Below are 113,039 nucleotides of genomic sequence, written 5' to 3'. Positions count from 1 at the left end.
GGACGCGCACACCGTCGCGTTCGGCATCACCGTGCCCGCGCCGCTCGGCGACGAGCTGATCCTGTCCGCGCTGCGGGGCAGCGCCGGCACCGCGATCGCGGTGGACGACGCGGAGATCCTCACCGACCTGCGTGACTTCGCCGCCCGGGAAGGGCTGCTGCTCTGCCCGGAGGGCGCGGCCTGCCTGACCGCCGCCCGGCACCTGCGCGCGGGCGGGTGGATCCGGCCCGGGGAGCGCGTGGTGGTGCTCAACACCGGCGCGGGCCTGAAATACCCCGGCCTGGTGCAAGGAGGGGCCCCTTCTTAACGTCTCCGGTAGAGCAGGGGCCCCCGCTTAACACGTGCGCACCGGGCGTCAGGACGTCGGCGGCTCGTCCTCGCCCGCCTCCTCGGCGGCGTCCGCCTCCTCCTTCGTCTTGTGCACCGCGCCGTCGGCGTGCTCCGGCGGACCGTAGACGGTGTAGAGGACCAGCGGGTTCGGCCCGGTGTTGACGAAGTTGTGCTTCGTGCCGGCCGGCACGACCACCAGGTCGCCGGAGACGACCTCCTTCTTCTCCCCGGCCACCCGCGCCTCGCCGGTGCCGCTGACGAACGTGAGGATCTGGTCGATGCCCTCGTGGACCTCCTCGCCGATCTCGCCGCCCGGCGGAATGGTCATGATGACCAGCTGGGTGTGCTCCCCGGTCCAGAGCACGCGGCGGAAGTCGGGACTCTTCTCGGCGACTGTCGCGATCGTGAAATGCTCCATGGTCCGCTCATACCCCGATCCCGCGCCCGCCACGCCGGGAGTCGCAGATGGTGGAATTCCCCACGCCGATCCGGTTTGGATCCCCTGAGAGGGGGCATGTGCTGCCCATAAGACCGGTGCGGGCTGGGCCGGTCGAGCCAGGTCCCCGCCGGCGTACCGCCGTACGGCTGCGGTGGTGGGAGACGGCCGGAGCGCGGCGACGTTACGACCGGAGGTCGTGCGGCGCCGTGCGCTCGTCTGCGCGTCCGGTCAGGCCAGCACGGCCAGGTGGAACGGGCGGTCCGCGTGCCCGCTCGTGCCGTGCGTCTCGACGAACACCGCGTTGGCGATGCCCGAGCGCGGCGCCACGGTGATGACACCCTGCGGGACCAGCCCGTTGGCGGTCGCGGGGCCGACCGTCCCGACGTACGCCGCTCCGGCCACGTCCTGGTCGAACGAGACCTGGTACATCCCGGCGGCGAGCCGGGTGGCCGAGGTGGCGCCGAGGCCGCGGACGAGCCTTCCGTTGGCGTCGACCACGGCGAACAGCATGCGTGCGGTGGCCGGCAACCCGACCGGCGAGCACGAGTTGATCTCGGTGTCGGCGCGCGCGGCCTCCCGCATGCTCGGGATCGGCTGGCCGGTGGTTTCCCTCCTAGCTCTACGGCTGGGCATGGTGATCCTCTCTCCCGCCGGTACGCCGGCAGGAGGCGTTCGTACGCGTCCGGGCGATCGTCGGCGGTCCCCCTCGGTGATTCCGACGCTATGTCGGCGAGCCGCCCGGCAACCAGCCGGAGGACTGTCCGATCACTGACAGTGGACAGCTCTGAGCTGCGGAAACGTCGGTCCTACGGTCGATTCGCGACCGGCTCCGCCGACCCCTGCGACGCCCGCTCCGGCACCGGAGCCGACCGGAAGCCATGACGCAGCGCAATCGTCTGGCTACATTGAAGTATGGTGCCGCCGCTCCGAGGTCGATCTCCGGTCTACCGCCCGGTGCTGGCCGCACGGCGCGGGGAACTGGAGGCGCTGGCCCGGCTCGACGACGCCTCCGCCGCGCTGCTCGCACCGATCCTCGACGTCCCGGCGGACGCGACGTCCATCGTGGACTCCCTGATCCGGCTGCCCGCCGGGCTGCTGCCCGCCGTCGACGTGTCGGCGCTGCCGGATGCCACGGAACACGACCCGGTCCGCTGGGGCGTACCGCTGGTGCCGGTCATCGGTCTCGCGGACAGTGACCGGCGGCTGGCCGCGCACGGCGCGGCGGCCCGGGCCTGGGCACACCACGCGGTCGTCCGGTTGCGCGTCGGTCCGGACCGGGCCGGGCCGGACGCCGCAACCGCGGCCGCGGAACGGGTGTGGCGGGTGACCGGCCTGCTGCCCGAGCAGTGCGACCTGCTGCTCGACGCCGGGGACGTGTGCTGCCAGGCCGACGTCCGGCTGGCCGAGCCGAGGGTCCGGCGGGCGGCGCAGTGGGCCCGGCGGCACGCCTGGCGCTCGGTGACGGCGGCGGCCGGCGGGATGCCGCCGGCCCTGTCCCGGCTGCCGGTGGACGAACCGGTCCGCCTGGAACGGTACGACTGGTCGCTCTGGCGGCGTCTGGCCGATCTGCGCCTCGGGTACGGCGACTACGGCGTCGGCTGCGCGGTACGCGACGCGGACGAGCCGGGCGACCGGACACCGACGCTGCGCTGGGCAGCCGACGACGCGTGGTGGGTCTACCGCTGGTCGCGGCGGGGTGGGCGGGGCGACGAGCGCTTCGCCGACCTGTGCCGCACACTCACTGCCGCGCCGCACTGGTCTTCGGCCGGGGCCGGCTTCTCGTGGGGCGACCACGAGATCGTCCGGCGGGCCCGGCGGGGCGCCGGCGCGGGCTCACCCGCCAACTGGATCGCGTGGAGCACCTCGCACCACCTGGCGCACGTGCTGGCCGCGCTGGTCCGGCCGGAACCGGACCAGCGCGCCGGCTGAGTTCACTCCTTCTCGGTGAACCCGAACTGGACCACGCCCTCCTCGTCGACCATCGCGTCCACCGACGTGTCGTTGAGCAGCTCGGCCGCGTCCGAGTCGAGGAAGATGCGCGCACCCTCGGTGTCCACCACCTGGTCGCCCTGCACCGGCTGCGGCACCAGCTCGATCGAGAGCGAACCGGCGTCGGTGTCGGCGGCGATGCGCAGCCCGCCGGCGTCGGCGACGTCCTGCTGGGCGGCGAGGTCACGGATCACCAGGACGGCGTTGTCGGTCATGGTCAGCATGGCTGAACTCCTCATGGCTGGATGTCGGGTTTCGCGGGCGACACGGCCCACGCGGTCGGCTCGCGACCCGGAAGCGGGCGAGACACGATCTCGCCGCGCTGGAAGCAGGGCGGTTCCACCGCCCTCACCCCCACCGTGCCCGCTGCCAGGTCATCCGTCAAACGGAACCCGGCGATCGGCCGCTCCCCGGTGAACAGGTGTTTTCCCCGAGCCGTACCGGGAACACCGGGGGTTTGCGGTGACCGCATCGGCGGCCGCAAATAACCTTTCGCGCCGGAGCCTTTCCCGCAGGAAATCTCCGTGGCAGCATCTTCCCATGCATCGTCGCCTATTCCCCCGGGCGCTCGCGGTGCTGGCGCTGGTCGCCACCGCGGCTGCCGCCGGCACCACCACCGCCACCGCCGAAGCGCCCACCCCCGCGCAGACCCGGCTGAACGCCACCATCGACGCCGTCCTCGCCGACAGCCGGCTCAACGGGGCGCAGGCGGGCGTGGTCGTCGTCGACACCACCACCGGTCGTACGCTCTACGACCGCAACGGCACCCGGCGGCTCATCCCCGCCTCCAACACGAAGCTGCTCACCTCGGCGGCGGCGATGGAACTCCTCGGTCCGGGCCACCGCTTCACCACCGAGGTGAGCGTCGACGGGCCGCGGCGCGCCGGGATGCTCTCCGGCGACCTCTACCTGCGTGGCGGCGGCGACCCCACCATCCTCGCCGCCGACTACGACCGGCTCGCCGAGCAGGTCGCCGCGGCCGGCGTACGCGTGGTCGCGGGCGATCTGATCGCCGACGACACCCGGTACGACAAGGGCCGCCTCGGTCCGGACTGGACCTGGGACGACGAGCCCTACTACTACGCCGCCCAGGTGTCGGCGCTGACAGTGGCCCCGGACACCGACTACGACGCCGGCACCGTGATCGTCCACGCCGCGCCGGGCACCCGGGCCGGCGCCCGGCCGAAGATCACCATGACGCCTGACAACGGCTGGCTGCGGATCGACAACCGGGCCGAGACGGTCGCCGACGGCGAGACCACCATCTCCTTCGAGCGCGAGCACGGCGGCAACACGGTGGTGGTGACCGGCCAGATCGCCGTCGGCCAGGCCGCCGAGAGCGACTGGGTCACCGTGTGGGAACCGACCGGGTACGCCGCCGACGTGTTCCGCTCCGCGCTGCGGCGGCACGGCGTACGGGTGCTCGGCCGGACCGTGCTCGGCACCGCCACCCCCGACACCGCCAAGCCGCTCGCCCGGCACGACTCGATGCCGCTGGCCGACCTGATGGTGCCGTTCCTCAAGCTCTCCAACAACGGTCACGCCGAGGTGCTGACCAAGGAACTGGGCCGGCAGCTCTCCGGATCCGGCACCTGGGCCGCCGGGCTGTCAGCGATCAGCGGGTACGTGGGCGACGCCGGAGTGGACACCGGCACACTGCGCCAACGCGACGGTTCCGGGCTGTCCCGGCGCAACCTCGTCCCGCCGGCCCAGTTCGTCACGCTGCTCTCGGCGGTCCGCGCCGAACCGTGGTTCGACACCTGGTACGCCGCGCTGCCGGTGGCCGGCAACCCGGACCGGTTCGTGGGCGGAACGCTGCGCAGCCGGATGGGCGGCACGGCAGCAGCGAACAACGTGCACGCCAAGACCGGCAGCCTGACCGGCGCGTCAGCGCTCTCCGGCTACGTCACCGACGCCGACGGGCGGCTGCTCGCCTTCTCGATCGTGCTGAACAACTACCTCACCTCGTCGGTGAAGGGGCTGGAGGACCAGATCGCCATCGCGCTGGCCTCGTACACCGAGAAGGAGACGGCGACCGCCCGGCGGACGGTGCCGGCCGCACCCGAGTCGCCGCGCGTGCCGGAGGGCCGGGAGTGCTCCTGGGTGAAGCCCGCGCTCTGCTGACCGGCCCGTACCGCCCCGGTGCTCAGGCGCCGGGGCGGTACGGACGCGGGTCGGCCGCGGGATCGCCGCGCTCGACCAGCGCGTCGATCTCGGCCGACGGCAGCCCGCGCAGCGTGAGCACCCGGCGGCCCCACACGTGCAGGCGGCACGGATGCGGGCTGGCGTCGTTGCGGCAGATGGTCCCGCCCGACCAGGCCCGCGGCGCGTGCACCACCACCGCCCGCACCGCGAACTGGACGTCCTCGACCGTCACGTACGGCGGCATCGGGATCTCGCGCAGCACGTCACAGTCGGTGCGCGGGCGGGCGGGGGCGACGGGGGCAGGGCCGGTCATCGGTCGGGCCTCCACAGAGGATGGTCGGACGGGACAACCGAAACGTACGACGCCCGGCCGGGTACGCGACGGACAAACTGTCCCCGCTCAGCGCAGCGCCACCGCCTGGAGACTGACGTTGCCGCAGTCGCCGAGCGACTCCTCCACCGTCCAGTTCATCAGCAGCTTCGCGCCGCGCGGGGCGCGGAACTTGATCGTGAACTCGGCGGTGAGCGCGGTGTGCGGATCCTCCATCCGCAGCGTGGTCACCGGGCCGCCGCTGGAGACGCGCACGTCGAGGCGGCCGCGGGCCATCCAGAGCCCGGCGTACAGACGCACCGTGCGCTGCTGCCCGTCGGCCGCAACCGCGAGGTTGAACCCACTGCCCCGGTTGCAGGTGTAGACGCCGGACATGGTGCCGCTCGCCGACGCGACCGGGTTGCCGTCCCGCCAGGCGTACGCCTCGGGGTTGTTGCTGAAGCTCTCCCGCCGCCCCCGGCCGCCCTCGTCGCGGATCTCGCCGGAGCCGCCCCGCTTGCGGACCGTCCGGTCGGCACCGGTGAGCCCCCAGTGGACCCAGTCGGTGGGGCCGGCGGCGGTGAGGTCGACAGTGGCGGGCACCTCGGCGCGGGTGACGGTGACGGTCGGCGGCAGCGCGGGCGTCGGTGACGGCGACGGCGTGGACGGCGACGGGCTCGGCGACGGCGGCCGCTGCCGGGGACGCAGCCCCGGGTTGACCACCGAGTCGCCGGCCTCGTTCGGCAGCCCGACCCGGCCGGGCGGCGCCACCGGCACCCCGGCGTGCTCCTCGCGTGGCGTGTCGTGCCGTTCGACGCCGAGGTAGACGGCCAGCGCCGCCAGGCAGAGGACCGCGGCCAGCCCTTCCAGCATCAGCCGCCTCCGGCGGCGCAGCCGGCGCAGCGCGGACCGGGTACGCGGAAGGCCGTGCCGGTGCGAGCCGGGGCCGGTACGCGGACGGTCCTCCTGGCCCACCACACCCTCCACTTCGGTCACGACACCGCCGGAAACGACAGGTGCGCGACGGGCTTCACGGTGTCACCGCACGGCTCTTTGCGCCATATGTCGAGTGACGGGCGTTTCCAGTTCGTTACCTGACGACCGCTCGCCGGACCGGCCGCTCAGCTTACCGTGATCGCCTGCAACGCCACCCCGTCGTTCTGCCCCCCGGTCACGGTCAGGGCGTGCCACCTGATCAGCAGCCGCTCCCCGGGGGCCGCCCGGAAGCGGATGACGTACTGGTAGAAGCGGTCGCCCGCGGCGAGGGCGACCTCGCGGACGGCGGGATCGCCACCGCTGGACAGCGACAGGTCGAGCCGCGCACCGGCCGAGAACGTGCCGACGAACAGCCGGACCGTACGCACATCCCCGCTCCCGGCCACGCCGAGCGTGAAGCTCTTCCCGGCGCCGCGCTGGAAGACACCCGCCCGGGTGCCCTCCTGACGCGCCGTCGGCGTGCCGTCGGTCCACTGGAGATCACACGCGCCCGCGTTGTGCTCCAGCCGCTCGCCACCCGGATCCTGGATCTCGCCCGTACCGCCCGCCTTGCGATGGAAGCTGTCCGCGCCGGTCCCGCCCCAGTGCCGCCAGTCCCGCGTACCGAGGTCGGTGAGCGACAACGACCCCGGCAGCGGCGCCAGGTCCACGTCGAGCAGCGGCCCGCCGGGGGCGACCGGTTCGCCGGTGGCCGGTGCCTGGTCGCCCGGAGCTTGACCGCTGGGCGCTTGGCCGCTCGGCGCCTGGTCGCTGGGTGGCTGGTCGCCGGGTGGCTGGTTGCCGGGTGCCTGGTTGCCGGGTGCCGCCACGGGCGCGGTCTCCCGGGCCAGCGGGGGTGGCGTGGACGACCGGGCCGCGTACGCCAGCGCCGCCACCAGGCCGGTCACGGCCACGGCCGCCAGTACGGCGCGCCGGCGTCGACGCCGCGCCCGGGCCGCGGCGACGCGGGTGGCCGGGGCGTCGGGCGGGGGGCGCATCGGACCGGCGATCGGGGCTAGGGTCCGGCTCAGCCGGGCCTTGGCCGCTCGGGCGGCGGCGCGCAGCCGGGCACCGATCCCGCCGGTCACGTCGGACAGGCCGCCGGTCAGGCCGGCGAGGCGCGCCGGGATGCTCTCCCGGGCGGAGTGCCGGCCGGGTCTCGCCTCCGCCTCCTGAGGCAGACCGGAGCCGGCCGGCTCGTCGGCTGCACCCGGCCGGACCGGTGACGGGCCGGACAGGTGCAACCCGATCGGGGCCGGCCCGACCAGCGGAACCCGGCCGCCGGGCGGACTCGGACGCGGCTCGGGCACCGACGCCGACGTCCCGGAGGCGAGCGGGCCTGGCCCGAGCGTCCGGGAGGCTGGCGGGTCGGGGCTGGGCGTCCGGGAGGCTGGCGGGTCAGGGCTGGGCGGAGTCGACGTAGGAGGGCCGGGCGCGGGAGGGCCTGCGGGGAGCGTGCCGGACACGGGCATGTTGGCTGGAAGCGGGCCTGTGGCGGGGAGGTCGGGAGTCGGCGGGCCACCGGTACGCGGAGGCGGCCAGACAGCGGTACCCGGCGGTTCCAGGTCCCCCACGGAAACCCGATCGTCCGGGTCGGCCGGTGGACGGTCCCCGTCCGGCGGGGTCACCGTCCGGGGCGTGGCGGGATCCGTGTCCCCAGGGAGGCGGCGTGGACCGGCGGGGCGCTCCGGCGCGTCGACCCCGTCGTCCGGTGTGGGCAGCCAGCCCCCGACCCGGATCCCGGTACGCGCGATGTCGTCCTCAGCCACCGACCCTCCCTCGGCCACCGGCGGCGAGCGGCCCGGCCCCGTGGCTCGCCGTAGGGAGGATGACACAGAACGCGATCTTGCAGAAGGCATCAGCCCTCGCAATTCCCACGCCTGCCCGGCGCCGGCCATCCCAGCAGGACAGATCTTGGAGGATTTCCGCCCCCACAGGGGCCATTCCGTACCAAGATCTCCGTACCCAGCCACGGCGGACCGCGCCCACCCGAGACCGTCGGGTCGATCATGAAGTTGGCGGCGGCAAAACGGGCATCCAAGGCCGCTAACTTCATGATCGACGCGTGTCAGCGGGGCGGCGGGGCGGTGGGGGCGGCGGGTCAGTGGCGGGTGCGGCGTTCGAGGCCTCGGGTGGGGTGCCAGCTCTCGATCACGAGGTGGTCTGGTGGGTCGCCCACCCGGGTGAGCACCACCTCGGTCAGCTCGATCCGGAAACTGTGCGAGCCGTCCTCGGCGGGCGGCTCCTCGTGCGCCGGCCGGCGATCTTCGCGTCTCCGTCCCAGGTGGACGGGTCGTCCGGCGGGGCGTCCTCGGTCGGGCTGTGCAGCGCCACCCGGGGATCGCGGCGCAGGTCGAGCGCCTTGACCGCGCCGGCCATGCTGCCCAGCCGCAACTGCCCGTCGTCACCGAAGTCGAACTCGGTGCCGCTGATCCGCGGCGAGCCGTCCCGCCGCAGTGTCGCCATCGTGCCGTGCTTGCGGACCGCGAATCGGGCGCGTACCCGCGCCGCGAACTCGGGTTCGGCCGCCACCAGGTCGGACCACCATGTCATGCGCCCGAGTGTGTCCGGAAAACCTGACAACCCGCGGCACATTTCCCAGCGGACTCAGCCCACCTGGAAACCGAGCGCCTGGGCCAGCATCACCGCCTGCTCGGCGTCGATCCGCGCGCCGGAACGCTGCACCGCCGTCGGGTCGAGCGCGGACAGGTCGCTGCCGCGCAGGTCGGCCCGGATCAGCTTGGCGGCGTGCAACTGGGCGCCGGAGAGGTCCACGCCGGTCAGCGTCGCGCCGGTCAGGTCGGCGCCGGTCAGGTCGACCTCCCGCATCCGTACGTCGGTGATCCGCGCCCCGCGCAGGTCGGCGCCGGCGAGCGTGACGAAGGACCAGTCGCCCCGGTCGACCCGCAGCGGGCGCAGGTCGCAGCGGTCGAACGTGCTGCCGACCAGCTTGCAGCCGGTGAACTCGGCCTCGAAGAGGTTGCACTTGCTGAACGAGCACCTGGTGAACGCCGAGTCGGTGTGCCGGGAGGCGTTGAACGCCACGTTGCCGAACACGCAGTCGGTGAAGACAGCGCCCCGGCTGACCGCCTCGGTCAGGTCGACGTGGAAGAACTCGCATCGCACGAAGTGCCGGTCGGCCAGCTCCTCGGCGTACCAGTCCTGCTGGCGGTAGGTGACGTCCTCGACCGGCTCGGGCATGCCACCGACCCTAATGACACTTCCGGGGCCGAGGTACCTGCGGGTAGGTTCGCGTCGTGAGTGTCACGGTGAGCACCGATCCCGGCCACGTCGGCTTCGCTTCCGCCCGGCTGGCGCGGATCGACGAGCACTTCGCCCGGTACGTCGACGACGGCCGGCTCGCCGGCTGGCAGATCGTCGTCAGCCGCCGGGGCGAGGTCGCCCACTCCTCGACGTACGGGCTGCGGGACCGGGAGGCCGGTACGCCGGTCGAGGCGGACACGCTGTGGCGCATCTACTCGATGACCAAGCCGATCACCTCGGTCGCGGCGATGATGCTCTGGGAGGAGGGCCGGTTCGAGCTGAACGACCCGGTCAGCCGCTGGCTGCCGGAGTTCGCCGACGTACGCGTCTACGACCGGGGTTCGGTGCTCAAGCCGTACACCGTGCCGGCGGTCGAGCCGATCCGGATCTGGCACCTGCTCACCCACACGGCCGGCCTGACGTACGGCTTCGCCCAGGTCTCGGTGGTCGACGGCCTGTACCGGGCGGCCGGCTTCGACCTGGGCGTGCCGGCGGGCGCGGACCTGGCGGCGGCCTCGGCCGGGCTGGCCCGGCTGCCGCTGCTGTTCCAGCCGGGCACGAGCTGGAACTACGGCGTCTCCACCGACGTGCTGGGCCGCCTGGTCGAGGTGATCTCCGGGCAGTCGCTGGACGCGTTCTTCGCCGAGCGGATTTTGGGCCCGCTGGGCATGACGGACACCCGCTGGTGGGTGGACGCGGCGGACTCCAAGCGCCTGGCCGCCCTCTACGCCCCGCACCCGGCCACCGGCCAGGCCGTACGCGCCGACGGGGTGGGCCGGGCCGCGCTGGCGGAGCCGACCTGGCACTCCGGCGGCGGCGGGCTGGTCTCCACGGCGGCCGACTACCACCGGTTCACCCAGTTCCTGCTGCGCGGCGGCGAGCTGGACGGGGTCCGCCTGCTCGGCCCGCGCACGGTGCGCTTCATGACCCGCAACCATCTGCCGGGCAACCGGGACCTGGCCTCGTTCTCGCCGGAGGGCTTCGCCGAGACGATCCTCGACGGGATCGGCTTCGGGCTGGGCTTCGCGGTGGTGCTGGACCCGGTGCCGTCGCGGGTGCCGAGCAGCGTCGGCGAGTTCTACTGGGGCGGCCTGGCCAGCACCGCGTTCTGGGTGGACCCGGTGGAGGAGGTCACCGCGCTGCTGTTCACCCAGCTGATGCCGTCGAGCACGTACCCGCTGCGCAGCCAGTTGCGCCAGCTCGTCTACTCGGCGATCGTCGACTGAGCCGGTTCGGCGGAACTCCCGCCGCCCGCCTGTGGGCTGCCTAGCCTGTGAGGCATGAGCGACATCGTCGTGTTCGGCGCCGGCGGGACGGCGGGTTCGCGGATCGCGGCCGAGGCGGTCGAGCGGGGGCATCGGGTGACAGCGGCGGTGCGGCGTCCGGAGGCGGTCGGCTACCTACCCCCCGGCGTACGCACGGTGACCGGCGACGCCACCTCGGCGCGGAGCGTACGCGAATTGGCCGAGGATGCGGACGTGCTGGTGGTGGCCATCGGCGGCGGCGAGCGCGAGTTGTGGCGCGACGCCGCGCGGACGCTGGTCGACACGCTGCGTGAGTTGCCCGACCCACCTCGGGTGATCCACGTCGGCGGCGGCTCGACGCTGCTCACGCCGAAGGGCACCCGTTACCTGGACGAGCCGGACTTCCCGGAGGAGTACCGGGACTCGGCGCACGGCCAGGCCGACGCGCTGGAGTTCTACCGCACCAGCGCGGACGGGGTGACCTGGACGTACGTCTCCCCGCCGCCGCTGGAGTTCCACCCGGGTGAGCGGACCGGGCACTACCGCACCGGCACCGACCAGCCGGTGACCGACGCGCAGGGCCGGTCGGTGCTCACCTACGAGGACCTGGCGGTGGCGATCGTCGACGAGATCGAGAATCCCCGGTTCGGCAACGCCCGCTTCACCGTCGCGTACTGATCCGGCGCGTACTGATCCGGCGCGTACTGATCCGGCGCGTACTGATCCGGCGCGTACTGCTTCAGTCGGCCAGCCGGGCGGGGAAGCCGCCGGTGGCGATTGGACCCCAGGACTCGATCGTGACGCGGATCAGCGACTTGCCCTGGGCGACCATCGCCGACCGGTACTCGTCCCAGTCCGGGTGCTCGCCGGAGATGCTGCGGAAGTAGTCGACGAGCGGCTCCAGCGCCTCGGGCAGGTCGAGCACCTCGGCCACGCCGTCGACCTGCACCCACGGGCCGTTCCAGTCGTCCGAGAGCACGCACGCGGAGACGCGCGGGTCGCGGCGGATGTTGGCGACCTTGGCGCGTTCGGGATAGGTGGAGATGACCAGGCGGCCCTCGGCGTCCACGCCGCACGCCACCGGGGAGGACTGCGGGCGCCCGTCGGAGCGGGTGGTCATGAGCACGACGTGGTGGCGGGGGCGGAGGAACTCGATCAGGGCGTCCCGGTCGACCCGGGTGTTCTTCGCGATGCTGCGTGCCATGCCCTCGGTTCTACCAGGCCGGCCGGTCGATCTCAGCGCGGACGCCCGGCGGCCCGCTGCGCCGGGACCTGCTCCGGCACGCGCGGGCGGGCCGAGGGCCGCCAGGCACGGCCGTTGGCGTAGATCACCCGGAAACCGAGGTACGCGGCGAGCGGCGCCCAGTGTGCCGAGCGCATCCGGACCTCGGCGGCGTTGTGGCGCTGACCGTTGGCGAGCACGTCGAGCAGCACCGTCTCGAAGGCGGCCGACTCGACCCAGTCGACCTCGCGGGTGAAGCCGCAGATCAGCGCCGCGCCGGTGACGTCGAGGAACCCGCGCAGCGTGGCGTCGGAGGCGCGCAGCACCGAGCAGCTGCCGAAGTAGAGGCGGCGGCCCTCGCAGCGGCCGGCCATCCGCTCGGCGACGTCCGACAGCTCGACCGAGTCCCAGTCGGTGAGGCAGAGCCGGCTCGGCTCGCCGTGCATGGCGAAGAAGCCCACCCGGTGATCCGCGTACTGCTTGAGCAGCCACCTGTCGACGAAGTAGAACAGCTCGTCGCGGGTGGCCGCGTCCTTGTGGATGTAGCGGATGCGGCCGAGCCGTTCGAGCAGGTCGAGCGTGGGCAGGACGGATCCTCGTTCGTTGAGGTCGCGGTGCCACTGCCCCTCGACGCAGAACACGCCGCCACGCGCCAACGCCCACCTCCCCACCCGTCGAGGTCGCCGCCCGGGTCCGGGAGCAGACGTTACCGCCCACCTCCGACGGGCGACACCCGGCAGCGCGTTCGCAAACAGGCACTATTCACAGCCGATATCCAGCAACCGCCCGATGTGAGAACAATTTCGGCTAATCACCACGAAGAATCCTCTCACCTGTCACGGTGAGAGAGACGGGACGTACCGGTCGATGTGCCCGTCCAACCCCAGTTCCGCTCTGACATCGGGAGGACTCTGTGCGCGTCAACACCCTGAAGCGGGCGGCGGTCGCGTTCGCGCTGGCCCTGCCCGGGGCCGCCGTGGCGACCGTCGTGGCCGCGCCACCGGCCCACGCCGACGGCTGCTACACCTGGAACCGCATGCTGTCCCAGGGACAGTCCGGCTCCGACGTACGGCAGCTCCAGATCCGGGTGGCCGGCTGGGCCGCGTACGGCGGCATCGTCCGGGTCGACGGCGTGTACGGCCCGGAGACGGCCGCCGCTGTCAAGCGCTTCCAGGCCGCGTACGGGCTGCGGGCCGACGGCGTGGCCGGACCGAAGACGTTCGCCAAGATCTACGACCTGCAGAAGGACAGCGACTGCACGCCGAAGCACTTCAGCTACGCCGAGCTGGACAACGGCTGCGGCAAGGGCGGGTGGGCCGGTGGCCCGCTCTCGTCGTCGGCCACCCGGGAGAACGCGCTGCGCACCATGTGGAAGCTGGAGGCGCTGCGGCGCAGCCTCGGCGACAAGCCGCTCTACGTGACCAGCGGGTTCCGCAGCATCGCCTGCAACCGGCAGGTCGGCGGCGCCGCGGACAGCCAGCACCTCTACGGCAACGCGGCCGACCTGATCGCCAAGCACCGCAGCCTCTGCGACATCGCCCGTTCCGCCCGCGACCAGGGCTTCAGCGGCATCTACGGCCCCGGCTACCCGGACCACGACGACCACACGCACGTGGACTCGCGGCGGGAGAACAACCGGGACAAGGTGCCCAACACCAGGGACTGGTCCGCCCCGGACTGCGGGGTCGAGTAACGCGGTGACGGCGGCCCGGCACGGGGGTGGGGGCTCCCCGGCCGGGCCGCCGTCGGCATGCTCCGGCACGACCGACGCCGCTCCGCGACGGGGCGTGGACGCGACCGGAACCGGGCGCCGGGCGTCGGCTCACCCCGGGCCGGAGGGGCCGGGTGAGCGGGCCCGGGGATCGGGCGAGGCGTGGCGTCACCTCACCCGGACCGGGCGACGGGTCGGATCGCCCGGGGCCTGGCGACGGAGTCAGCTCGCCCGGGGCCAGCGGGGCCGGGCGGTGGGAGCCGACCGGGCGGCGACGGGCCGCAGACCGGGCCGGACCGGCGGAGCGGCGACCCGCGGGACCGGACCGCGCGCCGCCTGAGCCGCGGCGGCCGGGCGGACGGCCTGACCCGGCACCGCCCGCGCCGGCTGTCCCGGCACCGGACGTCCGGCCTGCCCGGCGGCCGGACGGGCGCCGGACGGGCCGGTCAGCACGAACGGGAAGGGCACGTGCACGAACGGGTTGCCGTGCCGGATCAGCGCGTCGATCTGGCGGTCGTTGAGACCGTGTGTCTCCAACACGCGCCGGCCCCAGCGATGCAACCGGCAAGGGAACGACGAGCCGTCGTTGCGGCACTTCGGCCCCGCGGGCCACTCCTCGGCGGCGTGCACCACCACCGCCCGGACCGCGAGGCGGACGTCCTCGGGGGTCAACGGTGCCGGTACCGGCACCTCGCCCAGGATCTGGTCGATGGGATCCGTCGACTGCTCACCAACTCGCACGGCAGGCCTCCCGCAGCTCGGCAGCGGTGCGGCGGAACGGCCGCACCACATCCTCGCCCACTGGTACGGCCGGGAAACGGCAGCAGTTCAATCCCGCCACGCGGCGAGCAGTTCGGCCGGCCCGATCGCCGTGACACCGTCAACCGCACGGCCACTGCGCACCACCGCGACGACCGGCGTCTGGTCGTCGGCGCCCGGTAGCTGGGCGCGGTGGTGAAGCAGCCGGGCCAGGTCGTGACCGTCGAACGCGCCGTTCTCCAGCCACTTGACCGAGCCCACGAACGTGATCCGCTTGGCCACCGGGCTACGGTCACCGCCGACCAGGTCGATCTCGGGATCGTTGATACGCGTCCAGTACCCGCCCACCACCGCCGTCTCGAACGGCAGGTGCCCCGGCGGCAGCCGGCGCAGCGACTCCCGGATCACCGGCTCGACCGCACGTCCCCGCCATGAGGTCCAGGACGAGTGGATGCGGGCGAGGGTCAGATCCCCTCTGCCGCGCTCGATCTCGGCGAGGTAGTGATCGAGGAAGGCGAGCCAGAAGCGGAGATACGGATCGGCGACCACGTACCGGGTCTCGCGCGAAGGACGGGTGGACAGCGGGAGGGTGGCCTCCACGATCCGTTTGTCAGCCAGCAGTCGGAGCGCGCGGTGCAGCGAAGCCTGCGGGATTCCGCCGGCGGCCCGCGCGATGGAGGAGGCGGTGCGCTCCCCGGAGCCGATGGCGCGCAGCACCACGCCCGGCTGGGACTGCGGCGGAAACTCGGCAGCGAGGGCCCGTTCCCCGCTGACGATCAGTGCGGACGTGGGATCCGGGACAGCCTTGGCGAGGTAGTCGCGCACGGTCTCGCCGGGGGCCCAGTCGTCGAGGACGAGCGGCAGGCCGCCGGTGACGAGATACGCATCGATGGCATCCACCGACGGCAGCTGGAGCATCTCGCCCACGTCGCCGGGGCTCAGCGGCGGCACGACCATTTCGGTCGCGCGTTGGTGGAACGGCCGACCGTAGTCGTTGAGCGCCTCCATCATCGCCAGGTCCGAGCCGACGCAGATCAGCAGGACCGGCCTACGGGACAACTCCCGGTCGAAGACCTTCTGGAGGGTGCCCTCGAAACCTGGATCGGTGGCGATGAGGTAGGGCATCTCGTCGAGCACGACGACGCTGGTCTGGTCCGCGGGCAGCGCGGCGGCGAGGAGGGTGAGTGCCGCGTCCCAGGTGGCCGGTGCCTGCCCGGCGAACAGACCCGCTCCGGGAAGTGTCGAGCCGGCCGCCGCCGCAACGAAGAGCCGCAGGTCGGCGGCGGGTGTGGGTTGCGCCGAGGCGGTGAAGAAGAGGTGGGGTACGCCCGTACGCTCGACGAACTCCTCCACGAGGCGGGACTTGCCCACCCGGCGACGTCCTCGCATGAGCACTGCTCGTCCGGGCCGTCCTGCGCGTCAGACCAGGCCGGCGTCCTGGACCAGGAGGGCCACCTGCACGCGGTTGTTCAGGTCGAGCTTCGTCAGCAGGCGCGACACGTACGCCTTCACCGTCGCCACGCTCATGAACAACTCGGCGGAGATCTCCGCGTTGGTCCGGCCCCGGCCGAGCAGCACCGCGACCTCCCGCTCCCGCTCGGAGAGGCCGTCGAGCAGCCGCACCGCCCGCTCCCGCTTCGGGTCCGGGCTCGCCCCCGGCGCGGTGCCGGTGACGTGCGCGATGAGCTTGCGGGTCACCGCCGGGGACAGCGTCGCCTCCCCCGCCGCGACCCGGCGTACCGCCGCCACGATCTCGGCCGGCGGGGTGTCCTTGAGCAGGAAGCCGCTCGCCCCGGCGCGCAGCGCCCGCAGCACCTGCTCGTCGGCGTCGAACGTGGTGAGCACCAGCACCTCGGGCGGTTCCGGGGTGGCCCGCAGCGCCTCGGTGGCGGCCAGCCCGTCGACCCGGGGCATGCGGATGTCCATCAACACCACGTCCGGGGCGTACGCGGCGACCGCCGCCGGCACCTCGGCGCCGTCGGTGGCCTCGCCGACCACCGCCAGGTCGGGTACGCCGCCGAGGATCATCGACAGCGCGCCGCGGACCAGCGGATCGTCGTCGACGATCAGCACACGCACCGGCGCGCTCACCGGGCCGCCCAGGGCAGCCAGGCGGTCAGCCGGAAACCGCCGTCGGCGTCCCGCCCGTGTTCGAGGCGGCCACCGGCGAGCGTGACCCGTTCCGCGATCCCGACCAGCCCGGTGCCGGCGCCGGGAATGGCGGTGGGCGACGCGCCGACCGGCCACGGGTTGTGGATCTCCACCGCCAGCCCGTCCCCCGGGCCGCCCGCCAGCCGGACCGTGACCACCGCGCCGGGCGCGTGCTTGCGGGCGTTGGTCAGCCCTTCCTGCACGATCCGGTACGCGCTGCGCCCGATCGCCGCGGGCACCGCCTCCGGCTCGATCACCTCGTCGACCACGGTGACCCGTACCCCGGCGTCGCGGCTCTCGGCGACCAGCGCGGGCACGTCGGCCAGCGTGGGCTGCGGCCGTTCCGGCGTGGCCTCGGAGCCGACCTCGGCCCGCAGCACGCCGATCACCTCGCGCAGGTCCTGGAGCGCGGCGTGCGCGCTGGCCCGGATCACCCCGGCCGCCCGCGCCACCTCCTCCGGCGGCGCGTCCGGCCGGAACTCCAGCGCGCCCGCGTGCAGGCTGAGCAGGGAGATCCGGTGGGCGAGCACGTCGTGCATCTCCCGGGCGATCCGGCCGCGTTCGAGCTGCCGGGCCTGGTCGAGCCGGAGCTGCTGCTCGGCCTCGGCCCGCTCGGCCCGGTCCCGCAGGGACAGCACGAGCTGGCGGCGGGCGCGGACGAACAACGCCCACGCCACCACCACGCAGATGAACAGCCCGGTCCACACGGCGGAGGCCCAGACCGGCAGCGTCGGGTCGGGCCGGACCGCGAGGTAGACCGGCAGGCTCAACAGTTGCCAGGCCACCAGCGCCAGGCCCACCGGCAGCGGCCGGTGGACCAGCACGGTGAACACGATGACCAGCAGCGCGACACCGCCGGTGACCGAGAAGAGCGCCAGCGGCGCGGTCGCCACCGCGAGCCCGACCGGCCAGCGCCGGCGCAGCCAGAGCGCGCCGCTGACGAGCAGGCCGACGAGCAGGTCGACCTCCTCCAGCCAGGCCGGACCGGCGTTGAGGCCGAACTCCGGTGTGGCGCTGGTCACGTCGCCGTGCGCGATCAGCACCCAGAGCAGCGAGGCCACGAACAGCACGCCGTCCACGAACCAGTCCCGCGGCGTCCGCCGGGCGGCTCGGGCGGGCACCAGGGAGCCCGGCAGGAGCCAGGGATGATCGGGTACGGCGGCACTGGTCACCCGTCCATGCTAGGAAGCCCTCCGGACCGGCTACCAGCTACCAAAGTCGACGCCTGCGGTGAACCGAGGTCGACGGCGGCGCAGACCGCCGGCCGCAGCGCGTGACCGGGTGGCCCCGGCAGGCTCGACGGCATGATCGAAGTCGACCAGCTCACCAAGCGGTACGGTCCGCACACCGCCGTCGAGGACGTCACGTTCCGGTGCGAACCGGGTTCCGTGACCGGTTTCCTCGGGCCGAACGGCGCCGGGAAGTCCACCACGATGCGGATGATCTGCGGGATGACGCCGCCCACCTCGGGCGGCGCCACAGTCGGCGGACGCCCGTACCGGCACCTGCCCAATCCGGGACGGGAGATCGGCGTGCTGCTCGACGCCTCGGCGCAGCACGCCGGGCGCACCGGGCGGGAGACGCTCACGCTCGCCGCCCGGACCATGGGCGTGGACCGGGGGCGGGTGGCGGCGGTACTCGACCAGGTCGGGCTGAACGACACCGCGGCCCGGCGCCGCGTCGGCGCGTACTCCCTGGGCATGCGGCAGCGGCTCGGCCTGGCTCTGGCGCTGCTGGGCGACCCCCGGGTCCTGATCCTGGACGAGCCGGCCAACGGCCTCGACCCGGAGGGGATCTTCTGGATGCGCGGCCTGCTGCGCGACTTCGCCGACCGGGGCGGCACGGTGCTGCTCTCCTCGCACCTGCTGCGCGAGGTGGAGGCGGTGGCCGACCGGCTGGTGGTGATCGGCGGCGGCCGGGTGGTCGCCCAGGGCGGCAAGGACGAGCTGCTCGCCGGTGCCGGCACGCTCGTGCGCGCCCGCGACCCGCACGCCCTGCGCCTGACGCTGGACCGGGCCGCGCTGCCCGCCACCGCCGGCACCGACGGCGGCTTCGTGGTCCGGGCCGAGCCGGGCCGGGTCGGTCAGGCCGCGGCGGACGCCGGACTGGTCCTCACCGAACTGCGCCCGGCCGGCAGCGGCGGCCTGGAGCAGCTCTTCCTCACCCTCACCGCCGGCGCGTCGACCAAGGAGGCCGTCCGATGACCACCACTGCCGTTCCGACCGCCCGGCCGCGGCACGAGCCGGCCGTCGCCGGTCCCTCGCTGGCCCGGCTGACCGCCGTGGAGCTGCGCAAGCTCGCCGACACCCGGGCCGGACGCTGGCTGCTGATCACGATCGGGCTGATCGCCGCCGCGATCGTGGTGGTGCAACTGTTCGTCGTCGACGCGCCGGACCAGACGTTCACCGCCTTCTTCACGCCGTCGCTGCTGCCGGTCGGGCTGCTGCTGCCGGTGCTCGGCATCCTCTCCATCACCGGCGAGTGGTCGCAGCGCAGCGCGCTCACCACGTTCGCGCTGGTGCCCCGCCGCGAGCGGGTGATCGTCGCCAAACTCGCAGCGGTGGTGCTCGCCGCGCTCGCCTCGGTGCTCGTCAGCCTGGCCGTCGCCGCCGCCGGCACGCTCGCCGCCCGCGTCACCGGCGGGGCGGGCGCCTGGACGTTCGACTGGCAACTGCTGCCGCACGCGGCGGTGTTCCAGGTGGCGAGCGTGCTGATGGGCGCCGCCTTCGGCCTGCTGCTGCTGAACACGCCGCTGGCGATCGTCACCTACCTGCTGCTGCCCACGGTGTGGAGCCTGCTCGCCGCGATGATCTCCGCGCTGCGTGAGCCGGCCCGCTGGCTGGACACGTCGTACACGATGGAGCCGCTGCTCGGCGCCGAGATGAACGGCGGGCAGTGGGGCCGGCTCGGCGTCTCGCTCGCCGTCTGGGTGCTCCTGCCGCTGGTCGCCGGTCTGGTGCGCACCATGCGCCGGGAGGTGTCCTGACAGTGACCGCCTGGCAACCCGGCGAGGACGTCGTGGTCGACGGCGGACGCGGCGAGCTGGTGCTGATGTGGGCGGGGTTCCCGCTGCTCGGGGCGGGGCTGGGCGCCGGGCTGACCGCGGTGTCCGGCTGGATCGCCGGGCTGGCCTGGTTCCCGTTCCAGGGCCTGTTCGAGTTGCTCGACCGGTGGCCGGACGATCGGGCGTACCCGATCGGGGCCGGGGTGGGCCTGCTCGGCGGCCTGTTCCTGGCGGTGGTGGCGGTCCGCGAGCGGCTGACCGTCACGGTCGGGCACCGGACGGTGCGGCTGCACCGCGACGGGCACGGCCGGGACCTGGCGCGCGCCGACGTTGCGGGGGTGTTCGTCGACGGCAAGGCGCTGGTGCTGCTGGACACCGCCGGTGGCGAGCTGGTCCGGGAGAAGTCCGACCTGGACGCCGAGCGGCTGCGGGAGGCGTTCACCCGGCAGGGCTGGCCGTGGACCGGGCAGGACCCGCACCGGGACGCGTACCGGCGGTGGGTGGAAGGGCTGCCCGGCCTGCCGTCCGGCGCGGACGCCCTGCTGCGCGCCCGGCAGCGGGCGCTCGACGGCGGCCACGACGCCGAGACCCGGGAGTTGCACGGGGAGCTGGCCCGGCTCGGCGTCGTGGTCCGCGACGAGGGCAAGCGGCAGTACTGGCGGCTGGTCGCCGGCCCGCCGCAGGGGTGACCGCCGCCGCCGGGCTGCGATCTTCGCGCCGAGGATTCACGTTCGTCCATACGGGTGCGGCTCGCCGGACGGCGGCGGCCCGGCCGGAGTACGTCGGTGCGACGGGAGGGACCGGCATGGCGGTTCGGCGCCTGGTTCCTGCTCGGCGCGCTCGTCTACGCGCTGTACGGCTACCGCCGTTCGGCGCTGGCCCGGCGCGACGAGGACACCGCCGACCGGGCGCGCTGACCGCGCGCCGCCCCGCCGGCCGACGTGACATGCCACATCCGCTGGCGCGTTTCCGGCATCAGAACGAACTGTTCGGGCATGTTCTCCGTACACACGTGTGGTTCGTGACGTCTACCTCGGAGGCATGGTGTCCGCACTTCGAACTGATCCATTCGCGGGGGCGATTCTCCAGGTCGGCGTACTCGCGGCCCTGGCCGGCACGGTCGGCCTGAGCGCGTACGGCTGGCTTGCCGGTCTGCTCTTCGGGGTGGTGACGGTCGCGGCGCTCGGATACGGGCTGCGCCGCTCGGGCGCGGACCGGCTCGGCCCGGCCGACTGGGTGACGCTCACCCGGGCGACGCTCGCCGGCGGGGTTGCCGCGCTGACAGTCGACTCGTTCCGCGAGCCGATCGTGGTGCCGGTGCTCGTCGTCCTGAGCGCGGTGGCGCTGTCGCTGGACTGGGTCGACGGGCAGGTGGCCCGGCGTACCGGCACGGTGAGCGCGCTGGGCGCACGGTTCGACATGGAGGTCGACTCCTTCCTGGTCCTGGTCCTCTGCGGGTACGTCGCCGACCAGGTCGGTGCCTGGGTGCTGGTGATCGGCGCGATGCGGTACGTCTTCGTCGCCGCCGGCTGGGTGCTGCCGTGGATGCGCGGCTCGCTGCCTCCGCGCTACTGGCGCAAGGTGGTCGCCGCCACGCAGGGCATCGCGCTGGCGGTGGTGGCGGCAGGCGTCCTGCCCCGGCTGCTCGCGGTCGCGGTGCTTCTCGGCGCGCTCGCGATGCTCGTCGAGTCGTTCGGACGGGACGTCGCCTGGTTGTGGCGGCACCGCGTACCGTCGCGGCGGCGCCCGGTGGCGCTCCCGGCCGCGCCGGTGTCCCCCGCGCCCGCCGGTCACCGCTCCGAGTGGGCGCCGGGCGCGCGGATCGCGCGCGAGCCCGCCGAGGTCGGCGGGCGGCGCCCGTGACCGACCTGTCCCGCCGGGCGGACGGCGACGACGCCCCGAACGGCACCACGACCGACGGCACCGCGAACAACGGCACCACGACCGACGGCACCGCGACCGACGGCACGACGGCCGAGAGCGACCGCGCCACGAGCGACCCGGGCGACAGTGCCGCGTCCGACGCCGGCCCGGTCGACCGCACCCCCGGCCACACAGGGGCCGGGGACGACGGCGTCGCGACGCCCGGCCGACCGCGCGCCCGGCGGCTGCTCGCCGCGACGGTCACCGCGCTGGCCGCCGCACTCGTGCTGGTGGCGCTCGTCGCCCCGAGCGACGTCAACGAGTTCAGCCCTGGCGCGTTCCTGCGCATCCCGGTGGAAGGGCTGGTCGCCGTCGCCCTGCTGCTGGTCCTGCCGGCACGTCCGCGCCGGGTGGTGGCCACGATCCTCGGCGCGCTGCTCGGCCTGGTCCTCGTCCTCAAGGTCGCCGACCTCGGGTTCTCGCTGGTCCTGGACCGCCCCTTCGACCTGATCGCCGACTGGACGTTCCTCGGCGCGGGCGCGGAGTTCCTGTCCGAGTCGTACGGCCCGGCCGCCGAGGTGGGTGCGGTGGCGCTGGCAGTGGTCGCCGTTCTCGCCGTACCGCTGCTGGTGACGCTGTCGGCGCGGCGGCTGGCCCGGGTGGTGGCCGGCCACCGGATGGTCTCCGCGCGCGCGACCACCGCGCTCGCCGCCGCCTGGGTGGTCTGCGCCGTGCTCGGCGCGCAGATCGTGCCGGGCGTCCCGGTCGCCGCAGACACGGTGGCGGCCGGTCTCTACGACCGTGCCCGGCAGGTACGGGCGGGCCTCAACGACCAGGAGACGCTGAACACGCAGCTCGCCGGCGACCCGTTCCAGAACGTGCCGGGCGACGAGCTGCTGACCGCGCTGCGCGGCAAGGACGTGCTGTTCACGTTCGTGGAGAGCTACGGCCGGGTCGCGCTGGAGGACCCGGACCTCGCACCGGAGGTGGACGCCGTCCTGGACGAGGGAACCCGCCAGTTGCGGGCGGCCGGATACGGCAGCCGCAGCGCGTTCCTCACCTCGTCCACCACCGGCGGCGGGAGCTGGCTCGCGCACGCCACGCTGATGAGCGGCATCCGCGCGGACAACCAGTTGCGCTACACCAACCTGGTGCGCAGCGACCACCTGACCCTCAACGGCGCGTTCAAGCGCGCCGGCTGGCGCACCACGCTGGTCATGCCGGCGCTCACCCGGGCCTGGCCGGAGGCCGACTTCTTCTCCCCCGACCAGGTGTACGGCGTGAAGGAACTCGGCTACCGGGGTCCGCTGTTCAGCTTCTCCTCACCGCCGGACCAGTACACGCTGTCGACGTTCCAGCGCCGCGAGCGCGGACCCGGGCACGCACCCGTGATGGCCGAGATCCCGTTGCTGTCCAGCCACATCCCGTGGACGCCGGTGCCGCCGCTGGTGGACTGGGACGACGTCGGCGACGGCTCGGTCTACAAGGGGACCGCGCGCGCCGACCGCGCCAAGGAGGGCACCCGGGAGGCGTACCGGCAGTCGGTGGTCTACACGCTGCGCACGCTCATCTCCTACGTGCAGCGGTACGGTGACGAGAACCTGGTGCTCGTGTTCCTCGGCGACCACCAGCCGGCCCGGGCGGTCACCGGTGAGGGCGCCGGCAAGGACGTGCCGATCACAGTCGTCGCCAAGGACCCGGCAGTGCTCGACCGCATCGCCGGGTGGGGCTGGCAGGACGGCCTCAACCCCGACCCGCAGGCCCCGGTCTGGCCGATGGAGTCGTTCCGTGACCGGTTCCTGCACGCGTTCGGACCGAAGTCCACCACTCACAGTTAGGGATGTCGTGACGATGCTCGCGCGGGCCTGGGGGATCACCCGTTCCCTGGCCGTCTACCACGGTCAGCCGGCCAAGCACCGGCGTGCCCGGCAGCTCTACGGGCAGTTCCTCTCCCCCGGCGACCTCGGCTTCGACATCGGCGCCCACGTCGGCGGCCGGGTGCGTACCTGGCGGCGGCTGGGCGCGCGGGTGGTCGCCGTGGAGCCGCAGCCGGACTGCCTGCGGGTGCTGCGCCTGGGCTTCGGGCGGGACGCCGACGTGACGATCGAGCCGACGGCGGTCGGTGCGCGGTCCGGGAGCGCGCGGCTGGAGCTGTCCAGCGCGACGCCGACGGTGTCCACCATGTCGTCGTCGTGGATCGAGTCGGTCACAGCCGATCCGAGCTTCGCCGGGGTCCGCTGGGACCGGTCGGTCGAGGTGCCTGTGGTGACGCTGGACGACCTGATCGCGCGGCACGGCGTACCGGCGTTCTGCAAGGTAGACGTCGAGGGCTTCGAGGTCGACGTGCTGGCCGGGCTGAGTCATCCGGTGCGCGGGCTGTCCTTCGAGTACCTGCCGCCCGCGCACGACTCCGCGCTGGCCGCGTTGGAGCTCGTGGAACGGCTGGGCGCGACGGCGGGCGGCTACCGCTACAACTACTCGCCGGTGGAGACCATGCGGTTCGCGAGCGACCGGTGGCTGGACGCGGCCGGGCTGGTACGCCTGCTGGAGACGTACCGCCCGGCCGGTCGCTCCGGCGACGTCTACGCCCGGCTGGCGGCCTCCTGAGCGGCGCCGTCAGAATCGGTACGCGGTGTGGTACTCGGGCACCAGCACGCGGCTGCGCGGCGAGACCCGGCGCACCTCGGCGACGAGGGCGTCGAGGCGTTCCCGGTCGCTGTCGGCGACCGTCGGCGGGTTGGTGAGCGCCGTCTCGAAGTTGTCCCAGTGCACCGGCACCACGACCTTCGGACGGTCCAGCGCGGCCATCAGGCGGGGCACGTAGTCGGCGGTCGCCGTGGTGGCGGCGGAGGCGACCATCGCGACGTCCGGGGCGAGCCCGCTCAGCTTGCGCTCGTCGAAGTCGCTGGCGCCCATGAAGAACACGGCCGGGCCGCCGTCGACCCGGATCTGGTACGCCAGCGTGTCGCCCTCGGGCAGGTCGGCGATCGTCTCCGGATGGGGCGGCCGGCTGATCCGTACCCCGGGGAAGGCCATCGACCAGGTGGGGTTCCGGCTGCGCAGCGAGCCGGCCACCTCCACCGTGTACCCGTCGAAGTCGAGCACCTCGCCGCCCTTGACCGGGGCCAGTTGCCCGGTCGGCAGCCCGTACGCCAGGCCGAGGTGATACGCGGTGAGCGTGCCGAAGACCCGGGCACCGGTCCGGGTGGCGATGTGCGGCACGTCGTTGAAGTGGTCCCAGTGGGTGTGGGTGACGAAGATGTTCTCCGCCCGGTCGGCGAGCCGGTCGACCACGTCGGCGGCCACTGTCAGCCGGGTGTCGGGGTTGAACGGCTTCCGGAACAGCCCGGTGTCGTACCGGCTCAGGTACGGGTCGACGAGCACCGTCCGGTCCCCGATGTCGATCCGCCAGCCGGAGGTCCCCCACCAGCGGAAGCTCACCGCGCCGCCGCGTCGCGTACCGCCGGCGGCGCGGCTCGGCGCGGCGACGGGGCTCGGCCCGGCGGCGCGGGCCGGGGCGCCGGCGACGAGTCCGGCGGTGGTGACGGCGGCGGCGCCGACCGCTGTGTCGCGTAGCAGTCGACGGCGGGCGTAGCCGGACGGCCGGTTCTCGGGCATGTGTCGTCCTCCCCGTTCGGGATCGGTGATCGGTAGGCCCAGACCACCACCCCGCCGGCGTCGATGTCCAAGATCGACGAGCGCAACGACCGATATCCGGACCGATATCACCGCAGGCCAGGCCGGTGGCCCGGCCTGGATCAACGCAATGAATCGACGGCGGTCCGGGCCGCCTCCCCCATCGCCAGGTCCACGTCGATCCGGCGGGCGGCCAGCCGTTCGGTGCGTACCGCCACCGCGATCGCGTACCTGCGGCCGTCGGGGTACTCCGCGACGCCGGCTTCGAGGTGCAGTCCCGGCAGGGTGCCGGTCTTCCCGGCGACCCGGACCCCGGGTGGGAAACCGGCGGCCAGCCGGGTCCAGAAGAGCTGCCGTGCCATCAGCTCCCGGACCATGGCGCACGCGGGCGCCGGGCCGGCCTCGTCCCGCCACACCAGACGCAGCAGCCGGGTCAGCTCCCGGGCGGTGCTGGAGCTGGTGTGCTCGGGGTCGAAGACCCGCATCGCGCGGACCCGTTCGGGCGACAGGGTGGGGAAGATCCGCGCGAAGTCCGCCTCGGTGCGTGCGCCCACGTCGGAGAGCATCGTCTCGACGAGTTGCCGGGGGCCGCCGACGATCCGGGTACGCGGCAGGTCCAGCTCCGCGGCCAGCATCGGCAGCACGTCCGCCCCGATCCGGCGCAGGAGCAGGTCGGCCGCCGTGTTGTCACTCACCGACATGGCCAGGTACGCGAGGTCGCGCAGGGAGACCTCCACGTCGTCGGCGCAGCCGGCCACGCCCCAGCCGCCGAGCCGGTCGGCGGCACCGACGAGCACCCGTTCGGTCGGGTCGAGCTGGCCGGCGGCCGCCTGCCGGGCGAACTCCAGCACCACCATGATCTTGAAGATGGAGGCGATGACGATCTGCTCGTCGGCGCGCAGCGCCACCTCACCGCCGGCCGGGTCGTCCACGTCCACGACGTGCAGGCACCCCCGCACCCCGGCCCGCCCGAAGATCTCCCCGATCCGTTCCGCCACATCCACGCCGACACGGTAACCAGCGGCGACGCTAGGGTGCCCGGATGGACCTGCTGCGGCACCTGCGGCATTTCGTGGTGGTCGCCCGGGAACTGCACTTCGGCCGGGCCGCCGAGACGCTGGGCATGGCACAGCCGCCGCTGAGCCAGTCGATCCAGCGGTTGGAGCGGGAGCTGGGCGTCACCCTGTTCGACAGGTCACAGCGCCAGGTCGGCCTCACCACCGCCGGCCAGTTGCTGCTCGGCGAGGCCGACGAGCTGCTGGCCGGTGAACGCCGGCTGCGTCACCTCGCCGATCGGGTCCGCCGGGGCGCGCTCGGGGTGCTGCGCGCCGGCGTACCCCCGGAGACCCCGGCCGTGACGTTGCGCGCGCTGCTCGACGCGCTCGCGGCCCGCGCGCCCGGGCTCGCCCTCGACCTGCACGAACTGACGAGCGCCGAGCAGCACCGGATGCTCGCGGACGGGCGGCTGGACGTCGGCCTGCTGCACCATCCGGTCGACGGGGCCGGGCTGCGCTTCGGCGAGCCGGTGGACGTACCGGTGGGTGTGCTGCTGCCCCGGGCCTCGCCGCTGGCCCGGCCGCGGGAGATCGCGCTCGCCGATCTGGCCGGCATGGATCTGGTCACCGCGCCACCGGTCACCGCGCCCGGCTGGCACGAGCATCTGCTGACCGTGTGCCGGCAGCACGGTTTCGCCCCGGCCCGGGTCCGCCCCGCGCGCAACCCGGAGTTCCTGTTCGGTCTGCTCCTGGCCGGCGGTGCGGTCGCCGTCGAGCCCGCCGCGCTGGCCCGCCGGGAACCACGTGTCGCGTGGCGACCGATCACCGGTACGCCGCTGGTCCGGCGGATCTCCGCGGCCTGGCCGATCCGGGCGGCGCACCCGGCCGCGCCGATGTTCGGCCACCTCGCCACCGAGACGCTCGCCGCGCCCGACGAACCGGGCGGGCCGGCGCTCCTCGCCCCGGCGGCCCGGCCGTGGCCGGTGCTGTTCGAGGCCGGCCGGGACGAAAAGTTGGCCCGCTGACCTCCCGCAGTTCACCTCGATCCGACTAACATCGCTGATCATGAATATGAAGCGTGTCACCCGCTCGCGACCCGGGCGGTTGATCGCGGCGGTCGTGCTCGCCGTCGCGGTCGGTATCCCGCTCGGCGTGACCGGCGCCGCGTCGGCCGCGACACCCCTGACCGTGGCTCAGGCGCTCGCCGCCCAGGACGGCCGGACGGCCACCGTCACCGGCTACGTCATCGGCCAGCCCACCGCCACCAACACGGTGCTCACGTCCGGCTTCACCGCCGACACCGCGATCGCCCTCGCCGACCAGGCCGGTGAGACCGGCACCGGCCGGATGCTGTACGTGCAGGTGACGGCCGCCTGGCGGAGCACCTTCGGGCTGCTCACCAACCCGTCGCTGCGAGGGCGGCAGGTGACAGCGACCGGCGCGCTCACCGCGTACTTCAGCCACGGCGGGCTGAAGAACCCGACCGCGATGAGCCTCGGCGGCGGCGCCACGCCGAGCCCCACGCCGACCCCGAGCCCGACCGGCACCACCGGGCCGGACGCGTACTACGCGGCCGCGGCCGGCAAGACCGGGCCGGCGCTGCGCACCGCGCTGCACGGCATCATCAAGGTGCAGACGAAGCTCAGCTACGACCAGGTGTGGGACGCGCTCAAGGACACCGACCAGGATCCGGCCAACCCAGCGAACGTGGTCCTGCTCTACAGCGGACGGTCGCAGAGCAAGACGAGCAACGGCGGCGGCGCGAACGACTGGAACCGGGAGCACGTCTGGGCCAAGTCGCACGGCGACTTCGGCACCGCCACCGGGCCCGGCACCGACGTGCACCACCTGCGCCCGGAGGACGTGTCGGTCAACTCGTCGCGCGGCAACAAGGACTTCGACTCGGGCGGCGGCACGGTGGCCGAGGCGCCCGGCTGCTACACCGACGCCGACTCGTTCGAGCCGCGCGACGCGGTCAAGGGCGACGTGGCCCGCATGATCCTCTACATGGCGATCCGGTACGAGGGTGGCGACGGCTGGCCGGACCTGGAACCGAACGACTCGGTCTCCAACGGCTCCGCGCCCCGCCTCGGGCGGCTGTCGAAGCTGCTGGCCTGGAACGACCAGGATCCGCCGGACGCCTTCGAGAAGCGCCGCAACCAGCGCATCTACGAGCGCTGGCAGGGCAACCGCAACCCGTTCGTCGACCACCCCGAGTGGGCACGGTCGATCTGGGGTTGACGCTCGTCCCCGATGTGAGGAAGCGTCGCGAGCGGGTAGAGACATCCGGTTGGCACGGCCGGGGGCGGTCGGCACGGACGCGCCCCCGGGCACCGCACGATCGGAGATGAGGCTCTCATGGCCCAGAACGACATTCCGGACATCGCACTCAACGACGGCAACACCATCCCGCAGCTCGGCTTCGGCGTCTTCCAGATCGAGCCGAAGGACACCGCGCGAGCCGTCGGCACCGCGCTGGAGGTCGGCTACCGGCACATCGACACCGCCCAGATGTACGGCAACGAGGCCGAGGTGGGTCAGGCGCTGCGTGCCTCCGGGCTGGACCGCGGCGAGGTCTTCGTCACCAGCAAGCTGAACAACGGCTTCCACCGCCCGGACGACGCCCGCAAGGCGTTCGAGCAGTCGCTGCGGGAGCTGAAGTTCGACTACCTGGACCTGTTCCTGATCCACTGGCCGCTGCCCACCCGCTACGACGGCGACTTCGTCTCCACCTGGAAGGTGCTGGAGGAGCTGCGTGACGCGGGCACGGTCCGGTCGATCGGCGTGTCCAACTTCCAGGTCGCCCACCTGGAGCGGCTGGCCGCCGAGGCGGACGTGGTGCCGGCGGTCAACCAGATCGAGGCGCACCCCTACCTCGGCAACGAGGAGGTGCGGGCGTACGACAAGGCGCACGGCATCCTCACCGAGGCGTGGTCGCCGATCGCGCAGGGCAAGGTGCTCGACGACCCGACAGTCGTCGACGTGGCCGAGCAGGTCGACCGGACCCCGGCCCAGGTGGTGCTGCGCTGGCACGTGCAGCGCGGCGACATCGTCTTTCCGAAGTCGACCACGCCGAAGCGGATCGAGGAGAACTTCGCGATCTTCGACTTCACGCTCGACGACACCGCGATGGAGCGGCTCACCTCGCTGGACCGGGGCGAGGCCGGCCGGACGGGCCCGAACCCGGACGAGTTCGACTACATCCCGAGCTGAGCGTCACGCGTCGGAGGGGCCCCGGAATCCCGGGGCCCCTCCGTTGTTGACTTCGCGCGCACTCGAAGGGGCAGGGTGACCGGCAGAGCTCCGACGGGGAGGAAGACATGCGCTACCGCACCATCGGCACGGACCCGGCCACGCGTCGCGAGGTCAGTGTGCTGAGCCTCGGCGCGATGCTGTTCGGCACCGCCACCGACGAGGCCACCTCGTTCGCCATCCTCGACCGGTACGTCGAGGCGGGCGGCACCTTCATCGACACCTCGGACAACTACGCCTTCTGGCACAACGGGGGCCAGGGTGGCGAGAGCGAGGAGCTGCTCGGCCGCTGGCGGCGCAGCCGCGGAATCGGCGGCGAGGTGGTCATCGCCACGAAGCTCGGCGCCCGTCCGCTCGCGCCCGGCACCAGCTATGTGGACAACCCGGAAGGGCTGTCGGCCAAGGTGATCCGCGAGTCCGCCGAGCGCAGCCGGGAGCGCCTCGGCGTCGAGCGGATCGACCTGCTCTACGCCCACATCGAGGACCGGACGATCCCGATGCGGGAGACCGTGGAGGGCTTCGCCGAGTTGGTCGCCGAGGGCACGGTGGGGCTGCTGGGCGCCAGCAACCACCGCGCCTGGCGGGTCGAGCGGGCCCGTGCGCTCGCCGCCGCGGCCGGCCTGCCCGGGTACGAGGTGCTCCAGTACCACCGCAGCTACCTGCCCCGGCGGCTGGACGTGCCGAGCGAGCTGGACCCGGACGGCGACGTCGGCTGGGTCGGCCCCGACCTGCTCAGCTACCTGCGCACGGAGCCGCAGCTCACGCTGGTCGCGTACTCGCCGCTGCTGAAGGGCGCGTACGTCCGGCCGGAGCGGCTCGGCGAGGAGTACGTGGTGCCCGCCACCCCGGCCCGGCTGGCGGCGTTGCGGGCGGTGGCCGCCGAGACCGGCGCCACAGTCAACCAGGTGGTGCTGGCTTGGCTGACGGGCGGGGACATCCCGTCGATCCCGCTCGTCGGTTTCTCCTCGGTGGCGCAGCTGGAGGAGAGCCTGGCCGCCGTCGACCTGGAGCTGACCGCCGACCAGCGGACCCGGCTGGACTCGGCGCGCTGACCGGCGCCGGGCCGGGTGGCTCGCACGCCACCCGGCCCGTGCCGCTCAACCGGCGGGGAACCGGTCGACAGCGACGTCGAGCCGCAGGGTGCCGGTGCCCGGCAGGGTCACCTCGGTGGCGTCGGCCGGGCGGGCCGCGCCGTCGTACCAGCCGGCGTACAGGACGTAGGGCGGCGTCCACAGCCACGCCACGGTGACCGGCTGGGGGCCGAGCACGCGCAGCGCGTACTCGCCGTCGCGATCCAGATCCAACGAATAGCCGATGACCTCACGGGTACGCGCGTTGCGCACCGTCAGCTCGGCGACCACCGGGCGGCCCTCCGGGTCGACGAGCCGGCCGGTGACCAGGACGCCACGCCGCACGGCGAGGTTGTAGACGGTGGTGGCGCCGGCCCGGACCGTGACCGGCACGGCCTTGCCGCGCAGGGCGAACCCGCCGGACCACTGGGCGGCGTTGTCGGCGGTGGTGAACAGCAGCGGCCAGGCGTACGGGCCGAGCCAGTCGATCCGGTAGCGGCCCTGCGTGTCCAGCTTCACACCCCAATCCGGGAAGAAGCCCGACTCGGGCGCGAGCGTCACGGCGCCGGAGGTCGCCGGCCTGCCGGTGGCCGCGCTGGTCACGGTGCCGGTGACGACACCGGCGCGGTCGAGCCGGATCGGGGGCACGGTGACCGTCTGCCCGGCCCGGAGGGTGACCACCCGGGCCTGCTTCGCGTCGCCGGTGCCGCCGGTCGCGCCGACCCACTGCGCGCCGTACGCCGATCCGCCGGCGGGGCGGGCGAGCAGGTTCCAGGAGCCGGCCGCGACCAGGCCGACGCGGACGTTCCCGGAGGCGTCGGAGCAGTACCGTCCCGGGTTGTCGGGGAGCTCGCCGGTACCGGCGGGTGCCGGCGTCACACAGGCCCCGGCGACGGGCGCGCCGGTCGCCGCGTCGACCACCCGGGAGACCACGTTCGCGGCCGGGGTCAGGACGACCACGGCGGTGCCGCTGCCGTCGGCCAGGACGTTCACCGTGGCGTAGCGGGGCAGGTGGGTGTCGTCGCGGGTGTAGACCCACACCTCCTGCGGGCCGGGGATCAGCGGCGGGACGGTCACCCGGGTGTCGCCGCACGGATTGCGCCGGGGGTCGAGGAACACGCACAGCCCGTCGACCGCGGCGCCGGTGACCGCGTCGCGCGCCCGCAGGGTCGACCCGCTGGGCGCGAGCAGGCGCTCGGAGACCTCCGTCGTGTCCCCCGCGGACACCCGGACCGTTCCGGCCTGCGCCCAGCTGGTCCGGCCCGGCACCCACTGCCTGAGCACCTCGTCGTCCTGGCCGTCGCTGTACACCGGGGTGACAGCGATCTTGTAGTCGCCGGCCGGCACCTCCACGCTGAGCTGCCCGGACTCGTCCAGCGGCAGGAGGTCCTTGTCGTAGCTGCTGTCAGCGGCCGTCACGGCGACGTTACCGGCGACCGGGCTGCCGTCGAGCCTGCTGACGGTCAGGTGGAGCACGCCTGCCGGATCCGCCGCCGCACCGGCGGCGGTGGGTGCGGCGGTGACGGCCAGGGCCGCCACGGCGAGTGCGCCGAGCACTCTTCGGACGATGGACACGGTGGACCCCTCTCGGTTTCAATGCGCAGAGAGGCGTCCGCGTAACCACAACCGGGACGCGCCCCCGTGCGTCGGATGCCGGCGCAGCATATGGCAGGCGATCGATCAAGCACTGTCCACGATCGGTCATCCGGCGGGCTGCTGCGGGAACGGTCATAACCCCGCCTTCCTCCCGTACCGGCCGTCGTCGGCCGGGAATCGCCACCGCCAGATCGGATCTGGCGGGCCGTCTGGCGCCTTCGGGGTGAGGCCGGCACAACACCACAGCTTCCCGGCCTCGTTGAAACAGGCGATCGGTCGGGCGGCACACCCGTACGGCTGTCGAGAACACCGACGAGGAGAGGTAGCGATTCATGAGCAACCGGAACACCGGCCTGGCCGTCGAGGCCGAGGGCCTGGTCCGGTCCTTCGGTTCGACCCGGGCACTCGACGGGCTGGACCTGCGGGTTCCCGCCGGCACCGTCTACGGAGTGCTGGGCCCGAACGGCGCCGGGAAGACCACCGCCGTACGGGTGCTGGCGACGCTGTTGCGCCCGGACGGCGGCACGGCCCGGGTCTTCGGACACGACGTGGTGCGTGACGCCGACGCGGTGCGCTCCCGGGTGAGCCTGACCGGCCAGTACGCCTCGCTGGACGAGGACCTGACCGGGGCGGAGAACCTGGTCCTGCTGGGCCGGCTGCTCGGGCTGGGCCGGTCCGGCGCCCGGGACCGGGCCGAGCAGCTGCTCGCCGCGTTCGGGCTGACCGAGGCGGCGGGACGGCAGGTGAAGAAGTACTCCGGCGGGATGCGGCGGCGCATCGACATCGCCGCGAGCATCCTCAACACCCCGGACCTGCTGTTCCTCGACGAGCCGACCACCGGGCTGGACCCGCGCAGCCGCAACCAGGTGTGGGCGATCGTGCGGGCTGTGGTGGCGTACGGCACGACGGTGCTGCTGACCACGCAGTACCTGGACGAGGCGGACCAGCTCGCCGGCCGGATCGCTGTGGTCGACCACGGCCGGGTGATCGCGGAGGGCACCCCGGGCGAGTTGAAGGCGTCGATCGGCGCGGGCAGCGTCCACATCCGGCTGCGCGATCCGGGGCAGCGGCCGCAGGCCGAGCAGGTGCTGCGGGCGTCGCTCGGCGTACCGGTGCAGCTCGCCGCGGACCCGGCGGCGCTGACCGCCCGCGTCGGCGAGCACGGCACCGACCTGGAGGCGGGTACGCAGGCGGCGCGGGCGCTCGGCGAGCTGGCCGCCGCCGGCATCGTGGTGGACGACTTCTCCCTCGGCCAGCCCAGCCTGGACGAGGTCTTCCTGGCCCTGACCGACCACCCGGCCGTCCCGGCGGACGAGCGGGACGACGAACTGGAGACGGCGCGATGAGCGACACCGCGATCACCACCGGGCGGGCGCCGTCCGTCTACATGCCGTCCGCCGAGGCGCTGGCCACTGTGCTCGCCCCGGCCGAGCGGCCGGCCCGGCCCGGCGCGCTGTCGGCGTCGCTGACGTTCGGCTGGCGCGCGCTGCTGAAGATCAAGCACGTGCCCGAGCAGCTGTTCGACGTGACCGCGTTCCCGATCATCATGGTGCTGATGTTCACGTACCTGTTCGGTGGCGCGCTCGCCGACAGCCCGCGTGCGTACCTCCAGTTCTTCCTGCCCGGCATCATGGTCACGAGCGTCGTGATGATCACCATGTACACCGGGATCGGGCTCAACAGCGACATCGAGAAGGGCGTCTTCGACCGGATCCGCACGCTGCCGGTCTGGCGGCCGTCGGCGCTCGTCGGGATGATCTTCGGCGACGTGCTGCGCTACGTCCTGGCCGCCGTGGTCATCCTCACCGTGGGCGTGGTGCTCGGCTTCCGTCCCGACGGCGGGCTGCTCGGGGTGCTGGCCGGAATCGGGCTGCTGGTGGTCTTCTCGTTCGCGTTCTCCTGGGTGTGGACGTTCTTCGGCCTGGTGCTGCGCAGCGAGAAGTCGGTGATGGGGACCAGCATGATGGTGCTGTTCCCGCTGACGTTCCTGAGCAACGTGTTCGTCGACCCGTCCACCATGCCCGGTTGGCTGCAGGCGTTCGTCAAGGTCAACCCGATCACCCAGCTCGTCACCTCGGTCCGAGCGGCGATGGCCGGCTCGATGGACGGCCCGAGCACCATGTGGATGCTGCTCTGGAGCGCCCTCTTCGTGGTCGTGTTCGGCACGCTGACGATGTACCGCTACAACCGTCGCTGACGTGACACCGGTGGCGGGGTCCACACGGCCCCGCCACCTCGCCGGTCAGAGCCACCAGGGCACCGGCTCGGCCGGCTGGTACCGGCAGGCGCCGCCGGTGGTGATCGACTCGCGCAGGTGGGCGGCGAGCGCCGGATGCCGCTCGCCGATGCGGCGCAGGGTGTCCCGGATCCGCCCGGTCACCGCCTTGCGCGCCCGTTCCGCCTGGTCACCGAGACGCCGGCTGCGCCCGGCCAGCCCGGCGGCGGCACGCAACTGGTCGAGCAGCGCCGCGCGCTCGGCGTCCAGCTCGGCCAGCCGCTGCCCGTCGTCGCGCGTCGCAGCCCGGTCGATCTCGTCGTCGAGCCGCCGCAGGTGCCGTCGGTAGCGGGCCTTCGCCTCGTCGTCGAGCACCGGATCGGCGCCGAGGCGGCGCGCGGCGGCGAGTTCCGGGCCGGCCGCCGGGTCGAGCAGTTCGACGGCGGGCACGTCCGTGCCGGGCCGGCTCAGCAGCAGCCGCAGGTCGTGCAGCCCTTTGGCGTCGGGCAGGTGCACCACGACGCCGTCGTACGCGAGGCGCCACACGGGCCCGTCCGGCCGGAACTCGGGCCGGATCACGTCCGCGCCGCCCGCGCCGGGGTCGGGCGGCCGTGCGTTGCCGTGGACGGCACCCGCCCGGGACAGACCCGACGCGGCGCGGCGGCCGGGCGACGACGACGCGACCAGAGCCGGGGCGCCCGCGCCGAGCCGGACCGCCACCGGCGCGACCACGGCGGAGGCCGCCGCCGGGGCGGGAGCCGTCGCGCCCAGCCGGTCCACCACCTGGACCATGCCCAGCGTCCGCGCCTCGGCCACCGTCTCGGCCCGCAGCCGCCACGCCTCGGCCGCGTCGCCCGGCCCGTCGCGCCCGGCGAGCGCGCCCACCAGCCCGGCCCGGGCCAGCACCGACCAGGGCCGGGCGCCCAGCCGGTCCGCGGCGTCCCGGGCCGCCCGGTAACAGTCGATCGCGTCGTCCCACCGGCCCTCGGCCGCGTCCGCCATGGCCAGCCACAGGTCGACCGGGCCACCGATGTCGCACCCGAACAGCGCCGCCGTCCACTGCCCGCGGTGCGGGGCCAGGGCGGCCCGCACCTCCGCGCACCGGGCCGGGTCGCCGTCCACGGCCGCCGCCTGCGCCCGCAGGCGCAGCCACAGCGGCGACACCGACCGGGGGTACGCGGTGCCCGCGGCCTCGATCGCGGCGGTGAGCCGAAGCACGGTGGCCGCGTCGCCGCGCTCGGCGGCGGTGATCGCCCGGAGCAGCTCGGCCTGCGGGTGCGCGGCGCCCACCCGGTCGAGCACCGCCTCGGCCTCGGTGAGGCGGCCGTACAGCAGCAGCACCGACCAGCGCATGTGGTGCGTCATGAACGCGTGGTCGGAGTGCGCCGACTCGCGGTAGCTCTCCGCCTCGGCGAAGCACGCCTCGGCGGTGGCGAGGTCACCCCGGAACGCGGCGATGATCGCGCTGTCCGCGGTCGCCGCCACCCGCTGCCGGGCCACGTCGCCGCGTCGCGCGCCGGTCACGAACGCGGTCAGCTCGTGCCGGTAGCCCGGATCGCCCAGCTCCAGCAACGCGACCCAGCGCAGCGCCGTGGCCCACAGCTCGGTCTCCCGGTCGCCGCTACGACGGGCCACCTCGCGGATCTCAGCGGTCACCACGGCTCGTTCGTGCGCGGTGCCGAGCCCCCAGGTGGTGTCGTGGCGGGCCCACAGGCTGAACGTGAGCGCCTCGTCGTCGCGGCCGTGCCGGGCGAGGGTCTCGGTGGCCGTGATCAGGTCGGTGACCAGCGCGCGTACCGGCCGCTCCGGCTCCGGTTCCGCGATCAACCGCCGGTACGCCTCCCGGACCAGCTCGGCGGCGTCGAGCCTGCGGCGGGTGGCGGAGTGCTGCCGGTGCGCGATGAGCGCCACCCGGGTCAGCACGCCGGGATCGGGCAGTTCCCGGGCCAGCGCGGCGGCCTCGGCCAGCAGCCGCTCGACCTCGGCCGGTGGGCCGGCGTGGTGCAACAGCCCGGCCAGTTCCAAAAGCACCCGGACCCGCCGGCCGGGCTCGCCGGTCAGTTCCAGCGCGCGCCGGTAGTGCCGTACCGACTCGTCCACAGCGATCCGGCCCCCGGCGTCGCGGGCGGCGGCCAGCAGCAGGTCACCGGCGCGTTCCGGCTCCAGCTCGGCGCCGGCCAGCCAGGCGTGCCGGGCCAGGTGGGCCGGGCTGAGCGCGCCGGCGAGCGCGTCCGACCGGTCGACGGCCCGGACCACAGCCGCGTGCCGGGCCCGCCGATCGTCGTCGGCCAGTCCGTCGTAGAGCGTCTCGCGGACCAGGTCGTGCACGAAGACGAAGCGTCCGTCGCTCCGGGGCAGCACCAGCCGGGCCGCGGCGGCGCGGCCGAGCAACCGGTCGACCTGCGCGACCGGGGCGGGTACGCAGGCGGCGAGCGTCAGCCTGTCGAACTCGCGGCCGAGCACCGCGGCCATCGTGAGCGCCTCGACCACCGGGGCGGGCAGCTGGTCGAGCCGGCGGCGCACCACCTCCCGTACGCCGGGGGCGACGGTGTCGGTGAGGCCGTGGGTGTGCCAGAGCCGGGCGGTCTGCTCCACGAAGAACGGGTTCCCGCCGGTGCGCCGGTGCACCTCGGCGACCAGGCTCGCGTCGGGCTCCCGGCCGGCGGTGCGGGCCATCAGCGCGGCCACCTCGGCGCGATCGAGCCCGGCGAGCGTGACTGTGGTCGCCTTGGCGGTGAGCGGCAGCAGCCACGGCCGCAGCGGGTGCTCGACGGATTCGACTTCGGCGTCCCGGTAGGTGCCGATCAGCAGCAACCGCTCGAACCAGGCGTGCTGGGTGACGAACTGGAGCAGCCGCAGCGACGCCGGGTCGGCCCAGTGCAGGTCGTCGAAGACCACGGCGACCGGGCGGTGCTGGGCGACGGCGACCAGGGCGGCGGTCACCGCGTCGTGCCTGTCGAACTCGGCCCGGCCCGCGTCGCCCGGCTCGGCCACGTGCGTGTCGCCGGGCTCGGTCGGGTCGCCCGGCTCGGTTGCCTCCGCGGTGTCACCCGCCGCCCGCTCGCCGAGCAGTGCCGCCAGGCCCGCGTCGGCCGCCTCCCGCACCCCGCGCCGGTCGTCGGCGGACCGGGCCAGCCGCCGCAGGACCTGCACCCATGGCCAGTAGTCGGGTGCGGTGTCGGAGTCCCAGCAGGCGGCGCCGAGCACCAGCGCCCCGCTGCGACGGGCCTCGTCGGCGGCGGCCGAGACCAGTGTGGTCTTGCCGATGCCCGGCTCGCCGGTGACCAGGACGAGACCGCCGTGGCTGTCGACCAGCCGGGCCACCTCGGCGCGCAGCAGCGCAGCGGGATGCTCCCGCCCGATGATGTGTTGGCCGAACCTCGGCTCCATGACCTCACGACGCTAGTCGAAGGGTCCGACAAACCGGGGAGCGTTCAGATCCGCGCGTCGGTGACGACGTGCGCGCACGCCGGACAGGCGGCCGGTCCCTGTTCGGCGAACCACCGGCAGGTACGCCGGATCGCGCACTTCGGCAGCGTCTCCTCCGCGGGCGGGGCGGTCTCGGCGTACGAGGCGGCCATCCGGGCGCCCAGCCCGCAGTGCGAGCCGGTCCAGAAGCCGCAGGACGAGGTGACGCACGGGCCGGCGAGCCGGGCCCGCGACTCGATCGGCTCGTCGGAGTCACCGAGCCCGGCGAGCGCCACCTCGGCCGGTACGGCCGGGGTCACGTAGGCCACCCGGCCCGCCGGAGTGATCATGCCGAGGAACACGGTGGCGTTCGACGCCGGGGTGCTCGGGCACATCCGCTCCGGCGTGCCGGCCGGCCGGGCGGCGTCGGTCACCGCTGGATCCAGAACCCGATGTCGTTGATCTTCTGCCCGAGGTCCTGGGCGAACGGGCCGTCGATGACCCAGAGGCCGTACCACTCGGGACGCAGCTTGATGTTGCCGTGACCGACGGTCAGCGGGTTGGTCAGCTTGGCGTCGGCGGTACGCAGGGCGGCCAGGCCGGCCTTCTGGATCTCCGCGGCGATCAGGGTCTGCTGCTCGGGGCTCAGGTCGACGCCGTCGACCACGAAGCGGAACTCGTTGCGGGCCATGTGCTACCTCCGGTCACTCGTACGATTCGGTGCCCAGCCCGCGACGCAGGCTGGTGCGGGTGAAGGCCGCCCAGCCGGCGTGCGAGGCGGCGTCGGTGCGGTGCCCGGCGCGGGCGAGCACCCGGGCGGCGTGCTCCGCCCAGCGGTGGACGGTCGCCGCCGCGTCGCCCCACAGTTCGCGGCAGGCCGCGACCGCGAAGGCGACCTGTTCCGGCGCGCCGGTGAACCCGGCGGGTCCGTCGGCGACCCGGATCGTGCCGTCCGGGCGGACCCGCACGCTCGGGAAGTGGTGGTGCAGGCTGGCCAGCGTGGCCAGGTGGGTGGCGTCCCGCCGGCCGGCGGCGAAGCCGGCGCGCAGCTCGTCGTCGCGGCGGTGCCGGATCCCGTGCAGCACCAGCGCGTCGCCGGCCGCCTCGATCCGGGCGACCACCTGCACCGGCACGCTCCAGGCCGACGGCGAGTTCGCCGACCAGAACGCCAGCCAGGCGGCGAGCCGGGCGTGGAAGTCGGCCTGGACGGCGACCGCGAGCGCGGACCCGTCGGGCGCGCGCAGCGCGGCGGTGGCGATGCGATCCCTGGTGATGAGCGGCGTCGCGGGGCGGCTCGGAGCGGCCGCCGCGGCGCCGGTGGTGGAGGCGACGGCCAGGCCGGTCACTGTGACCGCCGAGGCCGCCGCCGCGCCGGCGAGCAGTCGCCGACGGTCGAATGGGTGTCCGTTGTCGTTCATCGTCGGCCCTTCGTCGACGGCAGTGGCCCGACGTTATCGACCGGAAGCGATCAGGAAAACACCCTGTGTGACGGGAGGTCGACAGGAAAGCCGGGGATACCCGGCGGCGTGAACGACTGTTCCTGTGCCGCATTCACGCGACCCGCCGTCGCTCAGGCGCGGAGCAACCCGGCGACGGCCCGCTGCGCGTCGGCTACCGTCGCCGCCGGCAGATCGAGCGCCCAGAGCGCGGCGGCCAGGTAGTCCAGGACGCGCCAGCGCTGCTCCCCGGTCAGCGGCGGGCGCCGCGATCCACCGAGGGCCGGTCCGCCGGCGTCCGCGGGGTCGCCGTCCGAACCCCGCCGCACCCCGCCGAGCGCCGCGCCCAGCCGGGCGGTGAACAGCGCGGCGAGCCGCTGGCGGTCCACCCCGATCAGGTACGGCGCCAACTCCGCGTCGGCCGCGATCAGCCGCAGCCAGCGGTGCACCGCCGCGCGCACGGCGACCGGGCCGAGCCGGTCGCAGGGCTCGCGGGAACAGGTCGCCACCTCCGTGGTCCGCACGACCAGGGGTACGGATGATCGAGTCCGGTCAGTTCATCGCAACCCTTGATATCGATGAATACCTATCTATAGGCTGGCGGCGTTCCGCTCACCCCCCATCCCAAGGAGTGTGAACCATGCGTAAGCCCAAGCTGTCCCGGATCCTCGCCACCCTCGCGGCCGCGACGCTGGCAGCGCTCGGCGCGGTAGCCGTCAACCCGGCTCCGGCCTCCGCCGCCGTCCGCAACGTCTGCTACAACATCAGCCAGGCCGGCCCGTTCGCCAACACGGCGGTGCAGGCGGCGGCGATCTGGAACAACTACACGAACAACATCAACATGGCCCAGTGCGGGTCCAACCTGCGGATCACCTACACCTACGGCGGCGGCTCGTACGCCCAGCGCACCAGCCTCGGCAACGGCCGCGTGGTGATCGACTACTACCAGGCCCAGCAGTACTCGCCGCTGCGCATCATGACGCACGAGATCGGCCACATCCTCGGCCTGCCGGACAACTACAACGGCAACTGCGCCATCCTGATGTCCGGTGGCAGCGCCGGCACGAGCTGCACCAACCCGTACCCCAGCTCCACCGAGGCCGCCCGGGTCGACTCGCTGTTCGGCTTCGCCGCCCGCAGCGCGACGCCCGCCCAGGTCTTCACCGGCAGCTGGCCGGCCGCCTCGACGGTGGGCGCCCAGCGCTGACGACGCAGTGACGACGGGGTCGGCGGGTCACCGCCGGCCCCGTCCGCGCGTCCCGCGCCGACCCGACGCGGCGTCGTCGGCGAGATCCGCCGCGCGGCGGCTCAGCCCTTCGACCCGCTCCCGGAGCCGGCGCAGCGCCTCGGCGTTCCCGTCCACGTCGGACACCTCGTCGAGCAGGCCGACGTAGTCGGCGGCCAGCCGCCGGTGCGCCGGGGCGACCGGCCCGACGTACCGGTCCAGGTCGATGATCTGCTGGGCGAGAACCGCGGTGGCGGCACCGAGCGCGGCCCGCTCGTCGGCGCGTGCGTCCCGCCCGGCCCGGCGCGCGTCGGCCAGGCGTCCGGCCCGCCGGCCGCCCAGCCAGAGCACCGCCGCACCGGCCACGACCCCGGCCACCGCGCCGCCGGCCAGCAGATACCGGGGCAGCGACGGGCTGATGGTACGGGCGCCGTCAGGCACCAGACCGGCCCGGACCAGCCGGTCGTAGTTGAGCACGATCACCTTCAGCGCCTCGACCGGCCGGTCCACGAACGCGTCGGCGCCCCGGCTGATCGTGGTCTCGGCGACCATGGCCCGCCCGAGGTCACGCGGGCCGTCGCCGCCGAGGCGGGAGCAGCCGTACGTGTCCCAGTCCTCGCCGTCGCGGCTCATCGCCAGCACCAGCGTGCCCTGGGTGGCGCGTTCGGTGTCGTCGCACGCCTCCCGCAGGTCGGCGCCCGGCTCCATGATCAGCACCACCAGCCGCCGGTTGCCGATGACCCGTTCGGCGGCGGCCCGGTCCAGGTCCACTCCGGGCGCCGCGTAGACCGAGGAGCCGCGTACCTGCCGGGCGGCCGGACCGTCCAGGATGCCTCCGGTCCACAGCGCCCAGCCGGCCAGCGCCAGGCAGGCGAGCACCGCCCGGCCGAACGCGGTGCCGACCAGGCGGCCGAGCAGCCGGCGCGGGCCGGTCGCCGCCACGCCACGACGGGTCGCCGTCCGCTCGGGACGGGTCGCGACGCGGCTCACGACAGCCTCGCCCGCAGGTAGACGTCCGGCCGGTAGCCGGGCATCCGCACGTCCCGGGCCACGTCGTCCAGCTCGGCCGCCGCGTCGGCGAGCAGTTCGCGTACGTGCCGGTCGGGCAACCCCTCGTCGAACGCGTCCCGGGCCGCCCGCAACCGGCCGACCCCCCGGACCAGCGCCGGGTCGCTGCGCGCGTCGGTGAGCAGCGACAACTCCACAGCCAGCGCGGAGAGCCCGGCCAGCCGGGCCGGCGTGCCACCCGGACCGACGTCGGCGGGACGGCGGCCGGACCCCCGCACGGTACGGATCGACAGCACCACGAAACCCGCCACGCACCCGGCGAAGATCCAGGGCAGCGCCGGCAACGCCACCCGCAGCGGGTCGAACGGCCGGTACGGCAGCGGACGGTCGAACAGCCCCGCGTACCGCACGTCGGTGACCTGGGCCAGATACGCGCCGAGCACGTTCTGCTGGGGATAGGCGTAACGGCCGAGCCGTCCGCCGAACTGGGCGTAGAAGCTCGCGCCCGCCACCTCGGCGAACGACGCCGCACCCGGACCGTGGTACTCGATCCAGTCGCCGTACATCACCACCAGCGGCTGGTCCGGGGCGAGCCGGTGCAGCGCCGGCCCGTACGCGGGCAGCGGTTCCCCATACGGCTGGGCAGGCAGCACCACGAACCAGGCGCCGTCCGGGAACGCGGCGCTCGCGGCCTTCTCCGGCAGCCGGGCCAGCGTGGCGCCGGGGCCCACGTACCGGCCGGTGGCGCGCAGCGCGGCGACCACCGGGGCCAGTTCCGGGCCGGTCGGCTCCCGCCAGCGCAGGTCGTCGCCGTCCGGCGGGGTCGGCTGGTCGTGCAGCGCGGCCAGCAGCGCGAGCACCGAGCCGGTCACGTCGCCGGTGGCGAACCGGGCCCGCCAGCCCGGCAGGTCGTCCGGCGAGGCCACGTAGAGCCCGCCGCTGACCTCGGTGCCGACGATCCGGATCTCGGCGTTCTCCACGTCCTTCACCCGCCGGCGTTCGGCCTCGTCCAGACCGGGCGGGGCGACCAGGATGCGGGTGCCCCGGTCACCGACGGCGGCCCGGACCCGCTGCTCGTCCCAGCGCGCGACCGCACCCGGCAGCCGGACCACCGGATCGGCGGCCACGAGCGCCGTCATCTCCTCGACCGAGGGCACGCTCGCGTCGCTCAACTCCCCGGCCGAGCCCTCGGGCAGCGCGGCCGTCGACGGGGAACGCCCGTAGCTGACCTCCACGCTCTGCCGCTGCGCCACCAGGAACACCACGAGCACCGCCGCCGCGGCGGCCAGCAGCGACCAGCGCAGCAGCTCCCGGCGTACCCTCGTCACCGCCCGGCCCGCCACAGCTCGTCGGCGCGGCGGGCGTGCTCGGCCGCCGCGCGGGCCGCGTCGGCGCCGCCGCGCCCGGCGGCGAGCATCTCGGCGTGGGCCAGCAGCCGCTCGGCCTCCGGCACCGTCGCCGAAGACGCGTCCCGGCTCACTGTGGCGTCGTGGATCGCCGCCCGCGCCGACGACCAGGCGACTCGCCGGCCCTCGGCCCGGACGCGGCGCCGGGGCAGCGACACGGCGAGGAAACCGGCGGCCACCGCCACCACTCCCCCGCCCAGCCAGGGCAGCACGCTCGCGGTCATGATCCCTGTCTAACGCACCGCCGCCAGCGCCGCGCGCCGAGGGCGGCGGCTCAGCCGGCGCCCGCGTTCTCGTGGACCACGTGCGGGCACCCCTCCACCCGGCAGGTGTCCTCCAGCAACGCGCGGATGGCCGGCGTCACCCGCAGGTTCTGCGCAAAGCCCACCATGTCCGCGTAGAGCTGGTTGTGGGTGCGCTCGTAGCGGCGACGCTTCGGGATGGCGGTGAGGAAGCCGGCCCGCACCGCGCCGTTGAGCACCGAGGCCGGGTCGACGATGCGACGGCCCGACAGCAGGCCCTTCTCGTCGAGCGAATCGCGCCGGTAGTGCCCGTCCGGCCGGACGAACTTCAGGAACAGGAACCGCAGTTGCAACGCGGTGGGGCAGGGACCGACGAAGTGGCGCTCCCGGCGGCCGTCACCGCCGAGCAGGCGGACGAAGTCGTTGACGTCCTCGATCGCCGGACGGCTGTCGATCTCGACCGAGACGAAGCCGGTGAGCTGCCCGAAGTCGGCCTCGGCCAGACTCGGCAGGCAGGCGTCGAAGCGAGTGCCGTGCAGCGTCGCGTCGGACAGGTCACAACCGGCCATCTCGCAGTTCTGGAAGCGGGTCGACTCCAGGTTCGCGCCGCGGAAGCTGACCTCGGCCAGCGACAGGTTCGCGAAGGTCAGCCCGGACAGGTTCTGCCGTTCCAGCGGAGCGTGCGGCAGCAGCCGGTCGCAGTCGGGAAGCCCGAGCAGCACCTGGAGCATGTTGCGGAACGCGGTCGGCGCCGTGGTCGCGCTCGCCAGCCGGGTGAGCAGTTCCTCACCGGCGGCGAGTTCCCTGATCCGCGCGCACAACACGCGGATGGCGAAGGAGTCCGGCGGGAAGGGCCGGCAGTCCAGCAGTTGCGCGAATCGCACCGGGTTCACCGCGAAGTACCGGGCGGCCCGGTCGCCGATCTGATGCTCGAAGATGACGTCCTGGGCGAAGCGCACCCGCTGCCGCTCCGACGCGGCACGGAAGACCGGCAGGCGGCAGATGGCGTCGGTGCAGCGTTCCCGCTCCACGTCGGAGAGGTCGGCCGGGAGCACGAAGGCGGCGAGTTCGCCGATCTCGTGGACCGGCACACCCCGGTTGTCGTTCTCCAGCTCGGCGACCGCGACGTCGCTGATGATGTCGAGGAGATCCGCCCGGTTGACGACGTTCTCCTGCAACTGCTCCTTCTTGTACTCCCGGTCCATGATCGCGTCCACCGCGTCGTGGACCAGGTCCATCTCCGAGTAGTCGTCCGGGATGCCGTCGGTCTGACCGAGCGCGACCCGCTCGGCCAGCAGTTCGGCGTAGTACGGGGTACCGCAGAGCCGCATCAGCTGCGGCTTCGCGTCGACGATGTCGAGCAGGCGTTGGTCGTCGTCCTGAAGGCGGATCCGCGCGAACGTGCGGATCGACTCGGGTCGCCAGGGCAGCAGGCGGAACTCCTCGACGTACTCGTGCGCCACCGCGAGGAAGTCACGCAGTGCCTGGTTGGAGCTGAGCAGCGAGTCCCGGACGCAGAGCAGGATGCGCGGCGTGGTCGGGTTGTCCGGCCGGGCCACGATCTCACGGATGTACTCGAAGAAGTCGGGGTCCTGGGCGATGACCTCGTCCAGCCCGTCCAGCAGCCAGCTCGCGAAGCCCCGGGTGAGCATCCACTGGAAGGTGGGCTGCTTGACCGGGCGGGCGACCTCGGTCTGCAACAGGGCGTCGACCATCGGGCCCAACGCCGGCGCGCTCGCCAGCGCGGCGTAGTCGGGCAGCAGCGGCAACGGCCGGTAGGCACGGCGGAGCTGCTTCTTCGCCTTCTGGAAGTTGGCGTAGAGCGTCGCGAACAGCGACTGGAACAGCACGCTCTTGCCGAAACCGGCGGGCGCGGTCACCAGGACGATCGGGCGGTCCCATCCGCTCTGGCTGTCGAACCGGCGGGCCAGCTCGGTCAGCAGGTCGTCGCCGACCGCGCCGGTACCCACCGCCCGGAAGGGCTGCGGTGTCCGCCGGCGGGCCGCCGACTCCCCGTCCCGGGACAGTTGCTGCGCGGCGGTGCCGGCCATCGCCGACGTCGGTGAGTCGTCCCACTTGAACCGGGCGTCGAAGAACTGGATCGGCACCCGGATGTCCACGTTGAACTCGTGCTTGGCAAGCCTGCGGAACTCCGTCGACAGGCCCTGGGTGGACTCCACGAGCAGGAACTTCGCCCCCGGCGTACGGGCCTCCTCGGCGAAGCGTTGCAGAAGGCTCGCCTCCCGCCGGTGCAGGTCGTCGGCGTCCGGGACCGCGGGGCACCAGACGGTCATGTGCTCGCTGTTGTCCGCGTACGCCGCACGGCGGGCCCGGACCACCTCGGCCCGCGTCTGCACGGGAACCGACCACCCCTCCGACTCGAGGAACGTCACCGCCTCGTCGTAGAGCGTCATCGATCATCCTCCATCAGGAATCGGAAGGGTTCCCATCTGTCGTGACCGCCGACGACGTGCAGGAACGCGCAGGCCCGGCTGACCGCGATGTAGCTGGTCGTCCAGTCCTCGTCCCCGTCGTCGGCGTAGACAACGGCCGGTGCCTCGCACCCGTGGAACTGACGCACCGTGCACACCGCCAGGCCGTCACCGCGCAGTCCGGGGCTGACCCGCACGCCCTGGCCGGCCAGTGCCCGGCGGATCGCGGCATGGCTGCCCTGCGTCGCGGTCACCAGGACCGCCTGGCTGGTCGCCAGGTCCTTCACGATCTCCACGACCGCGTCCACGCAGGCCCCGACGAGATCCGCCGTGCCGTCGGTGAACCGGGGCCGCCGGCCGTCCGGGCCGGTGAACGGCGTGTGCGCCCCGGAGACGCGTGCCACCAACTTGGCGATGGGCAGCGTGTTGCGGCAGTTCTCGGTCAGCCAGAACTCGTTGAACGCCCCGTCCGGACGCCACGTGCCGGACCGGTCCCGCTGGTACGGGTCGGCGAACAGCACGACCGAGCCGTCCGGCCGGACGAGTTCGCGCAACGCCACCAGCAGGTCCTCGTCGTGGCTCTGCGCCTCGTCCACGATGAGGCAGTCCAGCGGTCGCCCGTACGCCTCGACCAGGCTCAGCACGGTGGCCCACAACGGCTCGCCCTCGTACCCGCCGATCCGGTCGGCCCCGAACAGGTCGCACAGGACGTCCTGCGGATCGCCGGAGCTCACCCCCGGTACCCGCAACTGGCGGCGGATCTCCAGGCGCAGGTCACGCTGCTGCCCGATCACCGCCACGCGCAGCCCGCGGGCCGCCAGCTCCCGCGCCCGTTCCTGGGCCAGCAGGGTCTTGCCGGTGCCCGCCGCGCCGAGTACGAGCGACGCCGGGCGGCGGGACGTGCCCGCCAGCACCTCCAACTGCCGCCCGGTGAGCTGGATCTGGCGCCGGGTCAGGCGGTCCAGGTCGTCAGCGGCCAGGTCGACGTCGTAGCGCAGGGTGCGCGCGACCACCGCGCTCGGCGCCAGCGCCGCCAACGCCTGCTCGAAGTCCGACCGGCTGGTCCATCCGCGCTGGTCCCAGTGGGCCATGACGCGTTCCACCAGGACCGGCGCATGCTCCAGCGAGGCTGCGGTCAGCACGATCGTGTCCGGGGCGTGCGGACCGAGGTTGCCCGACGGCCGCCCGTCGGTGAACACGACGCAGTGCCCGGCCGGCACCTGCCGGATACCCGTGCTGCGGCGCAGCCAGTTGGCCAGCGCGTACCGGTTGCGCACCGCCTGGTCGAACGGATCGCCGAGCGGCACGTCGGCGCCGCGCCGGGAGGCGAACCACTGCCGGTCGGTGACCCGGTAGCCGCCGTCCTTGACCTCCATGATCAGCAGCCCGTGCCGGGGATGGAGCAGGACGAAGTCGGTCTCACCGATCCGGAGCCGGGCCTGGCCGGAGTCGACGTACGCCAGGTTGTGCAGCACGCACCACGAGTCGTTCAGGGAGCGGAGACGCTCGAAGACGACCCGCTCGCCGCGCGTGGCGTTCGTTCGCTGATGCCGCGGGAAGAAGCGCGCCAAGACCGCCTCCGGGCGGAAGACGAACAGGAAACCTCATTGTCGGTGGGCGGCAGCCAGGCATTCCACCACCTGAATTACCGTCTTCTGTAGACGATCGGTCACCTTGAGGTCACGCACCGCACACCGAACTGACAGGCATCGTGCCCGAACGGATGAAGCGGCAACGGCAGGACGGGGGGCCAGAATTCGGATACAAGCACCTCGATCAGCTCGGGGAGGAATGCGCATGCCGGTCGGGAACACGGGCGTCCTGCTCGTCGACTGGGACAACCTGGCCGGCGCCGTCATCGGTCGTGGCCACCTGGTCGAGCGGGGCATCGTCGACGCGCTCTGGAGCGACGCGACCACCAGGTGCGGTGGCCACCTCCAGTACAAGCACATGGCGGCGGTGCGGTTCGACGGCAGCATCACCACCGCCATGACGGAGCACCTCATCGACGCCGAGGTGGTGGTCAGCCTGAAGGAACAGGCCGACATCCACCTCACCGTGCTCGCCATGGACTACCTCCACCAGGGCTGCGGTCAGTTCGTGCTGGTCACCGGTGACCAGGACTTCATTCCGTTGATCCGCCGCCTGCTGCGGGACGGCTGCCGGGTGACGGTCGTCTACGGCGACCCGGACCGGCTCTCCCCGCAGTTCCGGAGCATCCTCACGCTGCCGGGGCTCGACTCGATCTGCATCGACGACATCTACTCGCTCCGGCAGCCGCCCGCCGCCGACTGCAAGGCCCTGCTCGGCCTGGTCGAACTGCAACGACGCGGTGTCATCCTGGGCGGACGGGAACAGGCCGAGCGCACCGCGACGCTGGCGCAGTGGGGCGTCCTGCCCGACGAGGACGAACTGCGGTACTGGGCGCTCATCGAGTCCATCGGGCAGAAGGTCACCCGCACCGACGCGGCGGTACGCGCCAAGGACGGTTTCCTGCCCCGCCCGATGACCCGCGTCTACGTCGACCTGAACGCCGGCCGGTTCACCGATCTCGTCGCCGTCGACTACGCCGTGCGGCGCCTGGCGGCCCGGCCGAAAGGGCTGACCGCCACCCAGCTCCGCAGCGGGCCGTTCCAGTCCGACGACGGATCGCGGCTGTTGCGCGTGCTCGACGCGCTCACCGCCGTGCGGCTGGTGCGCCGGGGCGCCGACGACACGTACTCGGTGACCACCGACGATCTCGCCCTGGGCTATCTGGAGCCGCTGTGGCGGGTGCACGCGGCCCTGACCATGGAGTCCTTCCGGCAGCAGCGGCGTTCCATCCCGTACCGGAAGCTGTCCGGGCTGATCGGCGCCGGCGGTGTCGGACAGGGGCCGAACCGACGCGCCGCCGGCGCGGTCAGCCAGGCCATCCGGTACGCCGCCACGGCCGGCGTGATCGACGCGGTCGCGGTCGACGGCGACCGTCACGCGATCGCCACCGACTCGGCGTTCGTCCGGCCGATCGAGAACGCCTACCACGAGCTGTACCGCGCGTTCGCCGATCGCGGCCCGAGCCCGGTGCCGGAGAACGAGATCCTGGAGTTCATGACGGTCCGGGACCGGACCCGGGCGGAGCCGGTGTTCGGCTACGACTCCCGCGACCGGCACCGGATCCTGCGGGTTCTCGCCCAGTCCCGGGCGCTCACCTGGCGGGACGAGAAGGTCACCGTTCCGCGTACCCGATGGGGCGACGCCGGATCGTCGTTCGCCTAGGGGCCGTCGTGCTCCGCCGGGTCCGGGCCCGCCTCAACGCCGTCGGACGCCACGGGCTGGTGTTCGCCGGGGCGGTGGCGACCTGCGCCGCAGTGGCCGCCGTGGTGGTGGCGGTCGCCGGCCCCGGTCAGCGGGCCGCCCCGATCGTCGGCTCCTTCGCCGTCATCGCCTCCACGGTCGGCGCGCTCGCGGCGATCCACCTCTCCCGGCAGGCGCTGGCCCGCACCGACCGGCAGCTGGAGGAGACCCGCCGCTCACTGGTGCTGAGCCGGTACCCGCTGCTGCTCCCGGTACACCAGGCGGTGGCCTTTCCGGACTCCGGCGGCATGGTGACGCACCACCCGCCCGCCGAGGACCGGTTCGCGCTCGCCTCGGCGCCGGAGCCGGCGTACGCATTCCTCGCGATCACGAAGAACCGTCTGGTCGTCCCGGTGGAGAACGTCGGCGAGGGGCCGGCGCTGCGGGTCAGCGGGACGCTGTGGTGCTCGGACGGCCGCAGCGGCCCGGTCACCGGGGTGTCCGCGCTCGGCGCGGGCCGGAGCGGCGTGCTGGCGGCCGTGCTGAGCCACGACGGGCGACCGACACCGGAGCGGTTGCGGGCGATGGTGGCGCGGGACACCGGGCCGGCCATCGCCTACCAGCTCGACCTGCACTACGTCGACGTCTTCGCCAACGCCCGCCGGACGACCGCACTGTTCGACCCGCGGGGACGCGGCGCGTGGCAGCACTCCTACGACGACGAATAGCCCTCGTTGAAGCCCTCCACGAACCCGCCCGCGAACCCGGAGAGGACACATCCGGCACAACACAGGATCACCAGCAGCGCCGGCACCGCGACCCAGAGGACTATCGCCCACCTGCCGTTCTCCTGGGCCGGCGGCGGCTGCACGAACGCCTGCGGCGGGTACTGCGGCGGCGGGTAGTGCGCCTGCTGCTGGTACGGATCCGGCTGGTACGGATCCTGGTAGTACGGGTCGTGAGGGTGCATCCGGCCATCGTGCCCACCGACCGCAACCGCCGGAACACCCGAACGGCCGGAAAGGGGAAAGCCCCAGCACGAGGCTGGGGCCGGGTATTGAGACGGCTCGGACAACGACTACATGTCAGCTCATCGTCGCCAGCCACCATCTCCCCTACGAGCAAGGTTAGGGTCACCCTCCGCAAGCGTCAACTCGGTCACCCGTACGAGTTGAGACGCCGATCATGCCATCCGAACAACCCCTCGTCCGGCCCGGTGGGCATCGAGGTGGGTCAGCACCGTCTGGTTGGCCTCCCAGCCGTCCGGGAACTTCACCGGCACGTCCAGGTGCACCCGCTCGGTCGACGGATACGCGTCGAGCAGCTCACCGATCCCGGCCCGCGCCACCACCACGCACGCGTGCCGGTGCCGTGACGCCAGCACGCACAGCCGCCCCGACTCCAGGTGGAACGCGGTGGCGTCGCGCCGGCCGGAGAGCGGGTGCAGCACGATCGTCACGTCGTACTCCCGGCCCTGGAGCCGGTTGGCGGTGTCGACTGTGATGCCCGCCCCGGCCGCGCCCAGCCGGGACCGGATGGCCGCGACCTGGTCGCGGTGCGCGGCCCCGACGGCGATCCGGTCCGCGGTGACCGGCGCGCCGCCCGGCGCGGCCTCGCTCACCGCGACCGCGCCGCGCCGCAGCACCCGCAACGCCAGCTCCGCGCAGGCCGCGGCAGCCTCCCCGTCGGTACGCACGGTGTGCCGGGCGGGCAGCTCGTGCAACGCCCAGCCGGTGGCGGCGGCCACCTCGACCGAGGCGTCGTAGGCGTCACCCGCACCCGCCTCGGTGAACGTCAGCGCCCGGTCGGACGGCCCGGTCCCGGCGCGGAACCCGGTGAACGGGTAGAACGCGGCGGACACCACCGGGGCGGCCGAGTCGGGCAGCCGCCACGACACCGGCAGCCGGTGCACCGGCAGCTCCGGGTTGTGCCGCAGCAGCGTGGCCACCGCCGACTGCATCGGATCCCAGGTCAGGCCGGTCCAGCGGAACGTCTCCACGGTGCTGAACGGATCGAGCTGACCGGGGTCGCCGACGAACAGCGCCCGCTCGAACCGCCCCGCCACGCGCAGCAGCGCGTCCGCGCGCATCTGGTACGCCTCGTCCACGATCGCCCACGGCCAGCTCCCCTCGGTGACAGTGGCCCACTTGGCCGCCGTACCGATGGTGACCGCCGGGCCGCCCAGGTCGGCGACCTTCGCCGCGACCCGGACCGCCGGATGGGCGGTGACCCGCTCGGTGGACCGGTAGTCGGTGGCGGAGAGCCGCCCGACGCGCAGCTCCGGCGCCCTGCGGCCGAGCCGGTCGATGAGGTCGTCCACCTGCTCGTTGGTCTGCGCCACGATCATCAGCGGATCGCCGGTGGCGGCGGTCTCGACGGCGGCGCGGACGACGAGGGTGGACTTCCCGGCGCCGGGTGGCGAGTCCACGACGACGCCGCGGTGCGTGCCGTCGCGCAGATCCCGCAGCACACGCTGGATCACCTGCTCGGCTTCGTGCAAGGAAGGGCCCCCTTTTAACGTCTCCGGTAGAGGCGGGGCCCCTTCTTAACACGTGCCACCTGGGCGCGGCTCCGGCACCTGCGCTTCGGGTCGTACCGTCGAGGGCTCGCAGCGTCCGCGAGCGGACGCCTACGGCTTGCGGGCGAGCAGCCCGACGAAGGTGTGGTAGGTGTCGGTTTGCTGCGGGGCCGGCGCGTCCGGGTCCGGACGCCACTCGGCCAGCGGCACCAGGCCCGGCTCCAGCGGCGTCAGCCCGTCGGCGAAGGCGAGGATCTCCTCGTCGGTACGCCAACGACCGGTGCCGAGCGACTCGTTGAACACCCGCTCGACCTCGCGGGCCTTGCGGGAACCCTCCGGATCCCGCTCACCCGGGTCACGGAAGTGCGAGATCGCGACGTAACTGCCGGACGGCAGCGCGTCGATCAACGCCGCTGCGACCGATCGCGGGTCCTCGTCGTCGCCGATGTGGTGCAGGATCGCGAAGAGCAGCAGCCCGATCGGGCGGTCGAAGTCGAGGAACCGGCGGACGTCCGGGTCGTTGAGGATCTCCTCCGGCTCGCGGATGTCGGCCTGGATCACCGTCGCGGTGCCCTCCGCGGCGAGCAGCGCCCGCCCGTGCGCCAGGACGATCGGGTCGTTGTCCACGTACACGACACGGGCAGCCGGGTTGTGCTCGATCGCGACCTCGTGCACGTTGCCCTGGGTGGGCAGCCCCGACCCGATGTCAAGGAACTGGTCGATGCCCGCCTCGGTCACGAGGTGGCGGATCACCCGGCGAAGGAACGCCCGGTTCGCCTGACCGGCGGCCGGCCCGTCCGGCGTGATCCGCAGGGCGTGCTCGGCGACCTTCCGGTCGACCTCGAAGTTGTCCTTGCCGCCCAGGAAGTAGTCGTAGACCCGGGCCACGCTGGGAACGGTGACGTCGATTCCGGGCGGTGCGGCCTTGTCGCGGGTCACAGGCGTCTCCAGGCTCCGTGGGCGGTTCCGGGCGTTTTCGGGGAGTGTAGCGACCGTACAGGGTGGATGGTCGCCCCAGATGGGATCGCTCCCACCGGTCCGGCCCGTCACCAGGGCGTTCATCGATCGACACGCCGAGGTCATCGCAGCTCCGCCGCCTCGCACCACCCGTCGTGACCATCCCGGTGTCCGCAGCGCCCGCCGCCGGGCAACCGCATGTCGCACCAGACCCGGTGCCGCAGGTGCTGCGCGTCCTCCTCGCTGAGCGTCGTCTCACCGAAGTCGACGGCATCCAGGTGCCCGAGCGACCGGGCGAGCGCGGCTGCCAACTCGGCGGCGACGTCCCGGCACGTCAGCGTGGTCGGCAGGTGGATTATCCAGCGCGGCTCAGTCATCGTGGCCGCGCCGCCGGCAGCCGTTGTGGCGGGACTGCCACTGCCGCAGCGCCTGACGGACCCGCTCCGACTCGGTGCGCGCCGTGGTGAGCTCCCGGTGCAGGCGGTCCATCTCGTCGGCGACCCGGCACAGGTAGTCGTGCACCTGCGCCGGGTCCAGCCCACGCCAGCGGGTGTCGAACACGGCGCTGCGCACCTGGTACGCCTGCATCCGCTCCCCGGTCACGTAGATCACGACGTCACCGCCCCGACCACCACGGCCTCGTCGGGCAGCCCGGCCGCGGCGAGCGTCGCCCTCCCCCACCGGGCCAGCCGGCAGGGGTACGGGACGCGCTCGCTGCGGCACAGCGGTCCCTGCGGCCAGTGCTCGGGCACGTGTACGCGCACGGCCAGCGCGGCGACGAGTAGTTCCTCGTCGGTGACAGGGGTGAGGACGGGGAAGTCGGCGAGCACGGCGGACATCGGCGGGCGCCTCCGGGTCGGGGTCTCGTGGAGTGGCGCCGGGGCGGGCGGGGACGGCGGGAGCCGCGATCGGGGGACGCGGTGCCACCGGAGCCCGGCACCCGCCCCGGGCCATGCGCTGACCCTCAGTCCTCCTCGGCAGGAGACGCATGCCCTGCTGATCGTGGCCGCCATACACACACTGCATACGCTCGGTCACCATCACGAGACGCCGTGCGATATGCACGGCGCGTATACCGGGCCGCTCCGGAACGGGTTGAATGGTTAGGCTCGACTTCGGACACAGGTTCTCCGCGAACGGCGAGGTTGCCGGTGACACCTGCGAACTGCCCCCGCTGCGGCGGCCGCCTGGCGCGCGACAACGGCACGGGACGCTGCGCGCCCTGCCAGGCCGCCGAACGCGACCGCCTCAGCACGCCGCCCGCCGTACCCGATTCGTTCTGGGACCATGAACCGGTTCGGACGGCGCTGGCCCGACGGCATCTCGGGCAGGTGATCCGGGCGTACCGCCACCACCCGTACCACGGGCGGAGCCCGCTGCCGCAGAGCGTCGTCGCGGGGTGGCTGGGGATCACGCAGGCGCAGTTGAGCCGGATCGAGAACGGGCCAGCCCTGGTGCATCTCGACCGGTTGACGCATTGGGCGACCGTGCTCCGCATCCCCGCCGGATTGGCTCTGGTTCGCAGTCGGTCCAGACTCCCCGGTGAGCGCCCGGGCCGACGGGAATCGCGCAGCACCAGACCTGGGGCGGCGAACTCTATTGGCTGGCATCGCGGCGGTGTCGGCAGGATCCGGCTTGGTCGGCGTCACTGAGGAGCCCCAGCCGCGCCGCATCGGCAGTGCGGACGTGTCTCGGCTGAACGCGGTGCTGGAGCTCTATCGGTCGGTCGACTACGAATGCGGCGGTGGCCTGCTCTATCGGGAGGTAGCCCGATTCGCGGAGTCGGTGTATCGGATGCTCGACTGGTCGCACTCGGCCGGACTGACACCGCGCCTGGTCGCGGCGGTCGCCGCGGCTCGTCAACTGGCGGGCTGGACCGCGCTCGACGCAGGCCGGCACGCCGATGCCCAACGGCATTTCGCCGCCGGCGAGCGGGCGGCGGTAACCGCTGACGACGCTCCGCTAGCGGCCTTGATTCGGTACTCCCAGGCCAAGCAGCTACAACACCTTCGGCACAACCAGGACGCCGTGGCCGCTCTGCGACTGGCCGGCTCGGAGCTGGAATCGCGGGCAACACCGGCGGTGAGGGCGCTGCTTTGGGGCGCGGAGGCTGCCTCGATAGCCGCCCTCGGCGACCACCGAAGCGCGCTGACCCTCCTCGGTCGCGCGAGTGATCAGTTCGAGCGTGTGGATCCCGAACGGGAGCCGACCTGGATGGCCTTCTACGACCGTGGCGAACTGCTAGCCCAGTACGGCCGCGTGTACCGCGACATGGCCCGGCAGACCGGCACGCACGTGGCACAGGCGGTGCGGAGCGTCGAAGAGGCGATCGTCGCCTTCGGCCCGGCGAACGTCCGCAGCATGGTCCTGAACGAGGTCGGCTTGTGTAGTGCGCTCTTCCTCGCCGATGAGCCCGAGCGGGCGGTCGCTGTCGGCACGCGCGTGGTCGAGCAGTCGCGTGCGCTGAGTTCCAGTCGAGTGGTTGATCGAGTGCTCAACCTGCGGCGCGATCTCGGACGGCACCGCCACCTTCCTGTCGTTGCCGAATTCGATCGGACACTCACCGCACGAGCTGCGGCCACGGTATGAGCGGACGGTTCTCGGAAGAAGCGATGACCCGCGCCATGCGGGAGATCGCCAGCGGGCTTGAGGTTCAGACCGAGGATGCCCGCCTCCTGCGGCTGACGAACAACGCCGTGTTCGCGTTGCCGGATTCCGGGCTCGTCATCCGCATCGCGCGGACGCACCGGCTCCGGGATCGGGTGACGAAGGTCGTTCAGCTCGCGCGATGGTTCGCCGAGCTGGACGCGCCCACGATCCGGCTGGCGCCTGGCGTGGCGCAGCCGGTTGCGGTCGGTGACTTGGCCGCCTCGGTATGGGCCTACGTGCCACCCACTGGGCCTACTCCGACGGTGGATGACCTCGGCTCGGCGCTGCGGCGGTTTCATGCGCTCGGACCCCCGCCCTTCCCGCTGGCCGTCTGGGATCCGATCGGGGATGCGCGTCGACGCCTGGCGGATGCCGACGGCTTGAGCGCACAGGACCATGACTATCTGATGACGTGGTGCGACCGCTTGGAGCCGCAGGTCGCCGATCTCAACCGACGCGTGGAGCAGTCGCTCATCCACGGGGACGCGCACGTCGGCAACCTGCTCCGGGATGCGTCCGGCGGCATCCTGCTCTGCGACTTCGACGCCACTTGTCTTGGCCCTTGGCAGGTGGACCTGGCGGCGGTCGCTGTGGGCGAGGCTCGGTTCGGAAAGACCGGGGCGCATCGGGCGCTCGCAGAGGCGTACGGGTACAACGTGATGTCCGACCGCAACTGGTCGCTTCTGCGGGAAGCCCGCGAGCTCAAAATGATCGCTGCCGCCACGCCGCTTCTCGCGAGTTCGGCGAGCGTCGCGGCCGAATTTGCCAAGCGATTGCAGTCAGTTTCCCAAGGCGACCACGGTCTACGTTGGAAGCCATTCGCCGATCTCGCCTGAGAGCCTCTCGGCGAGCGACTGCCGCTCCGGTGGGATCCTGTGCTCGTGCTGGAGAATCTGCGACTACGGCACCAGACCGCAGCGGAGGCCGACGGTCTGGTGGAACAGCTTGTGGACGTATACCTCGACGCACACGCCGACGACGGCCCGCGCTACACGGCCGCGCGGTACGAACAGCAGCTCGCCGCGCACATGCCCCGGGAAGGCTGGGAGCTGGTGGCGGCCAGGGTCGATGACGATCTGGTCGGCTACGTGTACGGCTTCCCGCTCGGATCCGATTCGCATTGGTGGGACGGCATCCACGAGCCGGTACCGGACGGCTTCACGGACGAAGACGGGCAACGGACATACGCGGTCTGCGAACTGCTGGTGCGGCGATCGTGGCAACGCCGGGGTATCGCGCGGGCGCTCCACGATCGGCTCCTGAGCACGCGGCGGGAGGAAAGGGCCACGCTGCTCGTACGACCCGACAACGTTGCCGCCCAGCAGGCGTATGACTCCTGGGGTTGGCAACCGGCCGGATGGCTCCGGCCCACGCGGGAGGGAGCACCGCTGTTCGAGGTCCGCATCAAAGCCATTGCGTCGAGCCGGTGATGGACAACGCGTCGACCTTCACCTCTAGGTGTCAATGATCTGACAGGCCACAGGACAAGGCTCCTAACACCTATCGCACCGGCTTCCGCCCGGCGTTCATCGCGGCTAGCTTGCCTTTCGTGGGGGATCTTGAGAAGGGCATCTACGAACACCTGATCACGGAGAAGCTGGCGACGCAGCTCAGGCATGTCGATAGCGCCCTCGTCCGGGATGCGAAGCTGGATGCCGCCGACGCGCATGACGTCCTGGCCCGGCACATCGCGGGCCTCGCGCGGCGGGCGCTCCTCGGCGTCGGTGGCGGGGAGAACAAGTTGGCCCGGCAGGTCGACCTGGCGAACCGCATCGCCGCGCACATCGCTCAGGCCGAGCCCCGCGCCGTCACCGCCGATGACCAGGTAGCGGACGCCCAACGTCTGTTGCACGCCATCGCCTCACCGCCCACCCCACCGGCCGCACCGGTCTTCCCGATCCGCCCCTCGACGCCGCTTTCCACCGGCGCGCTCCTGGTCAACGGCCGGCACCAGCCGCGCATCGGCCACGAGGTCAGCCACGAGATGGCGTCGGCGGACGAGGTGGACCTGCTCTGCGCCTTCATCAAGTGGCACGGGCTGCGCATCATCGAGCCCGCGATCACCGAGCTGGTCGGCAGAGGCGGTCGGGTACGGGTCATCACGACGACGTACATGGGCGCCACCGATCAGCGGGCGCTCGATCGGCTCGCCGAGCTGGGTGCCGAGATCAAGGTGTCCTACGAGACGCGGACCACCCGCCTGCACGCCAAGGCATGGCTGTTCCGGCGGAACAACGGCACCACCACCGCGTACGTCGGTTCGTCGAACCTCTCCAAGGCCGCGCTCGTCGACGGCGTGGAGTGGAACGTGCGCATCTCGAACCTGGAGCAGCCGCACGTCATCGACACGTTCGAGGCGACGTTCGCCGACTACTGGAACGACTCGGCGTTCGAGACCTACGACCCGGCAGCCGATGGCGAGCGCCTACGTGTCGCGTTGCGCGGGGAACGCGCCGACGACGCACCGACTGAGATCGCGAACCTGGACGTGCGGCCGTTCCCGTACCAGCAGGAAGTTCTTGACGACCTCGACGCCGAACGCCTGGTGCACGGCCGCTGGCGCAACCTGGTGGTGATGGCGACCGGCACCGGCAAGACGGTGGTGGCGGCGCTCGACTATCGCCGGCTCCGGCGAGCCGGCCGCGTCGACTCGCTGCTCTTCGTCGCACATCAGGAGCAGATCCTGCGGCAGAGCCGGTCGGTGTTCCGCCAGGTCATGGGCGACGGCACGTTTGGCGAGACGCTTGTGGGCGGCGATCGGCCGCAGGGGTGGAAGCACGTCTTCGCGTCGATCCAGTCGTTGCGCCAGCGGGAGATCGACCCCGAGGCGTACGACATGGTGATCGTCGACGAGTTCCACCACGCCGAGGCGGCCACCTACACGGCGCTGCTGAAACGGCTTCGGCCGCGCGTACTCCTGGGTCTGACCGCGACGCCCGAGCGGAGCGACGGCCGTGACGTGCGCCGGTGGTTCGACGGCCGCGCGTCGGTGGAGTTGCACCTGTGGGAGGCCCTCGAACGGCAGTTGCTGGCGCCGTTTCAGTATTTCGGCCTGCACGACGACGTGGACCTGACGCGGGTGCGGTGGAAGCGCGGACAGGGGTACGACAAGGGCGAGCTCGACGGCGTCTACACCGGCAATCACGCACGGGCGCGGCTCATCCTGCACGCGGTCCGGCGGATCGCTGACGTCGGGCGGATGCGCGCGCTCGGCTTCTGCGTCAGCATCGGGCACGCGGAGTTCATGGCCGACTGGTTCACCCGGCACGGTGTACCGGCGGCGGCCGTGACATCGCAGGTCAACCGGCCGGAGCAGCACACGCTGATCGACCGCTTCCGCAAGCGCGAGGTGAAGGTGCTCTTCACTGTCGACCTGTTCAACGAGGGCGTCGACCTGCCGATGGTCGACACCATCCTCATGTTGCGCCCCACCGAGAGCGCCACGATCTTCCTCCAGCAGCTCGGACGGGGTCTGCGGCTGGACGACGACAAGCCGTGCCTGACGGTGCTCGACTTCATCGGCGGTCAGCACGCGAACTTCCGGTTCGACATGCGCTGGCGGGCGCTCGCCGGGGTCAGCCGGCGGGCGGTCGAAGCGGCCGTCCGGGAGGACTTCCCCTCGCTACCCAGCGGCTGCCACATCGAGCTGGACCGGGTGGCGAAGGAGATCGTCCTCGCCAACCTCAAGTCGGCGCTCCCGACGTCGAAGAACGCGCTTGTGGCCGAGCTGCGGCAGCTCGGTGACGTCAGTCTGTCCGACTTCCTGCGCGAGACCGGCCTGGAAATCGAGGACGTCTACCGATCGGCGAGCATCGGCGGCTGGGCCGGGCTGCGGCGCCTCGCCGGTCTCGACCCGGACGAAGGCGGCCCGGACGACCGTGACCTGAGCCGGGCCATCGGCCGGATGCTCCACACCGATGATGTCGACAGGTTGGATCTGATCGCTCAGGTCGCCGCCGGACAGCGCCCCACCGCCGGGCGGCTGCTCGACATGATGCACTTCAGCCTGTGGGGGTCGTCGGTGCCGCTGGCCGAACGCGACGCCCGGCTCAGGAGGCTGTGGGCGGAACCGGCGCGCTGTGCCGAGCTGCCGCAGGTAGTCGACGTGCTCCGTGACCGCATCCATCGGGTCACCGAGCCACCTGCCCCGGGCCGGGTGCCGCTGCGGGTACACGCCCGCTACAGCCGCAACGAGGCGTGCGCAGCATTCGGCATGACCAACCCCGGCTCGCTGCGCGAGGGCGTGAAGTGGCTGCCCGACGAGCGCGCGGATCTGTTCTTCGTCACGCTCGTGAAGTCCGAGGAGCACTACTCCCCCACCACCATGTACGCCGACCGCGCCATCACGGACAAGCTGTTCCAGTGGGAGTCGCAGAGCACCACCTCATCAGGCTCGGCCACCGGCCAGCGGTACGTCAACCACGTCGCGCAGGGCTCGACGGTGCACCTGTTCGTCCGCGAGACCAAGATCGCCGATCGCGACCTGGGCGCACCGCCGTACCTGTACGCGGGTCCGATGACGTACCGGGAGCACAGCGGCGACCGGCCCATGCGGATCCTCTGGGAGCTGCGGCATCCGCTGCCCGCCGACATGTACGCCGCCGCCCGGGCGATCGCTGCCTGACCTGGGATCTCGCCCACTCGCCGAGTCAGGCGAGCGGGCGAGAAGCGTCGGCCTGCTCACGACGTCGGGCCGGCGCTGGCAGCACTCGGGACAACAGCACCGCGACCGCACCCGCGACCACTCCGACCATGGTCCCGGTGACCAGGCTCGACATCACCGCCGCACCCCGCAACAACGCCTCCCGCGCCCCCGGCTCCAGCCCGGCCAGCCCCGGCGCGTCCATCCCCAGCGACGAGTCCCAGAACACCTGGTGACCGGCCGCCAGGAACACCCCGTACAGCGCCCCGATCACCACCATCGTCAGGAACGGGCGCGGTGGCCGCCGCCACAGCACTGCGGCCACCCAGCACAGCGGCGGCCCGACCGCCAGCAGCGCAGCCACGACCGTGCCCTCCGGCACGACGTCCAGGTCGTGCAGCGCCACGCGCGGGGCGGCCAACGCGGCGAGCGCAACCAACGCCGGCCAGGAGAACCCGAGGGTACGGCGACCCGCGCTCATCGCGTCACCTCCGACGAGACCGAAGCCGACGTCGGTACGGGAGCCGACGCCGAGCCCGGCGCGGTCGAGCGCACGAACTTCAGCAGCGCGACGAACGCGAGTACGGCCGTCACCGCGCCCCCGGCGAAGCGCACCCAGTGACCGGCGACGAATTCGGCCGCGACCTGGCGCAGGTACTCCGGCGAGTGCGTTCCCACCGGGTCCACGAACATGATCTCGTTGCGCGGCCAGAAGAAGACAGCGGAGAACACGAACTCGCAGACGACGAACACGGCCGTGGCGCCGGCGACCCACCAGCGCAGCCGGCGGTCGCGCCAGGTGAGCAGCGTCGCGGCGACGCTGCTGAGGATCACCGACGCGCCGAGCGGCGGGAAGTAGTCGTGCGGGCCGCCGTGGACGAGGAACTCGCGGGCCCGGTCGAGCGAGGCGGGCGCGTCGCTGAAGATGTTCGGGTAGAGCATGACGGTCTCGGCGGCGACCCCGCCGAACGACATCATCGACGCCCATACCATGACAATAAGGGCGAGCCAGGTCAGTCTTGTGCGTACCACGAGGGTTCTCCTCACGTTTCGGGGACGCCATCGACGCTAGGTCGGCCGTCCCCGGCCGTCGTCCGCGTGGCCGCGCGACCGGATGTCGCTTCTCGGCGTACGCCTCGGGGTCGTCCCTGACGCCTGCGGACGACAGCGGTGAGGGTCCGCGCGGACCTAGGCTCGAAGGCGTGCCCGACACCTCGCCCACCCGCGCCGATGTGCTGCTCGCGGCGGCCACGCTCGGCCTGGTCGCGGTGGCCGTGGCGGCCGACCGGCCCTCGCCCGGCGGCGCGGCGCTCGCCGTCGTGGTCGGCGCGGCGCTCGCCGTCGTGGTCGGCGCGGTGCTCGGCGGGCTGGTGCTGTGCGCCAGGCGGTGGCCGCTGCCGGCGCTGGTCGCCACGGCAGTCGTGATCCTCGGGTACTACGCGCTGGATCTGCCGCCCGTCGGAGTGGCCGCCCCGGCCGCCGCCGTCCTCTACCGGGTGTCCGAGCGCGGGCGTGTCGTCCCGGCCGCCGTGGTGGCCGGGAGCCTGCTGGCCGTGTCCGTGGTCGCCCGGCTGGCCGAGGGCGACGACATCGCGGTGGTCGTCGGTACGGAACTCGGCTCCGAGGCGGCGTTGCTGCTCGCCGTCATCGCCCTCGGTGACGCGGTACGCAACCGCAGGTCGCTGCGGGCGGCGCTGGTCCGGCAGGCGGTCGCGGCCGACGAGGAGCGCCACCGGGAGGCGGCCCGTCAGGTCGAGGCGGAACGGCTGCGCATCGCCCGGGAGATGCACGACACGCTCGGGCACACCATGTCGGTGATCACGTTGCAGTCGGCAGTCGCCCGGGAGGCGCTCGCCGACAGCGATCCGGCGCAGGCGGAGAATGCGCTGGCCGCCATCAGGTCGGTGAGCGGCAGCGCGATGGCGGAGCTGCGGGCGACGCTCGGCACGCTGCGCCGGGAACCCGGTCCACGGGAACCGGCCCCCGGCTTCGACCGACTCCCGGCGCTCGTGGACGGCGTACGCCGGGGTGGGCTGACTGTCGACCTGCGGATCGAAGGTCCGGTGGACACGCTGCCGGCAATCGTGGGCAGCACCGTCTACCGGGTCGTGCAGGAGGCGTTGACGAACGTCCTGCGCCACGCCGAGGCCACCCGGGTCACCGTCACGGTCCGCGCCACGCCCGGCCGGCTCGCGCTGGAGGTGGTGGACGACGGCCACGGCGGCCCGCCCGCCGGGCGCAGGGACGGGACGGGCCAGGGCCTGCGCGGCATGGCCGAGCGGGTAGCCCTGCTCGGCGGCACCGTAGAAACCGGCACCATCCAAACCGGCAGCACCGGAGCAACCGCCGCAACCGGCACGGGCGGCACCGCCGGCTTCCGGGTGTCGGTCTACCTGCCACTGACGGGAGTCGCCGCGTGAACCCGATCCGCGTCGTGCTCGTCGACGACCAGCACCTCGTACGCACCGGCCTGCGCGCGCTGCTCGACCGGGCGCCGGACATCGAGGTGGTGGGCGAGGCCGGCGACGGCGGCAGCGGCCTCTCGGTGGTACGGGAGCAGCGGCCCGACATCGTGCTGATGGACGTCCGGATGCCCGGCGGGGACGGACTGGAGGCGACCCGGCGGATCCTGACCGACCCGATGCTGGACGGCGTGCAGGTCGTCATGCTCACCACGTTCGACGACGACGAGTACCTGTTCGAGGCGATCCGCGCCGGGGCAGCGGGTTTCCTGCTCAAGGACACCCCGCCCGACGCGCTGCGGGACGCGGTCCGGACCGTCGCCGGTGGCGACGCGCTGCTGTCCCCCGCCGTCACCCGCCGGGTGCTGGCCGCGGCGGCCCGTTCACCGGTGGCCGACCCGGGGCGGCTGGCCGGACTGACCGCACGGGAACGGGACGTGCTGGCGCAGGTGGGCGCCGGGCGGTCCAACGCGGAGATCGGGCAGGCGTTGTTCCTGAGCCCCGACACCGCGCGTACCTACGTGAGCCGGCTGCTCCAGAAGCTGAACGCCCGCGACCGGGCGCAGCTCGTCGTGATCGCGTACGAGAGCGGGCTGGTCCGCCCCGGCGAGGGCTGAGCCGCGCCGGGGCGGGTCACAGTCAGGTCGACGCCGCGTCCGCAGGTGCCGGTGCCGCGTGCCGGCCGCCGCCGTTGCGCCGTTCGTCGCCGTGCCCCGGCCACCACGCCTTGTGGCCGATCAGCCCGGTCAGCGCCGGCACGAAGAACATCGACATGACGAACGCGGACAGCACGATCCCGATCGCCACCGCGAAGCCCATCTGCTGGAGGAACGAGATCGGCGCGAGCATCAGCACCCCGAACGTGCCGGCCAGGATCAGCCCGGCCGCGGCGACTGTCGGCCCGGCGTGTTCCACCCCGATCGCGGCGGCCTGGTGCGGTTCGTGGCCCTCGCGCGCCTCCTCGCGTAGTCGGGCGATCATCAGGATGTTGTAGTCGGTGCCGATCGCCACCACGAACAGGTAGAGGATGATCGGCAGCTGGAACGTCACGCCCGGGTTGCCCTGGAGCCCCTGGAACACGTAGACGGTGGCGCCGAGCGTGGCGGCGAAGTTGAGCAGCACGGCGATCACCAGATAGACCGGCGCGACGAGGCTGCGCAGGAGCAGCGCCAGGATGATCGCGATCAGGAGTGCGGCCACCGGCAGGATCACCGACAGGTCCCTGTTGTTCGCCGAGTTGATGTCCGCGAAGATCGCCGTGGTGCCGCCGACGAGTGCCCTGGTGCCCGGCGGAGCCGCCTCGTGCAGGGACTTCCGCAGGTCGTCGCGTACGAGCGTGATCGCCTCGTTGGACATCGGGTTCTCGTTCAGCAGCAGGTTGATCCGGACGACGCTCGGGTCGGTGGCGCTGCGCTCCGGCGGCTGCGCCTGCCCGACGCCGGGTGCGCGCGCCGACGCGGCGGCGAAGTCGTTCACCTGCTGCTCGGTGAGCGGGGTGCCGTTGCCGGTGGTCAGGTAGACCTCGGTGGGCGCGAGCGCCCCGGCGGCGAACCCGCGCTGGAGGTCCTGGGCGGCCCGCGCCGACTCGGTGTCCTGCGGGAAGCCGGCGCCGAAGTCGTAGTCGGCCTTGTAGCCGAGCACACCGGCGGCGAGCGCGACGAGCAGCGCGCCCGAAGCGGCGGCCACCACGGCCGGGCGGCGGCCGACGACGGCGCCGAGCCGCCGGGACAGGGTCGCCTTGGGCGGGCGCTGCCACGCCTTCGACGGCCAGAACACCCACCGGCCGAGCAGCGACACGAGCGCCGGGATCAGGGTCAGCGAGGTGACGAGCATGACGCCGACGGCGATGGCGAGCGCCGGGCCGAGCGACCCGAAGAAGCCGAGTGAGGCGAGCAGCAGCACCAGGAACGCCACGATGACCGCACCGGCGGCGGAGGTGATGACCTCGCCGATCCGCTGCACCGAGACGATCATGGCGGTGCGCTTGTCGTCTCCGGCGCGCAGGCGCTCGCGGTAGCGGAACAGCAGGAACAGGATGTAGTCGGTGCCGATGCCGAACAGCACGATCAGCAGGATGGTCTGGAGGTCCTGGCTGACGTTGAGGTCGAATGCCTTGCCGGCGGCGGCGACCAGCCCGGTGGTGACGGACATGACGACGCTGATGACCACGACCGGCAGCAGCGCGGCGATCGGGCTGCGGAAGATGATCAGGATCAGCCCGATGATGAGGACGATGGTGGCGACGCCGACGACGGCGAACGCCTCGTTGAACGTGTCCTCGTTGTCGACGAAACTCGCCACGTCGCCCGCCACTCCGGCGGTCAGCCCGCTGCCGGCCAGGTCCGGCCCGAGAGCGGCGCGCAGGTCGCGTACCGCGTCGAGCAGGCCCGGGTCGTCGGGGCTGTCGGCGTCGAGACCGACGGTGACCACCTGCACGGACTTGTCCGGCGCGACGGCCTGCGGGCCGGTGAGGTAGCCGGAGGTCTGCGGGATGTTCCGGGCCTTGAGCGCGGCGGCCAGCTGCCCCACGCGCGCCTCGTCGGCCGCGGTCAGCGGTCTACCGTCGCTGCGTTTGACGACGACGGTGGCGGTGGCGGTGGCGGCCTGCGGGAACGACTTCGCGCCCAGCTCGGTGGCCTGCACCGACTCGTAGGTGCGCGGCAGGAAGCTTTCCTGGTCCGCGGAGGTGATGTCGCTCAGTGAAGGACTGGCGGCGATGATCGCGATCGCGGCGACGACCCAGCCGCCGATCACCCACCAGGCCTTGCCCACGACGAATCTGCCCAGGCGCTCGAACATCGTTTCCCCCGTGTGTTCGGCTGTGTCGCACGCGATCCTACGCTGCGTGAGCAATCCCTTTCGGACGGCTCGCGGACTTCCGTCGATGATCCGGGTGGTCGAGGATCGACGGATGAGCGCGACGCTGCCCGGTCCCGGAGTGCTGACGGCCTGGTTGGCGGCGACGGTGCCGGCTCCGCTGGTCTTCTTCGAGTGGACCCACAGATGGGAGGAGGACCAGCCGGTCTCGACCGCGCTGTGGTGGCCCGTGCTCGCGTCACCGGTGCTCGCCGCCGTGCTGGCGGCCCGGCAGCCCCGGCGACCCGGGGTGGCCCTGGGCGTGTCCACGCTGGTCGCGACGGCGCTTCTCGCGTTGTCACTGGCGCTCTTCCGGTGGGTCGTGCCGCTGACCGGCGAGGCCCACTGGGGGCGGGCTCTGCTCGGCGGCGCGGCGCTCGCGGTGGCCGGAGCGCTGATCGGGTACGCCGCCGGCGGGCGCCTGCCCCACCGGGTCCGCCCGGCGTCGCGGCGCGGCTATCTGATCGGCGGGCTCGCCGTGGTGTTCGGCGCGCTGCTGGCCCAGTCCGCGGTACGGCTCGGCGCCGAGGACAGCACGATCGGGCAACCCCCGCATGAGTACGGCGGCGTCGGCCCCTACTCGACGTCGGCGGGCCGGTTCACGGCACCGGCCACCGGGGCGTACGCGATCTTCGCGGTGGGCTTCTCCCCGGCGGACCCGGACTGCCGCGTCACCGGCGGCGGCGCGGAGGTCCGGACGGCCGAGCCGGTCTCCGTCCCGCCGGGCGACTACGGCAGCGATGCCGCCACCTATTCCTGGGTGGCGACCGTGCGGGTGCCGACGCCCGGTAGGTGGACGCTCGACTGCCGCACGACCGACCCGGAGGCGTCCTACGTGGTCGGTGACGTGCCGGAGATCCGGGGCGCGGTGGGCGAGGTGATCCACTGGCCGGTGGGCGTGATCTGGCTGTTCGGCGCGGTTCCCGGCCTGCTGATCGTCGCGGACACCGCCAGGCGACGGCGAGCGTCCCACCCGGCGGTCCTTAGCGCCGCCGGAAATACATAGAGGCAAAAGCGATATGCCTCAGAGTCATAACTATGACTCTGAGGCATATCGGTCTCGGCGGCATACGTCGAGGCTGGACCACCGGGCCCGGGCGCTCGACGACAGCTGGCGTCGCCGACGGCTGCCCGGCGGCGGCGGACGCGACGTGAACCGGGCGGCGGAAGTGTCGTAGGGGTCTCGTAGCCTGGCGCGGTCATCGACGATCGCAGGGAGGCGACGTGCTCGACCACTTCTCCGTAGCGGTACGCGACCTGGAGGCGAGCGGCGCCTTCTACGACGCGGTCCTCGCCCCGCTGGGCGGGCGGCGGCTGATGGAGCCCGGCCCGATCGGCTACGGCGTCGACGCGCCCGACTTCTGGGTTGAGCCCGCGCCGTCCGGCGCCACGCCGGTGCCGGTGCACATCGCGTTCACCGCCGCCGACCGCGCCACGGTGCGGGCGTTCCACGACGCGGCGGTGGCAGCGGGCGCGGAGGTGCTGCACGCGCCGAAGGAGTGGCCGGAATACCACGCCGCCTACTACGGCGCGTTCGTCCGCGACCCGGACGGCAACAACGTCGAGGCGGTCTGCCACCGCCCGGAGTGACTCCCGGCGCATCCGGGAGGCAGGATGGACCGGTGGAGATCGAGCCGGTCGAGCACGCTCCCGTACGCGCCATCCGCCGGGCCTGGCTGGCGCAGCGCTGGCACGATCTCGCGTTCCTGCACTGGGCGGTCCCGCCGGAACGGGTGGCGCCGCTGCTGCCCGCCGGCACCCGGCCGGACACGCTCGACGGGCTCACCTACGTGGGGCTGATCGGGTTCCGGATGGTCGGGCTGGGGCTCGGCCGTGGCCCGGGCGTGCCGTACTTCGGCACGTTCTGGGAGACGAACGTCCGGCTCTACTCGGTCGACGGCTCGGGGCGGCGCGCTGTCGTGTTCCGCTCGCTCGACGCGTCCCGCCTGGTGCCGGTGCTGGTGGCCCAGGTGAGCCTGCGTCTGCCGTACAAGTGGTCGGCGATGCGGCTGGACCGGTCCGGTGACACGCTCACCTACCGCTGCCGCCGCCGCTGGCCCGGTCCGGCCGGCGCGACCAGCCGGATGGTGGTACGCGTCGGCGCGCCCATCGCCGAGCCGACGCCGCTGGAACACTTCCTGACCGCCCGCTGGGGCCTGCACACCCGGGCGTACGGCCGCACCCGCCACCTGCCGAACTGGCATCCACAGTGGCCGCTGCACCGCGCCGAACTGCTGCACCTCGACGACGAGCTGGTCACCGCCGCGGGCCTGCCCGCACCGGACGGGCCGCCGGTGAGCGTGCTCTATTCCCCCGGCGTACCTGTCGTCTTCGGCGGCCCCACGTCGGTCGGGTGACCGCCACGTTGATCGACGCCAGGTCGGCGGAGTGGCGGCATCCGGCACACCGGAACACCGCCACTTCCCCGAGGTGGCCCCGGCACGTCCGCGCGGCGCGGAGGCGAGCGGGGTCAGTGCAGCGGGTCGTGGGTGCCGTGCGGGACGTCGGGACGGCATCGGCGTACCCGGTCCGCGGCCATCCGGCCACCCACCGCCAGCCCGTACCGCTCCACCGCGGCGAGCCCGTACGCGCTGCACGTCGGCGTGTAGCGGCAGGTCGCCGGCCAGCGGTGCGACAGCCAGCGCCGGTAACCGAGGATGGCGGCCCGGCCGGCCCGGTCCACGGCGGGCCGCCGGACGACGCCCGCGGTCACCGAGCCGAGGGTGAGCAGCATCGAGAAGAGGCCCAGGTCGCAGCAGCCCGGCCCGTCGCAGGTGGGCACGTCGCAGTTGCACCAGTCCCGGCTCTTCTTTTTCTTGTGGTGCCGCTTCCGGAAGATCACCACGCCATGATGCGACACGCCCGCCACTGTCGATGAGGCGACCGGACCGGGTCCGGTGTGATCGGGCCGGTGGACGGCGGGGAACCTAGCGTCGAAGGCGTCACCAGGAGGGAAGACCGGGTGCTGGATCGGCTCAACGCCGCGCTGGACCACCTCGAACAGCGGCTCGACCAGCCGCTCGACGTGGCCGCGCTGGCCCGGATCGCGGGCGTGTCGGAGCACCACTTCGGCCGGCTGTTCTCGGCGCTGGCCGGGCTGCCGCTGTCGGAGTACGTGCGCCGACGCCGGATGACGCTGGCGGGCGCCGACGTGCTCGCCGGCCGGGAGTCGCTGCTCGACGTGGCGGTCCGCTGGGGGTACGGCTCGAACGAGGCGTTCGCCCGCGCGTTCCGGGCCGTGCACGGCGTCGGGCCGACGCAGGCCCGGCAGGCCGGTGCGGTGCTGCGGTCCCAGCCCCGGATGTCCTTCCGGCTCGTCGTCGAAGGGAACACCAGCATGGACTACCGGATCGTGACCAAGGACGCCTTCCGGCTCGCCGGGCTGACGGCGCGGGTGCCGCTCGTGCACGAGGGGATGAACCCGCACATCGTGGCGTTCGTCAGGGGCATCGACCCGGCTACCGTCCGCCGCATCGAGGCGCTGTCCGACCAGGAGCCGCGCGGGATCGTCAACGTCAGCGCCGAGCTGGCCGGTTCCCGGGACGAGGGCACCGAGCTGGACTACTGGTACGCGGCGGTCACCGGCGCGGACGTGCCGGACGACCTGCGCAGTCTGCCGGTCGAGGCCGGCGAGTGGGCGGTGTTCTCCAGTTCCGGGGCGTTCCCGGTGGCGGTGCAGCACCTGTGGCGGGCCGTGTTCACGTCGTGGTTCCCGTCCAACCCGTACGAGACCCGCCCGGGGCCGGAGATCTCGCGGGTGCGGGTCGCGGAGGACGGCGGCACCGCCGACGCGGAGCTGTGGATCCCGGTCCGCCGGGTCTAGGGTCGCGCCACCGCCGCCGCTCGCGCCAGCGCGGCCGGCACGTCGTGCACGTGGTACGGATGCTCGCCCGGCTCGATCGCGGCGAGGAACATCGCGTACACGGCGGCCAGCCGCAGCGGCGCGACCGGCCGGAGCAGGTCGACGGCCCGGTGCGGGTCGCTGCCGGGCACGTCGGCCCGCCACCGTCGCGCCCACGCGTCGACCAGCCGGGCGGCGGCGTCCGCGTCGACGTCCTCGGTGAGGCGCAGGATGTCGAAGGCGGGATGGCCGGCGAACGAGTCCGCCCAGTCGATCACGGTCCGGCGCCGGTCGTCGCCGCGCACGTTGCCGGGGTGCAGGTCGCCGTGCACGAGCGTGTCCGGCAGGCCGCAGCCGGCGACCTGCCGGAGCCGCCGGTCGAGCCCGTCGAGCAGGCCGGCTGCGGCCGACACGTCGTGCCCGGCGAGCCGTTCCCGGATCCAGTCCGCCAGCCGCGCCCCGCGCAGGTCCGGCACCCCCGCCGCGACCAGCTCGCCGACGATCCCGCACGCCCGCCGCTGCACCAGGTGATGTCCGGCCGCGACGGCGGCCCGCTCGCCCTCCCCGGCCCCGTACCGGTCCTCCCCCGGCACGTCGTCCAGCAGCATCCGCCCCTCCCCGTCGGCGGCGAGCACCACCGGCACGCCGATCAGGGAGTTCGTGTCACCGGGAAGACCGGCCACCGAGGGGAGCCGGCCGAGGACCTCGGGCTCGTGGCGGGCGAAGGACGGTAGCTGCTTCAGCCACGCCGGGCCCTGGTCGGTGTCCAGGCGCCAGATGGCGGAGAGGTTCCAGGTGCGCTGCTGCGCCACCGCCGTCACCCGGCGGCAGCGCCGGCTCAACTCGCCGGTCGCCCACGCGACGCTGCGAGCCGGACCGCCGGCCTCCGCCCACGGCTGGCGCAGCGGGTGCGGCGCGAGGTCCACGGCCGCCGGTTCCAGGGGTACGGCCGGCGCGTCGACTACCTGCGCCAGGTAGCGGACGTGGCCGCCGGGAGGCGTGGAACGGTCGGCGTCGAGCAGCCGCAGCACCGTCACCTCCAGCCCGTGGCGCTGCCGGACCGTGTCGACGATCGACTGGACCTCCTGCCACCACGGCTCCGGCACGTCGAACGGCGGCAGCGCGCCGAGCGGACGGCCGACGGCGTCGAGCAGGACCAGCGAGACGGTGCGGGACACGGCCGGACGGTATCCGGGCACCCCTACGGGAGGCGAGCGGATTGATCCGGGTCAGGTTCGGGACCGCTCCCCGATGTCCCGGGCACGGGCGCCCGGAACGCTGAGGCGATGAGCCTCCTCGATTCCCGCACACGTCCCACGCACCAGTGGCTACGCCCGGTCGCCGTGGCGTCTGCGGTGCTGCTGCTCGGCTACGGCCTGCTGCGCCTGCTCGACCGCCTGGACGGGCACAGCGACAAGGGCGCCTGGGCCTGGAACACCGGGCACACGCTGTTCCTGCTCGGCGTCCTCGGCTTCGCCGCGCTGATCGTCGGGCTGCACGGCCTGCTGCGTACCCGCTCGTCACGGTTGCGGACGCTCGACGACGTGGCCGCGCCGGCCGGCCTGGTCGGCGCCGCCGCCTTCGTCTGGGTGATCCTCGGTGACCTGTTCCCGCGCTTCGCCGACGCGGTGCCCACGCCCGGCCTTGTGCTGTACGGCGGACCGCTGCTGTTCGAGGTGGGCCTGCTGGTGCTGCTGTACCGGGCGGCGGCGGCCCGGCTGCTGCCGGTGTGGGCGCCGGTGCTGGTGCTGGCCGGGTTCCTGGCGATCGCGGTGAACCTGAACCTGCTGCCCGTGGGCGCCGCGCTGGTGCTGGCCGGGCTGCTGCCGCTGCGCGTCACGCCCCGCCCGGTGGCCTGACCTCCGTCACCGCCAGACGGTCCGGCGGAACCCCTTGTGACCGGCGCACACGTCGCGCTGGCCGCCGGTGCGGCTGATCGAGCCGTCGCGGCACTGCACCAGCCAGCCGCGGTCGGACCAGAACCCGGGTACGCACTCGAACCAGTCGCACACCCCGGCAGCCGGCCGGCGGATGCGCTGGCCGTCGCAGAAGTCGTACCCGAAGGGGTTCGCCGGTGCGCCGCAGCGGCGCTCGACCGGCGGCTGCGGCGTGCCGCGCGGCGGTGCGGGACGGACGCGGGACGGCTCGGGGCTCGTGCTGGGCCGGACCTGGACGGCGGGCGCGACGTGCGGCGGCGCGGGCGTGCCGGTGGCCCCCGGGGTCGCGGCGGCGGCGCGCTCCGAGCCGGCCCGGGTGGGCGGGTTGGACTCGATGAGCATCGCCGGCACGATCAGCGCGAGCGCCGCGCCGACCGCCACCGTCCGCCGGCCGCCGGGCACCAGCGCGGTGACGCGGGCCTGGGCGGGGGTGAGCACTGCGGGGCGTTCCGGCCGCGCCGCGGTGTGCTCCGCGATCAGCTCGTCCAGCTCGGCCACGACTGCGGCGCGCTGCTCGATCGCGTCGGCGAACGCCAGCGTGAGCGTGAACCGGAAGTCGGCCGCCGCGCCGGTGGGCAGCAGCAACCCGGAGGTACGCCGCCGGTCCAGCACCTGGATCAGGGTGACCGGCGCGCCGGGGTCGTGGGACAGGCCGGTCATCCGGCCGTACGCCCAGTCGCGCCGGCCGCGTCCGCCGAGCAGGACCAGGCGCCGGTTGGTGAGCACGGCGAGCCCGGCGTCGACCACCTTGACGCCCTCGGGGCGGCGGGGGCGCAGCGCGGGCGGGTCGGGGTCGACTGTCAGTTCGGGGGCGGGCAGCACGGCTGTGTGCCGGACCTCGACCAGTTGCGCGGCCGGGAGTGTCCAGAAGACCACCTCGCCGGGAGCCAGCTCCATCGGCAGGCCGACGCCCGCCTGAGCCGAGCCGTGGAAGGACACCGCGAGGGTACGCAGGCGGCGCAGCTCGTCGTCGCGGCGTCGCCACGCCTCGTCGGCGGCGCGGAAGGCCCGCTGACGCCGCTCGTTCTGCCGGTGCGCCCACCGGTACCGCCATGTGGAACCCGTCGAATCAGTCTTCGTCACGCCGACTCCTCCGCCGCGCGAGCCCACCAATCGGGGTGTCATTCATGTCAACTGTGCGGCAGGGGTACGAAGACACGCGAAAGTCGCCAATTAGACCGATCGGCTGATTGACCTACACAATCGGCGGAAACTCCCGCGTCGATTCACGTTCCGTGCCACCGGCTCCCGGCGGTCCCGCTTCGTCATGCGCGCGCGTGGACACGTCGGTAACGTCAGCCGCAACGGCGGGGCGGAGCGCGGCCCCCGGGCGGCGAGGAGGTGCACCGGTGGGCGACCCGGCCGTGGTGGTGGGAGTGGACATCGGCACCACCAGTTCCAAGGCCGTCGCGTTCGACACCACCGGCCGGCAACTGGCCAGCCACTCGATCGGCTACCCCCTGGAGGAGCCGAACCCGGGCTGGGCCGAGCAGGACCCGGACCTCATCCACGAAGCCGTGATCGGCGTGATCCGCGCGGTGGTGAACGAGCTGCGCGTACCGGTTGCGGGCCTGTCGTTCAGCACCGCCATGCACAGCCTGATCGGGCTGGACGCCGACGGCACCCCGCTGACCCCGTCGATCACCTGGGCCGACTCCCGCGCGAGCGCGCAGGCCGAGCGCCTGCGGGCCGCGCCCTCCGGGCTCGCCCTGCACCGGCGCACCGGCACCCCGGTCCACCCGATGGCGCCGCTGCCCAAGCTGGTCTGGTTCGCCGAGCAGGAACCGAAGCTGCACGAGCGGGTCGCGCACTGGGTCGGCATCAAGGATCTCGTGCTGCGGCGGCTCGCCGACGCGCTCGTCACCGACCACTCGGTGGCGTCCGCCACCGGCCTGATGGACATCCACCGGCTGGCCTGGGACACCGAGGCGCTCCGCCTCGCCGGCATCACCGAGGAGCAGCTCCCCCAGCTCGTACCCACCACCCACGTACTGCCCGGGCTCACCCCCGAGGCGGCCCGCGCCACCGGGCTGCCGGCGGACACGCCGCTCGTGGTGGGCGCCGGCGACGGGCCACTGGCGAACCTCGGGCTCGGCGCGGTACGCCCCGGCGTGGTGGCCTGCTCGATCGGCACCAGCGGCGCGATGCGGGTGATGGTGGAACGCCCCGGCGTGGACCCGCTCGGCGGCGTGTTCTGCTACGCGCTCACCGAGGACCGCTGGGTGGTCGGCGGCGCCATCAACAACGGCGGCATCGTCCTCCAGTGGGCGAACGACGCGCTCGCCCCCGAGCTGGGCGAGCACGCCGAGGAGGAGCTGCTCGACCTGGCCGCCACGGCGCCGGTCGGCTCCGGCGGGCTGATCATGCTGCCGTACCTGCTCAGCGAACGGGCGCCGCACTGGAGCGCGCTGCCCCGCGGCGCGTACGTCGGTCTGACCCACGGCCACGGCCGGGCGCACCTGGTCCGGGCCGCGCTGGAGGGCGTCTGCCAGCAGCTCGCCCTGGTCCTCGCCTCGGTCCGGGCCGCCGGGAACGAGGTACGTGAGGTCCGCGCCAGCGGCGGGTTCGCCCGCAGCGCGCTGTGGCGGCAGATCCTCGCCGACGCGCTCGGCATGCCGGTGCGGTTCCCCGCCGGGCACGAGGGGTCCGGCTTCGGCGCGGCGCTGCTCGGCATGCAGGCGCTCGGCCTGATCGAATCGATCGAGGTCGCCGCCGATCTGGTCCGGATCGAGGAGACGGTCCGCCCGGATCCCGCCTCCGCCGCCACGTACGCCGCACTGCTCCCCCTCTTCTCCGAGCTGTACGACGCCCTCGTACCCACGTTCGCGTCCCTGCGGCGGATGGCGCCGAGCCTTCCGCCGGAACCACCACCCACCGCACCACCCCGCTGACCGACCGAAGGGCGTGATAGCCGTGGTCACACTGTTCGCCGCACCCGCGGAACCGCTCACGAACGCCGGTGACACCCAGCTCGTCCTCGCGGCCCTGCTGGGCATCGCCGCGGTCGTGCTGCTCATCGCGTGGGGCAAGGTGCATCCGTTCCTGGCGCTGATCCTCGGCGCCGCGGTGCTCGGCGTGGTCGCCGCCGTACCCGTCGACAAGATCGTCACCTCGTTCAGCGGCGGCGTCGGCTCCACTGTGGGCGGCGTGGGCCTGCTGATCGCGCTCGGCGCGATGATCGGCGGCCTGCTGGCCGAGTCCGGCGGGGCGGACGGCATCGTGGAGCGGGTGGTCGGCCGGGTCTCCGGGACCGCGCTGCCCTGGGCGATGGCCGGTGTGGCCGCGCTCATCGGCCTGCCGCTGTTCTTCGAGGTCGGCGTGGTGCTGCTGGTGCCGATCGTGCTGCTGGTCTCGCTGCGGGTGAACGTGCCGCTGATGAAGATCGGCATTCCCGCGCTCGCCGGCCTGTCGGTGCTGCACGGCTTGGTGCCGCCGCACCCCGGCCCGCTGGTGGCGATCGACGCGCTCGGCGCCAACCTCGGTCAGACGCTCGCCCTGGGCCTGCTGGTGGCGATCCCCACGGTGATCATCGCCGGCCCGGTCTTCGGCAACTTCATCGCCCGGTACGTGCCGGCCACCGCACCGGCCGAGCTGCTGCCGACCCGGCGCGACGCCGCCGTCGACCGCAGCCCGACCCGGCCCGGTGACGGCCGGCTCGACGCCGACGGCGACCTGGTCACCGCGGACGACCTGGTCAACCCGGGCACCGGACGGCCCGGCGGCGCGATCGACGAGCCGGTCGGGCGGCGCTCGCGCCGGTCCCCGGCGCTCTGGGCGGCTGTGGTGACGGTGCTGCTGCCGGTGGTGCTGATGCTGCTGCGGGCGGTCGGCGAGCTGACGCTCGGCGAGGACACCGCCGGCCGCAAGGCACTGGACATCGTCGGTACCCCGATCATCGCCCTGCTGGCAGGCGTCATCTTCGCCATGATCTTCCTGGGCTACCGGTCCGGCTTCAGCCGTACCCAGGTCTCCGGTTTCCTCGGCGGCTCGCTGCCGCCGATCGCCGGCATCCTGCTGATCGTCGCCGCCGGTGGCGGCTTCAAGCAGGTACTCGTCGACGCCGGCGTGGGCGACCTGGTCGCGAACGCCGCCGACGGTGCGAACCTCTCGCCGCTGCTGCTCGGCTGGCTGGTAGCGGTCGGCATCCGGGTCGCCACCGGCTCGGCCACCGTCGCCACCATCACCGCCGCCGGCATTGTCGCGCCGCTGGCCGCCACGCTCCAGGGCCCCGAGGTGGCGCTGCTGGCGCTGGCCATCGGCTGCGGGTCGCTGTTCTTCTCCCACGTCAACGACGCCGGCTTCTGGCTGGTGAAGGAGTATTTCGGGTTGACAGTCGGGCAGACCATCAAGAGCTGGTCGGTGATGGAGACCATCATCTCGGTGGTCGGCTTCCTCGGCGTCCTGCTGCTCGACGTCTTCATCTAGCGACGGTCAGGGAGCCTCGACGCCGGAGATGCGGAACTTGTGCACCTCGGCGCCGAGGATCTCCGTCACCTGCTCGGCCTCCGGTCCGGAGCCCCGGAACGCCAGCAACTGCTCGTCGGACTCCCACCGCTCGTAGACGTTGATCCGGCCCGGCTCGACCAGGTCGGCGCTGACCGCGAAGTCGACGCAGCCGGGCGCGTCCCGGGCCGCGCGGACGGCGGCCTCGCAGGACGCCAGGTAGGCGTCCCGCCGGGCCGGATCGACGTAGAGGGTGCCGGCGACGATGAGCATGCCGGCCATCCTGCCACCCGCTCCCGGTCAGGACCGGGTGATCGCGTTGGCGTGGATCGCCTCGTTCAGGTACGCGGCCATCCCGGGCCGCAGCGTCTCGAAGTACGCGGTGAACCGCGGATCCGCCACGTACATGTCGGCCAGGCCGGTGTGGATCTCGTACGAGCAGTCGTACCACCACTTGGTGATGAGCTGCCGGTGCTCCTCGGCCAGCGCCATCGCCTCCGGGCCGTCGGCCGGCGCGCCCGAGTCCATCAGCGCGACGAACCGCCGCCCCCAGTCCTCGTTCTCCGCCTTGTTGCGCAGCCAGTCCTCCTTCGAGTAGCGGCCCGCGCGCTCCTGCGACTGCCGGTACGCCTCGGTGCCGCCCCAGCGCTGCTCCGCCTCCTCGGCGTGCTCGTCCGGGTCGAAGTCACCGAACACCTCGAACCGCTCCTCCGGCGTCAACTGGATCCCCAACGTCCTCGCCTCCATCGCGTGTTCGATCGCCGCGACCATCTCCTGGAGCTTCCCGATCCGCCCGGACAGCAGCTCGTGCTGCCGGCGCAGGTGCGCCACCGGGTCGGCGTCCGGATCGTCCAGGATCTCGGCGATCTCCTCCAGCGGGAACCCCAGCTCGCGGTAGTACCGGATGAGCTGCAACCGGTCCAGGTCGGCCTCGTCGTAGCGGCGGTAGCCCGCCGGCGTGCGCCCGCTGGGCCGCAGCAGCCCGATCTCGTCGTAGTGGTGCAGCGTCCGGACCGTCACCCGGGCCGCCCGCGCCACCTGTCCCACCGTGTACGGCATGGTTCCCTCCCTTCCGCGACCAAGACTCCCGCCTCCCGCTGCGTGAGGGTCAAGCCGGACAGCACGACGCCCCCGACCAGGATCGGCCGGGGGCGTCGTCGGTGCGGTCAGTTGGTGACCTTCTCCTTCTCGGGAGCGGCGAAGGTCGCGTTGGCCGGGGTGCGGAAGGCGTGCACCAGACCGGCGATCGAGAGCAGCAGGAGCAGACCCGCGCCGAGGTACAGGGCCAGGGCGCCCTGCTCGGCCTTGCGGCCGAACTCGCTGAAGCCGTACGAGGTGAGCAGCAGGCCGCGCAGCGTCTCGCCCTTGAACACGGTCTCCCGCTGGGCGCTCACCTCGGCGAGCTGCTTCTGGAGGTCGGCCAGGTTGGCGGCGTTGCTCTGCTCGGCCTGGGCCACCTGCTCCCGCAGCGCGCTCTGCGGCTCGCCCAGGTCGGCGTAGGTCTTGCCACCGGCCATGTTCTTCAGGTGCAGGCCGATGTACTCGTTGGCGTAGCACTCGGCCTGCTTGCCGGTGGTCATCTTCTGGCCGGCGTACTCGCGCAGGCAGTCCGACTTCTTCTCCTCGTCCGACAGCTTGTCCGCCGGGGTGAAGGTGATGTGCTGCGCGCCGAGCTGGTCGCGTACGTAGTCGTTGGCGAAGTTGGCGTTCGTCGTCAGGACGACGCCGACGACGAGCAGCAGGACCGCCAGGCCCAGCCCACCGATGCTGAACAGCAGATCGAGCGTCCGTCGCTTCATATCAAACTCCCGTGTGGAGGGTGTGTTCGTCTTGTTGACGAGAACCATCATGGCGGTGCCGGACCGCCGGTGAGCAGGGTCGAATCCCCTGTCCCGTCCGGGACCTTCGGCCCCCGTCGACCCGGGCCGGTCAGCGCTCGGCGCCGGCCCCGGACAACGCGGGGAGCAGGTCCGGCAGGGCGGCCGGACGGCCGTACCGCCAGCCCTGGCCCTGCCGGCAGCCGATCGCGGTGACCGCCGCGTGCTGCGCGACAGTCTCCACACCCTCGGCCACCACGGCCAGGTCGAACGCGCCGGCCAGCCGGTTCACCATCTCGACGGTGGCGTACGCGCGGGCGTCGCCGGCGTCCAGCCGGGACACGAACGACCTGTCGATCTTCAGCTCGGTGGCCGGGATACGGTGCAGGTAGCTCAGCGAGGAGTACCCGGTGCCGAAGTCGTCGATGGCGATGCGGATGCCGAGGTCGCGCAGCTGGGACAGCCGGTCGAGCACCGACTCGCTGCCCTCGATCAGCGCCGACTCGGTCAGTTCCAGGGTGAGCGCGCGGGGCGGCAGGCCGGCCGCGCCGACCGCGCCGGTGACAGTCGCGATCAGGTCCGGCCGGCACAGGTGGGCGGCGGCGATGTTCACCGCCACAGTCACGTCCGGCGCGTGCTCCCGCCAGGTGGCCGCGGCCCGGCACGCCTCGTGGATGACCCACCTGTCGATGGCCACGATCAGCCCGGTCTCCTCGGCCAGCGGCAGGAACCGCGCCGGGGTCAGCACACCCAGCCGGGGATGCCGCCAGCGCACCAGCGCCTCGGCGCTGCGTACCGTGCCGGTGTCCAGGTCGACGATGGGCTGGAACTCCATCAGCAACTGGCCCTCGTCCACAGCGCGGCGCAGGTCGGCGATCAGTTCGGCCCGGCTGACCGCCGACTCGCGCAGCTCCGGCGTGCACGTGCGGTACGCGGCCTTGCCTGCCGCCTTCGCCGCGTACATGGCGATGTCGGCGTCCCGGAGCAGGTCGGTGTGCGAGGTGTGCTGCGGCCCGTACTCGGCGATGCCGATGCTCGCCGACGGGTGGACGCCGAGATCCTCCTCGCCGGGCAGCGGTTCAAGGGCTGCCAGCAGCCGGACCGCGAGCCCTTCGGGTGACACCGGGCGCTCCCCTGCGACGAGCACTGCGAACTCGTCGCCGCCGAGACGGGCGATCATCCCGTCCGGGCCGACCGCGTCCCGCATCCGCTCCGCGGTGGTGGTCAGCAGCCGGTCCCCGGCGGCGTGCCCGAACCTGTCGTTCACCTGCTTGAAGCCGTCCAGGTCGAGCAGCACCACGGCGACCGGCCCACCCCCGCGCAACGCCCGCCGCAGCCGCCGGACGAACGTCAGCCGGTTGGGCAGGCCGGTGAGCTGGTCGGAGTACGCGAGCCGGCGCAGCCGCCCGACCAGCCGCAGGTTCTCGTTCGCGGCCAGCCCTTGGCGCAGTGCCAGCACCCCGAGCAGGCCCATCATGCCGACGAAGACGACCTGCGGGGTCTGCCCGCTGGGTTGCCGCGACAGCAGGACCGCGACGATCGCACCGCCCACCGGCAGGTACGGCAGCGCGACCCGCCACCACGGCGGCAGCGGCGAGTCGACCACGTCGTCCTCGCCCTCCCCGTCGTTCGGCGGCGGATAGCGGGTGGCCAGGCCGACCAGCAGGTAGCTCAGCGGCCAGCAGACGTCGACCGGGTGACCCGGCGTGTAGTCGCCGCGCGCGACCAGGGAGACGTAGACGGCGTCCGCGCCGGACCGGATCGCCAGGCCCGCACCGATCACCGTGAGCGCCCGCCACATCGGCCGGCCCGGACCGGCGACCGCCACGAGGATGGTGAGCTGCATCAGGTCGAACATCGGGTAGAGCAGCCCGAACGTCCGCATCGGGTCGGCCAGCTCGGCGTCGGTGATCCGGTGGAACACCACCACCCAGCCGATCGGGATGAGGGCCAGCCCGACGATGACCCCGTCGAGCAGGGTGCGGGCCCGGCCGATCACGCTGCGCGGGCCGGTGCGGGAGCAGAGCAGCGCGGCGGTGCCGGTGACGATGCCGGCGGCGAACAGGCCCCCCACCAGCGGCGTGTGGGGCAGGCCGAGCCCGCCGAGCCGTTCCACCGTCCACACCGCACGGCCGAGCGCGGCGAGGGCCATGGTGGCTGCGAGCAGTTCCCAGAACCGGCGCAACACGGCCGGCTGACGTCGCGCCGCGCCGGCGCAGAGCACTGCCGCCCAGCTCGACACCGCCATCGCGCCGAGGTCGCTCACCAGCGCCGCGCCCGGCAGGCGGGCGGCCAGCCAGGCCATCTCCCCGAGTACGACGACAGCGGCCGCGACAAGTCCGACACGGCCGACGAGCGGATGACGGGCCGGCGCCGCGACGGCGAGGCTCACGTCGTGCTGGGATACAACGATGCGCTCCGGCTCTCTTCCAGACGTGCACCCTCGACGACGAGGACCGGACGACGGACGGCGCAAGCCTAGCCAGCGCCGGGGACTGCCGCCAGAGTCGACGACTGTCGGTCAGCGGACCGCAGGCGGGTGCCGGTAGAGGGAGACCAGCACGCCGTAGCGCGGCTGCCCCGGCGGCGCCTCCTCGGCCTCGCCGACCAGTTCGTCCAGCGTGGACCGCAGGCGCCGGGCCTGGGCCGGCGTGAGCCGCAGGTGTCGCAGGTGCACGAGCGGGTCGGGGTCACCGGCGAGTTCCTCGGCGTACGCGCCCAGCAGCGCAGCGGTGGCGCCCGCGTCGGTGTCGGCGCCGACGAGCCGGCGGAACGTGCGTTCGTGGTAGCGCTCGGTGCCGCCCCGGACCTGGCGGCTGTGCGCCGGGCGGACCATGCCGGCCTCGGTCAGCACCGCGAGATGGTGGGCCACTGTGCCCTTCGCCGCGCCGAGACGGGCGGCGAGCTGGCTGAGCGTGGCGGGACCGGCTCCGAGCGCGAACAGCAGCCGGTGCCGGAACGGGTGGGCCAGCGCCTTGAACTGGGCCGGGTCGCGGATCTCCAGCGGATCGTCGGTCACCGCGAAAGCGTCTAGTTCTCTTGACGCTTTGTCAACCGGCTGCTCTACTTCTCCCCCACCGCGAGAACGGGGACTCGATGGATCCGGACCAGATCACCGCCATCGTCGAACGGGCCGCCGCCCTGGTGGCCGACGAGTACGTCCTGCCCGACGTCGCCGACCGGGTCGCCGGCCACCTGCGCGAGCGCCTGCGCGCCGGGGCGTACGCCGGGGCGGGCGACCCCGCCACGCTCGGCGCGCTCGTCACCGCCGACCTCCAGTCGGCGAACCGCGACCTGCACCTGCGGCTCAAGCACCACGACCAGCCGCTGTCCGACAGGGCCGACGACCCGACCGGGGAACACTTCGCGCGCCTCGCCGCGCTCGGCATGGGCGGCGCGACCCGGGTGCAACGGCTGCCGGGAAACGTCGGGCTGCTGGAGATCCAGCCGTACGTGTTCCCGCCCGACCTGGCCGGCGACGCGCTGACCGCCGCGCTGCGGCTGCTCGCCGGCACCGACGCGCTCCTGCTCGACCTGCGCGGCACCGAGGGCGGCAGCCCGGACGGGGTGGCGCTGCTCTGCGGCTGGTTCTTCGCCGAGCCGACGCACCTGCACACCATGCACGAGCGCTCCGGCGCCACCCGCCAGTTCTGGAGTGCCGCCTGGCTGCCGGTCCCCCGCTACGCGCCGGAGAAGCCGGTCCACGTGCTCACCGGTCCGGCGACGTTCTCCGGCGGCGAGGAACTGGCGTACGACCTTCAGCAGTTCGGCCGGGCCACAGTGGTCGGTGAGCCCACCCGGGGCGGCGCGCATCCCCGCGTCGGGCACCGGCTGCACCCGCACCTGGAACTGACGGTGCCGGTGGCCCGGCCCGTGCACGCGGCGAGCGGCACCAACTGGGAGGGCTGCGGCGTCACCCCGGACCTGGCGAGCCCGGCCGACGGGGCGCGCGACGTCGCGTACCGCCGGAGCCTGGAGGCGCTGCTCGCGGCGGACCCGAACCGGCCGACGGCGGCCGAGGCGCGGACGGCTCTCGCCGCCCTGAGCTGAGCCGCGCGGGTCAGGACCAGTCCTCCGCCGGGGCCGGGTCCTGCGGCGCGACGGCCGTGCCGGGCGGCCCGCCGTGCGTCCACGGCGTCTCCTCCGGCGCCGGGAACGCGCCGCCCGGCAGGAAGCCGTCGGACAAGCTGGTCAGGCAGATCCGCTCGCCCACCTCGGGCACGCTGCCGGGAGGCGCGGTCAGCCCCCGGCCCATCCCGCCGGACAGTTCCAGCACCACCTCGGTCTTGCCGTCGGCGCCGGGCGTCACGAACACGACCTTCGCCTTCTGGGCCGGGCGGGCCGGGGAGTACAGCGTCGCGCCCACCGGCATCGGCACCGGCTCGGTGGTGACCACCTGGATGCGCGGGCGCAGCACCGGCCGCTTGCCGGAGTCGTCCACCCGCGCCGGGTCGGCGAGCGTCACCTCGCCGACGAACGCCTCCCCGGATAGCCGGTGCTCGGCCATCACCAGCGGATCGTCGTAGGCGCGCTGCACCGCCCACGCGGTCGACGCCCGTTCCAGCCGCTGCAACCGCAGCGCCGCCGCCACCGCGCCGTCGCGCCGCGGCTGCGGGCCGCCCCCGGCGTCGACGTGCTCGGCGTGCGCGGTGAACGCGTCCCGGTCACCGGCCCACCGGCCCGCCACCCGCGCGCCGGCCGGCAGCGCCCGCAACAGCCCGACGCCGCGCCACATCAGCTCCCAGGTGGGCGCGAGCTGGTCGCGCAGCAGGCCGGCGAGCTCGTCGTACGCGGCCGCGCGGGCCGCCGGGTCGTCCTCGGCCCGGGTGTACGCCTCGATAGCGGGGGCGAGCCGGCGGTTGTCGAAGTCCGGGTCGGTGGCCGGACCGGCCGGCGGGCAGTGTGCCGGGTCCTCGGCACGGGCCGCCGCCTCGGCGCCGGTCAGCCCGGCCGGCGGGTCGAGCCAGCCCAGCACCGCCGGCAGGTGCAGGTCCTCCACCACGCTCTGCCCGGTCGCCCAGTGCAACGTCAGCGCCTCGGTGAGCGCCAGCAACGCCGACGATCCGGGCTGCTCGGCACGCTCGGCGAAGAACGTCAGCCAGCGGCCGAGCAGCGGCACCGACTGATGCACCGGATAGTCGCCGTCGGTACGGCGGAACCGGGTGGAACGGCCGAACAGCCGCAGGAACGTGATCCCGGCCGGGTTCGGCACCAGCAGTTGCGGCGCGTCGACGTACCGGTGGCGGACGTCGCGGCCCCGGTCCACCGGCACCGCCTCGGTCAGGTCGCGGAACTCGTCCAGGTAGGGCAGGACGATCCCGGCCAGCTCGGCGGCGAACGCGAACCGCTGGTCCCGGTTGCGCGGCTGCGGCACCACGAGCAGCCGGGCCTCGTCGGGCGCGGCGCCGACCATCGCTGCCAGCGGGGCGTTCGCCTCACCGGCCAGCGCGAGCGGCACCAGCACCAGCGGCCGGTCGGACAGGTGCAGGTGGCGGACCGTGGCGACCGGCTGGGCCCGCCCGGTGGCGACCGCTTGGGCCCGGGCGAGTGCGCGGAGCGTACTCACGCGGGGTGTCCGGCGAGGGCGTCGGCGCGCAGGCGCGCGGCGGCCCGCAGCAGCGCGGCGGCCTCCGCCTGCTCCGGCTCGGGCGCGGTTACGCCCTCGGCGAGCGCCAGCACGTCGGCGACGTCCTCGACGCCGCCCAGCGCCTCGCGGACCGGCCGGCCCAGCGCGCCGGTCTGCCCGCGCGCCTCGTGCCGGCAGAAGTACGCCAGCTCGCAGGCGGCCAGGCAGTCGGGTGCATAGCGAGCGGGCACCTGGTGCAGCGCGGCGGCGAGCGTGGCCGGATCGGCCGCCGGGTCGACCGTGAACCCGGCCGGTACGGCCGCGAGCAGCTCCTCGACCCGGGCCATCCGGGCCAACTGGCGGCGCAGCACCAGCAGTTGCCGGCGCACGTCGAGCAGGCTGGCCACCGGCTGATTGGCGAAGTCGCGCGGGCAGACCAGCACCACCTCGTGCGACACCAGCTCCGGGTCGCGTCCCTCGGCGGCGAGCAGCTCGCGCAGCGCCAGCACGTAGACGGCGGACTGGATCGCGGCGGCGGCGACCTTGCCCGGGTCGGCCTGCCCGTCGATCACCGGGAACGACTTGATCTCCACGACGTGGAACCGGCCGGCCAGCCGCGCGGCGACCAGATCCGGTTCCAGGTGCACCCGGGTGCCGGCCACGTCCAGGCCGAGCAGCGGGTGGTCGAACAGCGCCGGGCCGTCGCCGCTCGCGGTCAGCGCCGCCCGGGACCGTTCCGGCCGGTCGTCGTCGGCGCCGAGGTCGGTCCAGGTCGCGGCCTCCGGCACCGGTACGCCGAGCCGCTCCGCGACCAGGCGCAGCAGTTCCGCCCCGCCGTCGGCCTTGACCTGGGCCTCGAACGCGTTGCCCCGGGTGATCGCGAAACGGGACTGCCCGAACCGGGCCGGGAAGCCGAGCCGCTCGGCGAGCGCCGGCTTGTCCGCGCCCGCGCTGTCCAGCACGGCGCGGCGGGTGCAGCCGGGGTTGCCGGTCAGCGCGGCGACGGTACGGGCGTTGTGCCGCCGGGGCGGCCCACCACCCCGGATCTGCGCCAGCCGCTCCTCCATCCGATGAAGTGTAAGGAAGGGCCCCTTGTTAACGCCTCCGGTAGAGGAAGGGCCCCTTCTTAACACGGCGGTCAGATCTCCCTCAGGCGTCGCCACCCCCAGCCCCGCTCCCAGTCGTTGACCGGCCAGGGCACCGGCACGGTACGGCGATGGAATTCCCGGCCGAGGGGCTCGACGACGCACAGCAGGTCGGCTCGGGCCGTCGGCGGCCGGTGCAGCACTGAGCGAGCAGCTCGCGATGGTTCTCCGGTTCGATGCCGCGGTCGGGCCACCCCGTCAGCGGTCGGCGGAGCGGTTCCAGGGCGAGCGCGGGGACTGCGCTCCCGCCACCGGACGACGCCGGCGGCGGTGCCGGCGCCCGGGCGTGCAGGGTGGACGGGCAGCGGTGTGCACCGGCGGGGCGATCGGAGTGGCGGGCTGCCGGCCGATCAGCCAGCAGAGGAAGCGGGTCACCGGTCAGCCGACCGGGAGGCGCTCGGCCTCGGCGCGGGAGATGTCGTACTGGGCGCCGCAGAACGTGCACTGCTGCCCGTACCGGGTGCGCAGCGGGATCAGCGGGATGAAGAAGAGGCTGAACTTGGTGACCCGGCGGGTGATCACCTGGGCGGCCTGGTTGCCGCAGTTGCGGCAGACAGCGGTGACGACGCCGGATCGGACGACCTTGGTCCGCAGCCCGAAGATGAAGAACATCGCCCGGCATTACCCAGCCAGCGCCCGTGTTAAAAGGGGCCCCCTCCTCTACCGGAGGCGTTAAGAGGGGGCCCTTCCTTACAGCCAGATGGGCTTCCAGTCCGGCACCTCGTGGAAGCGTCGCAGCTCGGCGAACCCGGAGACGATGCCGGTCCAGGCGCCGTACGGCGGGTTGCCCTCGTCGAAGCCGGACTGCACGAACGTCAGCTTCGTCCGGCCCTCGGACTCGTCCAGCTCCCAGGAGGTCACGCCGGTCGGTCCCCAGTCGATGGACAGCGCCCGCCCCGGCGTCACGTCGAACACCTTCGCGGCCTCACCGGCGTCGAAGCCGCCCATCGCGTACCGGCCGCCCTCCCAGGGCTCGATGCCGATCGGGTAGCCGAACCAGGCGCCGGCCTGCTCGGAGTCGGTGAGCGACGTCCACACCTTGTCCATCGGGGCGTCGATCAGCAGTTCGCCGCGCAGGTCGGCGGAGGTGAAGTCGGTACGCGGCAGCAGCGGCCGGCCGTCGAGGTGGTCGTTGAGGTTGGCGATCGCCAGGTACCAGAACGTCTGGAGCACGCCCCGGATGCTGCTGCCGCTCATCGCCTCCTCGAAGCTGAAGTGGCTCTGCCGCAGCGTGAGTACGGTGGCGTCGCCGTCGGGCTCCAGCTCGAACTCGGTGGTGGTCTCCACCCCGTCGAGCGTCCACGCGAAGCGCAGCGTCCGGTCGTCGGCGTGCAGCAGCCGCTGGTGTGGCGCGTCGCCCTCGGGCGTGTAGCGGCCCCAGAACTCGTACCGCCGGGGCAGCTCGACCTCGGCGTGCTCGGCCAGCCAGACGCGCAGCTCGGCGGCGTCGGTCAGGGCCCGGCGGACGGTCGCCACCGGGGCGGCGAGGCGGGCGCGGATGATCATCGGCTCAGTCATGCGTGTCGCCTTTCGGGTAGCAGGCCACGGCGAGCTTGAAGGCGTCTCCCTCGGCGCCGCCGTAGCGCGTGAACAGGTCCTGCAGCGTCGTCTGCAGGTCGTGCAGGAACTCCTGCCGCCGCTCGGCGGGCACCCGGATCTCGCCGGAGACGCCGATGGACGGCAGTTCGGGGGCGGTGCGGTCGAGCGCCGCGATGTCGGCCTGGACCTCCTCCATGAGGTCGAGCAGGTAGCCCAGGCTCAGCTCGTCGCGGGCCCGGCGGGTGCCGCCGATGCGGCCGACCAGGCGGGGCGAGAGCCAGTACGACCGGGCGACGGCCTGGTAGATGCCCTCGGAGATGCCGCGCACCTGCCGCTGCGCCACCTGCTCGGCCAGCCCGGCCGCGACGAGCTGCTTGACGTGGTAGTAGACGCGCTGCGGCGTCTGCTCCAGCCGGGCCGCGACCTCGGTGCAGGTGCGGGGCTCGGCGAGTTGCCGCAGCACCTCGATGCGCTGCGGCTTGAGCAGGACTTCGGCCTGCTCGCGCTGTTCCAGGTACAGGACGTCTCTCATGGCAAAATCAGTTTGTACGTACAAAACTTCTTTGTCAATGGCTTCGACGAAAGGCCGCGCGGTCCGCGCGGCCTTTCGTCGGTACGTCGCGTCAGGGCGTCCAGTCCGGACGCAGCGGGTACCCGTTCACCCCTTCCGGGCCGTTGTGCGTGGCGAGCACGTGGTGCAACTGGATGCCGTTGCGCTCGAACGCCAGCCGGGAGCCGGCCATGTAGAGCCCCCACACCTTCGCGGTGCCCGGCCCGACCTCGCCGACGCAGAAGTCCCAGTGCTCGACCAGGTTGCGGCACCAGCCGGCGAGCGTCAGCGCGTAGTGCTGGCGCAGGTTCTCCTCGTGGTGCACCTCGAACCCGGCGTCGTGGATCTCGCTGATCAGCCGGCCCGGACCGGCCAGCTCACCGTCCGGGAAGACGTACCTGTCGATGAACGCGCCGGAGCGGTGCGGCGCCCGGTTGTCGGCCCGGGTGATGCAGTGGTTCAGCAGCCGCCCGCCGGGCTTGAGCCGGGAGCGCAGCGCGCCGAAGTAGGCCGGGTAGTTGCGCACCCCGATGTGCTCGGTCAGGCCGATCGAGGAGATCGCGTCGAACTGCTCGCGCGGCGCGTCCCGGTAGTCCAGGTGACGCACCTCGGCCAGCTCGCTCAGCCCCTCCCGCTCGATCGCGGCGCGCGCCCAGTCGGCCTGCGCCTTCGACAGCGTCACACCGAGCGCCTTGACGCCGTACTCGCGGGCCGCGTGCCGGACCATGCCGCCCCAGCCGCAGCCGACGTCCAGCAGCCGCATCCCCGGCTTGAGCGCCAGCTTGCCGGCGACCAGGTCGTACTTGTTGCGCTGCGCCTCCTCCAGGGTGTCGCCGGGGCTGCGGAAGACCGCGCAGGTGTACGTCATGGACGGCCCGAGCACCTTCTCGTAGAAGGCGTTCGACACGTCGTAGTGGTGCGAGATCGCGGTGCTGTCCCGGATGCGCGAGTGCCGCAGGCCGGTCATCAGCCGCCGCCAGCGCGGCGCCGCCTCCTGCGGCGGGGGCGGCGGCGGGCGCAGCCGTTCCCAGCCCAGCCCTCGGACCAGCGCGAGCGCCTCGCTCATCGCCGGGATCCGCAGCGGCACCTCGTCCTTGATCACCCGCAGCGCCTCGTACGGGTCGCCCGGGTGCACCCCCTCCAGCCCCAGGTCGCCGCTGACGTAGGCCCGGGCCATGCCCAGGTCGCCCGGCGCGGTGAGCAGGTAGGACAGGCCCCGCTCGGTGCGGATCGCCAGGGTGATCCCGGCGTCGGCCGGGCCCAGCGTGCTGCCGTCGTAGCCGGTGACCCGGACGGGCAGGTCGCCGGTGGTGACCGCGCGGACCACGTCCGCGACTGTGGGTCCGGTACGCCGCCCGCCCGCCGGCGGGCCGGCCGGGGTGCTCGCCGCCCCCGGTGTTCGGTCGGTCAGACTCATGCTCGGGATACCGCCTTCTCGTACAGTCCGGTGAGTCGGTGGTCCGGGTCGTAGCGGTCCTTCACGGCACGCCAGGTGTCCCCGCCGTAGAGGCGGTCGAACTCCCCCCGGTCGTAGTACGCGTCGGAGTAGAGCGACTTGTGACCGCCCACCTCCGACACCATGCGCTCGATCTGGCGGTTGACGTCGCCGTCGGCGGCGCCCGCCGCGATGGCGACGCTTCCCCAGAAGCCGATGTTCACATACGTTTCGCCCGGTCGGAGCGGATATAGCGGCCACGCCTTCGCCGACCCGGGACCGGACGGTTCCCGCAGCCGCAGCGGGCACAGCCACACCGGCGTCATGCCCACGTTCGCGGCGAACCAGCGCAGGAACTCGGGCGTGCGGTCCAGCGGGACCTCCACGTCCTGCACCACCCGCTCCCGGGCCGGGCGGCCCCGCCACCTGTCGACCCGGGCGGCCACCTGGTGCCGGTGCTCCAGCCGCACGATCCGGTGGTAGACGTCGCTGCGCCGGTAGCGCCGCGGCCACAGCCGCCGCACCACCGGGTGCTGCACCCCGAACGCCGCCGAACACCAGAACCAGTCGGTGTCCCAGCGCCAGAGATAGTCGTACGCGGTGAGCGCGTCCCGGGTGCGCCGGCGCAGCGAGCGGTAGTAGATCTCCTGGCCGGTGTAGTCGGACGGGCCGTCGTCGGCCTCGTCGGTGAACGTGCCGAGCACGAGGTACGCCTCGCCGGGGCTGAACACCACCCCGTCCATGGCGTCGACCGGCTCACCGCCCCAGGCGCCCTTGGCGACCACCTCGCCGATCGCGTCGACCAGCTCCTCCAGCCGGGTGAACCGGATGTTGCGCAGTGACACGTACCGGCGGATCGGTTGCAGCTCGATGCGCAGCCGGGTCGCGTAGCCGAGGCTGCCGAGCGAGTTGGGGAAGGCGCGGTGCAGGTCGGCGTGCTCGCCCCGGGGCCGGGTCGTGACGATCTCCCCCGCGCCGGTGAGGACGTCCATCTCCAGCACCGACTCGTGTGGCAGGCCGTTGCGGAAGGAGGTGGACTCGATGCCCAGCCCGGTCACCGCCCCGCCCAGCGTGATGGTGCGCAACTGCGGCACGACAAGCGGCATCAGGCCGTGCCGCAGCGTCGCGTCGACCAGATCCTCGTAGGTGCACATGCCCTGCACGTCGGCGGTGCGGGCCGCCGGGTCCACGGCGAGCACCCCGGTCAGGCCGCTCACGTCCAGGCCGGGCGTACGCGGCGCGGAGCGGGGCCGGAACAGGTTCGAGGTCTGCTTGGCCAGCCGTACGGGTTCCCCGGCGGGCACCGCGGCGTAGGAGCGCCGCAGCGTGTCCACCGCCCGTTCATGATCACGGACAGCGTGCATGAGATCACCTTACGCTCGGGTACGACAATTCGTGGGATGTCCACGGTGGCCATTCCGCGACCGGCCGACGACGCGCGCGTTACCGTGACCGCCATGCCGAATCCCGCGCTCACCGCCCTCGACGACGCCGGCCTGCCGTACCGGGTGATCCGCCACGGCCCGGTCGCGAGCCTCGCCGAGGCGGCTGCGGCGCGCGGCGTCGAGGTGCCCGACGTGGTCAAGACGATCGTGGTCCGCCGTGGCGAGGGCGACCTGCTGTTCGTGCTGACGCCCGGCGGCCGGGTGATCTCCTGGCCGAAGCTGCGCGCCCTGCTCGGGGTGAGCCGGCTGTCGATGCCCGACGCCGAGGCGGCGAAGGCCGCCACCGGGTACGCGCGCGGCACCATCACGCCGTTCGGCGCCACCACCGCCTGGCCGGTGGTCGCCGACGAGCGGCTGCGCGGCCGGGAGATCACGCTCGGCGCGGGCGAGCACGGCCTCGCCGTCGCGGTCGACGCGGACACCGCGCTGGCCGCGCTCGACGCGACGGTGGCCGACGTGACGGACGAGGAGCCGACGCGCTGAGCGGTGGCCGGCACGCGCCCACCGGCATAGCGTGGAGGACATGCCGAAAGCCGTCTGGAACGACCTCGTCGTCGCCGAGAGCGACGACACAGTGGTGGTCGAGGGCAACCACTACTTCCCCCGTGCCGCGCTGCGCGACGACCTGATCCGGGAGTCCGACACCCACACGGTCTGCCCGTGGAAGGGCACGGCCTCCTACTACACGCTCGAACACGGCGGCGCCACCAGCCCGGACGCCGTCTGGTACTACCCCGATCCCAAGCCGGACGCGGAGATGGTCCGCGACCGGGTGGCGTTCTGGAAGGACGTCCGGGTCGTCGACTGAGTCACCGTGCCGCCGGGGCGACTGGCACCCGGCGGCCCCGGTGGGTCACTATGCCCCCATGGCCGACCCGCACTCCGACCCGTCCGGCACCGTCTACGGCGCCCGCCGCGCCCGTGGCGCCCGTGGTGTCCGGCTGCCCCAGGACCCGCTGATGCGGATCGCGCTGGGCGTCGGCGTGGCGGGCGTACTCCTCGGGGTCTTCTTCGCCACCGGCGTGCTCGGCGGCGGTGACGACCGGCCGGTGGTGCCGGCGGCGGCAGTGCCCACAGCGGAGCCGAGCGAGCCGAGCGCGGAACCGACGGCGGAGCCCACGCCGTCGTCGTCGCCCTCGCCGAGCGCGGCGCCGAGCACACCCGCCGCGCCGGTGGCCACGCCGAAGGTGATCCGGGGCGTGCCGTCCGGACGCTGCCTCGGCGTGACGGGCGACGAGCCCGAGGGCGCGCAGGCGGCGCTGGCCGACTGCACCGGCGGGCCGGAGCAGCAGTGGGTGGTCACGCCGGTCACGAACGACACCTACCTGCTCGTCAACGCGGCGAGCGGCAAGTGCCTGGACGTCAACGAGGCGAAGACCGACGACGGCGTCGACGTGCAGCAGTGGTCGTGCAACGGGCAGGCCAACCAGCAGTGGCGGTTCCAGCAGGCCGGTGACGGTGCGGCGCTGCTTGTGGCAGTGCACAGCGGCAAGTGCGCGCAGGTCGACGACGCGGGCACCGAGCCCGGCCGCGAGCTGGAGCAGGCGCCGTGCAGCGGCGCTCCCGAGCAGCAGTGGGCGGCCGGCTGACCGGTCGGCCCCGGTGGCGCCGCCCCGCCGGCCCCGGTAGCGCCCACCCGTCAGCCGCGGTAGCGCCGACCCGTCAGCCGCGGTAGCTCCAGGCCCGCCGGCCCGCCGCCACGGGCAGCGCGAGCGCGGGCTCGCCGGCGGGACGGCGCCGCAGCAGCAGCGACAGCCCGGCCGCGCCGACCGACAGCGCGCCCGCCACGTACCAGGCCAGCGCGTAGTCGCCGAGCCGGTCCCGGACCAGACCGGCGCCGGTGGCCGCCAGCGCGGCGCCGAACTGGTGCGCGGCGAACACCCAGCCGAACACCACGGCGCCGGACGCGCCGAACCACTCCCGGCACAACGCCACAGTCGGCGGGACCGTCGCCACCCAGTCCAGCCCGTAGAAGACGATGAAGACCAGCATGCTCGGCTCGGCCGTACCGGCGAACAGGCTCGGCAGCACCAGCAGCGACGCCCCGCGCAACGCGTAGTAGGCGCCGAGCAGCAGCCGGGCGTCGACCCGGTCGGTGAGCCACCCGGAGGCGATCGAGCCGGCGATGTCGAAGAGCCCGACCACGGCGAGCAGCCCGGCGGCTGTGGTCTCCGGCATGCCGTGGTCGTGCGCCGCCGGCACGAAGTGCGTACCGACCAGGCCGTTCGTGGTCGCGCCGCAGATCGCGAAACCGCCGGCGAGCAGCCAGAACGGCCGCGTCCGCGCGGCGGCGGCGAGCGCGCCGACCGCCCGCGCCGCGGCGCCGCCCTCCGGCCGGGCCGGCGGCACGACCTCGGTCGCGCCGTAGGCGGGCCGCCCCAGGTCCGCCGGATGCTCCCGCAACAACCACACCACAAGGGGTACGACCGCCAGCGCGGCCCCGGCGACGACGAGTGCCGCCGTGCGCCAGCCGTGGTCGCGCACCAGCACCGCGAGCAGCGGAAGGAAGACGAGCTGCCCGGCCGCGCCCCCGGCGGTGAGCACACCCGTCACCAGTCCCCGCCGCTTGACGAACCAGCGCCCGGTCACCGTCGCCACGAACGCCAGCGCCATCGAGCCGGTGCCCAGCCCGACGAGGACGCCCCAGCACAACAGGAGCTGCCAGCTCTCGGTCATCCCCACGGTCAGGCCGCTGCCGGCGGCCACCAGCACCAACGCACCGGCCACCACCCGGCGGATGCCGAACCGGTCCATCAGCGCGGCGGCGAACGGCGCGGTGAGGCCGTACAGCAGCAGGTTGACCGACACGGCGGCGGAGATGGTCGCCAGCGGCCAGCCGAACTCGGCGTGCAGCGGGTGCAGCAGCACGCCCGGGGTGGCGCGGAAACCTGCGGCACCGACGAGCGCGACGAAGGCCACGGCGGCGACGAGCCAGGCCGGGTGCAGGCGGGATCGTGTCACCAATCGAGTCTCGGACCGGGCGGTTCCTGCGACGAGTGGCCGGAAAGCCATCGTGCGCAATAATCGGGCCATGTCCGTACCGCACCGGGTCGCCGTCCTCGCCCTCGACGGCGTGGTGGCGCTCGACCTCGGCACCCCCGCCCAGGTTCTCGGCGCCGCCCGCGCCGACGACAGCACCCCGCTGTACACGGTGGCGACCTGCACCCCCGGCGGCCTGCCGATACGCAGCAGCGCCGGCTTCCAGGTCCTCCCCGACCACGGGCTGGAACTGCTGGAGCGCGCCGACACCGTGATCGTCCCCGGCATCCACTCCGGCTCGCCGCTGGACGACGGCACGGTGGCCGCCGAGGTGGCCCAGGCGCTGCGGGCCGCGTACGACCGGGGCGCCCGCGTCATGTCCATCTGCACCGGCGCGTTCGTACTCGCCGCCGCCGGCCTGCTCGACGGCCGCCCGGCCACCACGCACTGGGCGTACGCGTCGCGCTTCCGCCGCCTGCACCCCGGCGTACGGCTCGACCCCGACGTGCTCTTCGTCGACGACGGCCGCGTGCTCACCTCGGCCGGGGTGGCCGCCGGAATCGACCTGTGCCTGCACGTCGTCCGCACGGACCACGGCAGCGCGGTGGCCAACCGGGCCGCCCGGCGCTGCGTGGTGCCGCCGTGGCGCGACGGTGGGCAGGCCCAGTACATCGAGCGGCCGGTACCCCGCGGCGCTGACAACGGCACAGCGGCCACCCGCGAGTGGGCGCGGCAGCGGCTGCACGAGCCGGTGGCGCTGCGCGAGATGGCGGCACACGCGCGGATGAGCGTCCGTACGTTCACCAGGCACTTCCGCTCCGAGACCGGGCTCAGCCCGGCGCAGTGGCTGCTCCAGCAGCGCACCGAGCACGCCCGGGTGCTGCTGGAGACGACGGATCTGAGCGTCGACCGGATCGCCCGGGACGCGGGCTTCGGCACCACCGCCGCGCTGCGCCAGCACTTCCACGCGCGGGTAGGCGTGTCCCCCACCGCCTACCGCCGCACGTTCCGCCACCCGCCCCCTGCGACGTCCCCCGCCCCGCCCGCGCCCGCTTCCGTCGATCTTGGAGTTGTGGCGCCTGGAAGGCCAGGCATGTCGGAGTTGTCCACTGCCACAACTCCATGATCGATTATCTGCCGGTCAGGCGAGGTGGGGCTGGCGGCGCAGGGCGCGGAGCTGGGCCAGGTGCAGCGGCAGGTGCACGCGGATGTGCAGGTCCAGCGCCCTGCCCCAGGACAGCGAGTCGTCCACGTCCAGGTCGAAGCCCTCGCGCAGCACGGTGTCCACCGGCGTCTCCGCCGCCGGGCCGAGCCGCTCCGCCAACGCGCACAACTTCTGGCTGGTGGCCCGGAACAGCGCGGCCAGGCCGTCCAGCCCGCCGCACTCGGAGACGAGCGCGTCCAGTTGCGGCCGGTGGATGGTGTCCAGGTCGTAGTACGCGAACGGCGAGCCGGCCAGCACCGCCTCGGTCGCCTCGCTCATCAGCTCGTCGTTGGCGGCGAGGTGCGCGACGATCTGCTCGGCGCTCAGCTGACCTTCGGGCGGCGGCCCGAACCCGCCCGCGTCGATCTCCGCGAACAACTCCTCGTACGCCTGCCGCAGTGCCGGGGCGTCCACCTCGTCCATGCCCCGCATCCAACCCTCGCAGCCGCTGCGGGCACCCCGGCTACCGTGCCCGGTTCACCCAGACGCGTGAAGGCCGGCACCCCGTTGGTTCGGGGTGCCGGCCTTCAGCTTGGTCTCACTTGTTGGTCTCAACTGTTCCAGTGCTGGGCGACGAGGTCGGCGGCCTGCTGCTCCCACTGGGCGTAGTGGTCCGGGTAGGCCGACACCTGCACGGTCTGGGCGGCCTTGGTCAGCGGCATGTCCTGCCAGCCGTCGACCTGCTTCAGACCCTTCAGGAACGCCGTCGTGGAGTACTCCGGGTCGGTGATCTGCTCCACCGTGCCCCAACCACTGGATGGGCGCTGCTGGAACAGGCCCTGCGAGTCGTGGTCGTTACGGTCACCGAGGTGGCCGAGGTTCTCCAGCTTCGACTCCTGCAACGCCGTAGCGATGGAGACGACAGCGGCACGCTCGTCCATACCGGCCTTCTTCGTCGCCGCAATGATCGCCTTGACGTTGGCGGTCTGCTCGTCGTTCAGGTCGATACGCGACTGCTCACCCTGCACACCGTGCGGGATCAGCTTGTCACCCTGCACGCTCACACTGACCGGCTTCGCCACGTGCGGGGTCTCCGCCGCGTGAGCGGCCACCGGACCGGCGAACACGCCACCGGTGAAAGCCAGACCAGCAACACCCAGAATGCTCTTACGCAGAATCGTGTTCATCAGAAGTGCTCCATTCGGGGGTCGACACACCCCGCAGGGGGACGGGGATGCGTGGGCACCGTCAGGCGCTCAAGAAAGTCTTCGGGGGGATCGGCTGCTCGCGAGGGCCGGGGGGTGCCTCGTCGCGGCGCCGGAAGCATGTTCAACGACCCGCCACCCGCCACCATTCCCGGGGGCGCCACACGCCTCCGGAGAGCAGGCGCGGGGGTTCACGTCGTCGGAACCGTGTTCAACGACCAGCCGGCCAGGATGATTCCCCGCGGCTCACGTCGCCGGAACCGTACTCAACGACCAGCCGCCCGAGGTGATTCCCAAGGCCTTGCAGATACCACCGGTTGCGTCCACGGGAGTGGTGTACGACTTGCCCGTGATGGGCGTGTTGCGTAGATGAGAGACGGCCATCGCGTCGATCCTTCAAGACGACCAAGTCAGAGAAGGAGAAGAGGACGCGATGGCCGCTTCAGAGAGTGTGAACCCTGTTGACCTGCTGCGCGAGCAGATCGAGGGCGCGTCGTCGGACGTGTTGCAAGCGATGATCAAGACGTTCGTGCAGGCGGTGATGTCCGCCGAGGCCGACGCGATCTGCGGCGCCGGGTACGGGCAGCGCAGCGATGAGCGGGTCAACTCGCGCAACGGTTACCGGCCTCGGGAATGGGACACCCGCGCCGGCACGATCGACCTGGCGATCCCGAAGCTGCGACACGGCAGCTACTTCCCGGAGTGGTTGCTGACCCACCGGCGTCGGGCCGAGCAGGCCCTGGTCTCGGTCGTGGCCACGAGCTATCTGCTGGGGGTGTCGACTCGGCGGGTGGAGAAGCTGGTCGAGCAGCTCGGGATCCGGCAGCTGTCCAAGTCGCAGGTCTCGGAGATGGCCGCGCATCTGGACGCGCAGGTGGAGGCGTTCCGCAACCGACCCTTGGACGCCGCCCACTACACGTTTGTGTGGATGGACGCCCTGACGATGAAGGTCCGCGAGCACGGCCGGACCGTCAACGTCCACGCCCTGATCGCGGTTGGGGTCAACGCCGACGGCGGCCGTGAAGTGCTGGGCCTGGACGTGGCCTCCGACGAGGACGGCGCCGGCTGGTTGGCGTTCCTGCGCAGCCTGACCGCCCGAGGCCTGTCCGGTGTCCGCCTGGTCATCTCCGACGCCCACGCCGGCCTCGTGGCCGCGATCGGGGCGGCTTTGCCGGGAGCTTCGTGGCAGCGGTGCAGGACCCACTATCTGCGCAACCTGCTGACGAAGGTGCCCAAGTCGGCGCAGCCGTGGATCGCCACCCTGGTCCGCACGATCTTCGACCAGCCCGACGCCGACGCTGTCCGCGCCCAGTTCGACCGGGTCGTGACCACGATCGAAGCGAAGTTCCCGGCCGCGGCCGAGCACCTCGACGCCGCCCGCGACGACCTCCTGGCGTTCACCGGCTTCCCCCGCGAGATCTGGCGCCAGATCTGGTCGAACAACCCACAGGAGCGGCTCAACAAGGAAATCCGCCGTCGCACCGACGTCGTCGGGATCTTCCCGAACCGGGCGGCGATCATCCGCCTCGTCGGCGCCGTCCTGGCCGAGCAGACCGACGAGTGGACCGAAGGACGCCGCTACATGGGCCTCGAACTACTCGCTAAAGCCCGCCTGATCACCATCGACACAGACCAACACGCCACCGACCAGACCGACCCGACCTCGATCGCCGCATAACATCAGACCGGATCACGCGATGGCCGTCTCTTACACCACCAGCGCGGACGCGACCATACCACCCCGCTCGCGGGGCGAGCCTTGCTCGGTCGTTCACCCGGTTACAACGCCACCCACCCGCCAGCGATTCCACCCCCAGAGTGCCACCCACCACCCCCGAACCGGACACCCCCGCCCACACCGGCACCGATCGCACCACACGCACCCGCCCCCGGCCGTCGATCATGAAGTTGACGCCGACAAACCGGACACCAAACACCGCCAACTTCATGATCGACCCCGAGCCAGGCGGGGCCGACCCGGGCGAGAGGACGGCACACCGGATCACCTGCGCGATCTTGCGGTTCGAGCCCTTCAGATGCCCCATTCGCGCGGTTTGCGGGGTACGAAAGTGCAAGATCGCGGATGCCCCAGGGGATCCCGGGCGGCTCTTGTGCCCGAGCTGACGAGGACTCGCCAAGGCTCCAGGAGAGGCCGCCGATCTTGGAGTTGCGGCACCTCGCGAAAGCCGCAAACCGGGCATCATGGGCACCACAACTCCAAGATCGACGAGAGCGAGAGCGCGAGAGCGAGCGGGCGGGCGGGCGGGCGCAAGCTCAGCGGCGGCCGTGGCGGGCGCGTAGGTAGTCGGAGACGACGTACTCGCCCAGGTCGTCCAGGTCCGGGGTGAACATCCGGCCACCCGAACGCCGCGCCACCGCATCCACGAACCGGCGCAGCCCCGGATCGTCGCCCAGCATGAACAGGTTGAGCGTAGCGCCGTACCGGGTCAGCCGGTCCACCTCCCGGATCGTCGCCGAGATCGTCTCCGGCAGCGGCGGCCAGTGGAAGTACGCCTCACCGTCCTCCGGGTCCAGGTGCGCTGTCGGCTCGCCGTCGGTGACCACCAGCACCACCGGCTCGGCACCCGGGTGGCGGCGCAGGTGCCGGCCGGCGATCCGCAGCGCGTGCTGGAGGTTGGTGCCCTGCTGCATGTCCGGCTCCACCGCCGCCAGCTCCTGCTGGGTCAGCGGCATCGCCTCCCGGCCGAAGCCGACGATCTGCAGCGCGTCCTGCGGGAACCGGGTCGCCATCAGGTGTGACAGGGCCAGCGCGGTCTGCTTCATCGGACCCCAGCGGCCCTGCGAGATCATCGAGTACGACAGGTCGACGCACAGCACCACCGCTGCCGACGCCCGCCGTTCGGTCTCCACCACCTCGAAGTCCTCGACCGCGAGCGGCACCGGCACTCCGGGGCCGGCCCGTCGTACCGCCCGGGTGAGCGTGCGCACCACGTCAAGCGGCTGTTCGTCGCCGTACTCCCAGGGGCGTGACGCCCCGCTCACCTCGCCTGCGGCGCCCGCCGTGCGCAGGTCGTGCCGGCCGCGCGGGCCGGCGGTCAGGTCGGAGAAGACGCGCCGCAGCGCAGTGCTCGCGAGCCGGCGCAGCGCCTTGGGGCTGAGCGTCAGCCCGTCCGCGTCGCGGGTGACCCAGCCCTGGCGGCGCAGTTCGCGCTCCAGCTCCTGCAACCCGCGCACGTCGTCGGCGGCGTCCCGGCCCAGCGTACGGGCGACGGCCTCCACGTCGACGTCGTCGAGTGTGGCGCCGGGCTGGTCCTGGTCGAGGGAGTCCAGCAGCTCGTCGAGCTCGGCGATCTCGTCGAGCGCGCCGGTGGCCTCGCCGTAGCCGAGCGGCTGGTCGCCGCGGACCCGCTCGCCGCGCTGCCAGTTCAGGTCCGGCCGCAGCGACCGCAGGTGCGCGTCGAGCTGGGACAGTTCACCGGAGAGCCGGTCGCCGAGCGACTGACGCATCAGCCCGGCGAGTTCCTCACGTTGCCGGTCCGACAGCGACCGCATGAGCCGCTCACCTGCGGCGGCCCGCCGGGCCAGTACGTCGATCAGCTCGTCGACGTCCCTGGGGCGTTCCGGGAAGAACTCGCCGTGGCGGCGCATGAACTCGGCGAACGCGTCGGTGGTGTCCTCGGAGCGGGCGTGCCGGGCGAGCAGGTCGTTGAGGTCGCGCATCATCTCGGCGAGCTGCCGCTGGACGGCCGGGTCGGCGGTGGCCCGGGCCGCGTCGCGCAGCCCGGCGAATCGCTGCTCCAGCACGTCGCCGCGCAGCCCGTCGAGGATCCGCTGGTACGTCTGCCGCGCCTCGGCGCTGGCCCAGTCGTACTCGGAGAGCTCCGACACCGCGCGGGCGGTGGAGCGGGGCAGGTTGTCGAGCACGGCCTCGGCGAACCGGGCGTCGTCGCCGTCGCGGCCGCGCAGCTCGTCGCGTTCGGCGGCGAGCGCCTGGTCGAGCAGTGCCCGGGCCCGGGTGACGGCGCCGTCGAGGTCGCCCCGGCGCAGTGCCTCCCGGCGCAGGCGGCGGGCGCGGGCGGCCAGGTCGTCGAGCCCGCCGCGCCCCTGCGGGCCGCGTCGCAGCAGCTCGCGCAGCGATTCGCGCAGGCTGCCGCCGGCGAGCACGTCCGAGCCGACCGCGTCCACAGCGGCGCGTACGTCGTACGGCGGGGCGAGCGGGTCGGGTCCGCCGCGCCACTGCCCGTACCGGAAGCGGTTGCCGCCGGCCACTGTCAGTCCCGGTCCCCGTAGACGGTGCGCCCGGAGTCGGTGACGTCCTTGCCGAGCCGGCGGGTCAGGTGCAGCCCTTCCAGCACGAACTCGATGCCGGCGGCCGCCTCCTCCGGGCTGGGCGCGTCGCCGAGCCCGAGCCGGTCGAGCACCTTGGCCAGCCCCGGCACGGTGCCGACCTGGCGTAGCAGCTCGGACGAGGAGACCAGTTCGCCGGTCTCGACGGCGCCGCCCTCGGCGACGATCGCGGTGAAGCCGGACAGGTCGAGCCCGGCGAGCCGGGCGCGGAACGTCTCGGCGGTGGCGGTACGCAGCAGGTGCGCGAGCACCTCGATCTCGCGTCCCTCCTCGCCGCTCTCGAACTCGACCTTGCCGCGCAGCGTGGAGGTCACCGACACGGTGTCCCCGATCCGGGCCACAGGCGCCTCCGGCCGGGACGCCGACCCGGCCGCCCCACCCGAGGCACCAGCGCCGGCAGAAGCACCGGCCAGCAGACCCGAACGGCGCAACGCGGCGGCGGCCACCGTCTCCGCGGCGGCGATGGCGAACCGGGCGGACACACCGGAGCGCGGGTCGACCGACGGCGACTCCCGCACGTCGCGGGCGAACCGGGCCAGCACCTCCAGCACGTGCTCCGGCACGACGGCGACCAGGTCGGCCTCCTGCCGGATCAGCGCCAGCTCCAGGTCCAGGTCGAGCGGATAGTGGGTACGGATCTCCGCGCCGAACCGGTCCTTCAGCGGCGTGATGATCCGGCCCCGGTTGGTGTAGTCCTCCGGGTTGGCACTGGCCACGAGCAGCAGGTCCAGCGGCAGCCGTAGCTGATAGCCGCGGACCTGGATGTCGCGTTCCTCCAGCACGTTGAGCAGCGCCACCTGGATGCGTTCGGCCAGGTCGGGCAGCTCGTTGACGGCGAAGACGCCCCGGTTGGTACGCGGTACGAGCCCGAAGTGGATGGTCTCCGGGTCGCCGAGCGTGCGCCCCTGGGCGAGGCGGATCGGGTCGACGTCGCCGATCAGGTCACCGACGCTGGTGTCCGGCGTGGCGAGCTTCTCGCCGTACCGCATCGAGCGGTGCAGCCACCCGATCGCCAGGTCGTAGCCGGCCGAGTCGACGAGCGCCTGGGACGCCGGGGTGAGCGGGTGCATCGGGTGCTCGTTGAGTACCGAGCCGGGGATCACCGGGGTCCACTCGTCCAGCAGCGCGCCGAGCGAACGGATCAGCCGGGTCTTGCCCTGCCCGCGCTCGCCGAGCAGCACCATGTCGTGCCCGGCGAGCAGCGCGCGCTCGACCTCGGGCAGCACCGTGTCCTCGTAGCCCACGATGCCGGGGAAGCGGTCCTCGCCGGAGCCCATCCGGGCGAGGAGGTTGTCTCGGAGTTCCTGTTTGACCGTGCGGTAGCGGTGGCCGGCCGCGCGCAGCCCGCCGAGTGTGCTCGGCAGGTCGGCGGGCGGGACCGGGGAAACCTGGTTGGGAGCGGTCACCCGATCCACGCTAGCTCAGAATTCGCGTACCGCCCGGGGGTCGGTCCCGCCCCGTGCCGGGACCGATCCTCCGGGCGGCGTCTCAGGCGCGGCGTCGCAGGTGGTACGCGTACGCGGCACCGGCCAGCGTGACCGCCCAGACCGGCCACAGCACCATCGGCAGGGCGGCGGCGTTGCCCTCGCTGATCAGCTCGGCGAACTGCGGCGCGGCGAGCAGGTCGAGGCTGGCCGCCAGCACGGCGAGCGCGACCAGCCCGGCCGGGATCACCGCGAGGAGCACCGGCACCCGCCGGCCCGCCAGCCCGGGCATCCAGCGCGGGAACCGCTCTCCCCAGCGGGCCACCAGTCCGAGCGTGAGCACCGCGCCGACCACGGCGAACGCGCCCAGCCCCGCGCCGGCCCAGATCGCACCGTCGGCCCGCATCTCGGCGAGCGTCTCCCGGGACATTCCCAGCGGGACGCCGGCCAGCCAGGCGAACCGGGTGAACGCGTAGAGCACCGGGACGACGGCCGCCGTCCACGTCGCCCACCGGCCCCACCGGGCGGCCGCAGCGGGCGCGGTCCAGCCCGGAGCGGACCCGTCGGCGATCCGGCGACGCCAGCGCAGCAGCGCGCCGGCCAGCAGCATCCCCCCGGCCAGGGCAGCCAGCCGGGCGAACAGCGGCCAGGTGAAGACGTCGGCGTAGTCCACCGAGGGCCAGCCGAACGGCGCCCCGATGATCAGCATCGGCGCGTAGCCGAGCAGGGCGAGCACCCGCATCCCGGGCACCACCACCGCCAACGCGAGGGCGACGGTCGTGGCGTACCCGGTGATCAGCAGTCGCACCGGGCGGGACTGCCGCCGGGCCGGGCCGGTCATGGCCAGGGCGGCGACGGCGCCGGTCAGCAGGACCGCCGCGAACAGCGGCGGGCCGACGGCGTCCGGCAGCAACTGGAGCAGGCCGGCGGCGTCCCCGCCGTGCGGGTCGTTCGTGCCGAACGGGTAGCCGGCGCCGGTGAGCGCCGACAGCAGGGCGAGCACGCCCCAGCCGCCGAGCCAGGCGGCGGCGAGCGGGGCGGCCGGGTCCAGCCGGGTGCGGGTGTCCCGGGGAGGTGCGGAGGCGATGGTCGTCGTCATGCCCTCAGCCTGGACCGGCCAGGCGCGCGTTCCATCCCGCCACGGGGTGGACCCGCTCCCCCACGGGAGGGACCGGTCAACCGGCCGGGATCACGAAGCCCGACTCGTAGGCGGCGACCACCGCCTGGGTCCGGTCCCGGACCCCGAGCTTGGCCAGCACGTTCCCGACGTGCGTCTTCACCGTCTCGACGCCGACGACCAGCCGGGCGGCGATCTCCGGATTGGACAGGCCGGCGGCCATCAGCCGCAGCACCTCGGCCTCGCGCTCGGTCAGGCGCGCGGCGCGAAGCCGGTCGCCGTCGCGCCGCCCGTACGTGTCGACGAGCTGCCGGATGGCGGCCGGGAACAGCAGCGAATCCCCGGCCGCCACCACCCGGATCGCCTGCACCACCTCGGCCGGGCGGGCCCGTTTGAGGAGGAAACCGGCTGCCCCGGCGCGCAGCGCCTCGTAGACGTACTCGTCGTTGGCGAACGTGGTGACCACCAGGACCCGGGGCGGGTCGGCGGAGGCGGCGAGCAACCGGCGGGTGGCCTGGATGCCGTCGATGGCCGGCATCCGCACGTCCATCAGCACCACCCGCGGTCGCAGCTTCGCGACCAGCGGCGGCACCTGGGCCCCGTCCGCCGCCTCGCCGACGACACGCAGGTCCGGCTGGGCGTCCACGATCGCCCGCAGGCCGACCCGGATCAGTTCGTCGTCGTCGACGACCAGCACGTCGATGGTCACCGGGCCTCCCCTCTCGGCACCGGCAGGGTGGCCCGGACGCGCCAGCGATCCCCGTCGGGGCCGGCGTCCAGCCGGCCGCCGAGCAGCAGCACCCGCTCCCGCATGCCGTCGAGCCCGCGCCCGCCGCGGGCCGGCCCGGCGGCGCCACGCACGCTGTTGACGAGCTCGATCGCCAGCCCTTCCGGGGGTACGGCGACTCGCAGCGTGACCGGTCCACGGCCGTGCCGGGCCGCGTTCGTCAGCCCTTCCTGGACGATGCGGTAGCCCTCGCGGGACACCACGGCGGGCAGCGCGTCGAGCGCCCCGTCGACCCGGGACTCGACGTCCAGCCCGGCGGCGCGGGCCGCGGCGACCAGCCGGTCGAGTCCGGCGAGCGTTGATTGCGGCGCGGGTGCCGTCGCGGCGCCGGCCTCGCGGATCAACCCGAGGACGTGGTCCAGGTCGTCCATGGCGCGGCGGCTGGTCTCCTCGATGGCCGTCAGGGCCCGCCGGCTGAACTCGGGGTCGGTGTCGAGCAGTTCCCGCGCGGCGCCGGCCTGGAGGGTCGCCACGGTCAGGGCGTGGCCGACCGAGTCGTGCAGTTCGCGGGCCAGCCGGTTGCGTTCGGCCAGCCGTACCGCGTGGGCCTCCAGCGCGGCGATCCGCTCGGCCTGGGCCGGGCCGAGCAGCACCGGCGCCATCGAGGCGGCGAGCGCGCCCAGGCCGGCCACGGCGTAGCCGAGCCCGGCCAGCACGGCGAGGCCGGCCAGCCCGGCCTGGACCGGGTGCGCCGGGTCGACGGGGCCGAACCGCTGGTCCGCCACGGCGCCGGTGTCCATCCCGGCCAGGCCGGCGACGAAGACCAGCGCCATCGGGAACGCGCTGATCGCGGCGAACCACACCACCGCGCCGGTGCCCAGGTGCAGGGCGATCCAGAGCGCGGCGCGCAGCCGGGTCTCCCGGTCGATCCGGTGCCCGGGCGCGGGCTCCGGCAGGTCGACGGCGAGCAGCGCCCGGGCGGCGGCGATCTCCAGCGCCCGGCTGCCGGCCAGGAACACCGGCACCACGGCGAGCCCGGCGGCCACCACCAGCAGGCCGAGCACGAGCGGGCGGGGCGCTGTCGCGTTCCCCAGCATCTGCGCGAAGACCACCGCCAGCAAGGCGTACGGCAGGGCGAGCACGCCACCGAGGAGCAGGAACACGGCACGGCGCCAGGTGCTGGCGCGCACCAGCGGCGCGAACACCCCCCGGACCGTCACCCGGTCATTGTCCGCCCCGTCGTACCGGTCCGGCTCCCCCGTGCCGGGGAGATTCCGGCCGGCTCACCCGCCCAGGCGGGCGCGGACCATCCGGGGTACGGCGGCCAGCCCGGTGACCGGGCGGAACGCGTGCGCGGCGGCGACGAGTGCGGCGTACTCGTCGTCGGCGAGGTCGATCTCGGCGGCGGCGGCGTTGCGTTCCATCTGCTCGACCCCGGAGGCGCCCGGGATGGCCACCACGTTCGGGTGCCGCAGCACGTACGCGAGCGCGATCTGGCTCGGCGTGGCGTCGTGCGCGTCGGCGACCTCGCGCAGCGTGGCGATCAGCGCGGTGCCGCGTTCCAGGTTCTCCGGCAGGAAGTACGGGTTGGCCCGGCGTACCGCCCCGGCGGGCGGGTTCGTGGCGTCGTAGCGGCCGGAGAGGAAACCCTGCGCCAGCGGGGAGTACGCGATGACGATCCGGCCGGCCTGCTCCGCGTACGGGATGAGGTCTTCTTCGGGGCCGCGGTCGATCATGCTGTAGCGGACCTGGTTGCTCAGCACCCGACGGCCCAGCGCGGCCTCGGCGAACCGCCACCGGCGCAGGCCGTAGTTGCTGACGCCGACCTCGCCGACCAGCCCGACGTCCTGCAACGAGCGCATGCCGCGCATGGTGGTGGTGTCGGCGACCACCGGGTTGGCCTGGTGCACCTGGTAGAGGTCGATGCCGTCGACGCCGAGCCGGGCGGCGGAGGCGACAGCGCGCTGCTGCACCACCGGGGCGACCGGCAGCAACGGGAAGATCTTGGTGGCGACCACGACCTTGGCCCGGTCGTCGCCCAGGGCCGCGCCGAGGATGCGCTCGCTGCGGCCGAAGCCGTACAGCTCGGCGGTGTCGAACAGGGTGACGCCCAGGTCGAGCGCCCGCCGGACGATCTCGGCGGCGCGGCGCTCGTACTCGGGGCCGTAGCCCCACTCCTTGGAGCCGAACTGCCAGGTGCCGAGGCCGATCTTGGAGATGGGCTTGGGGGTGTCGAGCCGCGCGTAACGCATGAGGCCGAACGTACCCGCGCCGCTGCGTGCGCACTCCGGTCCGGACAGAATGGCCTGGTGACCTACCTCGCCAGCGACGACCGTTACCACGAGATGATCTACCGGCGCACCGGCCGGAGCGGGCTGAAGCTGCCTGTCATCTCCCTCGGCCTGTGGCACAACTTCGGACCGGACCGCCCCTTCGAGCGGCAGCGCGACATCGTCCGCCGCGCCTTCGACCTCGGCATCACCCACTTCGACCTGGCGAACAACTACGGCCCGCCGCCCGGTTCGGCGGAGGAGAACTTCGGCCGGCTGCTCGCCACCGACCTGAAGCCGTACCGGGACGAGCTGGTGATCTCCAGCAAGGCCGGGTACCTGATGTGGCCCGGCCCGTACGGCGAGTGGGGTTCGCGCAAGTACCTGGTCTCGTCGCTGGACCAGTCGCTGCGCCGCCTCGGGCTGGACTACGTCGACGTCTTCTACTCGCACCGGTTCGACCCGGAGACTCCGCTGGAGGAGACGATGGGCGCGCTCGACGCGATCGTCCGCTCCGGCAAGGCGCTCTACGTCGGCATCTCCAACTACGACTCGGAGCAGACCGAGCGGGCCGCGGCGATCCTCCGCGACCTGGGCACGCCGCTGCTGATCAACCAGCCGTCGTACTCGATGATGAACCGCTGGACGGAGAGCGACGGCCTGCTGGACACGCTGGAGCGCGTCGGCGCCGGCTGCATCGCCTACAGCCCGCTCGCCCAGGGCCTGCTCACCGACCGTTACCTGAAGGGCATCCCGGCCGACTCCCGGGTGCGCACGAGCGTCTTCCTGAACGAGAGCGACCTCGACGAGGAGACGATGGCGACGGTCCGGGGGCTCGCCGCGGTGGCGCAGCGGCGCGGGCAGACCCTGGCCCAGCTCGCCCTGGCGTGGGCGCTGCGCGACCCGCGCATGACCAGCCTCATCATCGGCGCGAGCAGCGTCGGGCAGTTGGAGGGCAACGTGGCCGCGTTGAACAACCTCGACCTCGCCGGGGACGACCTGGCCGAGATCGAGCGCCTGCTCGGCTGAGTCACCAGATGCGGCGCCGCCCGGCGCGGTGGTTGCGGACACCGCACGGCCGCCCGGGCGGCGGCCCGCCGGTCCGCCGCAGTCCGACCACCGCCGCCGCGAGGAGCGCGACGACGAGCGCCGCCGCGCCGACCAGGAGCGGCCGGGACAGCGGTCCGCCGTCGGTCACCGTCGCGACCGGCACCGCCGGCTCGTCGTCGGCCGCCGGAACGGCGAGGGTACGCGGGGGCGACGCGCTCGCCTTCGGCGCTGCCGACGGCGGGTCCGACGCACCGCGTGCCGCCCGGAAGATCACGTCCGAGCAGGAGTAGTACGTGTCCTGGGTGTCCGAGTTCTGCCAGATCACATAGACGATGTGCCGGCCGCTACGGTCGGCCGGCAGCCGCCCCCGCATCTCGTACGCGCCCGCGCGGATCGGCGGGTCGGTGACCTGAAGGAACGGCTTCTCCTCCAGATCCGCCCAGGTCAGCGAGCGTCGAGGCGAGTACGAGCCGGTGGTGACGTAGTACCGGAACGTGCCCCGGTGCGGGATGGTGGTGCGGTAGCGGAACGTGTGCCGGGCCCCGGCCGTGAGCGTGGTGGCGGGCCAGTCGGCGCGCGCCAGGTCCAGTCCCCGGTACGCGGACAGCCCGCCGCTGCACAGCTCCCCGTCCGGGATGCGTTCCCGGTCCCGCCCGTCGATCCGCGCCACCCGGATGTTGTCCCACTCGCGTACCGCCGCTCCGGCGGCGACCGCGGCCCGGCAGGCGGGCGTCTGCGCCCGGCCACCCTCGGGCCCGCACGCGGCGGCCCGGCTCAGCGGGCTGGTCGGCGTACCGTGCGCCGCGGCCGGCGCGGCGGTCAGCGGCACCGTCGCGGCGACGGCGGCGAGCGCGGCGAGCGCGCGACGTGCGGCCATGTGATCGACCTCCCGCGCACTGGTACGGCCGCGAGCCGCCAAAGGTTCGATCCGCGCCGATCGGCCGGGGCGGCATGACCGAACGGACAACCGGGGCGGCGACGGACACCTGATGGGCCCTACAGTGACGAAACCCTGTGATCGAGGAGCGTCCCTTGTCCGAGCCGGCCCCGTCCCCCGAGCCGTCCCGCGCCGCCCCCGCGGCCGGGCCCGCGCCGGGCGACGTCCCCGCCCCCGCACAGCCGTACCTGCTGGTCCTGCCCACGATGGAGGGCGCTCCCGCGCCGGTGCCCTGGCCGGGCGCCGAGGGGCAGCCCGGCTGGGCGATTCCGGTCACCGTGCCACCCGGCACCCAGGGGTACGCGTTGTTCCTCCCGCTGGTCCCGGCGACCGGCCAGCAGACGGCGACCGGCCAGCCTGCGGCGGCGGTGCCCGCCCAGGCCACAGCGCCCGCCGCCGAGCGCTCCCCGCAGGAGGGCGCTACGACGGCAGCGACAGGTAGGGGAAAGCCCGCCGCCGCACCGGCCGACCGGCCGACGGGCGGAGAGGCTGTCGCCGCCCCGGCGGCTTCGGCCACTACACAGGCGGCCGGCTCGAAGCCGTCCGTCGCGAGCGCCGACGCAGCGGGGGCGGCCACGGCCGGCTCCGGTGAGGCCGGCGCGCGTCCCGGCGACGGCGCTCCGCAGACGGCCACTTCCGCGACCTCAGACCCGGCGGGGGCCTCGCAGACGTCTGCCGCTCCCGCGGGCCCGCAGCCGGCCTCCGGGTCATGGGCAGCGCCGGGCACGCAGCCGGCCTCCGGGCCGCCGCCCGCGCCGGGTGCGCAACGTGCTCCGGGCACGCCGCCTCCGCACGGCGGTGGGCCGGTGCCCGCGCCGCCGTACCCCGGAATGGGGTGGAGCGGGCACCCGCAGGCGCCGACGTGGGCGCCGCGACCTCAGGTGCCGCGGACCTCGTTCCTCGGCGCGCGGTGGCCCGGCCCGAAGGCGGCGACCGGGCGGGCCGTGCCGCTCGCGGTGCTGGCCGCTGCGGTCGGCAGCGCGGTCTTCGTGCCGCTGGGCCGCGTCGGCGTCGGCTGGTTCCTGGGGTGGCTCACGCTCACGCTCGCGGTGGTGCTGGCGGTCCGGTCGAAGACCGCGGAGCTGCCGCGCGCCGACAAGTTCATCCGGGCCGGGTGGGCGGCGGCCGCGCTGGCCCTGATCGCCGTGCCGGCGTTCCGCAACGCCTGGTGGCTCGTGACGTTCTGCGTGCTCGGCGCGCTCGGCTGCGCCACCCTCGCGATCATCGGCGGGCGGCTGGTGCGCTCGGTCCTGTTCGGCCTGGTGGCGACGCCGTTCGCGGCGTTGCGCGGCCTGCCGTGGGTACGCCGGCACATCACCGCCTCGCCGCAGGAGGCGACGGTGCGAAAGGTGACCGTCTCGGTGGTCGCCACGGTCGTGGTGCTCGTGGTCTTCGGCAGCCTGCTCGCGTCGGCCGACGCGGCGTTCTCCGAGGCGCTCGGCTCGCTCGTCCCCGAGATCAACCTCGGTACGGTGTTCGGCTGGCTGTTCCTCGCAGTGGTGGGCGGGCTGATCGCTGTCGCCGCGCTCTACACGCTCGCCGCGCCGCCCGACCTGTCCACAGTGGATCGCGAGGGTGAGCGCCGTCTCGGCCTGCTGGAGTGGGCCCCGGCCATCGGCGCGCTCACGCTGCTGTTCGCCGGGTTCGTGGTGGTGCAGTTCACCACGCTCTTCGGCGGGCAGCAGCACGTGCAGCGGGTCGCCGGGCTCAGCTACGCCGAGTACGCGCGCAGCGGCTTCTGGCAGCTGCTCTTCGTCACGCTGCTGACCGTGGCGGTGCTCGGCGGGGTGAGCCGCTGGGCACGCCGGGAGCGGCCGGTCGAGCGGATCATGCTGCGCGTGCTGCTCGGGCTGATCAGCGCGCTGAGCGTGGTGATCGTGGCGTCGGCGCTGTCCCGGATGTGGACGTACCAGAAGGTCTACAGCTTCACCGGCGAGCGAATCTTCGTGATGGCGTTCGAGATGCTGCTCGGCACGGTCTTCCTGATGATCATCGCGGCCGGTGTCAAGTGGCGGGGCCGGTGGATTCCCGGCACCACGCTCGCGCTGGCCGTGGCGATGCTGCTCGGCCTGGCCGTGCTCAACCCGGAGGACTACGTCGCCCGCCGCAACACGCTGCGGTACGAGCAGACCGGCAAGATCGACGCCTGGTACCTGCGGGCGTTGTCCGCCGACGCCACGCCGGCACTCGCCAAGCTCCCCGACCCGGTACGCCGGTGCACGCTGAGCTGGATCGCCGACGACCTGGCCGAGCCCGATCCCTGGTACGCCTGGAACCTGGGCCGCCAGCGCGCCCGTAAGGCCCTCGACGAGGTCGGCCCGCAGGCGATCGGCGGTCCGAAGGACTGCCGACGGGCTGACCAGTTCGACCTGCCGAAGACGCGGCGTCCCCGCTGACGTCGCAGGCCGGGCCGCGGACCACCGCGGCCCGGCCACCGGCAGCCGTCCGGCGACCGTTCATCCGCTCCTCACCTCGACGCCACGGCGGACACCGACTCCGCACCTAGCTTCGGCTGCGCGAACGACAACCGAGGTAGCGGAGGTTTCTCCATGTCCACCCGTCAGCTCGTGACGGCACTCGTCGCCGGCGCGGTGCTCGCCGTGCCGGGCGTCGCCCACGCAGGTCCGGCCGACCGTCCCGGCGTACCGCCGCAGCGGACCCACTTCGACCTTCAGGCCCACCGTGGCGGCATCGGGATGACCACCGAGGAGACGCTCGCCGGGTTCGCCAAGGCGATGCGCCTCGGCGTCACCACGTTGGAGCTGGACACCCAGGTCACCCGGGACGAGAAGGTGGTAGTCACGCACGACCGGCAGGTCAGCGCGCAGAAGTGCCGCGACACCGCCCCGGTGCGGCCCGGCGACCCGGCCTACCCGTACGTCGGGAAGTACATCAAGGACCTCACGCTCTCGCAGATCAGGACCATGGACTGCGGCTACCAGCAGTTGCCCGGCTTCCCCGAGCAGGAGCAGATCGCCGGTGTCCGGATGGCCGAGCTGCGCGACGTGCTCGACCTGGTGAAGCGTTACCGCGCGCACGGGATCACGCTCAACATCGAGACCAAGGTGGAGGCGGGCGCGCCCGAGCAGACCGCGCCGCGTGAGCTGTTCGTCCGGCGGGTCTTCGAGGAGATCCGGCGCTCGGGCATCGAGCGGCAGATCACCATCCAGTCCTTCGACTGGGGCGCGCTGCGGGAGATGCACCGGCTCGCGCCGCGCTGGCCGCTCGTGGCGCTGACGAACTACGACTTCCTCCAGGTCGGCAAGCCGGGCGCGTCGCCGTGGCTGGGCGGGCTGGACGTGGACGACTTCGGCGGCGACTTCGTCCGGGCCGCCGCCGCGATCCCCGGCGTGACCGCGCTGTCCCCGAACTACGGGTTCCCGCAGAACGGCACGATCGCCGACCCGAACTTCCGCTTCCACCCGGACCGCCGGATGATCGCTGACGCGCACGCGCGAGGGCTCAAGGTCATCCCCTGGACCTGCGACGACATGCCCACAGTGGCGGCGCTCATGGACATGGGCGTCGACGGGATCATCACCGACTACCCGAACCGGGTGCGGCAGCTCATGGCCGAACGCGGGATGCGGTTGCCGAAGGCGTACCGGGCGCGCTGAGGTCCGGCGGCGGCCCGGTCAGGCCGGGCCGCCGCCGAAGCCGATCTCGTTGCCGTCCGGATCGTGGAAGATCACCTTCCGGACCCCGTTGTCGTAGGTCTCCTGCACTGTCGGCGTCAGACCGCGGGCGGTGATCGCCGCGACGCGGGAGTCGAGGTCGTCGACGAAGACCGTCTGCATGGCGTGACCGGCGTGCTCGGGCCGCACGTCGACGTAGAGGTAGCGGTGCTCGGCCAGCTCCCACACCGCCTCGCTGTCGTTTGGCCGGAACTGCGGCGGTGCGCCGAACAGCCGCTCGTACCAGTCCGTCGCCACCGCGAGATCGCGCACCGGGACGCCGGCGAACAGGTCGACAGTCATCCGGCCAATCTATCCGGGTCGACGTGCCGGCGCGGGCTCACGCCGTACCGGCGTTTGAACGCCGCGCTCAGGGCGAAGGAACTGCCGTAGCCGACCCGGTGGGCCACCGCGCCCACCGTGGCGCCGGGCTCGCGGAGCAGATCGGCCGCGAGCGCCAGCCGCCAGCCCGTCAGGTACGCCATGGGCGGCTCGCCGGCCAGCGCGGTGAACCGCCGGGCCAGCGCCGCCCGGGACATCCCCACCTCCGCGGCGAGCGATGCCACCGTCCACGGCCGGGCCGGGTCGTCGTGCAGCATGCGCAGCGCGCGGCCGACCACCGGATCGGCGTACGCCCGGTACCAGGCGGGCGCGGCGGCGCCCGGCCGGGCGAACCACTCCCGCAGCGCGGCGATGAGCAGCAGGTCGAGCAGGCGATCGAGCACCGCCTCCTGGCCGGGGTCGTCCTTGACGATCTCGGCGGCCAGCAGCGGCACCAGCGGCGTGTCCCACGACTCGCGCCGCACCACCGCGAGCGGCGGCAGCGCGTCCAGCAGCCGCCGCCCCACAGTGCCCCGCACCGGGTACGTGCCGGTGAGCAGCACGGTCCGGCCGTCCGGCCCGTTGCCCCAGGTGCGTACGCCCCACCGCGTCATCGCGAACAGCTCGCGCCCGTCGGGAGTGGTGCAGTGCTGGCCCGGGTGCACGACCACCTGCGGCGCCGTGGCCGGGTCGTCCGCCACCGTGTACGGGGCTGGACCGCGCACGATCGCCACGTCACCCTCGGTCAGCCGCGCGGCCTCGCCCTCTTCCGGCACGATCCAGCCGTCGCCCCGCACCACGGCGACGAGCGTGAGCGGCGCCTCGTCCCGGATCAGCATCGACCAGGGCGGGGTGAGGATCGAACGCAGCAGGAAGGCGCCCCGCGCACGGGGACCGTCGAGCAGGCCGGAGACGGCGTCCACGAGACGATTGAACACAGGATCGCGCGTCCTGACCATGTGCCGTCTCACCGCACGGCGGTTCGATGAGGACATGCGACTCGTACAACTGACGCTGGCCGGCGCCACAGTCGGGGCCGGGCTGATGGCGGGCCTGTTCGCCGCATTCGCGTACGCCGTGATGCCGGCGCTGCGCGGCACTGAGGACCGCACGTTCGTCGACGCGATGCAGCGCATCAACGTCACCATCGTCAACGGCTGGTTCCTGCTGGCGTTCCTGGGTACGCCGGTGCTGGCCACGCTCGCGGCGGTGCTGGCGTGGCGGGGTGCGGCCCGGCCGGCGCTGCCGTGGATCGTCGCCGGGCTCGCTCTCTACCTGGTGATGTTCGTCGTCACCGTGGCGGTGAACGTGCCGTTGAACGACGCGCTCGCGGCGGCTGGTTCCGCCGATCTCGCTGCGGCTCGGGAGCGCTTCGAGTCCGCCTGGGTCACCTGGAACGTGGTCCGGACGCTGGCGAGCACGGCCGGGTTCGGCGCGCTGTGCTGGGCGCTGGTGCTCGCGGGCCGCGCCGCTTGAGCGCCGTTTGCCTGCGAGATGCTAGTGTCCTGAGTCGTTAATTCGCCTACACTTTGTTTATGCCAGGGAAGGCGCAGGGGTCGTTGGTGCTGTCCGACGACGAGCGGCAGACACTGCTGCGGTGGACGCGACGGGCGAAGTCGTCGCAGGCGTTGGCGATGCGGGCGCGGATTGTGTTGGCGTGTGCGGACGGGACGCCGAACACGCGGGTGGCCGCGCAACTCGGTGTGTCACGGGACATGGTGGGTAAGTGGCGGTCGCGGTTCATCGCCAGGCGGCTGGAGGGCTTGTCGGACGAGCCTCGCCCGGGCGCGCCGCGCAAGGTGACCGACGACGTGGTCGAGGCGGTGGTGGTGGCCACGTTGGAGCAGGCGCCGCCGCGCGGCGACAGCCACTGGTCGACACGGTCGATGGCCAAGGCGGTCGGGTTGAACCAGACCGCGGTGTCGCGGATCTGGCGGGCTTTCGGGCTCAAGCCGCACCTGGTGGACGACTGGAAGCTGTCCACCGACCCGCAGTTCATCGAGAAGGTCCGCGACATCGTCGGGTTGTACCTCGACCCGCCGGTCGGGGCGATGGTCCTGGCGGTGGACGAGAAGAGCCAGATGCAGGCCCTCGACCGCACGGCGCCGGTGCTGCCGATGATGCCGGCCGCGCCGAGTCGCCAGACCCACGACTACGTCCGTCACGGCACCACCAGCCTGTTCGCCGCGTTGGACCTGGCCACCGGCCGAGTGATCGGGCAGACCCAGCGCCGACACCGGCATCAGGAGTTCCTGCGGTTCCTGCGCACGATCGACCGGGCTACACCACCGGATATGGACCTGCACCTCATCCTCGACAACTACGGCACCCACAAGACGCCGCAGATCCAGCAGTGGCTGGTCAAGCATCCGAGGTTCCACCTGCATTTCACGCCGACCTACTCGTCATGGCTCAACATCGTGGAACGCTGGTTCGCCGAACTGACCAACCGGAAACTGCGCCGTTCCACCCATCGCAGCGTCGCCGCTCTCGAAGCCGACGTGCGCGCATGGATCGACGCCTGGAACGCCGACCCGAAACCGTTCGTATGGACCCGCACCGCCGACGAGATCCTCGAATCCCTCGCCGCGTACTGCAGACGAATTAACGACTCGGGACACTAGGAGATGAACCTGTCCGCGTACTCCTCCGCAGGTTCCACGTTGGTGATGACGTCGATCAGGACACCGTCCGGGCCGGCGAGGATGAAGTGCCGCTGTCCGAACTCTTCGGTCCGCACGGGAAGCACGACCTCCAGGTGCCGCAGGCGCTCCCACTCGGCGTCGACATCGTCCACCTCCAGGTTGAGCAGCATCCCACTGGCGACCGGCCCGCGGTAGGCCGCCGGGATGGTCTCGTGGCTGCTGTCCAGCACCGCCAGTTCCCAGTTGTCGCGGCGCAGGCTCACGTACCACTCCGTCTCGAAGGTCGGCTGGAACCCGAAGTGCTCGCGGTAGAAGGCCGCAGCCGAGGTCACGTCGGTCGTCATGAGGACCGGGTACGAGCTGGCGAGTGTCATGGCGAACTCCTTTACATACACTGTGCAGGTAAAGGAATATACATACACGGAGCATGTAAAGGAAGAGTGCGGCATGGCGCGAGCCACCAAGGAGCAGAGCGAGATCACCGGCCGGCGCATCCGGGACGTCGCGACTGCCCTGTTCGCCGAACGCGGCTACACGGCCGTCCGCCTGGAGGAGGTGGCCGCCGCAGCCCAGGTCACCAGGGGTGCGGTCTACCATCACTACCGCAACAAGCAGCACCTGTTCGAAGCCGTCGCAGCCGCCGCGCAACAGCGGGTCGCCGCTGCGGTCGCCAGCGCTGCCGAAGCGGTCGCCGATCCATGGGACGGCCTGGTCGCCGGCTGCCGGGCGTTCCTCACCGCCAGTGTCGACGACACACACCGGCGGATCCTGCTGGTCGACGCGCCCGCGGTGATGGGTTGGCGCACGTGGCGCAGCCAGGACGCGGCCGCTTCCGG

General features: G+C 73.2%; 111 protein-coding genes (2 of these 111 running past the window's edge). 47 read left to right on the top strand and 64 right to left on the bottom strand.

Features of this window, described 5'->3' with window-relative positions; all coding sequences use genetic code 11:
- Positions 1-307, top strand: the end of a protein-coding gene (locus ML5_RS06975; RefSeq protein WP_013474208.1) for a threonine synthase. The gene continues 875 nt to the left of window position 1, outside the view; the window shows 307 of its 1,182 coding nt (coding positions 876-1,182); its start codon lies beyond the left edge, outside the window; it ends in the stop codon at positions 305-307.
- Between the two features lie 48 nt (positions 308-355).
- Here the strand turns inward: ML5_RS06975 and ML5_RS06970 are convergent, their stop codons facing one another.
- The gene (locus ML5_RS06970; protein WP_013284343.1) at positions 356-748 is read right to left on the bottom strand and encodes a cupin domain-containing protein; all 393 of its coding nucleotides are present in this window, start codon (positions 746-748) and stop codon (positions 356-358) included.
- A gap of 249 nt (positions 749-997) precedes the next feature.
- Positions 998-1,402, bottom strand: a complete 405-nt coding sequence (locus ML5_RS06965; RefSeq protein WP_013284342.1) for a hypothetical protein — start codon at positions 1,400-1,402, stop codon at positions 998-1,000.
- A 279-nt stretch (positions 1,403-1,681) separates the two neighbouring features.
- On the opposite strand from ML5_RS06965, the gene ML5_RS06960 reads away from it, so the two are divergent.
- Positions 1,682-2,698, top strand: coding sequence for a beta family protein (locus ML5_RS06960; RefSeq protein ID WP_187691233.1), 1,017 nt, complete (start codon positions 1,682-1,684; stop codon positions 2,696-2,698).
- Between the two features lie 2 nt (positions 2,699-2,700).
- Here the strand turns inward: ML5_RS06960 and ML5_RS06955 are convergent, their stop codons facing one another.
- Entirely contained in the window at positions 2,701-2,982 is a 282-nt protein-coding gene (locus ML5_RS06955; RefSeq protein WP_013284340.1) for an iron-sulfur cluster biosynthesis family protein, read from the bottom strand.
- Between the two features lie 316 nt (positions 2,983-3,298).
- Between ML5_RS06955 and dacB the strand changes: the two genes are divergently transcribed.
- Positions 3,299-4,882 carry a D-alanyl-D-alanine carboxypeptidase/D-alanyl-D-alanine-endopeptidase gene (gene dacB, locus ML5_RS06950; protein WP_013474206.1) on the top strand — a complete coding sequence of 528 codons (1,584 nt, stop codon included), beginning with the start codon at positions 3,299-3,301 and terminating at the stop codon, positions 4,880-4,882.
- A 22-nt stretch (positions 4,883-4,904) separates the two neighbouring features.
- Here the strand turns inward: dacB and ML5_RS06945 are convergent, their stop codons facing one another.
- From ML5_RS06945 to ML5_RS06925, 5 genes are all read right to left on the bottom strand, one after another.
- On the bottom strand, positions 4,905-5,216 hold the full coding sequence (locus tag ML5_RS06945; protein ID WP_013284338.1) for a hypothetical protein: 312 nt from the start codon (positions 5,214-5,216) through the stop codon (positions 4,905-4,907).
- Between the two features lie 87 nt (positions 5,217-5,303).
- Complete coding sequence (locus tag ML5_RS06940) at positions 5,304-6,209, bottom strand: hypothetical protein (protein ID WP_232236733.1); 906 nt, start codon at positions 6,207-6,209, stop codon at positions 5,304-5,306.
- Positions 6,210-6,334: 125 nt separating this feature from the next.
- A complete protein-coding gene (locus ML5_RS06935; RefSeq protein ID WP_236619373.1) occupies positions 6,335-7,498 on the bottom strand; it encodes a hypothetical protein in 1,164 nt (387 codons plus the stop codon).
- Between the two features lie 889 nt (positions 7,499-8,387).
- Positions 8,388-8,741, bottom strand: a complete 354-nt coding sequence (locus ML5_RS06930; RefSeq protein WP_013474204.1) for a pyridoxamine 5'-phosphate oxidase family protein — start codon at positions 8,739-8,741, stop codon at positions 8,388-8,390.
- Positions 8,742-8,795: 54 nt separating this feature from the next.
- Positions 8,796-9,389, bottom strand: a complete 594-nt coding sequence (locus ML5_RS06925; protein ID WP_013284334.1) for a pentapeptide repeat-containing protein — start codon at positions 9,387-9,389, stop codon at positions 8,796-8,798.
- A 56-nt stretch (positions 9,390-9,445) separates the two neighbouring features.
- Here ML5_RS06925 and ML5_RS06920 point away from each other — a divergent pair, with 56 nt between their 5' ends.
- Together ML5_RS06920 and ML5_RS06915 are read left to right on the top strand one after the other, a co-directional pair.
- Positions 9,446-10,678, top strand: a complete 1,233-nt coding sequence (locus ML5_RS06920; RefSeq protein ID WP_013474203.1) for a serine hydrolase — start codon at positions 9,446-9,448, stop codon at positions 10,676-10,678.
- 54 nt (positions 10,679-10,732) lie between these two features.
- Entirely contained in the window at positions 10,733-11,374 is a 642-nt protein-coding gene (locus ML5_RS06915) for an NAD(P)-dependent oxidoreductase (protein WP_013284332.1), read from the top strand.
- Positions 11,375-11,435: 61 nt separating this feature from the next.
- Here the strand turns inward: ML5_RS06915 and ML5_RS06910 are convergent, their stop codons facing one another.
- Together ML5_RS06910 and ML5_RS06905 are read right to left on the bottom strand one after the other, a co-directional pair.
- Entirely contained in the window at positions 11,436-11,900 is a 465-nt protein-coding gene (locus ML5_RS06910) for a PPOX class F420-dependent oxidoreductase (protein ID WP_013284331.1), read from the bottom strand.
- A gap of 32 nt (positions 11,901-11,932) precedes the next feature.
- The gene (locus ML5_RS06905) at positions 11,933-12,574 is read right to left on the bottom strand and encodes a hypothetical protein (protein ID WP_013474202.1); all 642 of its coding nucleotides are present in this window, start codon (positions 12,572-12,574) and stop codon (positions 11,933-11,935) included.
- Positions 12,575-12,831: 257 nt separating this feature from the next.
- Between ML5_RS06905 and ML5_RS06900 the strand changes: the two genes are divergently transcribed.
- Positions 12,832-13,611 carry a D-Ala-D-Ala carboxypeptidase family metallohydrolase gene (locus ML5_RS06900; protein ID WP_013474201.1) on the top strand — a complete coding sequence of 260 codons (780 nt, stop codon included), beginning with the start codon at positions 12,832-12,834 and terminating at the stop codon, positions 13,609-13,611.
- 240 nt (positions 13,612-13,851) lie between these two features.
- Here the strand turns inward: ML5_RS06900 and ML5_RS06895 are convergent, their stop codons facing one another.
- From ML5_RS06895 to ML5_RS06880, 4 genes are all read right to left on the bottom strand, one after another.
- The gene (locus ML5_RS06895; RefSeq protein ID WP_013284328.1) at positions 13,852-14,370 is read right to left on the bottom strand and encodes a hypothetical protein; all 519 of its coding nucleotides are present in this window, start codon (positions 14,368-14,370) and stop codon (positions 13,852-13,854) included.
- Between the two features lie 87 nt (positions 14,371-14,457).
- Positions 14,458-15,777 carry a DUF234 domain-containing protein gene (locus ML5_RS06890; protein ID WP_236619372.1) on the bottom strand — a complete coding sequence of 440 codons (1,320 nt, stop codon included), beginning with the start codon at positions 15,775-15,777 and terminating at the stop codon, positions 14,458-14,460.
- A gap of 30 nt (positions 15,778-15,807) precedes the next feature.
- Positions 15,808-16,500 carry a response regulator gene (locus ML5_RS06885; protein WP_369752233.1) on the bottom strand — a complete coding sequence of 231 codons (693 nt, stop codon included), beginning with the start codon at positions 16,498-16,500 and terminating at the stop codon, positions 15,808-15,810.
- Positions 16,476-17,711 carry a sensor histidine kinase gene (locus ML5_RS06880; protein WP_013284325.1) on the bottom strand — a complete coding sequence of 412 codons (1,236 nt, stop codon included), beginning with the start codon at positions 17,709-17,711 and terminating at the stop codon, positions 16,476-16,478. Before ML5_RS06880 ends, ML5_RS06885 begins: the two co-directional genes overlap by 25 nt.
- Before the next feature lie 132 nt (positions 17,712-17,843).
- Here ML5_RS06880 and ML5_RS06875 point away from each other — a divergent pair, with 132 nt between their 5' ends.
- The 7 genes from ML5_RS06875 to ML5_RS06850 all read left to right on the top strand — a co-directional run bounded on the left by ML5_RS06875 (position 17,844) and on the right by ML5_RS06850 (position 24,013).
- Positions 17,844-18,743, top strand: coding sequence for an ABC transporter ATP-binding protein (locus ML5_RS06875; RefSeq protein ID WP_013474198.1), 900 nt, complete (start codon positions 17,844-17,846; stop codon positions 18,741-18,743).
- On the top strand, positions 18,740-19,525 hold the full coding sequence (locus ML5_RS06870) for a hypothetical protein (protein WP_013474197.1): 786 nt from the start codon (positions 18,740-18,742) through the stop codon (positions 19,523-19,525). The genes ML5_RS06875 and ML5_RS06870 overlap by 4 nt, the downstream gene beginning before the upstream one ends.
- Positions 19,526-19,527: 2 nt before the next feature.
- Positions 19,528-20,232 (top strand): hypothetical protein, encoded by a 705-nt coding sequence (locus ML5_RS06865; protein WP_013474196.1) that lies wholly within the window; start codon positions 19,528-19,530, stop codon positions 20,230-20,232.
- Positions 20,233-20,328: 96 nt separating this feature from the next.
- Positions 20,329-20,460: a hypothetical protein gene (locus ML5_RS33080; RefSeq protein ID WP_013284321.1), complete on the top strand. Its 132-nt coding sequence runs from the start codon at positions 20,329-20,331 to the stop codon at positions 20,458-20,460.
- A 124-nt stretch (positions 20,461-20,584) separates the two neighbouring features.
- Complete coding sequence (locus ML5_RS06860; RefSeq protein WP_221488134.1) at positions 20,585-21,406, top strand: CDP-alcohol phosphatidyltransferase family protein; 822 nt, start codon at positions 20,585-20,587, stop codon at positions 21,404-21,406.
- Positions 21,403-23,244, top strand: coding sequence for a sulfatase (locus ML5_RS06855; protein ID WP_013474194.1), 1,842 nt, complete (start codon positions 21,403-21,405; stop codon positions 23,242-23,244). The genes ML5_RS06860 and ML5_RS06855 overlap by 4 nt, the downstream gene beginning before the upstream one ends.
- A gap of 13 nt (positions 23,245-23,257) precedes the next feature.
- Positions 23,258-24,013, top strand: a complete 756-nt coding sequence (locus ML5_RS06850; protein ID WP_013474193.1) for an FkbM family methyltransferase — start codon at positions 23,258-23,260, stop codon at positions 24,011-24,013.
- A 9-nt stretch (positions 24,014-24,022) separates the two neighbouring features.
- Here the strand turns inward: ML5_RS06850 and ML5_RS06845 are convergent, their stop codons facing one another.
- Positions 24,023-25,024 (bottom strand): MBL fold metallo-hydrolase, encoded by a 1,002-nt coding sequence (locus ML5_RS06845; protein ID WP_013474192.1) that lies wholly within the window; start codon positions 25,022-25,024, stop codon positions 24,023-24,025.
- Positions 25,025-25,164: 140 nt separating this feature from the next.
- A complete protein-coding gene (locus ML5_RS06840) occupies positions 25,165-26,046 on the bottom strand; it encodes a serine hydrolase (RefSeq protein ID WP_013474191.1) in 882 nt (293 codons plus the stop codon).
- Between the two features lie 38 nt (positions 26,047-26,084).
- Here ML5_RS06840 and ML5_RS06835 point away from each other — a divergent pair, with 38 nt between their 5' ends.
- From ML5_RS06835 to ML5_RS06820, 4 genes are all read left to right on the top strand, one after another.
- Positions 26,085-27,062, top strand: a complete 978-nt coding sequence (locus tag ML5_RS06835; protein WP_013474190.1) for a LysR substrate-binding domain-containing protein — start codon at positions 26,085-26,087, stop codon at positions 27,060-27,062.
- A 40-nt stretch (positions 27,063-27,102) separates the two neighbouring features.
- A complete protein-coding gene (locus tag ML5_RS06830) occupies positions 27,103-28,278 on the top strand; it encodes an endonuclease (RefSeq protein WP_013474189.1) in 1,176 nt (391 codons plus the stop codon).
- 117 nt (positions 28,279-28,395) lie between these two features.
- On the top strand, positions 28,396-29,250 hold the full coding sequence (locus ML5_RS06825; protein WP_013284313.1) for an aldo/keto reductase: 855 nt from the start codon (positions 28,396-28,398) through the stop codon (positions 29,248-29,250).
- A gap of 107 nt (positions 29,251-29,357) precedes the next feature.
- Positions 29,358-30,341, top strand: a complete 984-nt coding sequence (locus ML5_RS06820; protein WP_013474188.1) for an aldo/keto reductase — start codon at positions 29,358-29,360, stop codon at positions 30,339-30,341.
- Positions 30,342-30,386: 45 nt separating this feature from the next.
- On the opposite strand, the gene ML5_RS06815 is transcribed toward ML5_RS06820, so the two are convergent.
- Complete coding sequence (locus ML5_RS06815) at positions 30,387-31,934, bottom strand: hypothetical protein (RefSeq protein WP_013474187.1); 1,548 nt, start codon at positions 31,932-31,934, stop codon at positions 30,387-30,389.
- A gap of 353 nt (positions 31,935-32,287) precedes the next feature.
- Here ML5_RS06815 and ML5_RS06810 point away from each other — a divergent pair, with 353 nt between their 5' ends.
- Positions 32,288-33,301, top strand: a complete 1,014-nt coding sequence (locus tag ML5_RS06810; protein WP_013284309.1) for a daunorubicin resistance protein DrrA family ABC transporter ATP-binding protein — start codon at positions 32,288-32,290, stop codon at positions 33,299-33,301.
- The gene (locus ML5_RS06805; protein WP_013474186.1) at positions 33,298-34,152 is read left to right on the top strand and encodes an ABC transporter permease; all 855 of its coding nucleotides are present in this window, start codon (positions 33,298-33,300) and stop codon (positions 34,150-34,152) included. The genes ML5_RS06810 and ML5_RS06805 overlap by 4 nt, the downstream gene beginning before the upstream one ends.
- 45 nt (positions 34,153-34,197) lie before the next feature.
- On the opposite strand, the gene ML5_RS06800 is transcribed toward ML5_RS06805, so the two are convergent.
- The 5 genes from ML5_RS06800 to ML5_RS06780 all read right to left on the bottom strand — a co-directional run bounded on the left by ML5_RS06800 (position 34,198) and on the right by ML5_RS06780 (position 39,538).
- On the bottom strand, positions 34,198-37,560 hold the full coding sequence (locus ML5_RS06800; protein WP_013474185.1) for an AAA family ATPase: 3,363 nt from the start codon (positions 37,558-37,560) through the stop codon (positions 34,198-34,200).
- A gap of 44 nt (positions 37,561-37,604) precedes the next feature.
- Positions 37,605-38,012 (bottom strand): hypothetical protein, encoded by a 408-nt coding sequence (locus tag ML5_RS06795; RefSeq protein WP_013284306.1) that lies wholly within the window; start codon positions 38,010-38,012, stop codon positions 37,605-37,607.
- Positions 38,009-38,269 carry a hypothetical protein gene (locus ML5_RS06790; protein WP_013284305.1) on the bottom strand — a complete coding sequence of 87 codons (261 nt, stop codon included), beginning with the start codon at positions 38,267-38,269 and terminating at the stop codon, positions 38,009-38,011. The genes ML5_RS06795 and ML5_RS06790 overlap by 4 nt, the downstream gene beginning before the upstream one ends.
- 13 nt (positions 38,270-38,282) lie before the next feature.
- On the bottom strand, positions 38,283-38,996 hold the full coding sequence (locus tag ML5_RS06785; protein ID WP_013284304.1) for a hypothetical protein: 714 nt from the start codon (positions 38,994-38,996) through the stop codon (positions 38,283-38,285).
- 152 nt (positions 38,997-39,148) lie between these two features.
- The gene (locus ML5_RS06780; RefSeq protein ID WP_236619371.1) at positions 39,149-39,538 is read right to left on the bottom strand and encodes a globin; all 390 of its coding nucleotides are present in this window, start codon (positions 39,536-39,538) and stop codon (positions 39,149-39,151) included.
- Positions 39,539-39,654: 116 nt separating this feature from the next.
- Between ML5_RS06780 and ML5_RS06775 the strand changes: the two genes are divergently transcribed.
- Positions 39,655-40,221 (top strand): snapalysin family zinc-dependent metalloprotease, encoded by a 567-nt coding sequence (locus tag ML5_RS06775; protein ID WP_013284302.1) that lies wholly within the window; start codon positions 39,655-39,657, stop codon positions 40,219-40,221.
- A gap of 27 nt (positions 40,222-40,248) precedes the next feature.
- Here the strand turns inward: ML5_RS06775 and ML5_RS06770 are convergent, their stop codons facing one another.
- The 5 genes from ML5_RS06770 to ML5_RS06750 are packed head-to-tail and all read right to left on the bottom strand — an operon-like array spanning position 40,249 to position 46,898.
- Entirely contained in the window at positions 40,249-41,229 is a 981-nt protein-coding gene (locus ML5_RS06770) for a hypothetical protein (protein WP_013474183.1), read from the bottom strand.
- Positions 41,226-42,575, bottom strand: coding sequence for a hypothetical protein (locus ML5_RS06765; RefSeq protein ID WP_013474182.1), 1,350 nt, complete (start codon positions 42,573-42,575; stop codon positions 41,226-41,228). Before ML5_RS06765 ends, ML5_RS06770 begins: the two co-directional genes overlap by 4 nt.
- Complete coding sequence (locus tag ML5_RS06760; protein ID WP_013474181.1) at positions 42,572-42,877, bottom strand: DUF6403 family protein; 306 nt, start codon at positions 42,875-42,877, stop codon at positions 42,572-42,574. The genes ML5_RS06765 and ML5_RS06760 overlap by 4 nt, the downstream gene beginning before the upstream one ends.
- 50 nt (positions 42,878-42,927) lie before the next feature.
- A complete protein-coding gene (locus tag ML5_RS06755; protein WP_013474180.1) occupies positions 42,928-45,309 on the bottom strand; it encodes a pentapeptide repeat-containing protein in 2,382 nt (793 codons plus the stop codon).
- Entirely contained in the window at positions 45,306-46,898 is a 1,593-nt protein-coding gene (locus ML5_RS06750; protein WP_013474179.1) for a nuclease-related domain-containing DEAD/DEAH box helicase, read from the bottom strand. The genes ML5_RS06755 and ML5_RS06750 overlap by 4 nt, the downstream gene beginning before the upstream one ends.
- A 226-nt stretch (positions 46,899-47,124) precedes the next feature.
- Here ML5_RS06750 and ML5_RS06745 point away from each other — a divergent pair, with 226 nt between their 5' ends.
- Together ML5_RS06745 and ML5_RS06740 are read left to right on the top strand one after the other, a co-directional pair.
- Complete coding sequence (locus tag ML5_RS06745; RefSeq protein WP_013284296.1) at positions 47,125-48,582, top strand: NYN domain-containing protein; 1,458 nt, start codon at positions 47,125-47,127, stop codon at positions 48,580-48,582.
- Positions 48,583-48,590: 8 nt separating this feature from the next.
- Positions 48,591-49,328, top strand: a complete 738-nt coding sequence (locus ML5_RS06740; protein ID WP_013284295.1) for a hypothetical protein — start codon at positions 48,591-48,593, stop codon at positions 49,326-49,328.
- Here ML5_RS06740 and ML5_RS06735 read toward each other — a convergent pair.
- From ML5_RS06735 to ML5_RS06710, 6 genes are all read right to left on the bottom strand, one after another.
- On the bottom strand, positions 49,313-49,570 hold the full coding sequence (locus tag ML5_RS06735; RefSeq protein ID WP_013284294.1) for a hypothetical protein: 258 nt from the start codon (positions 49,568-49,570) through the stop codon (positions 49,313-49,315). The genes ML5_RS06740 and ML5_RS06735 overlap by 16 nt on opposite strands.
- Positions 49,571-49,783: 213 nt before the next feature.
- Entirely contained in the window at positions 49,784-51,100 is a 1,317-nt protein-coding gene (locus ML5_RS06730; RefSeq protein ID WP_013474178.1) for an AAA family ATPase, read from the bottom strand.
- Positions 51,101-51,229: 129 nt separating this feature from the next.
- Positions 51,230-52,057, bottom strand: a complete 828-nt coding sequence (locus ML5_RS06725) for an SAM-dependent methyltransferase (RefSeq protein WP_041784141.1) — start codon at positions 52,055-52,057, stop codon at positions 51,230-51,232.
- A gap of 140 nt (positions 52,058-52,197) precedes the next feature.
- Positions 52,198-52,452 carry a hypothetical protein gene (locus ML5_RS06720; protein WP_013474176.1) on the bottom strand — a complete coding sequence of 85 codons (255 nt, stop codon included), beginning with the start codon at positions 52,450-52,452 and terminating at the stop codon, positions 52,198-52,200.
- A complete protein-coding gene (locus ML5_RS06715; protein WP_013474175.1) occupies positions 52,445-52,687 on the bottom strand; it encodes a DivIVA domain-containing protein in 243 nt (80 codons plus the stop codon). The genes ML5_RS06720 and ML5_RS06715 overlap by 8 nt, the downstream gene beginning before the upstream one ends.
- Positions 52,684-52,914, bottom strand: coding sequence for a hypothetical protein (locus ML5_RS06710; RefSeq protein WP_013474174.1), 231 nt, complete (start codon positions 52,912-52,914; stop codon positions 52,684-52,686). Before ML5_RS06710 ends, ML5_RS06715 begins: the two co-directional genes overlap by 4 nt.
- A gap of 796 nt (positions 52,915-53,710) precedes the next feature.
- Between ML5_RS06710 and ML5_RS06705 the strand changes: the two genes are divergently transcribed.
- The 4 genes from ML5_RS06705 (at position 53,711) to ML5_RS06690 (ending at position 59,348) form a co-directional block, all read left to right on the top strand.
- The gene (locus ML5_RS06705; protein WP_236619370.1) at positions 53,711-54,664 is read left to right on the top strand and encodes a hypothetical protein; all 954 of its coding nucleotides are present in this window, start codon (positions 53,711-53,713) and stop codon (positions 54,662-54,664) included.
- Positions 54,661-55,560: a phosphotransferase family protein gene (locus ML5_RS06700; RefSeq protein WP_041784140.1), complete on the top strand. Its 900-nt coding sequence runs from the start codon at positions 54,661-54,663 to the stop codon at positions 55,558-55,560. Before ML5_RS06705 ends, ML5_RS06700 begins: the two co-directional genes overlap by 4 nt.
- A gap of 45 nt (positions 55,561-55,605) precedes the next feature.
- Positions 55,606-56,154, top strand: a complete 549-nt coding sequence (locus ML5_RS06695) for a GNAT family N-acetyltransferase (protein WP_013474172.1) — start codon at positions 55,606-55,608, stop codon at positions 56,152-56,154.
- Between the two features lie 119 nt (positions 56,155-56,273).
- Positions 56,274-59,348: a DUF3427 domain-containing protein gene (locus ML5_RS06690; RefSeq protein WP_013474171.1), complete on the top strand. Its 3,075-nt coding sequence runs from the start codon at positions 56,274-56,276 to the stop codon at positions 59,346-59,348.
- Between the two features lie 25 nt (positions 59,349-59,373).
- Here ML5_RS06690 and ML5_RS06685 read toward each other — a convergent pair whose 3' ends face one another.
- Complete coding sequence (locus tag ML5_RS06685) at positions 59,374-59,847, bottom strand: hypothetical protein (RefSeq protein ID WP_013474170.1); 474 nt, start codon at positions 59,845-59,847, stop codon at positions 59,374-59,376.
- Positions 59,844-60,398 carry a DUF1772 domain-containing protein gene (locus ML5_RS06680; RefSeq protein ID WP_013474169.1) on the bottom strand — a complete coding sequence of 185 codons (555 nt, stop codon included), beginning with the start codon at positions 60,396-60,398 and terminating at the stop codon, positions 59,844-59,846. Before ML5_RS06680 ends, ML5_RS06685 begins: the two co-directional genes overlap by 4 nt.
- Positions 60,399-60,568: 170 nt before the next feature.
- Between ML5_RS06680 and ML5_RS06675 the strand changes: the two genes are divergently transcribed.
- Together ML5_RS06675 and ML5_RS06670 are read left to right on the top strand one after the other, a co-directional pair.
- Positions 60,569-61,786 (top strand): sensor histidine kinase, encoded by a 1,218-nt coding sequence (locus ML5_RS06675; RefSeq protein ID WP_013474168.1) that lies wholly within the window; start codon positions 60,569-60,571, stop codon positions 61,784-61,786.
- Positions 61,783-62,445, top strand: a complete 663-nt coding sequence (locus tag ML5_RS06670; RefSeq protein WP_013474167.1) for a response regulator transcription factor — start codon at positions 61,783-61,785, stop codon at positions 62,443-62,445. Before ML5_RS06675 ends, ML5_RS06670 begins: the two co-directional genes overlap by 4 nt.
- A gap of 22 nt (positions 62,446-62,467) precedes the next feature.
- Here ML5_RS06670 and ML5_RS06665 read toward each other — a convergent pair whose 3' ends face one another.
- Positions 62,468-64,627, bottom strand: a complete 2,160-nt coding sequence (locus ML5_RS06665) for an MMPL family transporter (RefSeq protein WP_013474166.1) — start codon at positions 64,625-64,627, stop codon at positions 62,468-62,470.
- A 112-nt stretch (positions 64,628-64,739) separates the two neighbouring features.
- On the opposite strand from ML5_RS06665, the gene ML5_RS06660 reads away from it, so the two are divergent.
- The 3 genes from ML5_RS06660 (at position 64,740) to ML5_RS06650 (ending at position 67,041) form a co-directional block, all read left to right on the top strand.
- The gene (locus ML5_RS06660; protein ID WP_013474165.1) at positions 64,740-65,690 is read left to right on the top strand and encodes a hypothetical protein; all 951 of its coding nucleotides are present in this window, start codon (positions 64,740-64,742) and stop codon (positions 65,688-65,690) included.
- A gap of 218 nt (positions 65,691-65,908) precedes the next feature.
- Entirely contained in the window at positions 65,909-66,274 is a 366-nt protein-coding gene (locus ML5_RS06655; protein WP_013284276.1) for a VOC family protein, read from the top strand.
- 32 nt (positions 66,275-66,306) lie between these two features.
- Positions 66,307-67,041, top strand: coding sequence for a YqjF family protein (locus ML5_RS06650; protein ID WP_013474164.1), 735 nt, complete (start codon positions 66,307-66,309; stop codon positions 67,039-67,041).
- A 113-nt stretch (positions 67,042-67,154) separates the two neighbouring features.
- Here ML5_RS06650 and yidD read toward each other — a convergent pair whose 3' ends face one another.
- Positions 67,155-67,526: a membrane protein insertion efficiency factor YidD gene (gene yidD / locus ML5_RS06645; protein WP_225319755.1), complete on the bottom strand. Its 372-nt coding sequence runs from the start codon at positions 67,524-67,526 to the stop codon at positions 67,155-67,157.
- Positions 67,527-67,646: 120 nt separating this feature from the next.
- Between yidD and ML5_RS06640 the strand changes: the two genes are divergently transcribed.
- The gene (locus ML5_RS06640; RefSeq protein WP_013474163.1) at positions 67,647-68,507 is read left to right on the top strand and encodes an AraC family transcriptional regulator; all 861 of its coding nucleotides are present in this window, start codon (positions 67,647-67,649) and stop codon (positions 68,505-68,507) included.
- Here the strand turns inward: ML5_RS06640 and ML5_RS06635 are convergent.
- Complete coding sequence (locus ML5_RS06635) at positions 68,504-69,703, bottom strand: phosphotransferase family protein (protein WP_013474162.1); 1,200 nt, start codon at positions 69,701-69,703, stop codon at positions 68,504-68,506. The two genes, ML5_RS06640 and ML5_RS06635, sit on opposite strands and share 4 nt — an antisense overlap.
- A gap of 108 nt (positions 69,704-69,811) precedes the next feature.
- Here ML5_RS06635 and ML5_RS06630 point away from each other — a divergent pair, with 108 nt between their 5' ends.
- Positions 69,812-70,384, top strand: a complete 573-nt coding sequence (locus ML5_RS06630) for a hypothetical protein (RefSeq protein ID WP_013474161.1) — start codon at positions 69,812-69,814, stop codon at positions 70,382-70,384.
- Between the two features lie 6 nt (positions 70,385-70,390).
- Here ML5_RS06630 and ML5_RS06625 read toward each other — a convergent pair whose 3' ends face one another.
- Positions 70,391-71,545 (bottom strand): hypothetical protein, encoded by a 1,155-nt coding sequence (locus ML5_RS06625; RefSeq protein WP_013284270.1) that lies wholly within the window; start codon positions 71,543-71,545, stop codon positions 70,391-70,393.
- Positions 71,546-71,811: 266 nt separating this feature from the next.
- Here ML5_RS06625 and ML5_RS06620 point away from each other — a divergent pair, with 266 nt between their 5' ends.
- Together ML5_RS06620 and ML5_RS06615 are read left to right on the top strand one after the other, a co-directional pair.
- Positions 71,812-73,353 carry a gluconokinase gene (locus tag ML5_RS06620; protein WP_013474160.1) on the top strand — a complete coding sequence of 514 codons (1,542 nt, stop codon included), beginning with the start codon at positions 71,812-71,814 and terminating at the stop codon, positions 73,351-73,353.
- 22 nt (positions 73,354-73,375) lie between these two features.
- On the top strand, positions 73,376-74,887 hold the full coding sequence (locus ML5_RS06615; protein WP_013474159.1) for an SLC13 family permease: 1,512 nt from the start codon (positions 73,376-73,378) through the stop codon (positions 74,885-74,887).
- A gap of 6 nt (positions 74,888-74,893) precedes the next feature.
- Here ML5_RS06615 and ML5_RS06610 read toward each other — a convergent pair whose 3' ends face one another.
- The 5 genes from ML5_RS06610 to ML5_RS06590 all read right to left on the bottom strand — a co-directional run bounded on the left by ML5_RS06610 (position 74,894) and on the right by ML5_RS06590 (position 79,741).
- Positions 74,894-75,178, bottom strand: coding sequence for a putative quinol monooxygenase (locus ML5_RS06610; protein WP_013474158.1), 285 nt, complete (start codon positions 75,176-75,178; stop codon positions 74,894-74,896).
- A gap of 27 nt (positions 75,179-75,205) precedes the next feature.
- Positions 75,206-75,964, bottom strand: a complete 759-nt coding sequence (locus ML5_RS06605) for a MerR family transcriptional regulator (protein ID WP_013474157.1) — start codon at positions 75,962-75,964, stop codon at positions 75,206-75,208.
- A 107-nt stretch (positions 75,965-76,071) separates the two neighbouring features.
- Positions 76,072-76,704 carry a hypothetical protein gene (locus ML5_RS06600; RefSeq protein ID WP_013284265.1) on the bottom strand — a complete coding sequence of 211 codons (633 nt, stop codon included), beginning with the start codon at positions 76,702-76,704 and terminating at the stop codon, positions 76,072-76,074.
- Positions 76,705-76,834: 130 nt separating this feature from the next.
- Positions 76,835-79,114 (bottom strand): bifunctional diguanylate cyclase/phosphodiesterase, encoded by a 2,280-nt coding sequence (locus ML5_RS06595; protein WP_225319768.1) that lies wholly within the window; start codon positions 79,112-79,114, stop codon positions 76,835-76,837.
- A gap of 129 nt (positions 79,115-79,243) precedes the next feature.
- A complete protein-coding gene (locus ML5_RS06590; RefSeq protein ID WP_013284263.1) occupies positions 79,244-79,741 on the bottom strand; it encodes a transcriptional regulator in 498 nt (165 codons plus the stop codon).
- A gap of 77 nt (positions 79,742-79,818) precedes the next feature.
- Between ML5_RS06590 and ML5_RS06585 the strand changes: the two genes are divergently transcribed.
- A complete protein-coding gene (locus ML5_RS06585; RefSeq protein ID WP_013474156.1) occupies positions 79,819-80,772 on the top strand; it encodes a S41 family peptidase in 954 nt (317 codons plus the stop codon).
- 10 nt (positions 80,773-80,782) lie between these two features.
- Here ML5_RS06585 and ML5_RS06580 read toward each other — a convergent pair whose 3' ends face one another.
- From ML5_RS06580 to ML5_RS06550, 7 genes are all read right to left on the bottom strand, one after another.
- A complete protein-coding gene (locus ML5_RS06580; protein WP_013474155.1) occupies positions 80,783-82,288 on the bottom strand; it encodes a hypothetical protein in 1,506 nt (501 codons plus the stop codon).
- A complete protein-coding gene (locus tag ML5_RS06575; RefSeq protein ID WP_013474154.1) occupies positions 82,285-83,355 on the bottom strand; it encodes a hypothetical protein in 1,071 nt (356 codons plus the stop codon). Before ML5_RS06575 ends, ML5_RS06580 begins: the two co-directional genes overlap by 4 nt.
- Positions 83,356-83,811: 456 nt before the next feature.
- A complete protein-coding gene (locus ML5_RS06570; protein ID WP_013284259.1) occupies positions 83,812-84,045 on the bottom strand; it encodes a zinc-ribbon domain-containing protein in 234 nt (77 codons plus the stop codon).
- Between the two features lie 78 nt (positions 84,046-84,123).
- Positions 84,124-84,951, bottom strand: coding sequence for an SRPBCC family protein (locus tag ML5_RS06565; protein WP_013284258.1), 828 nt, complete (start codon positions 84,949-84,951; stop codon positions 84,124-84,126).
- Positions 84,944-85,504: a helix-turn-helix domain-containing protein gene (locus ML5_RS06560; RefSeq protein WP_013474153.1), complete on the bottom strand. Its 561-nt coding sequence runs from the start codon at positions 85,502-85,504 to the stop codon at positions 84,944-84,946. Before ML5_RS06560 ends, ML5_RS06565 begins: the two co-directional genes overlap by 8 nt.
- Positions 85,505-85,595: 91 nt before the next feature.
- Positions 85,596-86,939: a class I SAM-dependent methyltransferase gene (locus tag ML5_RS06555; protein ID WP_013474152.1), complete on the bottom strand. Its 1,344-nt coding sequence runs from the start codon at positions 86,937-86,939 to the stop codon at positions 85,596-85,598.
- Entirely contained in the window at positions 86,936-88,321 is a 1,386-nt protein-coding gene (locus ML5_RS06550) for an FAD-binding oxidoreductase (RefSeq protein ID WP_013474151.1), read from the bottom strand. The genes ML5_RS06555 and ML5_RS06550 overlap by 4 nt, the downstream gene beginning before the upstream one ends.
- Positions 88,322-88,414: 93 nt before the next feature.
- Here ML5_RS06550 and ML5_RS06545 point away from each other — a divergent pair, with 93 nt between their 5' ends.
- Genes ML5_RS06545 through ML5_RS06535 form a run of 3 tightly spaced genes read left to right on the top strand, consistent with a single transcriptional unit; the run spans position 88,415 to position 89,991 of the window.
- Positions 88,415-88,885 carry an aminoacyl-tRNA deacylase gene (locus ML5_RS06545; RefSeq protein WP_030273012.1) on the top strand — a complete coding sequence of 157 codons (471 nt, stop codon included), beginning with the start codon at positions 88,415-88,417 and terminating at the stop codon, positions 88,883-88,885.
- Between the two features lie 40 nt (positions 88,886-88,925).
- Positions 88,926-89,210: a DUF427 domain-containing protein gene (locus ML5_RS06540; RefSeq protein WP_013284253.1), complete on the top strand. Its 285-nt coding sequence runs from the start codon at positions 88,926-88,928 to the stop codon at positions 89,208-89,210.
- Positions 89,211-89,268: 58 nt separating this feature from the next.
- The gene (locus ML5_RS06535) at positions 89,269-89,991 is read left to right on the top strand and encodes an RICIN domain-containing protein (RefSeq protein WP_013474149.1); all 723 of its coding nucleotides are present in this window, start codon (positions 89,269-89,271) and stop codon (positions 89,989-89,991) included.
- Between the two features lie 73 nt (positions 89,992-90,064).
- On the opposite strand, the gene ML5_RS06530 is transcribed toward ML5_RS06535, so the two are convergent.
- Positions 90,065-91,363 (bottom strand): MFS transporter, encoded by a 1,299-nt coding sequence (locus ML5_RS06530; RefSeq protein ID WP_013474148.1) that lies wholly within the window; start codon positions 91,361-91,363, stop codon positions 90,065-90,067.
- Between the two features lie 70 nt (positions 91,364-91,433).
- On the opposite strand from ML5_RS06530, the gene ML5_RS06525 reads away from it, so the two are divergent.
- The gene (locus tag ML5_RS06525; RefSeq protein ID WP_176739716.1) at positions 91,434-92,507 is read left to right on the top strand and encodes a GlxA family transcriptional regulator; all 1,074 of its coding nucleotides are present in this window, start codon (positions 91,434-91,436) and stop codon (positions 92,505-92,507) included.
- Between the two features lie 15 nt (positions 92,508-92,522).
- Here the strand turns inward: ML5_RS06525 and ML5_RS06520 are convergent, their stop codons facing one another.
- Together ML5_RS06520 and ML5_RS06515 are read right to left on the bottom strand one after the other, a co-directional pair.
- The gene (locus tag ML5_RS06520; protein WP_013474146.1) at positions 92,523-93,017 is read right to left on the bottom strand and encodes a hypothetical protein; all 495 of its coding nucleotides are present in this window, start codon (positions 93,015-93,017) and stop codon (positions 92,523-92,525) included.
- 119 nt (positions 93,018-93,136) lie between these two features.
- Positions 93,137-93,712, bottom strand: a complete 576-nt coding sequence (locus ML5_RS06515; protein ID WP_013474145.1) for a hypothetical protein — start codon at positions 93,710-93,712, stop codon at positions 93,137-93,139.
- Positions 93,713-94,163: 451 nt separating this feature from the next.
- On the opposite strand from ML5_RS06515, the gene ML5_RS06510 reads away from it, so the two are divergent.
- A complete protein-coding gene (locus ML5_RS06510; RefSeq protein ID WP_013284934.1) occupies positions 94,164-95,408 on the top strand; it encodes an IS256 family transposase in 1,245 nt (414 codons plus the stop codon).
- Between the two features lie 596 nt (positions 95,409-96,004).
- Here the strand turns inward: ML5_RS06510 and ML5_RS06505 are convergent.
- The 6 genes from ML5_RS06505 to ML5_RS06480 all read right to left on the bottom strand — a co-directional run bounded on the left by ML5_RS06505 (position 96,005) and on the right by ML5_RS06480 (position 103,558).
- Complete coding sequence (locus ML5_RS06505; protein ID WP_013474144.1) at positions 96,005-97,960, bottom strand: VWA domain-containing protein; 1,956 nt, start codon at positions 97,958-97,960, stop codon at positions 96,005-96,007.
- Between the two features lie 2 nt (positions 97,961-97,962).
- Complete coding sequence (locus ML5_RS06500; RefSeq protein ID WP_013474143.1) at positions 97,963-99,453, bottom strand: magnesium chelatase; 1,491 nt, start codon at positions 99,451-99,453, stop codon at positions 97,963-97,965.
- A 73-nt stretch (positions 99,454-99,526) separates the two neighbouring features.
- Positions 99,527-100,561 carry a hypothetical protein gene (locus tag ML5_RS06495; RefSeq protein ID WP_013474142.1) on the bottom strand — a complete coding sequence of 345 codons (1,035 nt, stop codon included), beginning with the start codon at positions 100,559-100,561 and terminating at the stop codon, positions 99,527-99,529.
- A 76-nt stretch (positions 100,562-100,637) separates the two neighbouring features.
- A complete protein-coding gene (locus tag ML5_RS06490; RefSeq protein WP_013474141.1) occupies positions 100,638-101,288 on the bottom strand; it encodes a response regulator transcription factor in 651 nt (216 codons plus the stop codon).
- Positions 101,285-102,526 carry a sensor histidine kinase gene (locus ML5_RS06485; protein ID WP_013474140.1) on the bottom strand — a complete coding sequence of 414 codons (1,242 nt, stop codon included), beginning with the start codon at positions 102,524-102,526 and terminating at the stop codon, positions 101,285-101,287. Before ML5_RS06485 ends, ML5_RS06490 begins: the two co-directional genes overlap by 4 nt.
- 63 nt (positions 102,527-102,589) lie before the next feature.
- Complete coding sequence (locus tag ML5_RS06480) at positions 102,590-103,558, bottom strand: aldo/keto reductase (RefSeq protein WP_013474139.1); 969 nt, start codon at positions 103,556-103,558, stop codon at positions 102,590-102,592.
- A 57-nt stretch (positions 103,559-103,615) separates the two neighbouring features.
- On the opposite strand from ML5_RS06480, the gene mgrA reads away from it, so the two are divergent.
- On the top strand, positions 103,616-104,605 hold the full coding sequence (gene mgrA, locus ML5_RS06475) for an L-glyceraldehyde 3-phosphate reductase (RefSeq protein ID WP_013474138.1): 990 nt from the start codon (positions 103,616-103,618) through the stop codon (positions 104,603-104,605).
- 1 nt (position 104,606) lies between these two features.
- Here the strand turns inward: mgrA and ML5_RS06470 are convergent, their stop codons facing one another.
- Positions 104,607-105,503 (bottom strand): lytic polysaccharide monooxygenase, encoded by an 897-nt coding sequence (locus ML5_RS06470; RefSeq protein ID WP_013474137.1) that lies wholly within the window; start codon positions 105,501-105,503, stop codon positions 104,607-104,609.
- A 155-nt stretch (positions 105,504-105,658) separates the two neighbouring features.
- Between ML5_RS06470 and ML5_RS06465 the strand changes: the two genes are divergently transcribed.
- Together ML5_RS06465 and ML5_RS06460 are read left to right on the top strand one after the other, a co-directional pair.
- Complete coding sequence (locus ML5_RS06465) at positions 105,659-107,959, top strand: DUF4153 domain-containing protein (protein ID WP_013474136.1); 2,301 nt, start codon at positions 105,659-105,661, stop codon at positions 107,957-107,959.
- A 153-nt stretch (positions 107,960-108,112) separates the two neighbouring features.
- Positions 108,113-109,180, top strand: coding sequence for a glycerophosphodiester phosphodiesterase family protein (locus ML5_RS06460; protein WP_013474135.1), 1,068 nt, complete (start codon positions 108,113-108,115; stop codon positions 109,178-109,180).
- A gap of 18 nt (positions 109,181-109,198) precedes the next feature.
- Here ML5_RS06460 and ML5_RS06455 read toward each other — a convergent pair whose 3' ends face one another.
- Together ML5_RS06455 and ML5_RS06450 are read right to left on the bottom strand one after the other, a co-directional pair.
- Positions 109,199-109,540 carry a VOC family protein gene (locus ML5_RS06455; RefSeq protein WP_013474134.1) on the bottom strand — a complete coding sequence of 114 codons (342 nt, stop codon included), beginning with the start codon at positions 109,538-109,540 and terminating at the stop codon, positions 109,199-109,201.
- The gene (locus tag ML5_RS06450; RefSeq protein ID WP_083816929.1) at positions 109,537-110,481 is read right to left on the bottom strand and encodes an AraC family transcriptional regulator; all 945 of its coding nucleotides are present in this window, start codon (positions 110,479-110,481) and stop codon (positions 109,537-109,539) included. The genes ML5_RS06455 and ML5_RS06450 overlap by 4 nt, the downstream gene beginning before the upstream one ends.
- 70 nt (positions 110,482-110,551) lie before the next feature.
- On the opposite strand from ML5_RS06450, the gene ML5_RS06445 reads away from it, so the two are divergent.
- Both ML5_RS06445 and ML5_RS06440 read left to right on the top strand, forming a co-directional pair.
- Positions 110,552-111,034, top strand: a complete 483-nt coding sequence (locus tag ML5_RS06445; RefSeq protein ID WP_013474132.1) for a DUF1772 domain-containing protein — start codon at positions 110,552-110,554, stop codon at positions 111,032-111,034.
- Between the two features lie 59 nt (positions 111,035-111,093).
- Positions 111,094-112,182 carry an IS630 family transposase gene (locus ML5_RS06440; RefSeq protein ID WP_013474131.1) on the top strand — a complete coding sequence of 363 codons (1,089 nt, stop codon included), beginning with the start codon at positions 111,094-111,096 and terminating at the stop codon, positions 112,180-112,182.
- Here the strand turns inward: ML5_RS06440 and ML5_RS06435 are convergent.
- Complete coding sequence (locus ML5_RS06435) at positions 112,179-112,577, bottom strand: VOC family protein (protein WP_013284234.1); 399 nt, start codon at positions 112,575-112,577, stop codon at positions 112,179-112,181. The genes ML5_RS06440 and ML5_RS06435 overlap by 4 nt on opposite strands.
- 73 nt (positions 112,578-112,650) lie before the next feature.
- On the opposite strand from ML5_RS06435, the gene ML5_RS06430 reads away from it, so the two are divergent.
- A protein-coding gene (locus ML5_RS06430) for a TetR family transcriptional regulator (protein WP_013284233.1) crosses the window boundary here: on the top strand, positions 112,651-113,039 show its 5' portion. The gene runs 226 nt beyond the window's last position; only the first 389 of its 615 coding nucleotides appear in the window; it begins with the start codon at positions 112,651-112,653; the stop codon falls past the right edge of the window.

Source organism: Micromonospora sp. L5 (assembly GCF_000177655.2).
Lineage (GTDB): Bacteria > Actinomycetota > Actinomycetes > Mycobacteriales > Micromonosporaceae > Micromonospora > Micromonospora aurantiaca.
This window is presented reverse-complemented; position numbering and strand designations above follow the sequence as displayed.

Coding starts and splice junctions, on each gene's coding strand:
- ML5_RS06970 (WP_013284343.1), bottom strand. CDS start 748: ATGGAGCATTTCACGATCGCGACAGTCGCCGAGAAGAGTCCCGACTTC.
- ML5_RS06965 (WP_013284342.1), bottom strand. CDS start 1,402: ATGCCCAGCCGTAGAGCTAGGAGGGAAACCACCGGCCAGCCGATCCCG.
- ML5_RS06960 (WP_187691233.1), top strand. CDS start 1,682: ATGGTGCCGCCGCTCCGAGGTCGATCTCCGGTCTACCGCCCGGTGCTG.
- ML5_RS06955 (WP_013284340.1), bottom strand. CDS start 2,982: ATGCTGACCATGACCGACAACGCCGTCCTGGTGATCCGTGACCTCGCC.
- dacB (WP_013474206.1), top strand. CDS start 3,299: ATGCATCGTCGCCTATTCCCCCGGGCGCTCGCGGTGCTGGCGCTGGTC.
- ML5_RS06945 (WP_013284338.1), bottom strand. CDS start 5,216: ATGACCGGCCCTGCCCCCGTCGCCCCCGCCCGCCCGCGCACCGACTGT.
- ML5_RS06930 (WP_013474204.1), bottom strand. CDS start 8,741: ATGACATGGTGGTCCGACCTGGTGGCGGCCGAACCCGAGTTCGCGGCG.
- ML5_RS06925 (WP_013284334.1), bottom strand. CDS start 9,389: ATGCCCGAGCCGGTCGAGGACGTCACCTACCGCCAGCAGGACTGGTAC.
- ML5_RS06915 (WP_013284332.1), top strand. CDS start 10,733: ATGAGCGACATCGTCGTGTTCGGCGCCGGCGGGACGGCGGGTTCGCGG.
- ML5_RS06910 (WP_013284331.1), bottom strand. CDS start 11,900: ATGGCACGCAGCATCGCGAAGAACACCCGGGTCGACCGGGACGCCCTG.
- ML5_RS06890 (WP_236619372.1), bottom strand. CDS start 15,777: ATGCGAGGACGTCGCCGGGTGGGCAAGTCCCGCCTCGTGGAGGAGTTC.
- ML5_RS06875 (WP_013474198.1), top strand. CDS start 17,844: ATGATCGAAGTCGACCAGCTCACCAAGCGGTACGGTCCGCACACCGCC.
- ML5_RS06870 (WP_013474197.1), top strand. CDS start 18,740: ATGACCACCACTGCCGTTCCGACCGCCCGGCCGCGGCACGAGCCGGCC.
- ML5_RS06860 (WP_221488134.1), top strand. CDS start 20,585: ATGGTGTCCGCACTTCGAACTGATCCATTCGCGGGGGCGATTCTCCAG.
- ML5_RS06850 (WP_013474193.1), top strand. CDS start 23,258: ATGCTCGCGCGGGCCTGGGGGATCACCCGTTCCCTGGCCGTCTACCAC.
- ML5_RS06845 (WP_013474192.1), bottom strand. CDS start 25,024: ATGCCCGAGAACCGGCCGTCCGGCTACGCCCGCCGTCGACTGCTACGC.
- ML5_RS06835 (WP_013474190.1), top strand. CDS start 26,085: ATGGACCTGCTGCGGCACCTGCGGCATTTCGTGGTGGTCGCCCGGGAA.
- ML5_RS06830 (WP_013474189.1), top strand. CDS start 27,103: ATGAATATGAAGCGTGTCACCCGCTCGCGACCCGGGCGGTTGATCGCG.
- ML5_RS06825 (WP_013284313.1), top strand. CDS start 28,396: ATGGCCCAGAACGACATTCCGGACATCGCACTCAACGACGGCAACACC.
- ML5_RS06820 (WP_013474188.1), top strand. CDS start 29,358: ATGCGCTACCGCACCATCGGCACGGACCCGGCCACGCGTCGCGAGGTC.
- ML5_RS06810 (WP_013284309.1), top strand. CDS start 32,288: ATGAGCAACCGGAACACCGGCCTGGCCGTCGAGGCCGAGGGCCTGGTC.
- ML5_RS06805 (WP_013474186.1), top strand. CDS start 33,298: ATGAGCGACACCGCGATCACCACCGGGCGGGCGCCGTCCGTCTACATG.
- ML5_RS06800 (WP_013474185.1), bottom strand. CDS start 37,560: ATGGAGCCGAGGTTCGGCCAACACATCATCGGGCGGGAGCATCCCGCT.
- ML5_RS06790 (WP_013284305.1), bottom strand. CDS start 38,269: ATGGCCCGCAACGAGTTCCGCTTCGTGGTCGACGGCGTCGACCTGAGC.
- ML5_RS06785 (WP_013284304.1), bottom strand. CDS start 38,996: ATGAACGACAACGGACACCCATTCGACCGTCGGCGACTGCTCGCCGGC.
- ML5_RS06775 (WP_013284302.1), top strand. CDS start 39,655: ATGCGTAAGCCCAAGCTGTCCCGGATCCTCGCCACCCTCGCGGCCGCG.
- ML5_RS06760 (WP_013474181.1), bottom strand. CDS start 42,877: ATGACCGCGAGCGTGCTGCCCTGGCTGGGCGGGGGAGTGGTGGCGGTG.
- ML5_RS06755 (WP_013474180.1), bottom strand. CDS start 45,309: ATGACGCTCTACGACGAGGCGGTGACGTTCCTCGAGTCGGAGGGGTGG.
- ML5_RS06745 (WP_013284296.1), top strand. CDS start 47,125: ATGCCGGTCGGGAACACGGGCGTCCTGCTCGTCGACTGGGACAACCTG.
- ML5_RS06735 (WP_013284294.1), bottom strand. CDS start 49,570: ATGCACCCTCACGACCCGTACTACCAGGATCCGTACCAGCCGGATCCG.
- ML5_RS06720 (WP_013474176.1), bottom strand. CDS start 52,452: ATGACTGAGCCGCGCTGGATAATCCACCTGCCGACCACGCTGACGTGC.
- ML5_RS06710 (WP_013474174.1), bottom strand. CDS start 52,914: ATGTCCGCCGTGCTCGCCGACTTCCCCGTCCTCACCCCTGTCACCGAC.
- ML5_RS06700 (WP_041784140.1), top strand. CDS start 54,661: ATGAGCGGACGGTTCTCGGAAGAAGCGATGACCCGCGCCATGCGGGAG.
- ML5_RS06685 (WP_013474170.1), bottom strand. CDS start 59,847: ATGAGCGCGGGTCGCCGTACCCTCGGGTTCTCCTGGCCGGCGTTGGTT.
- ML5_RS06665 (WP_013474166.1), bottom strand. CDS start 64,627: ATGTTCGAGCGCCTGGGCAGATTCGTCGTGGGCAAGGCCTGGTGGGTG.
- ML5_RS06660 (WP_013474165.1), top strand. CDS start 64,740: ATGAGCGCGACGCTGCCCGGTCCCGGAGTGCTGACGGCCTGGTTGGCG.
- ML5_RS06630 (WP_013474161.1), top strand. CDS start 69,812: ATGAGCCTCCTCGATTCCCGCACACGTCCCACGCACCAGTGGCTACGC.
- ML5_RS06610 (WP_013474158.1), bottom strand. CDS start 75,178: ATGCTCATCGTCGCCGGCACCCTCTACGTCGATCCGGCCCGGCGGGAC.
- ML5_RS06605 (WP_013474157.1), bottom strand. CDS start 75,964: ATGCCGTACACGGTGGGACAGGTGGCGCGGGCGGCCCGGGTGACGGTC.
- ML5_RS06600 (WP_013284265.1), bottom strand. CDS start 76,704: ATGAAGCGACGGACGCTCGATCTGCTGTTCAGCATCGGTGGGCTGGGC.
- ML5_RS06585 (WP_013474156.1), top strand. CDS start 79,819: ATGGATCCGGACCAGATCACCGCCATCGTCGAACGGGCCGCCGCCCTG.
- ML5_RS06575 (WP_013474154.1), bottom strand. CDS start 83,355: ATGGAGGAGCGGCTGGCGCAGATCCGGGGTGGTGGGCCGCCCCGGCGG.
- ML5_RS06570 (WP_013284259.1), bottom strand. CDS start 84,045: ATGTTCTTCATCTTCGGGCTGCGGACCAAGGTCGTCCGATCCGGCGTC.
- ML5_RS06565 (WP_013284258.1), bottom strand. CDS start 84,951: ATGACTGAGCCGATGATCATCCGCGCCCGCCTCGCCGCCCCGGTGGCG.
- ML5_RS06560 (WP_013474153.1), bottom strand. CDS start 85,504: ATGAGAGACGTCCTGTACCTGGAACAGCGCGAGCAGGCCGAAGTCCTG.
- ML5_RS06555 (WP_013474152.1), bottom strand. CDS start 86,939: ATGAGTCTGACCGACCGAACACCGGGGGCGGCGAGCACCCCGGCCGGC.
- ML5_RS06550 (WP_013474151.1), bottom strand. CDS start 88,321: ATGCACGCTGTCCGTGATCATGAACGGGCGGTGGACACGCTGCGGCGC.
- ML5_RS06545 (WP_030273012.1), top strand. CDS start 88,415: ATGCCGAATCCCGCGCTCACCGCCCTCGACGACGCCGGCCTGCCGTAC.
- ML5_RS06540 (WP_013284253.1), top strand. CDS start 88,926: ATGCCGAAAGCCGTCTGGAACGACCTCGTCGTCGCCGAGAGCGACGAC.
- ML5_RS06535 (WP_013474149.1), top strand. CDS start 89,269: ATGGCCGACCCGCACTCCGACCCGTCCGGCACCGTCTACGGCGCCCGC.
- ML5_RS06525 (WP_176739716.1), top strand. CDS start 91,434: ATGTCCGTACCGCACCGGGTCGCCGTCCTCGCCCTCGACGGCGTGGTG.
- ML5_RS06520 (WP_013474146.1), bottom strand. CDS start 93,017: ATGCGGGGCATGGACGAGGTGGACGCCCCGGCACTGCGGCAGGCGTAC.
- ML5_RS06515 (WP_013474145.1), bottom strand. CDS start 93,712: ATGAACACGATTCTGCGTAAGAGCATTCTGGGTGTTGCTGGTCTGGCT.
- ML5_RS06510 (WP_013284934.1), top strand. CDS start 94,164: ATGGCCGCTTCAGAGAGTGTGAACCCTGTTGACCTGCTGCGCGAGCAG.
- ML5_RS06495 (WP_013474142.1), bottom strand. CDS start 100,561: ATGACGACGACCATCGCCTCCGCACCTCCCCGGGACACCCGCACCCGG.
- ML5_RS06480 (WP_013474139.1), bottom strand. CDS start 103,558: ATGCGTTACGCGCGGCTCGACACCCCCAAGCCCATCTCCAAGATCGGC.
- ML5_RS06470 (WP_013474137.1), bottom strand. CDS start 105,503: ATGGCCGCACGTCGCGCGCTCGCCGCGCTCGCCGCCGTCGCCGCGACG.
- ML5_RS06460 (WP_013474135.1), top strand. CDS start 108,113: ATGTCCACCCGTCAGCTCGTGACGGCACTCGTCGCCGGCGCGGTGCTC.
- ML5_RS06455 (WP_013474134.1), bottom strand. CDS start 109,540: ATGACTGTCGACCTGTTCGCCGGCGTCCCGGTGCGCGATCTCGCGGTG.
- ML5_RS06445 (WP_013474132.1), top strand. CDS start 110,552: ATGCGACTCGTACAACTGACGCTGGCCGGCGCCACAGTCGGGGCCGGG.
- ML5_RS06440 (WP_013474131.1), top strand. CDS start 111,094: ATGCCAGGGAAGGCGCAGGGGTCGTTGGTGCTGTCCGACGACGAGCGG.
- ML5_RS06435 (WP_013284234.1), bottom strand. CDS start 112,577: ATGACACTCGCCAGCTCGTACCCGGTCCTCATGACGACCGACGTGACC.